The sequence below is a fragment of the Salinispora vitiensis genome (assembly GCF_000378825.1).
Lineage (GTDB): Bacteria > Actinomycetota > Actinomycetes > Mycobacteriales > Micromonosporaceae > Micromonospora > Micromonospora vitiensis.
The window spans coordinates 2,331,673-2,445,748 of record NZ_KB900388.1 but is presented as its reverse complement, the minus strand read 5'-3'; the positions used below and the strand labels follow the sequence as shown (position 1 = coordinate 2,445,748).

The following is a 114,076-nucleotide window of genomic DNA, read 5'->3' as shown; positions in this document are numbered from 1 at the left end:
CGTCCCGGCACGCCGAACCGCCCGGACCCCTGGTCGGCGCGGTGCTGCTGCGACTCCGGCTCGCCCGGCGCCACCGGAGCTCAGGCCGTCCGCCCAGCGCCGTGACCGGCCCGCCACGCCTCGCTCCGCCACCGGCGGGTCCCGCCCGGAAGCGCCGTCCAGCCGGCCGGGCCCGGGGTCGCCGTCCAGCCGGCCGCGCCTGGGCTCGCCGTCCAGCCGGCCGGCTCAGTCCTTGTCAACGACGACCTTGCTCGGCTTGGAGCTGCGCTCGTCGGTGGTGGGCTTCGCCGGCCGGGTGTTGTTCTCGCCGGTGCTGGTGATCTTCGTGGGGGCGGCTGCCCGGCCCCCTTCACCCGGTACGGCCGCGACGGTCGGCTCGCCGTCCACCCCGGCGCTGGCCTCATCACCGTCCTTCGTGGTAACCGACTTCACGCTGCCCTTCGCGGACTCGTCAACGGCGGGCTCGATCCGCCCGCGGGCCGGCTGGCCGGCATCAGCCGGATCGACCTTGCCGGCCCCGGTCCGGTCGCTGGCGGGCGGCGCCGGCGCGGCCGTGGGGGCCCGACCGTTGTCGGAATCGCTGCCCGCGGGTCCGTCCGGAGCGGGCTTGGCCGCACCGGACAACTCCAGCCGAAGTTCTGCCACCTGTTGCTGCAGGTCGTCGGACTCCTGGCGGGATCGCCAGGTCTCCTGCCGCAGATCAGCGAGCTGCTGCTGCGCCTGCGCGATCTCCGTCATCACCTGGGCGAGTTGCTGCCGGCTGGTCGCGGCCTCCTGCTGCGTCGCCGCCAGGTGCTGTTGAGTGGTGGCCAGGGCCTGCGCGGTGGTGGCGGCGTACTCCTCGAACTGACGTCGGGAGGTGGCGGCGTACTCGTCGGCGGCGTGGCGCTGCTCGGCCGCCGCCTCCTCGGCCTGGCTCAGCAGCGCCGATGCCTCCTGGTCGGCCCGCTCGCGTAGGGCCTGGGCATCCTGCTCGGCGGTCTGCCGGATGCTCTCGGCGGCACCCTCGATCTCGTTTCGGCGGGCCGTGTACGCGGACTCCAACTCGGTCTTGCGCGAGCTGAACTCGGTTTCCAGCTCCTGCTGTCGGGTCGTGAACCCGGTTTCCAGCTCCTGCTGTCGGGTCGTGAAGCCGGTTTCCAGCTCCTGCTGTCGGGTGGCGAAGCCGGTCTCCAGCTCCTGCTGCCGGGTCTCCAGCTCCTGCTGCTGGGTAGCGAAGCCGGTCTCCAGCTCCTGCTGCCGGCTTGTGTACTGCTGCTCCAACTCGGCGTGCCGGGACTCGTGTCGTTGCTCCAACTCGTCGCGGCGGGACTCGTGCCGCTGCTCCAACTCGTCGCGCCGGCTGGCGAACTCCTGGTCGTCGGCGGCCCGGCGCTGGTCCAGCTCGCGGTCAGCCGCTGCCCGGCGGTTGTTGACCTCTTTCTCCACCCCCGCCCGCCACGCTCCCAGCTCCTGTTGGGCCTGGGCTCGGGTCTGCCGGGCGTACGCCTCGGTCTCGGTGCGTGTTTCCTGCGCGTACGCCTCGGCCTCGGCCCGCTGCCGCTTTGCCGCGTCGGCAGCCTGCTTGGCGAGTAGCTCCGCCTCCTGGCGGGCCTTGGCGTGGGCGGCCCGGCCGGCGGTGCTGGCGTCGTCGATGATCTGCTTGGCCTCCTGCTGGGCCTTGGCGTGGGTGGCCCGGCTCGCCTCGGTCGCCTGCTCCACGAGGCGTCCGGCCTCCTCCTGCGCCTTGGCCTGCACCTCCTTGGCGGCCTCCCGCAGCTCGGTCGACTCCTGCTGGGCCTTGTCCTGCGCGGTGCGGGCCGCCTCGCGCAGCTTCGTCGCCTCCTGCTGGGCCCGCGTGTGTACCTCTTTGGCGGTGTCCCGCAGTTGGGTAGCTTCCTGCTGGGCCCTCGTCAGCGCCTCCTGCGCGGTCTTGCGTTGCCGGGCGGCCTCCTCGGTCGCGGCCTTCACCGCGGCGTCTGCCTCCTCGGTCGCGGCTTTGACGGTGGCGTCTGCCTGTTCGGTGGCGGCTTTGACGGTGGCGTCTGCCTGTTCGGTGGCGGTTTTGACGGTGGCGTCTGCCTGTTCGGTGGCGGTTTTGACGGTGGCGTCTGCCTGTTCGGTGGCGGCCTTGACCGTGGCGTCTGCCTGCTCGGTCGCGGCCTTGACCGTGGCGTCTGCCTCCGCTTTCCGAGCTGCGGTGTGCCGCTCCTCCTCTTCGCGGCGGGTGGCCAGGGCCAGCTCGAAGTCCTTGAGTGCTTGGGCCGCCTCCGCCCGTGCCTCGTCAATGATGTGCTCGGCGGCGGCTCGGCGGGAATCGATCTCCTTGTTCGCGGCGGCGAGGATCTCTTCGGCCTGTTCTTCGGCGAGGGTGAGGACCTGCTCGACGCGGGGTCCAAGGTGCCGGAAGGAGGCGCGGTCCACCACGCCGACCTGTTTGCGGACCTGGGCGAGGTCTCGCTGGAGCACCTCCACCTGGCCGGCCAGCTTATGAATTTGGGTGTAGGCCTGCTCTCGCTCGGCGGTCAGGGTGGCGATCTCGTGCTCGGCGCGAGCGACGTACCGGTTTACCTGCCCTTTCACGTACCCCCGCAGGCCGGACTCGAAGCTGGGCTCCGTGGTCACATCCCCGCCGAGAGCGAACAGTTCCTCGCCGTTCGACATGCCCCCATCCTCACACGCAATCGGCCCTCTTGGGGCGATACGGACTCGTCGGATGCAGCGGTTCAACCGGTGCGATCCGGACTTAGAACAACGTACGGCGCGGGGCGACACCGGATGTCCAGCATCGCCCCGCGTGGTGGAACAGGCCTGGCTGAGTAGATCAGCTGGCTGATTCGGTGCTCTCGCTCTTCTTCGCCTCCGTGGTGTCCTCCGATTTCGCCTCCGCGGCGGCGGCCACGGCCGAGGCTGCTGCCGCGGCGGCGTCCGGTCCCGTACCCGGGACGATGCCGGCGAGCCCGGAGAGCATCTGGCCGAGCTGGGAGGTGACAGCGTCCTTCTGGCGGGTCAGATCCTCGACCTCGCGGCGGGCCGTCTGAGTGGCCAGGTCGGCCTCGGCGCGGGCCTCGGTGAGCAGTCGCTCGGCCTCGGTCTTCGCTTCGTTCAGGCTCTTGTCGGCGGTCGCCTTGGCCTCTTCGACCGTGTCGTGGGCGGTGCGCTCCGACTCGACCCGGCGCGCCTCGGCGCGCTGCTCGATCTCCTTGGCCCGCTCCTGGGCGGCCTGGGCCCGCTCCTCGGCCTCGTTGACCAGCTTCTGGGTCTGGGCGACCTGGGTGGCGTGCCGCTCCGACTCCTCGCGCTCGGCCTTCTCCCGCCGCTCGGCCAGCTGCAGCTCAAGGGCCTGTAGGTCCTTGTCGCGCTTGTCCCGCGCGTCGGTGAGGAGCTTCGTCGCCTCGGCGCGCTTCTCCTCGGCCTCGCGGGCGGCCTTCGCCCGCTGCTGGGTGATCTCCCGTTCCGCGGTGGCGCGGAGGGTGGAAACCTCCCGCTCGACGGTGGATTTCAGCTCGGCCACCTCGTGCGCGGTGACGGTGCGCAGCTGCTTGGTCTCTCGATCGGCGTCGGCCCGCAGGGTGTCGGCCTCGCGGCGGGCCTGGACGCGAACCTCGGCCGCCTCGCGCTCCGCGGCGGTCCGGACGTTGCCCACCTCCCGCTCCGAGGTGGCCTTCATCGCCGCCACCTCGGCCCGCGCCTTGTCAGTGATCTCCCGGGCCTCGAGGCGGGCGGCGGAGAGAATGCCCTCGGACTCCCGCTTCGCCTCGTTGCGGTGGTCGTTGGCGTGCTCCTCGGCGAGCCGGAGGATCTGCTCAACGCGGGTGCCGATGCCGGAGAGGGTCGGCCGACTGTTCTCTTCGAGTTGCTTGCTGACCTCGGAGAGCTTCTGGTCGAGGGCGCTCATCCGCTGCTCGGCCTGGCGGAGCCGGCGCTGCGCGTCGTTCATCCGCTGCTCGGCCTCGGCGCGGGCCTGCTCGGACTGGGTCAGCGCGGCGCTCAGCCGACCGAGGAAGTCGTCAACCTGCCCGGTGTTGTAGCCGCGTAGGCCGACCGTGAAGTCCGGCTGGGTGTTCGCGCTATCGAAGAACGCAAGAGGGGAGGACTGCTGCTGGGGCATTGGGACATACTGGCAGATGACCTGGGGGCCTTCGCAAGAGCGCCCCGACCTTTGCCATCCTCATTACAGGGTTCGACCCGGTTGGGTCGCGGCTGCCGGACCAGTTGGCGATCTTGGCAGCTCCCGGACCCCGTGACGGTCTGAAGTGGGCTCTGAAATGGGGCCGTGAGCAAGGACTCGCGGCCCCATTCCGTTCTGCACCGGTATCGGGGGAGCCGGTATCGTTCGAATGGGCGTCCAGACCAGCGAATGGAAAGGCAATCCAGCCACCACATTGGTGGCGACCTTGCCCGTCTGATCAGTGACCGCGGAACCGGTTGATCGCTGCCTCGTGCCGCCCGCGGAACTCGGGGTCGCGCACCCCGAGGCCGTCCGCCGGAGCAAGGCAGCGGACCCCGACCTTGCCCTGGTGCGCGTTTCGGTGCACCTCATATGCGGCCTGGCCGGTCTGCTCCAGGCTGTAGGTCCTCGACACGGTTGGGTGGATCTTGCCGAGGGCGATCAGCCGGTTCGCCTCCCACGCCTCCCGGTAGTTGGCGAAGTGGCTGCCGACGATCCGCTTCAGGTGCATCCAGAGGTAGCGGTTGTCGTACTGGTGCTGGTAGCCACTGGTCGAGGCGCAGGTGACCACGGTGCCGCCACGCTTGGTGACGAAGACGCTGGCTCCGAAGGTCTCTCGCCCCGGGTGCTCGAAGACGATGTCGGGGTCCTCACCGCCGGTCAGCTGACGAATCCGTTCACCGAAGCGGCGCCACTCGTCCGGGTTCTGGGTTTGCTCGTCCTTCCAGAACCGAAAGCCCTCGGCCGCCCGGTCGATCACCAGCTCCGCGCCCATCCGCCGGCACAGCTCCGCCTTTTCCGGCGAGGAGACCACGCAGACCGGAATCGCACCGCCGGTGAGCGCCATCTGGGTGGCGTAGCTACCCAGGCCGCCCGAGGCACCCCAGATCAGTACGACATCCCCCTGCTTCATGTTGGCACCGTGGTGGGAGACGAGCTGCCGGTACGCGGTGGAGTTGACCAGCCCCGGGCTCGCCGCCTCCTCCCAGCTGAGGTGGCGGGGCTTCGGCATGAGCTGGTTGGCCTTGACGATCGCCAGCTCGGCCAGACCGCCGAAGTTGGTCTCGAAGCCCCAGATTCGCTGCTGTGGATCGAGCATGGTGTCGTCGTGTCCGGCGGCCTCCTCCAGCTCCACCGAGAGGCAGTGGGCGACGACCTCGTCGCCGGCCTGCCACCGGGTTACGCCGGGACCGGTGCGCAGCACGACGCCGGCCGCGTCCGAACCGACCACGTGGTACGGCAGGTCGTGCCGCCTGGTCAGCTCGGAGAGTCGGCCGTAGCGCTGGAGGAACTTGAAGGTCGGTAGCGGTTCGAAGATGCTCGTCCAGACCGTGTTGTAGTTGATGGCGCTGGCCATCACCGCCACCAGTGCCTCGCCGGGACCAGGTTGCGGGGTCGGCACGTTCTGGACATGCAGCGCCTTGCGTGGATCCTTGTCCCGCGTGGCCATCCCGTCGAAGATCTGTGTCTCCTCGGCGCGTACGACTACGCCTCGGTAGGACTGCGGAATCGGGAGCCGTGCAACACCGGCGAGTTCACGTTCGGGCTGCGTCGAACCCTCCGCAGCCATGATTGTTTCGAGGATGTCCTGCACTTCGACCTCCCGTTCGTCTGCCCCGCGCGTCGCCGGCAGGGGCGTGCCATCGTCGGCGCCCGGCGGTCGGTCACCGTCTCGGCATTGACACATGCCGGCATCGACCGCGCTGCTGTGGGGGCGGACGTTACTGAACGGTAGCTTTGCTCGGAAGTGCTGTGTGAAAAAGTGCATCGATTGATGGGTGGGCTCGGCTCGGCAGGGAGCAGGCCGGGCCGACCCCCTCGCGGTGGGTTGTGGCGGGCCACCCGTCGCAGTAGACGGTGGCGGGCCCACCCGTCTCAGTGAGCCTTCCGCGTAGCGGGACGCACCGGCTCCGCCGACGCAAACACAGTCGGCGAGGTCCTTCGGCGTAGGCCAGGGGCGGTCGGCGCGGTCCTTCGGCGGTAGGCCAGGCACCGGCGGGCTGCTGGGCGGGCGCGGGTATTGCTGCGCCCCAGCTATGCGGGCAGCTCGACAGCGGGCGGCACCGCATCGCCTGGTCACGGCAGGACGATGCTCGGTCACCCGCCCGGGTGCCCCGGCGAGCCCGTTCAACGCTGAGCGGGCCGGCCAGGTACCGCACGGCCTCCCTCGCGTACCCACGGCACCACGGTGTTTGTGGAACTCATGGTGACGCAGGACCTCGAAGAAGTCGATCTCTGGTAGAGCCGCCCCCAGATCAAGGTCCGGCGGCATTTTCACTGCAGCGACGTCCCGGCCGATCCGGACAAGCCGGGACCGTCACCTACCGCACTGGCCTCGTCGCCCCGGAACGGCTCAGTGGGCTGTGGCAGGCTCGACCAACTCGACTAGGACGCCACCGGCGTCCTTCGGGTGGACGAAATTGATCCGGGAGTTCGCGGTGCCCCGCTTCGGCTGCTCGTACAGCAGGCGCAGACCCCGCTCGCGTAGCTTCGCGCAGGCTACGTCGATGTCGGCGACCGTGTACGCGACCTGTTGCACCCCCGGGCCCTGCCGGTCGAGGAACCGCGCGATCGTGGACGCTGGCGAGAGTGGGGCGAGCAGCTGTACGCAGCCGCCGGCGGCAGTCGGACCGACTGCCAGCATCGCCTCGCGGACGCCCTGCTCCTCGTTGGTCTCGGTGTGTACGCACCGCATACCGAAGGCGCGCTGATAGAAGTCGATCGCCTCGTCCAGGTCGGGTACCGCGATACCGATGTGGTCGATGCGACGTAATCCGATGTCTGTGCCGTGGTCCGCAGCGGACTCGACGGGGGGATGCTCGGCCATGGCGTCAGTCTGGCCGAACGGGTGCCCGGGGAGCGCGGTCGGTTGGCAATCTCACGCCACGGAAAGGCGCTGACCCCGTGCGACCGGATGGTGCTGAGCCGTGCGACCGGATGGTGCTGAGCCGTGCCACCGGATGGTGCTGAGCTAACCTGTCCGGACGGTCACGCGGGCGTTCCCGCGCCCCGTGCGCGGCGGGGCGATGCGGTTGTGTCCCGGGCCGGCTCTAGCGTGCGTCGTCGATGTGCGCGGGGTCACCGTCGCCGATCTGCGCTCAGAAGCTAAGGTGCGTCCTAACAATCGTTAAGGCGTACAGGTCGGGACCCTCGGAGGCAGGTATGGCTTCGGTGATCGTCAGCGGCGCTCGAACCCCGATGGGGCGACTGCTGGGAAATCTCAAGGATCTTTCCGCGACCCGGCTTGGTGGCGTGGCGATCAAGGCGGCGCTGGAGCGTGCCGAGGTTGCCCCCGACCAGGTCCAGTACGTGATCATGGGGCAGGTGCTTCAGGCGGGCGCCGGTCAGATTCCGGCCCGGCAGGCGGCCGCCGAGGCGGGCATCCCGCTCTCCGTTCCGGCGCTGACCATCAACAAGGTCTGCCTCTCCGGGCTGGACGCGATCGCCCTGGCCGATCAGTTGATCAGAGCTGGGGAGTTCGACGTCGTCGTGGCCGGCGGCATGGAGTCGATGACCAACGCCCCGCATCTGCTGTTGGGGCAGCGGGGTGGCTACAAGTACGGCGACGTGGTGATCAAGGACCACATGGCCCTCGACGGGCTCACCGATGCCTGGGACTGCTGCTCGATGGGGGAGTCGACCGAGCGGCACGGCAGCACCAAGGGGATCAGCCGTGCGGAGCAGGACGCCTTCGCCGCGGGAAGCCACCAGCGTGCCGCCGCAGCCCAGAAGAACGGGCACTTCACCGAAGAGATCACCCCGGTTGTGCTCCCGCAGCGTAAGGGTGAGCCGCTGGTGATCAGTGAGGACGAGGGCATTCGTCCGGACGCCACCGCGGAGTCGTTGGCGAAGCTACGCCCGGCCTTCGCCCCGGAGGGCAGTATCACCGCCGGCAGCTCGTCGCCGATCTCCGACGGGGCTGCCGCCGTGCTGGTGATGAGTAAAGCCAAGGCCAAGGAGCTGGGGCTGACCTGGCTGGCCGAGATCGGTGCGCACGGCAACGTCGCCGGCCCGGACAACTCGCTGCACTCGCAGCCGTCCAACGCGATCGGCCACGCGCTCCGGAAGGCGGGCCTCACCATCAACGATCTGGATCTGATCGAGATCAACGAGGCGTTCGCGCAGGTGGGCATCCAGTCAACCCGTGACCTCGGGATCAGCCCGGACAAGGTCAACGTCAACGGCGGTGCGATCGCCCTCGGGCACCCGATCGGTATGTCCGGCGCCCGGCTGGTCCTGACCCTGGCGCTGGAGCTCAAGCGGCGCGGCGGCGGCACCGGCGCGGCGGCGCTCTGCGGCGGTGGTGGCCAGGGCGACGCGTTGATCATCCACGTCCCAGCGGGGGCCGAGAGCCAGGGGTGAGCCAGACCGGCGAGCCCTCCTGGTGGGGAACGAAAGGCACCATGACTGACGCCGTCAACAATGTCCCGGCCGCGCCGCCGGTGCGCCGCAGCCGGGACATTCCCATGCTCGTTGAGCGGGCCCGCGCGGGTGACCCCCGTGCGGTCGCCCGGCTCATCACGTTGGTCGAATCCGGGGACGAGACGCTGCCGCAGATCGCGGCGGCTCTCGCCCCGTACGCGGGCCAGGCCCAGGTGGTCGGCCTGACGGGTTCGCCCGGAGTGGGTAAGTCGACCACCACCAACGAGTTGGTGCGAGCGCTGCGTTCCCGGGGACACCGGGTCGGCGTGCTGGCCATCGACCCGTCTAGCCCGTTCACCGGTGGGGCGATCCTCGGCGACCGGGTCCGGATGCAGGACCACGCCACCGATCCCGGCGTCTACATCCGTTCCATGTCCAGCCGGGGGCACCTCGGTGGGCTTTCGGCGGCAACGCCGCAGGCGGTCCGGGTGCTGGAGGGCGCCGGCTGCGACGTGGTCCTGGTGGAGACCGTTGGCGTGGGTCAGGCGGAGGTGGAGGTCGCCTCGCTCGCGGACACCACGCTCGTGTTGCTCGCGCCCGGAATGGGGGACGCGATCCAGGCGGTCAAGGCCGGGATCCTGGAGATCGCCGACGTGTTCGTGGTCAACAAGGCCGACCGGGACGGCGCCGATGCCACCGTCCGGGACATCCAGGGCATGATCGCACTGGGGGAACGAGGGCCGGGGCAGTGGCGGCCCGCGGTGGTGCGCGCGGTCGCCGTACGCGGCGAGGGGATCGACGACGTCGCCGCGGCGATCGACAAGCACCGGGGTTGGCTGGTCGAGCGGGGCGAACTCCGTCGTCGTCAGGAGGCACGGGCCGCCGCTGAGGTGGAGGCGATCGCGCTGGGCGCACTCCGGGCCCGCATCGGTTCGCTGCGGGACGGTACCGAGCTGTCGACGCTCGCCGCCTGGGTGGCCGCGGGTTCGCTCGACCCGTACGCGGCGGCTGATCAGCTCCTCGCCCAGATCGCCGGCGACAGCACCGGCAACCCTACCGGCCGGTACGAACGTCCTTAGCGAGCGTTCAGGCCAGGATCTACACTCGGAGGTGGAGTCACAGACCCGAGGAGGAGCCCCGCGGATGAACGCCGACGAGATCGCCGCTGGACGCAAACGCTGGCAGGACCGCTACGATGCCGCGCGTAAACGGGACGCCGACTTCACCACGCTCTCCGGGATGGCTGTCGCCCCGGTGTACGGGCCGCCGGAGGGGGTGGACCACCCCGGCTTCGAGCGGATCGGCTGGCCGGGTGAGTTCCCGTACACCCGTGGTCTGCACCCGACCGGGTACCGAGGGCGGGCCTGGACCATCCGGCAGTTCGCCGGCTTCGGTAACGCCCGGCAGACCAACGAGCGCTACAAGATGATCCTGGGTGCGGGGGGCGGCGGGCTCTCTGTCGCCTTCGACATGCCCACGCTGATGGGTCGTGACTCGGATGAACCGCAGTCACTCGGTGAGGTCGGGCACTGCGGGGTCGCGGTGGACAGCGCCGCCGACATGGAGGTGCTCTTCGACGGCATCGACCTGGCCGGGGTCACGACGAGTATGACCATCTCCGGACCGGCCGTCCCGGTCTTCTGTATGTATCTGATCGCTGCCGAGCGGCAGGGCGCGGACCTCTCCCGCCTGGACGGCACCCTGCAGACGGACATCTTCAAGGAGTACATCGCACAGAAGGAGTGGCTCTTCGACCCGGAGCCGCACCTGCGCCTCATCGGCGACTTGATGGAGTACTGCGCCCGGGAGATTCCCCGGTACAAGCCGCTCTCCGTCTCCGGTTACCACATCCGGGAGGCGGGCTCGACGGCCGCGCAGGAGCTGGCGTACACCCTCGCCGACGGCTTCGGCTACGTCGAGCTGGGCCTCTCCCGCGGCCTCGACGTGAACGTCTTCGCCCCGGGCCTGAGCTTCTTCTTCGATTCCCATGTGGATTTCTTCGAGGAGGTCGCGAAGTTCCGTGCCGCCCGCCGGATCTGGGCCCGATGGCTGCGCGACGTCTACGGCGCCACCAGTGAGAAGGCGCAGTGGCTGCGCTTCCACACCCAGACCGCCGGGGTCTCGCTGACCGCGCAGCAGCCGGTCAACAACGTGGTCCGGACGGCCGTGGAAGCCCTCGCGGCCGTGCTCGGCGGCACCAACTCGCTGCACACCAACGCCCTCGACGAAACCCTGGCACTGCCCACCGACGAGTCGGCCGAGATCGCCCTGCGGACCCAGCAGGTGTTGATGGAGGAGACCGGGGTGACCAACGTGGCCGACCCGCTGGGCGGCTCCTGGTATGTCGAGGCGCTCACCGACAAGATCGAGGCCGAGGCGGAGGAGATCTTCGCCCGGATCCGGCAGCTCGGTGGGGAGGGACCACACGAGATCGGCCCGATGACCTCGGGAATCCTCCGAGGTATCGAGGATGGTTGGTTCACTGGGCACATCGCCGAGGCGGCGTTCGCCTACCAGCGGGCGCTGGAGAAGGGCGAGAAGAAGATCGTCGGGGTCAACTGCCATACCGGCACGGTCGCCAAGGACCTGGAGATCCTGCGGATCTCGCACGAGGTGGAGCTGGAACAGCGGCGCACGCTCGGCGAGCGGAAGGCAGCCCGGGACGATGCCGAGGTCAGCGCGGCGTTGGAGCGGATGGTCGCGGTCAGCCGGACCAGCGGGAACATGATCCCGGCGATGCTCGACGCGGTCCGTGCCGAGGCGACCCTGGGCGAGATCTGTGACGCGCTGCGCCTCGAGTGGGGCGTCTACCGCGAGCCGGCTCGCTTCTGACCGCCGGCATCCCGCAGGCGCGGCGGGGAGGTGTGGTGACCTGCGTGAGAACCGTGACCTTCGGCGTCACCGAAGGGCGGAGATTGGCGTCACCCGTGCGAGACTAGGTAACCATGAGCGACCCACGGATCACCCCGTCGATCTTTACCCGCGGCGCGGTAGACCTCAGCGCGCTGCGCACCCCCGCACCCTCCCCGGCCCCCGCGCCTGCCCAGTCCGGCCCGTCCGACGACGGCGCCGGGAGCACTGCCGCCGTCATTGCTGTCACCGAGGCGACCTTCCAGGCCGAGGTCCTCGAACGGTCGCTCAGCACGCCGGTGGTCGTCGACTTCTGGGCCGAGTGGTGCGAACCCTGCAAACAGCTCTCGCCGGTGCTTGAGCGGCTCGCCGTCGAGGGCGGCGGCGCCTGGGTGCTGGCCAAGGTCGACGTGGACGCCAACCCCCGGCTGGCGCAGATGTTCCGGGTGCAGGGCATCCCGATGGTCTACGCGGTGGTCGGCGGCCAGCCGGTTGACGCGTTCTCCGGGGTGGTGCCCGAGGCGCAGCTACGGCAGTGGATCCAGGCGGTTCTCAAGGCTGGTGGCGCGAGCGTGGCCGAGACGGCCGACCCACGGTTGGACGAGGCCGACGAATCGTTGCTCAACGGTGACCTGGACGCGGCGGAGCAGGCGTACCGCAAGATCCTGGCCGAGACGCCGTCGGACGCCGCGGCGGAGGCGGGGCTGGCCCAGGTCGGGCTGGCCCGTCGGGTTGCCGGTGCCGACCCGCAGGCGGTGCTCGCCGCGGCGAGCACGGCCACCGACGACATCGACGCCCAGCTGCTCGCCGCCGATGTCGAGGTGCTCGGCGGGATGGCGGAACAGGCCTACCAACGGCTGGTCGGGTTGGTTCGCCGTACCGCCGGCGAGGACCGTGAGAAGGTGCGTCAGCACCTGGTCGGCCTCTTCACCATCGCCGGCCCCGACGATTCCGCGGTGGCGCTGGCCCGTCGGGCACTGGCCAGCGCCCTGTTCTGATCCAGTCATGTCGGCGCGGGCCGGTGTGCCGACCGGCCCGCACGAGCTTGAGGACGGGAGCCCATGACGCGCCGGATCGCCGTCCTCGACGCGCCCACTAACCTCGGGCTACGCCCACCCACCGCCACCTCGGTGCCGGGCTGCGGCAAGGCTCCTGGTGCCCTGCGCGACCAGGGCCTGCTCAGCCGGCTTCGGGCCCGGGACGCCGGCTGCCTGACCCCGTCCCGGTACGACCCGGGCGACTGGCGGCCCGGCGATGGCGTATGTCACGCGTATGAGATAGCCAACTATTCGGTGGCGCTCGCCGACCGGATTGGAGCCGTCATAGATCGAGGCGAGTTTCCGTTGGTGCTCGGCGGGGACTGCTCGGTCGTGCTCGGCTCGGCGCTGGCCATGCACCGGCTCGGCGCGGCGGTGGGGGGTCGGGTCGGGCTCGTCTTCGTCGACGGGCATTCGGATTTTCGGCACCCCGGCAACGCCTCTTACGTGGGCGCGGCGGCCGGTGAGGGGTTGGCCCTGGTCACCGGCCGCGGTCAACCGGATCTGACCGCTATCGAAGGCCGGCGTCCGTACTTTCGGGATATCGACGTGGTGGTGCTGGGCATCCGGGCGCAGGACGACTATCGGCTCGACCTCCAAGCTGCCGGGATCACCACTCGACCGGTGCCGGCGCTGCGCGCGGAGGGTGCGGCCAGGACCGCGCAGTGGGCGCACGACCAGCTCACCCACTGCGCCGGCTACTGGCTGCACATTGACGTGGATGTGCTGGATCCGGCAGTGATGCCCGCCGTTGACGCTCCCGATCCGGGTGGGATCGCCTTCGCCGAACTGGAGAGTCTGCTTGCCGGCTTGGTAGACACCCCGCACTGCCTTGGCGTCGAGCTGACCGTTTTCGACCCGGACTACGACCCGGACGGTTCGTACGCTGCGGAGATCGTCAACACCCTGGTCGGAGGGCTCCGCCCGGTCACCGCGTCGGGATCGGCCCCGCCCTGGCGGCCTACCGTTGCCGCACCCCGTCGGGGGCCGGAGCGCCGCCGGAGCTCGGAGCAGCCGGTTCTCCTCGTCAACCAGGATGCTCCGGTCAAGGTGGTGCAGCTGCCGGAGCCCCCGCAGCTGCCGGAGCCCCCGCAGCTGCCGGAGCCCCCGGAGCCGCCGGAGCTGCTGACGGGCACGGGGGCGCCTGTTGCTCCCGAGGTGCCTGTTGCTCCCGAGGTGCCCGCTGATTCGACGGCGCCCTGAAGGCCCCGGGCGCCGGCAGGCCCTGGGCGCTCCCGGCGCGACGCCGAAGACCGGCTCCGATTGGGTGATGAATATCCGGAGGCGGGGTAATCCGGGGTGGGTCGACCCCTATCGCAGGTAGGTGAAAGACGGCAGTCCCGAACCGGACGCCCGGATGATGGTCCGCCGACCAAGGCGCGGATGGGCAGGGCCTAGGCTGGGCGCAGAGTGACCCACGACGCGGTGGGTCGAGGGGAGTGGCACCGATGGACCGGCGTCCGGCTACCAAACCGGGACCCGACCTCCGGCAGGTTGATACCGGCCGGGACGACAACTTCGATTCGGCGACCGATTCCGACGGGTTCGGTGACGTCGAAACTGGTGTGACCGGCTTGACTGGTTCGAGCATCGACTCGATCTACGACTTGGGCCTGCCCGCCAACGCCTTGGGGGAGGACGCCGAGGATTCGGACTTCGACGAGACGGTACCCAACGCGGAGCGCTTGGTGGCGCAGGCGATCACGCTCGCCGGCGACGACCACGACTCGGCGTCGCTGGTTCGCCGTTACTGGCGGTTCGCACCCGATGAGGAACTGATCGGCTTCACGGCTGAGGAGATGCTCGACTCCGTCCGTACCCATCGGGCACTGGCCGAGCAGCGGGTACCGGGCGAACTCAAACTGCGCATCCACGAGCCGGATGCCGACCAGCACCACTCGGTGGTCGAGATCGTCACCGACGACATGCCGTTCCTGGTGGACTCGGTGACCGCCCTGCTCAATTCGCATCACCTGGATGTGCACCTGCTGGTCCATCCGCTGTTGGTGATTCGGCGCGAGCCGCTGGGCCGGCTGATCGAGGTGGCCGCCGACGTGGAGCCCGACGAGATGACCACCGGTGGCCTGGTCGAGAGCTGGATGCGGATCGAGATCGACCCGGTCCGGGACGCGGCGGACCGGGACAACCTGCGTCGGGAGCTGCAACGCGTGCTCACCGACGTGCGGGAGGCGGTCGAGGACTGGCCCAGGATGCGCCAGCAGGCGCTGACGCTCGCCGACGAGCTGGCGGCCGCGCGGAACAGCGAGAACCGGCCGCCGGTGCCGGAGAAGGACATCACCGACTCGGTCGAGCTGCTGCGCTGGCTCGCCCACGACCACTTCACCTTCCTCGGCTACCGGGAGTACCGCCTGGTGGACTCCGAGAGGGAGGGGGGCGGCCAGGCTCTGCGCGCGGTGCTCGGCACCGGCCTCGGGATCCTGCGCTCGGATTCCACGGAGTCCCGGGCGTTGTCGTCGATGACGCCGGAGGCGCACGAGCGGGTTACCGAGAAGCGCCTGCTGGTCATCACCAAGGCGAACTCCCGGGCGACCGTGCACCGATCCGCGTACCTGGACTACATCGGCTTCAAGGTGTTCGACGAGGCCGGCGAGGTGGTCGGCGAACGTCGGTTCCTCGGTCTGTTCGCCACCGCCGCGTACCGCACCAGCGTGCAGGAGCTGCCGGTGGTACGGCGCAAGGTGGCGGAGGTGGTCGACCGTTCCGGGCTGAGCCAACGCAGCCACTCCGGCAAGGATCTGCTCCAGATCCTGGAGACCTATCCGCGCGACGAGCTGTTCCAGATCAAGACCGATGACCTCTACCACGCGGTGATCGGCGTGCTGCGGATGGCGGGCCGCCGGCAACTGCGGGTGTTTCTGCGCCGGGACGCGTACGGACGCTTCATCTCCTGCCTGATCTACCTGCCGCGGGACCGGTTCACCACCCAGAACCGGCTGCGGATGCAGGACATCCTGCTGCGGGAGCTGAACGGGGTCGGGGTCGACTACACCACCCGGGTTACCGAGTCGATGCTGGCCCGGGTGCACTTCATCGTGCGCACCGACCCGACCAAGCCGCCGGGGGATATCGACGCCGACCTGCTCGCCGAGGAGCTGGCCGACGCCACCCGCCTCTGGGACGACGACTACCGGCTGGTGCTGGAGCGCAAGCTCGGCGACGAGCAGTCCAAGCATCTCTTCTCCCGGTACGCCGACGCCTTCCCGGAGGGCTACAAGGACGGGCACACGCCGTACGAGGCGATGAAGGACCTGGCGAAGCTGGAGCTGCTGGAGGAGCCCGGCCAACTGGAGATGCACCTGTTCCGGAAGCAGTTGGCACCGCGTGCGGCGAGTCGGGTGGCCGGCGGCGACGAGTCGATGGACGTCCGGTTCAAGGTCTACCGGTACGGCGAGCCAATGATGCTCTCGGCGGTGCTGCCGGTGCTGCACTCGCTCGGGGTGAAGGCGGTCGACGAGCACCCGTACGAGGTGGAGCGCATCGACGGTCGGATCTGGCTGTACGACTTCGGCCTGCAGTTGCCGGAGGGACACCAGGAGCTGGCCGAGGTTCGCCCGCACGTGGAGAACGCCTTCGCGGCCGCGTGGCGGGGCGAGGCCGAGGTGGACGGCTTTAACGCACTGGTCCTGCGCGCCGGCCTCACCTGGCGGCAGGTGGTCGTGTTGCGGGCGTACGCCAAGTATCTGCGCCAGGCGGGCACGGTCTTCTCCCAGGACTACATGGAGTCGACCTTCATCGCGTATCCGCGGATCGCGGCCCTGCTGGTGCGGCTCTTCGAGGCCCGGTTCGCGCCGGGCTCGACGAGCGCCGAGCAGCGTCAGCAGCAGAGCAGGGAGCTGGTCGCCGAGCTGCGTGCCGCGCTCGACGACGTGGCCAGCCTCGACCAGGACCGAATCCTCCGGTCGTACCTGACTCTGATCCAGGCCACCCTGCGGACGAGTTTCTACCAGAAGCGCGTTGACGGGCGGCCGAAGCCGTATGTTGCCCTGAAGCTGGATCCGCAGGCGATCCCGGACCTGCCGGCGCCGCGGCCCCGGTTCGAGATCTTCGTGTACTCGCCCCGGTTCGAGGGGGTCCACCTGCGCTTCGGGCCGGTGGCCCGGGGCGGGTTGCGCTGGTCCGACCGGCGGGAGGACTTCCGTACCGAGGTACTCGGTCTGGTCAAGGCGCAGATGGTGAAGAACGCCGTGATCGTCCCGGTCGGTGCCAAGGGTGGCTTCGTGCTCAAGCAGAAGCCGGGCGACCGGGACGAAGCCGTGGCCTGCTACCAGGAGTTCATCTCCGCGCTGCTGGACGCCACCGACAACATTGTCAGCGGCGAGATCGTGCCGCCACCGGATGTGGTTCGCCACGACGGGGACGACCCGTACATGGTTGTCGCGGCGGACAAGGGCACCGCCACCTTCTCCGACATCGCCAACGAGATCTCCACGGCCCACAACTTCTGGCTTGGCGACGCGTTCGCCTCCGGCGGATCGGCGGGCTACGACCACAAGAAGATGGGGATCACCGCCCGCGGCGCCTGGGAGTCGGTGAAGCGGCACTTCCGTGAGTTGGGGCACGATACCCAGACCCAGGAATTCACGGTGGTCGGCGTCGGCGACATGTCTGGCGACGTCTTCGGCAACGGGATGCTGCTGTCGCGGCACATCCGGCTGGTGGCCGCCTTCGACCACCGGCACATCTTCCTTGACCCGAATCCGGATGCCGCCACCTCCTGGGTGGAGCGCAAGCGGCTGTTCGACCTGTCCCGGTCGTCATGGGAGGAGTACAACCCGGAGTTGATCTCCGAGGGGGGCGGCGTGTTCCTCCGTACCGCGAAGTCGGTGCCGATCTCGCCTCAGGTGCGCGCGGCGCTCGGCCTCGAGGACGGCGTGTCCCAGCTCAGCCCGCAGGAGTTGATGAAGGCGATCCTCACCGCCTCGGTCGACCTGTTCTGGAACGGCGGCATCGGCACCTACATCAAGGCCTCGAGTCAGACCAACGTCGACGTGGGGGACAAGTCCAACGACGCGATCCGGGTTGACGGCAAGGACCTGCGCTGCCGGGTGGTCGGTGAGGGGGGCAACCTGGGCTGCACCCAACTCGGCCGGATCGAGTACGCCGAGGCGGGCGGTCGGATCTACACCGACTTCATCGACAACGCGGCCGGGGTGGACTGTTCGGACCACGAGGTGAACATCAAGATCCTGCTCAACACGGCGGTCGCCGACGGAGAGCTGACCGTTGAAGAGCGGGACGAGTTGCTCGCCGAGATGACCGACGAGGTCGCCGAGTTGGTGCTGCGGGACAACTACGACCAAGCGCGGGCAATCAGCAACGCACAGGCCCAGGCGCCGTCGCTGTTGCCGGTGCACCGGCGAATGATCGTTGAGCTGGAGCGCTCGGGTGCCCTGGACCGGGCGCTGGAGGCGCTGCCACCGGACGAGGAACTGGCCGTCCGGATGGAGTCCGGGATGACGGCGCCGGAGTTCGCGGTGCTGCTCGCGTACGTCAAGATCGTGCTTGAGAAGGAGATCCTGGCGGAAGGCCTGGCCGACGAGGAGTGGACGACCGAACTGCTGGTCAACTACTTCCCCACGCCGATGCGGGAGCGGTTCGCCGACCGGATGTCCCGCCACCGGCTGCGTCGGGACATCGTCACCACCATGCTGGTGAACGAGACGATCAACCGGGGTGGAATCTCGTTCGTCTACCGGGTGGTCGAGGAGACCGGCGCGAGCGCCGCCGACGTCCTCCGCGCGTACGTGGTGGTCCGCGAGTTGTTCGGGCTGCGCAAGATCTGGAACGCCGTCGAGGAGTTGGACAACAGAGTCGCCCCTGACCTGCAGACCGACGTCTACCTGGACTTCCGGCGCCTGCTGGACCGGGCGGTGCGGTGGCTGGTGACCAACCGCCGCTCTCCGATCAACGTGTCGGCGGAGATCACGCGGCTGCGCGACGGGGTAGCCCAGTTGCTACCACGGATGGAGACGCTCTTCTACGGCAGTGAGCGGGAGGCGATCGCGGCGCACATCGAGTCGATGGTCGCCAAGGGACTGCCGCGGGACCTGGCGCAGCAGACGGTCCGGCTGATGTACAGCTTCGGCCTGCTCGATGTCGTCGAGACTGCGGCGAGCAGTGGGCGGGACGTGTCCGAAGTCGCGTCGGTCTACTTCGTTCTGTCGGACCGGTTCCGGGTGGATTCGCTGCTGTCGAAGATCTCGCTGCTGCCGCGAGAGGACCGGTGGCAGACACTGGCCCGGATGGCGTTGCGGTACGACCTATATGCCGCGCTCGCCGCGCTGACCACCGAGGTGTTGGGGGGCACTCCAGGCAATCTGCCACCGGTGGAGCGGGTGCAGCAGTGGGAGCAGTCGAACGCCACCTCGATCCACCGTGCTCAGCGGGCGATGGGGGAGTTCGACGAGTCCCGGGCCGACCTGGCGGCCCTGTCGGTGCTGCTGCGTCAGATCCGAACCCTGGTGCGGACCTCGGCGGCATCCTGACCCGGACGGTGTCCCGGCGGCCGTGCCTCGGCCGCCGGGACCTCCGATCCCTGGTTCATTTGGCCTGGGTGGCGAACACGACGATGTTGTCCGGGTAGTCGCCGGCCATCTCGTCGAAGACGCCACCACAGGTCACCACCCGTAGTGCGATCTGGTCTGTGGGGCCGTAGACCAGTTCGGTCGGGAAGTCGGTCTTCGGATAGGACTGCACAGACTCGACGGTGAAGTCGACCTGCTCGCCGTCCTCCCGGACCACGCCAACCGTGTCGCCCGGTCGCAGGTCACCGAGGGAGAAGAAGACCGCGGGGCCGAGCTCCGCCGAGTCGACGTGTCCGACAATCACGGCGTTACCGACTTCGCCCGGGCTTGCTCCCGGCTCGTACCAGCCAGCCAGCTGTGCCTGATCGAGCGGGGGCACCTCGACCGTGCCATCCGTATTGGTCCCGATTTTCATGATCGATGCGTGGACGCCGATCTTGGGGATGACGATCTGGCTGGGCACGGAGCGGGGGCGGCCGGAGGGGGCAGGCTGGGCGGCTTCCGGGCTGGTGTTCACTGCCCCGACTGGAGAGTTGGCCAGCACGGGAGGCTGCGGGGGGCGGGCCGTGGGACTATCCGGAAGCGATGCCCCGATCAGGCCGAAGCCGGCTAGGGCGAGCAAGACGAGGACGACAGGACCGGTGGCACGCCACGAGAATCTGTGGCGGCCACCGGCCCGGGTCGTCGTCACCTCAGACCAGGGAACCATTGGTCCGACGGCGAAGCAGCACCAGACCGCCCAGGGCGGCCGCGCCGACCAGACCAGCCCCACCGGCGGCGAGGCCCAAGTTGGTGCCGGCGTTCATGCCGCCGTCACCACCAGCGACACCGCCCCGCGGCAGGACGACCAGTTCGCCCTCGCCACACGAGCCCTCGAGTTTGTAAGTGCCCGGCTTGGCGTTCCGGTCAACCATGGCTTCGCCGTAGTAGACGTAGTCCCGCTTGTGCTCCCAGCGGTCCCCGCCCCGGTCACCGTGGTCTCCAGCCGACTCGTAGCCCTTGTAGTCGTGGTCCTTGGACTCGTAGCCCTTGTAGTCGTGGTCCTTGGACTCGTAGCCCTTGTAGTCGTGGCCCTTGGACTCGTAGCCCTTGTAGTCGTGGCCCTTGGACTCGTAGCCCTTGTAGTCGTGGCCCTTGGACTCGTAGCCCTTGTAGTCGTGGCGCTTGTAGTCGTGGCCTTCGCGGCCTTCGCTGCTCCCTTCCAGCCGAGCTGCGAACCGTTCATCGGCGGGCGTCAGCGGGCCTTCGGACTCGGCGCCTTCGCTGCCCCAGCCGCCCTCAGACTCGCTGCCCCAGCCGCCCTCAGACTCGCTGCCCCAGCCGCCCTCAGACTCGCTGCCCCGGCCGCCTTCAGACTCGCTGCCCCAGCCACCTTCGGACTCGCTGCCCCAGCCGCCCTTGGACTCGTAGCCCTTGTAGTCGTGGTCCTTGGACTCGTAGCCCTTGTAGTTGTGGCGCTTGTAGTCGTGGTCCTTGGACTCGTAGCCCTTGTAGTCGTGGCGCTTGTAGTCGTGGCGTTCGCTGCTTTCGCGGCCTTCGCTGCCCCAGCCGCCTTCGGACTCGCTGCCCCAGCCGCCCTTTGACTCGTGGTCCTTGGACTCGTAGCCCTTGTAGTCGTGGCCCTTGGACTCGTAGCCCTTGTAGTCGTGGCGCTTGTAGTCGCGGCCTTCGCCGCTTTCGCGGCCTTCGCTGCCCCAGCCGCCTTCGCTGCTTTCGCGGCCTTCGCTGCCCCAGCCGCCTTCGGACTCGCTGCCCCAGCCGCCCTTTGACTCGTGGTCCTTGGACTCGTAGCCCTTGTAGTCGTGGCGCTTGTAGTCGCGGCCTTCGCTGCTTTCGCGGCCTTCGCTGCCCCAGCTGCCTTCGGACTCGCTGCCCCAGCTGCCTTCGGACTCGCTGCCCCAGCCGCCCTTGGACTCGTAGCCCTTGTAGTCGTGGCGCTTGTAGTCGTGGCGTTCGCTGCTTTCGCGGCCTTCGCTGCCCCAGCCGCCTTCGCTGCTTTCGCTGCCCCAGCCGCCTTCGGACTCGCTGCCCCAGCCGCCCTTTGACTCGTGGTCCTTGGACTCGTAGCCCTTGTAGTCGTGGCCCTTGGACTCGTAGCCCTTGTAGTCGTGGCGCTTGTAGTCGCGGCCTTCGCTGCTTTCGCGGCCTTCGCTGCTCCCTTCCAGCCGAGCTGCGAACCGTTCATCGGCGGGCGTCAGCGGGCCTTCGGACTCGGCGCCTTCGCTGCTTTCGCGGGCTTCGCTGCCCCAGCCGCCTTCGGACTCGGTGCCTTCGCGGGCTTCGCTGCCCCAGCCGCCTTCGGACTCGGTGCCTTCGCGAGCTTCGCTGCCCCAGCCGCCCTCGGACTCGGTGCCTTCGCGAGCTTCGCTGCCCCAGCCGCCCTCGGACTCGCTGCCCCAGCCGCTCTTGTAGTCGTGGCCTTTGGACTCGTAGCCCTTGTAGTCGTGGCCCTTGTAGTCATGGTCCTTGGACTCGTAGCCCTTTGACTCGTGGCCCTTGTCTTTCCAGTCGTGACCGCCCTTACCCCGGTAGTCCTTGCCGTCCCGCTGGTCCTCAGCTGGCCGGAGCGGGACCTTGCCGGTCACCTTCGACCAGACATAGGCGTGCTCCTGCGGCGTCGGGCAGAACTGGAGCAGCTTGACCTCCTGGCCGGCCTTGACCGCATGCGGCTTGGCCTGGACCTTGCCTTCATCACCCCGGCGATGATCGTCCGCGACCGCGATACCCGGCGCGCATACGAGCAGGGAGGCGCCACCGAGGGCCGCACCTGCCACGACCTTCCCGAGCAGCTTCTTTGCCATAACGTGCGTCACTCCATCCCCTGTTGTCCTGAGCTCGGTGACAACCGAGCTAGGGCAGACGTTAGTCCGTTTCACAACTTATGAAGGAGAATTTTCGTATTTTCCGGCTTTAGGAGCTATGTAGGGTTTGATGACCTTCGGTCTGATGAGCTGGTGTGCTCTTCCCATGTTGTGCACGTGTATTCCTGTGAGGGGTCGGCGGTCGGAGTCGCTTCCGTCGAAGCATTGCGATGGAAGCGCTCCCATGGGAGAATCGGCGTACCTAGGGAGCCACACCGCAGCGGCAGGGGCATCGAGGGCAACCGGTTCGCCGGACGACCATCCTGCCGGTTCGACCGACCTGCATCGCAGGTCTGCAAAGACCACCACCCGGTCCAGGACGGCCCCGGAAGTATCCGCTGGCATCGGTGGCTGTCCACGTCGGCGTCCACCGAGTCGATCGGCCGGGCCGTCCGCGGAACGGTCTCGCCCAAGGAGATTTGTGGCATGAATGTGTGGAGAAGACTCACCGGCCCACGCCCGTCCCTCGCGCTGGCCGGCGCGGGCGTTCTGGTCGTAGGCGGGTTGGTGACCCTGCCGGTCACCATGGCCCACGCCGCGACCCAGTGTGAGGTGTCGTATACCACGAATGACTGGCCTGGCGGTTTCACCGCCTCCCTCAGCATCAAGAACACCGGGGAGGCGCTCGACGGCTGGACGCTCCGCTTTACCTTCCCGAACAGCAGTCAGCAGGTCGTGCACGGCTGGTCGGCACGGTATAGCCAGGCCGGGCAGAACGTCACCGCAGAGAACGAGTCGTACAACGGTTCGGTGGCCAGTGGCGCCACGATCGATATCGGCTTCAACGGCTCGTGGAGTGGTAGCAACCCCAAACCGACGTCGTTCACCCTCAACGAGGTGGCCTGCAGCGGCGGCGGCGGGCCCACCACGGCGCCGCCGACCACACCTCCCGTTACCCCACCTCCCACCACGGCGCCGCCGACCACCCCACCTCCCACCACCGCCCCACCCGGAAGCCGAGTCGATAACCCGTACCTGAATGCGGTGGGCTACGTGAACCCGGAGTGGAAGGCCAAGGCCGAGTCGGTGCCCGGTGGCGACCGGGTTTCGGATACGTCGACCGCGGTCTGGATCGACCGGATCGCCGCGATCGAGGGCACTGACGACAGCCAGTCCAATGGACCAATGGGTGTGCGGGATCACCTGGACGAGGCGTTGAGCCAGGGGGCGGACTACATCCAGTTCGTCGTCTACAACCTGCCCGGTCGGGACTGCGCTGCGCTCGCCTCAAACGGTGAACTGGCGCCAGACGAGTTGCCTCGCTACAAGGCCGAGTTCATCGATCCGATCGCGGAAATCCAGAGTGACCCGGCGTATCAGGACCTCCGGATCATCAACATCATCGAAATCGACTCACTGCCGAACCTGCACGCCAACACCGGCGGCAACCCAGGCGCCACCCCGACCTGTGACCTGGTCAAGGAGAACGGCGCCTACGTCAACGGCATCGGCTATGCGCTGGCCACGTTGGGTGCGATCAGCAATGTCTACAACTATGTGGACGCCGCCCACCATGGCTGGATTGGCTGGGACTCCAACTTCAGCCCGGTTGCCCTGCTCCTGAAGGACGCCGCCACCGCCTCGGGCAGCACGGTCGACAACGTTCACGGCTTTATCGTCAACACGGCCAACTACTCGGCACTGCGTGAGCCCTACTTCCAGATCACCGACACGGTCAACGGTCAGACGATCCGCCAGTCCACGTGGGTGGACTGGAATCAGTACGTAGACGAGCTGACGTTTGCGCAGGCGTTCCGGGACGAACTGGTTGGCAAGGGCTTCGACTCAGAAGTGGGGATGTTGATCGATACCTCCCGAAACGGCTGGGGCGGTAGCGCCCGACCAGCGGGACCTGGGCCGATGACCGACGTCGACAGTTACGTCGATGGTGGTCGGGTTGATCGACGAATCCACGCCGGCAACTGGTGCAACCAGTCTGGCGCGGGACTGGGCGAGCGGCCGCAGGCCGCGCCGGAGCCGGGGATCGATGCCTATGTCTGGGTGAAGCCGCCGGGCGAGTCGGACGGCTCCAGTGAGGAGATCCCGAACGACGATGGCAAGGGTTTTGACCGGATGTGCGACCCGACGTACGAGGGCAACGCCCGGAACGGCTTCAGCCCCACCGGGGCCCTGGCCGATGCGCCGATCTCCGGTGCCTGGTTCCCGGCGCAGTTCCAGCAGCTCATGCAGAACGCCCATCCGCCGCTGCCCTGATTTTGGAGCCCAGCCGCTGGGGTTGTGAGGCGCTTGGGCGGCGGGGTTCCCCGAGCCCCGGACCCGATCAGTCCGATCGGGTCCGGGGCGCCGGCGGCTACGTCTCAGGGACCCGGGCGGCTACGGCTCAGGGGACCGTACGTTCGATCGCCGTCCGGCCCATCTCGACCAGGTCCCGGCGGGCCCGCTCAACATTCTCCGGGGTCAGATCCTGACCGCGCGCCGCCACCAGATCCTCCGGCTCCCACGGCTGCTCCGCGCCGGTGCGGATGCTGCCCCCACCACCCCCGGCGTCGTACGGGTCGCCAAGGAGGTCCTCGGTCGACGCACCGGGGTCGGCCTGCTCCCCAGCGGCGGCGAAGGTGGGGGTGTTCCGGTCGCCACCCCCACCGGTCATCAGCTGGGGGATGCCGGTGTCATCCTCGACCGCCGCGGCTGCCTCAGCGCTCTCCTCCAACGGTCGGTACCGGTCCCGATCAGTCATGGTGTCGCCCTCCCGTCCGTACCTGCGCTACCTTTCCGCGTACCCCGTGCATTGGGTGCCATGCCACCTGCATCGGGCTGTTGCTCAGCGGTGGAGTCGGCGGTCCCCGTCGCGGCGTCCTCCCGCTGCTCGCGGTGGCTCTCAGCGGTGGCGGGCCTGGTGGTTGCCGAAGCTCGTTCGGCTCGCCGTTGCACCCATCCCGGGCCACCGCGGAATTCGGCCGTTGGGTCCGCCCGCCAGCCTTCTCGCGCCACGTCTACGGCGCCGTCGCCGGGTCGGGCGGTTGACTCGGCCCGGGCGTCGGGAGGCTCTGCCCCGCCGGCCAGCGCGGACGCGGCGACCGCCCCGCCAACTGAGGGCGCACCGAAGGCGCTCGGGACCGGGGCGGGTCGGTGAAATTCGGGCTGGTCGTCCCGGTCCCCGTCCGCGGCGACGCGCTGGTCGTTCTCGTCGCCGATCGGCGGTCGACCGCCCTTCTGCCGTGTTGGCGCGGCTGCGACGGGTGTGCCCTCTGGGTGCTCAGTGTCGACCTGCTGCTCGTCCTGGCGCATTCTCGACTCCTCAACCTGGCTCCTCCGCTGCCTTGGGTATCCCACCTGACGCAGCCCATCAATCCCGGTCCGGCGCACTTTTCGGGGGCTGAGGGAATCCCTCATTCCGGTCTTTTGCGGCAATCAGTGCCGAATCAAGTGGATAGTGGCTGGACCGTACGCTGAGGTCGTAGCGCCGAGCGCCAGCCGCTGCGGTGTGCCGTGGCCGTCGGTTTGCGGGCGGAGCAAGTGTTGGTAGCCGCGCTGCCCGGGCCAGTGGCATCCGGCCGCCACCTCCATGGCCGAGACAGACGGTAGTGCAACCGGAGCAAATTCCGTATCCTGCCCGAGGCGACCGCCAATGGCGCCCCGGTACGATTCGGGGCGCGTTCCGGCGGGTGCTGCCCGGGCGTGTGCCGCACCCCCGCAGCCCCCCACGATCTGGGCGAGGTCCTGATTGAACACCCGCGACTGGCCGATCCGCTACAAGCTGACCGCATTGGTGGTGGCGCCGATAGCCGCGCTCCTGGCGCTGTGGATCTTTGCCACAACGCTCGCCTTCGGACCCGCACAGAGCCTGCTCTCCGCCCGTACCCTCCTCAATGAGTTTGGGCGGCCCGGTGAGTTGGTCGTCGCCGAGCTGCAACGCGAGCGTCGGCTCTCGGTCGTGTACCTGGCTGCCGAGTCTGCTGAGGTCGGCCTCGATGAACAGCGGAGGCATACGGACGAGGCGATCGCCAAACTGCGTCGTCGAGCTGCCGGCGACGACCTTCGGGATGCCACCAGCGACCTGCTGGATGTGCGGTTGGATCGGTTCCTCGTCGCCTTGGATGATTTGCAAGACGGGCGTGGCCAGATCGACCGGGGAGAGACAGACCCGTCCGGCATCGTTGACCTCTACAGTGGAATGATTTCGTCGGCTTTCCAGGCCTTCGCGGCGCTGTCAGCGCTGCCGGACCCCGAGCTGCACCGGGAGGCGTTGGCGGTAACCGCGCTCGGCCACTCCCGCGAACTGCTCGGCCAGGCTGACGCCGTGTTGGCTGGGGCATTCGTCTCGGGCGGCTTCGCCGAGGGCGAGCACCGGAAACTCGTGCAGACGATCGACAACCAGCGGTTCCGCGCCGAATCGGCGGTAGCCGACCTGCCGGCGGCGGAACGTAGCGCGTATCAGCAGTTGACCGAGCAGGCGGAGTTCCGCCGACTTGGTGAGATGCAGGAACTTCTGATCGAGAACCCCACCGGCCGGCTGCCGATAGTGGCTGCGAGCTGGCAGGCCGACTACGACGCCGTCCAGCAGGCGATGCGGGACTACGAGTTGAACCAGGCCGATGGCTTGGCCGATCGGTCGAAGCCCCTGGCCATACGCGTCTTCCTGCTGCTTGCCTCCGCCGGGTTGCTGGGCCTCGTAGCGGTCGTGGTCTCCCTGGTGGTGGCGGTTCGGGTCGGCCGTTCCCTGGCTAGCCGGCTAGCCAGGTTGCACACCGTACTCGAACGGGCGGAACGTCAGCTGCCCGAGCTGGTGGCGCGGATGCGCCAGGGTGAGACGGTGGACGTGGAACGGGAAGCGCCGTCGGTCGATTTCGGCACGGACGAGATCGGCCAGGTGGGGCGCGCCTTCACCGCGGTGCGGCGGACCGCCATCCGGTCCGCCGAGGGTGAGGTAAAACTGCGCCGTGGCCTCAACGAGGTCTTCCTCAACATCGCCCGCCGTAGCCAAGGGCTCGTGCATCGCCAGCTTGCCCTGCTCGACCGGATGGAGCGGCGCGCCGAGAAGCCGGACGAACTAGCTGACCTCTTCCAGGTCGACCACCTGGCCACCCGGCTGCGGCGGCACGCGGAGGACCTGGTGATTCTGGCTGGCTCAGCTCCGAGCCGGGGCTGGCGCAACCCAGTCGCCATGGTCGACCTGATTCGGGGGGCGCTGTCCGAGGTCGAGGCGTACAAGCGGGTTGACCTCGGCGGCGTGCAGTCGGCCGGTCTCATCGGCCGGGCCGTGGGCGACCTGATCCACCTGCTCTCCGAGCTGATCGAGAACGCCACCAGGTTCTCACCGCCGGGGACCCGGGTCCAGGTGGCCGGGGTGCGGACGGCCGATGGTTACATTGTCGAGATCACCGACCGTGGACTTGGCATGAGCGCGGAGGCGTTGGCGGACGCCAACTCGCTGTTGTCCTCGTCGCCCGAGTTCGACCCAACCCGGACCGACCGGCTCGGGCTCTTTGTGGTGGCCCGGCTGGCCGCCCGGCACGGGGTACGGGTTCGGCTGCGTGGGTCCGAGTCGGCTGCTCTGACCGCGGTCGTTCTCATCCCGGACGAGCTGGTCACCGAGGAGCCGGTGCCGGCGGGTCTGGGTGGCGGTGAGCGAGAGCGTCCGGAGCCCCGGCCAGTGCGGCGGGAGCCGCCGCGTCGGTCGCCCGCCGAGCCGGAGCCGTTGGCGCTCACCGACGGTACGTCGGTCCCGACTGCCGGCGAGTCGGCCAGGACCGATGCCGGCCCGGTGCCCGTAGAGGTGGCCGGCGAGATCGACGGGCTGCCGCGGCGGGTTCGACGTCGCCCGGCCGGGGCACCACCGAGCCGGATGGGCGCGGCGGTGCCAGACGGGGAGACCACCGAGATCCGGCGGCTCCGACCGGCCGTGGAAGATCCGATGGCGCGGCAGCTGGCCGGGGAGGGCCGGCAGCCCTTGTCGTCGGACCCGACCCCCCGCTCGCCGGAGGAAACCCGCCGGATAATGGCGGCGCTACAAGCCGGCACGACGAGGGGGCGTCGGGTCGCCGCCGCCCGAGTACCAATGTCCGAGGTCGGACCCGGCGCTCAGCCGGTCGACCCATCGAAGGATCTCGAACCCCCGACCGCAACTGAGAGGGACGCGTGATGCTGCAGTCCGCCAGGCAGAATGTTGATCTCGACTGGTTGCTCGACGAGCTGGTGGAGCGGGTGCCGCCCGCCCGGCAGGCGGTGGTGCTCTCCGCCGACGGGCTGCTGCTGGGAGCCTCCGCCGGGCAGGAACGGGACGATGCGGAGCACCTGTGCGCTCTCGCCTCTGGCCTTTCCAGCCTGGCCCGGGGCACGAGCCGGCATGTGACCGGTGGTCCCGTTCGGCAGACTGTCGTCGAGATGGAATCGGCATTTCTTTTCGTGACCACGGCCGGTCAGGGCGCCTGCCTGGCTGTGGTCAGTGACGCGGACGCCGACATCGGGCTGGTGGCGTACGAGATGGCGATGCTGGTGACCCAGGTGGGGGAGAAGATGAGCATCCCGGCCCGGCCGGCGGCGGGCCCACGCGATGTGGGCTGAGCCCGGCATGCCGCGTGACTGGCTGGATGCCGATGCGGTTCCGGTGGTGCGCCCCTACACCCTGACCGGGGGACGTGTTCGGGCTACCGGCGGGTTCGACCTGGTCGCGTACGTCCTCGCCGACCGGAACGCGCAGCCCGCCGTACACCTCGACCTGCATCCCGAGCACCTGCGGCTGGTGGCGCTGGCCGCCCGGCCGGTCCCGGTAGCCGAGCTGGCGGCCGGCCTCGACCTGGCGGTTGGCGTCGTCCGGGTGCTGCTCGGCGATTTGGTGGACCGGGGTCTGGTGACGGTTCACCAGCCCTCGGCCGGCCCGTACCTGCCCGACAACAATATTCTCAAGGCGGTGCTCAGTGGACTCCGTGCGCTCTGAACTTCCACAAACCGGGGCCCGCATCCCGATCGCACTCAAGATCCTCATCGCCGGGGGTTTCGGCGCGGGGAAGACGACGCTGGTGAGCGCGTTGAGTGAGGTTCGCCCGCTCCAGACCGAGGAGATGCTGACCGATGCCGGGGTCGGCACCGACGATCTCGCTGGGGTGGAGGCGAAGTCCACTACTACGGTGGCGATGGATTTCGGTCGAATCACCATCAACGAAGATCTCCTGGTCTACCTCTTCGGCACGCCGGGACAGGACCGGTTCTGGTTCCTCTGGGACGAGCTGGCGTTCGGGGCGCTGGGCGCGGTGGTACTCGCCGACACCCGACGCCTGGCCGACTGTTTCCCCTCCATCGGCTACTTCGAACAGCGGGGGATTCCGTTCGTGGTCGGTGTCAACTGTTTCGATGGGGCACGCCGGTTCAACCTGGAGACCGTACGTGAGGCGTTGGACCTGGACCCCGACGTGCCGATGCTGCTCTGTGACGCCCGGGAACGGCAGTCCGGCAAGCAGGTGTTGATCGCACTCGTCGAACATGTGGCCCGGCAGCACGGGGAACCGGTCCCGGTCTGATCCGACGCGGACCGGTGCGGGGCTTCCGCCGCGCCGCGGTGCTCATCGATCGTGACCAGGGCGGCGGGCGGCACGCGTTACCGGCCCGGGCGGTAGCCGCGCCGGGCGTGGAGTCCCCGGTGGCGTTCCGGCGCGACGCGCCGCGGCTGGAGCGAACCTCTGGTTGGATCGGAGGAGTCGGCGCGGAGGTGGTTCGGTGGCGGTTCAGGGTGCGTTTCTCTACCTCGGTTGCTACACGGCGGGCGCCGGGGGACGCGGCGAGGGGATCGTTGTCGCTCAGCGGGAGCCGGATTCGGGTGCGCTCACGCCGCTCGGCACGGCCGCGGTCACCCCGGCGCCGTCGTTCCTCGCCCGGCATCCGGACCTGCCAGTCCTGTACGCCGTCAATGAGGTGGCCGACGGCGGGGTCAGCGCCTTCCGGGTTGCCGCGAATGGGGATCTCACCGCGTTGGGCAGCCGGCCCACCGGCGGCGCCGATCCATGCCATCTCGCGGTCGCCGGCGATGGCCGGCACCTCTTCGTGGCCAACTACGGCGACGGCAGCGTGACGGTATTCCCGCTTGACCGGCAGGGGGTGCCCGGGGAGCGCACGGACCTGGTCCGGCACGAGGGGCATGGCCTGGACCCGCAGCGGCAGGAGCGGGCGCATACCCACATGGTCGTTCCGGGCCGAAACGGAGGGCCGCTGCTCGTGGTTGACCTCGGCACCGACTCGATCTACCGGTACGAGCTCGATGCCGGGCCGGGGCGATTGGTGGTACGGGCGCCGCGGGTGCACACCGCCGCTGGCGTCGGGCCCCGACACCTGGCCCGGCACCCGGACGGAAGACGCTGCTGGCTGGTCGGGGAGCTGGACGGCTCGGTCCTGGCCTATGAGGTCACCACTGACGCTTCCCTGCGGTTCCGGGGCCGGGTTCCGGCCAGCGGGCGGCCGGGGCAGGTGCAGCCTTCGGAGGTCGCGGTCGGGCCGGAGGGGCACTTCCTCTACGTCGCGAACCGGGGCGTCGGCACGATCGCTGTCTTCGCGCTCGACGGCGAGTTGCCGGTGCTGGTCGCCGAGGTGGACTCCGGCGGGGAGTGGCCCCGGCATTTTGCGCGGGTCGGTGCCAATCTGTACGTCGCGGACGAGCGGGCCGACCTGATCGGCGTTTTCCGGGTCAACCCGACGACCGGTGTGCCGTCGCTGGTCAACGAGGCGGTTGGTGTCCGGAGCCCTACCTGTGTCCTGCCCTGGCCGGAGTAGTACGGCGCGCAGAGTTCTTATGCTCACGTAGCGTAGTAATCGTGGGGTACTTGTTGCTTCTGCGTAACTAAAGCTAATTGGAGGTAGCCGTTGCTCGCCGGCACCCGGAGAATGGCCCCGTGTCTGCAGGCCGCCATCGCAACCGAACGAACATCCACATCGCCAGCATCGCCGCAGCCGTCGGCGTGTTGGTCGTTACTGCTGGTGGATACTTCGGCTACCGACAGCTCGCGGCGCCGAGCTGTTCCGGGTCGCTCGAGCTGTCAGTAGCGGTCGCGGCCGAGCTGGCACCGGCGGTCGATTCCGCGGCGACGGAGTGGGAGAACTCCGGTGCGGCGGTTGACGGCACCTGCGTTGAGGTGAGCGTGACCGCGTCCGAGCCGGTCGGGGTAGCCGCCACCGTCGCCGCCAAACACGGTGCCATCCTCCCTGGGGTGGGTCAGGTCAGCGGCGCCGCGGTACTCCCGGATGTCTGGGTGCCGGATTCGTCGGCGTGGCTGCTACGGCTGAAGAGCGGTGGAGCGTCCGAGTTCAACCCAGGTAACGGAGCATCGATCGCCCGGAGCCCGGTGGTCGTGGGCGTACCCGAGCCGATCGCCTCCCAGCTTGGCTGGCCGGAGCAGGAGTTCACCTGGTCCGCGTTGGTCAGCAAGGTCAACACCGACGAGCCGCTCAAGGCTGGCACCGTGAACCCGACCCAGGATGCCGCCGGCCTCTCCGGGCTACTCGCGTTGAGCGCCGCCGCCGCGGCCGGGGAGGGCGGTCAGGCGGCCAGCGTCGGCGCGTTGCGTGCGTTGTCAACCAGCAGTGCGGATCGGCGCCAGGATCTGCTCGCGAAGTTCCCCACCTCTGCGGACCCCACGACGATGGCCGGCAGTCTCGGCGCGGCAGCGTTGTCGGAGGAGGATCTGCTTTCCTACAACGCCCGGAATCCGGCGGTGCCGCTGGCCGCGCTCTACCCAAAGCCGGCGGCGACACCGTTGGACTATCCGTACGCGGTGCTGCCGGGGGTCGGGTCGGCCAAGGCGGCGGCTGCCCGGATGCTCTTCGATGATGTGCTCACCAGGGCCAGCTTCAAGGACCGGTTGGCGTCGTTGTCGCTGCGGGGGCCGGACGGTACCTGGGGTGCCGGCTTCAGTGCGCCCGAAGGGGCGCCGAGCCCGGCGGCCGACGGCGACAGCGCCACCGGCGACCTGGATCTACTGGCGGTCGAGCGGGCGGTCTCCAGCTGGTCAATCGCCACCCAGTCCGGCCGGATGCTCTGTGTCATCGACGTCTCCGGCTCGATGCGGGAACCCGTGGCGAGTGCCAACGGCATGAGCCGGCAGCAGGTCACCCTCGATGCCGCGGGGCGTGGGCTCCACCTTTTCGACGACAGCTGGCAGATCGGGCTGTGGGAGTTCTCGACCAACCTGGGCAACGGACGGGACTATCGGCGGCTGGTCGAGATCGGCCCGCTGAGTAGTAAGCGGAGCGAGCTTGAGGCGGCGTTGGCTCAGATTCAGCCGACCCGGGGTGACACTGGTCTGTTCGACACGGTGCTCGCCGCGTACGAGGCGGTCCAGGAGGACTGGGATCAGGGGCAGGTCAATTCGATCGTGCTCTTCACCGACGGGAAGAATGACGACGACAACGGCATCAGCCAGCGGCAGCTGGTCGCTGAACTGGAGCGGATCAAGGACCCGGAGCGGCCGGTGCAGGTGGTTCTGATCGGGATCGGCGCGGGCGTCAGCAAGGCAGAGCTGGAGTCGATCACGAAGGTTACCGGCGGCGGCTCCTTCATCACGGAGGATCCGACCAAGATTGGTGACATCTTCCTGAACGCCATCGCGCTGCGCGACACGGGTTCCTGAGCGACCCGAGGATCAGCGGCGACCCTGCCAGCGACGTCGAGAACGATGCGGCGGGACTGACCCGGCCGGGCAGCCCCCGCAAAGTGACGGTAATGCGTCGGAAATATTCGATGGCGATAGTGCGCAGGGCAGGATGTCGTTGTTCCGGCGGGAACCAGGCCATCCCTCGGCTCGGACCACCGGGCCGTTTCCGGCCATGACCACCGGGGGCGCGAGGTGAGGTGGGGGAGGGTCGGTGAACTCGGCGACGCTGCTTACCTCCGGCCGAGCAACGGCGGGCGGTGTATCCCCACCAAGGACTCGCGCTGCGCTGCGGTCCTACCTCCGGGCTCTGGTGGTGCTCGACACCGCGGCGCTCAGCCTCGCCGTTCTCGTCGGGCACCTCACGAGTTCTGGCATCGAGCCCTCCCGCGGCGCTGTGCTGCCCTACGCCGTGTGCGCGCCCGGCCTGGTACTGGCGTGGCTGATCTCGCTCAAGGCTTTTCGCTGCTACGACGATCGGGTCGTCGGCTATGGCGCCGACGAGTACCGCCGGGTGGGTGTGGCCAGCCTGCGCCTCGCCAGTGGGATCGTGATCGCGGGCTGGATCCTGGATGTCGGCGTGCCCCGGGGATTCCTCATCACCTCCTTCGCCGCCGGTGTGGTCGGACTCGAGCTGACCCGCTTCGTTGCCCGCAAGAGGTTGCACCGGTTCCGCGCGCGGGGCCGTGGTTGGTCCCGGAAGGTTCTTGTGGTCGGGGACGCCGCGCATGTCCTGGAGTTGGTGCACACCCTGCGGCGTGAGCCGTACGCGGGTTACCAGGTAATCGGGGCGTGCATCCCGGATGTGTTGCTCGCTCCGGTCCCGCAGCAGTTGGGGGACGTGCCCGTGGTGGGCTCGTTTCGGGGCATCCCCGAGGCTGCCACCGCCATCGGCGCCGACACCGTGGCGGTGACCGCCTCCGGAGAACTGACCGCCACCCGGCTGCGTCGGCTCGGCTGGCAGCTGGAGAGCACCGCGGTTGATCTCGTGGTCGCGCCGGCACTGACCGATGTCGCGGGCCCCCGGATCCACACCCGTCCGGTGGCCGGGCTACCGCTGATCCACGTCGAGGCCCCGGAGTTCCGGGGCGCCCGCAAACTGGTGAAAGGGCTTGCCGACCGGACGTTCGCGCTCTTCGCGCTGACCCTGCTGCTGCCGCTGCTGATCGTGATTGCGTTGACCGTACTGGTCGACAGCCGGGGGCCGGTGTTGTTTCGGCAGACCCGGGTCGGACAGGGAGGCCGGGAGTTCGGGGTGTGGAAGTTCCGCACAATGGTGGTCAACGCCGACGCCCGGCTGGTGGAGTTGGCGGCGCGGAACGAGACCGACGGCCTGCTGTTCAAACTGCGGGACGACCCCCGGGTGACCCGGGTCGGTCGACTGCTGCGCAACTGGTCACTGGACGAACTGCCACAGCTGGTTAACGTCCTGTTCGGGCAGATGAGCCTGGTCGGCCCCCGCCCACCGCTGCCCTCGGAGGTCGCCCGGTACGACGGCGATGTCGCCCGGCGGCTGCTGGTCAAGCCCGGCATGACCGGCCTCTGGCAGATCAGTGGCCGGTCCGACCTGAGCTGGGAGGACGGTGTCCGGCTCGACCTCTACTACGTGGAGAACTGGTCCCTCGCCGCCGATCTCACCATTCTGTGGAAGACCTTCGGCGCGGTGGTGAAACGCCGCGGGGCGTACTAGTTCGTGTGCTCCGAGCGTTCCGGCGGCGTTCGCCCCCCGCGGCTTCGGATGGCGCGCGTGGTGGGAGTTTTGGCCTTGGTCTGGTAGACCAACCACAGAACCTGGCGGACGACACCCCGGAGGCTGGTATGGCGCCCCGTCCCACCCCTGCCGACAAGTTCTCCTTCGGCCTCTGGACGGTGGGCTGGCAGGCCCGGGATCCGTTCGGCGACGCGACCCGGCCGGCGCTGGACGCGGTCGAGGCGGTGCACCGCCTCGCCGAGTTGGGGGCGTACGGCATCACCTTCCACGATGACGACCTGCTCCCTTTCGGGGCGGACGCTGCCACCCGCGACGCCCACCTCACCCGGTTTCGTCGGGCCCTCGACGAGACCGGCCTGGTGGTCCCGATGGTCACCAGCAACCTTTTCACCCATCCCGTGTTCAAGGACGGCGGCTTCACCAGCAACGACCGGGATGTCCGGCGGTACGCGCTCCGCAAGGCGCTGCGCGCCGTGGACCTCGCCGCGGAGCTGGGCGCGGGCACCTTCGTCCTGTGGGGCGGTCGGGAGGGCGCCGAGTACGACGTCGCCAAGGATGTCCGCGCCGCGCTGGACCGCTACCGCGAGGCGGTTGACCTGCTCTGCCAGTACGTGGTGGCGCAGGGATATGAGCTGCGGTTCGCGATCGAGCCCAAGCCCAACGAGCCGCGCGGCGACATTCTGCTGCCCACCGTCGGGCACGCGCTCGCCTTCATCGCCACCCTGGCCCGCCCGGAGTTGGTCGGGCTCAACCCGGAGGTCGGCCATGAGCAGATGGCCGGGCTCAACTTCGCCCACGGCATCGCGCAGGCGCTCTGGCAGGGCAAGCTGTTCCACCTCGACCTCAATGGCCAGCGTGGGGTCAAGTACGACCAGGATCTGGTCTTCGGCCACGGTGATCTGCTCAATGCCTTCGCCCTGGTCGACCTCCTAGAAAACGGTGGTCCGGGGGGCGGGCCAGCCTACGATGGCCCCCGGCACTTCGACTACAAGCCGTCGCGCACCGAGGACCCGGCCGGGGTGTGGGCCTCGGCCGAGGCGAACATGCGCACCTACCTGCTCCTCAAGGAGCGGGCTGCGGCGTTCCGGGCGGACCCGGAGGTGACCGCGGCGCTGGCCACGAGCCGGGTGGATGAGCTGGCAACACCAACCCTCGCCCCGGGCGAGACCCACGCCGGGCTCCGCGCCGACCGTACTGCTTTCGAGGAGTACGACGTGACCGCTGCCGGCGCCCGCGGCTACCACTTCGTCCGGCTCAACCAACTCGCCGTCGAGCATCTGCTCGGCGCGCGCTGAGGGCGGGCCGGATGCCGCTGGTCGCCGGAGTCGACTCGTCGACCCAGTCCTGCAAGATCGTCATTCGGGACGCGGAGAGCGGCGTCCTGGTCCGCCAGGGTCGGGCGCCGCACCCGGAGGGCACCGAGGTCGACCCGGCGGCCTGGTGGTCCGCGCTCGGCGAGGCGGTGTCGGCCGCTGGCGGGCTCGCCGACGTCGCAGCGATCTCGGTCGCCGGGCAGCAGCACGGCATGGTCTGCCTTGACGACGCCGGCGCGGTGGTCCGCCCGGCGTTGCTCTGGAACGACACCCGCTCCGCCGGCGCCGCCGCCGACCTGGTGGCCGAGGCGGGCGAGGGCGACGTCGGGCGGCGGTTCTGGGCGGACGCGGTGGGCGTGGTGCCGGTCGCCAGCCTCACCGTCACCAAGCTGCGCTGGCTGGCCCGGCACGAGCCGGGCAACGCCGCCCGGGTGGCCGCGGTCTGCCTGCCGCACGACTGGCTCACCTGGCGGCTCGCTGGCGCCCCCGGCCTGGCGGCGCTGAGCACGGACCGCAGCGACGCCAGCGGCACCGGCTACTGGTCCCCGGCCAGCGCAACGTACCGCCGGGACCTGGTCGAGCAGGCGTTCGGCCGGATGGTGACCGTGCCCCGGGTGCTCGGTCCGGTGGAGTTGGCCGGCCGACTCGACCCGGCCGTGCTCGCGGGAGCACCGCAGCTGCCGGACGTCTCGCTCGGCCCCGGCGCGGGGGACAACGCCGCCGCCGCGTTCGCGGTCGGCGCCGGCCCCGGCGACGTGGTCGTCTCGATCGGCACCTCCGGAACCGTGTGCGGCGTCGCGGACCGGCCGACCGCGGACCCGACGGGTGTCGTCGCCGGCTTCGCCGACATCACCGGTCGATACCTGCCGTTGGTCTGTACGCTCAACGCGGCCCGGGTGCTCGACGCCGCTGCCGCGCTGCTCGGGGTTGGCCTCGCTGAGCTGGCCGACCTGGCGTTGTCCGCGCCAGCCGGGGCGGACGGCTTGGTCCTGGTGCCCTACCTGGCGGGGGAGCGGACCCCGAACCGGCCGGACGCCAGCGGCGCGGTGCACGGGCTGACGCTGCGTACCGCCACCCCGGCGCATCTGGCGCGCGCGGCGGTCGAGGGGATGCTCTGCGCGCTCGCCGACTGCCTGGACGCCCTCGTCGCGCAGGGGTTCGCCGTACGGCGGGTGATTCTGGTGGGTGGTGGCGCCCGCTCCGCCGCCGTATGCCGGGTCGCTCCGCAGGTTTTCGGGGTGCCGGTGGTGGTGCCGCCCCCGGGCGAGTACGTCGCCGATGGCGCCGCCCGTCAGGCCGCCTGGGCTGTCCTGGGCGGGGCGCAGCCGCCGAGGTGGACCGTGGCCGGGGCACGAAGCTACGAGGCGGACCCGGTGCCGGCGATTCGGGCCCGGTATGCGCAGGCCCGGGAGCACGTCCTCGACCAGGGGAGCGCACCGTCGCCACCCCGGTGACCGGGCGGTGGGCCGGCCCTGGTTGGCTGCCGGTATGACCTTGGCCACCGGCGGTCCGGTGCGGGCGTGGGGTGGCAGCCCGGCGCACCGGTTCTACAGCGTCGTGGTGTTCGTGCTGCTCGCCTCCCTGGACAATGTGGCGATCGGCCTGGTGCCTCCGCTGTATGGCTCGATCGCCGACGCGCTCGATGTGTCGCGGCGCCTACTCGGCCTGGTCACCGCGGCCAACTTCCTGGTCAGTGCGGTGGCGGCGGTGGGGTGGGCCTACGTCGGGGACCGCACCAACCGTAAGCCGCTGCTCCTGGTCGGCACACTGATCTGGGCGTTCGGCACCGGTGGCAGCGCGGTGGCGGGCAGCTATCCGACCTTTCTAGCCGCCCAGGTGGTCGGTGCGGTGGGGCTCGGCGCCGTTGGCTCGGTTGGCTTCTCGGTCGTCACCGACCTCATCTCACCCCGCCGACGGGGTCTGGTGATGAGCTTCTGGGGGCTGTCCCAGGGGGTCGGCACGCTGGCCGGAACCCTGGTGGGCGGCCTGCTCGGGGCGGCGGACTGGCGACGCCCGTTCCTGCTGCTCACCGTCGTTGGGCTGTTCGCCACCGCGGCCTACCTGTTCACCTTCGATATCCAGCGTGGTCAGAGCGAACCGGAGCTGGCCGACCGGTTGGCCGGTGGCGCCGAGTACGACCACCGGATCAGCCGGGCCGACCTGCCGCGGATTCTGGGCCGGCGGACGAATCGCTGGCTGATCCTGCAGGGGCTCACCGCGCAGGCCGCGTTCGGCTCGCTGGTCTGGCTGCCGGTGCTCTTCGCCGAACGGGCCGAGGCGCAGGGCTACTCGACCGCGACCGCGGTCGTGGTGGGCAGTGTCTTCGCTACCCTGTTCCAGCTCGGTGGGGTCTTCTCCATCGTGGGCGGGCTGGTCGGGGACGCGCTGCAACGCCGCACCCCGTCCGGCCGGGCGATGGTCGCCGCGGTCGGGATCCTCGCGGCGCTGCCGTTCTATCTGGTGCTCTTCTTCGTGCCGATTCGGATTGATGTGCCCGACGGAGCCGGTTCGGGCACCATCGTCCGGGCGGTGCTGGCGAGCGTGCTGACCGAGCCGACGGTCGGGCTGAGCCTGCTCGCGGCGTTGCTGGCGCTCGCGCTGACCTCGGCCAACTCACCGAACTGGTTTGCCTTGATCGCCGATGTCAACCCGCCGGAGCATCGCGGCACTGTGTACAGTCTCGGCAACCTGGTCAACGGGGTCGGCCGGGCGACCGGGAACGGACTGGTCGGGGTGGTGTTCGACGGGCTGCGGGCGACCTTCCCGCCGCCGTTGAACTACGCGGTCGGGCTCGCCGCGTTTCAGCTGTTCTTCGTGCCGACCGGGATCATGTACTGGCTCGCCGCCCGCAGCTCCCCCCGGGACATCGCCGCGGTGCGGGTCCTGCTCCGCACCCGCGCCAAGCGGATGCGGTACGGGCGGGGTTCATCCCTTGACGCTGCCGGCGAGTAGCCCCCGGACGAAGTAGCGCTGCAACGACAGGAAGACGAGCAGCGGTACGACGATGGCGACGAACGCGCCGGAGGTGAGGCGTTGCCACTCGTTGCCCCGGGTTCCGGCCAGCTCGGCGAGGCGGACGGTGAGCGGTGCGGTTTCGTCCCCGCCGCCCGCGAAGATCAACGCGACCAGCAGGTCGTTCCAGACCCAGAGGAACTGGAAGATGCCGTACGCGGCGAGGGCTGGGGTGATCAGCGGCAGCACGATCGTACGGAAGATTCTCGGGTGGGTGGCGCCGTCGACCCGGGCCGCCTCCATCAGGTCCCGGGGCAGCTGGGACACGAAGTTGTGCAGCAGAAAGACACCCAGGGGTAGCGCGAAGCAGGTGTGGGCGAACCAGACCTGGATGAACCGCTGCTCGTCGTCGAGGTTCCAGGCGGGCAGCAGCTCGATGCCGCCGACACCGACGCCCTGGGAGAAGAAGCTGAGCAGTGGGACCAGGGCCATCTGGAGCGGGACGATCTGCAACGCGAAGATCCCGATGTAGATCCAGTCCCGTCCCCGGAAGTTGATCCACGCCAACGCGTACGCGGCCAGCGCCGCGAAGGCCAACGGGAACAACACCGACGGCAGCGTGATGACGATCGAGTTGAGGAAGTAGCTGGCCAGCTGGCCCGCCGACGAGGAACGGCCGAAGAGCACCTGCTCGTAGTTCTCCAGCGTCAGCTGTGGATCAGCGAAGAACGTCCACCAGCCGGTCGTCTTGATCTGGTCCTCGGGTCGGAAGGACGAGACGAGGAGCCCGAAGGTCGGGATGGTCCAGACGATTGCGATCACGATTGAGGCAGCGGTGGCCCAGCGGGTGTTGAGCCGCCGACGGACCCGGCCGGCGACGGTCGGCGGTGCGTCGGTTCCGGCCCGCGTCGGGGTGGTTGTGGTCACGGGGTCATACCTCCCGCTGCCGGCGCAGGCTGCGTACCTGGTAGATGACGATGGGAATGACCAGGATGAACAGGACGACAGCTAGGGCCGAGCCCTGGCCGGTCTCCCCGTACCGGAACGCCTGGTTGTACAGCTCGGTCGCGATGACGTTGGTGTCGAAGTTGCCGTTCGTCATCGTGCGGACGATGTCGAAGAGCTTCAGCGTGGCGATCGAGACGGTCACCACCACCACGACCAGGGCGGGCCGGATGCCCGGCAGGGTGATTCGCCAGAACTGCTGCCAGGCGTTCACGCCATCGATGCGAGCAGCCTCGATCATGTCGGTGGGAATGGCCTTGATGGCGGCCGAGAGCACCACCATGGCGAAACCGGCCTGGATCCAGATCATCACCACGATCAGCAGCAGCGTGTTCAGTGGCGGGTTCGCCAACCACTGCTGGGGCTCGCCGCCGAGCCACACCCAGATCTGGTTCAGCAGGCCGATCTGGTCTGCCCCCGCGGGCCGGAACGCGTAGACGAACTTCCAGATGATGCCGGCGCCGACGAACGAGATCGCCATCGGCAGGAAGATCAAGGACTTGGCCAGGGCCTCGAGGCGGGCGCGGTCAACGAGCACTGCGTAGATCAGGCCGACCGAGGTGGCCAGCAGCGGCACCAGGAGGACCCAGAGCGCGGTGTTTCGCAGGATGTCGACGATCTCGGGCCGGTCGATCATCCAGCCGTAGTTGCGCAGCCCGACCCACTGCGTGCTGTCGCCGTTTTTGAGCGAGAGCACGAGGGTGCGGATCGCGGGGATGACCAGCCCGATGCCGAGCAGCAGGACCGTGGGCAGCAGAAAGAAGAGGGCGAACAGGCCCTCGCGGGACCGGCGCCGGCCCGGCTCGAGCGGCGTCCCGGTGGCGACGGCCGCGGCGAGCCGGGCCTGCCGACGGCGGGCGAGCCGGGTGGGGACGACGTCGAGTAGCAGCAGCAGGCCACCGACCACCACGACGAAGGCGACCACCCCATACAGCAACATGGCGAGTTTCGGCGCCTCGTCGGCGAAGTCGAAGTTCATCCGCCCTCCGGGGACGCGTGGGCTGGCGGTGGCCCGGCCGTGGGGCCGGGCCACCGGGGCGGGCTGATCAGCTGGGCCAAGAACTCTCGATGGCGGTCAGGGCCGCCGCGGTCTCCTTGCCGCTGATCCAGGACACCATCTCCTTCCAGAACGTTCCGGCGCCGACGGCGGCGGGCATCAGGTCGGAGCCGTCGAAGCGGAAGACCGTCTGCTCGTCCTGCAGGAGCTCGACCGAGAGCCGGTCGATCGGGTTGGCCACGTTCGAGAGGTCGAGCTTCGTGTTCGCCGACACCCAGTTGCCCAGCTTGGCCCGGCTGTTGGCGTACTCACCGGAGGCGAGGTACGTCTGCACCGCCTGGACCTCCGGGCGGTCGTCGAAGGCGACGGTGAACTCGCCGCCCCCCAACACCGGCTTGCCCTTCGCCGGGTCGACGGGCGGGAAGTAGAACGCGAAGATGTCGCCGTCCTCGGCGAGCTCGCTCTCCGCCGGCCACTGGTTGGCGTAGAACGACGCCTGTCGGTGCAGGGCGCACTCGTCCTGAAGGATTGGCAGGCCGGCCTCCTGGAACGAGGTGGTGGCGATGCTCTTCACCCCGCCGTAGCCGCCGTTGACGTACGTGTCGTTTCGCAGGATGGTCCCGGCGCGATCGACGGCGTCCACGACGCGCGGATCATTGAAGGGGATGGCATGGGTGGTCCACTGGTCGTAGACCTCGGGCGTCTGGGTCCGCAGCAGGACGTCCTCGATCCAGTCGGTGGCTGGCCAGCCGGTGGCGTCACCGGACTCGATGCCGACGCACCACGGCGTGATGCCGTCGGCGGCGGCCTGGTCACTGAGTTTGATCAGATCGTCCCAGCTGGTCGGCACCGACCAGCCCTGCTCCTGGAACATCTTCGGGGAGTACCAGACGAACGACTTGACGTTCGAGCCCAGCGGAGCGCCGTAGAACTCCCCGTTCACGGTGCTGTATTGCAGCCAGTCGGCAGCGTAGTTCTCCTCGGCCATCGCCTTGGTTTCGGCCGACGCCGGCTTGAGCTTGCCAGCCTGCGCGAAGCGGTTCACCAGGCCCGGCTGTGGGATGAGGGAGATGTCTGGCGCGTTACCGCCGTCCACCCGGACCTGGAGCTGGGCCTCGAATTCGCCGCTGCCCTCGTAGTCGATCTCGATGCCGGTGCAGTCGGCGAACTGTTCCCAGGACCGCTCGAGCAGGTCCGCCTCGGCGTCGCGGATGGACGCGTAGATGGAGACCTCGGTGCCGCTGTTGCCCTGGTACGGCTCGTATACCGCGCATTCCGGCGAATCGGAGCTGAGGTTGTCGCCGTCGTCGCTACCGCAGGCGGTGGCGCCGACGGCCAGGCCGAGCACGCCAGCCATTACGAAGGCTTGGCGTGGTCTGGCGAAGACCGCCATGCCGTCCTCCTTCCTGGTCGGCGCGGGTCAGTGCGACAGACCTGGCGCCGGTCCGATGGGCGTGCTCCACACAAAAGCGTTTGCAGCCGGTGTGGTCCACCCCGAAGACGACACGAGCGGATAACGATCTGAAAACGTCGATGCGATGGCCGGGCCGGTCAAGCGTTGAGCCGCCAGATGGACAGGTTGAGCAGGGCGGCGTAGGAGACCCAGGCCCAGTACGGCAGCAGCAGAATCGCGGCGACCCGGGAAATCCGGGAGGAGAGCAGGACGGTCCCGCCGATCGCCGACCACAACAGAATAATGTCGGCGAACGCCAGCCCGTACTGGCCGGCTCCGAAGAAGAGGGGGCTCCACGCCGCGTTGAGCACCAGCTGCGCGCTCCACGCCCAGAGCGCGGAACCGAAGCCACCGCGCCGCCAGACCAGCCAGCCGGAGATCGCGATCATCGCGTAGAGGACCGTCCAGACCGGGCCGAACACTCCCGCCGGGGGAGCCCAGACCGGCTGCTCCAGGCCGGCGTAGTCGGCGCTGCTGTCGCGGGCCGCCAGCCCGCCGATCGCGGCAGCGCAGCAGACGGCCGCACCGAAACTGAGTAGGGCCCACCACCGGCTTCGGTCGCCGGCCCCCTCGGAGCTACGCGCGCGCTGGCGCACCCGGGAGTGCTTCCGCTCCACCGTCAGCTGATGGCGTTGACCCCGCCCGGTCCGACCAGCAGCCCACCGACGATGAGGACGACTCCCCACAGGATCCGCTGCCGGAACAGGGCGAGAATGCCGGCCACCACCAGGACGGCCGAGATCAGCCAGAGAATCAGCTCCATGCCGGCCTGGTACCCAGGCTGCCCATCCGGGAAACCTCGCCCGGTTCGAGGTGCTCACCCAGGTGGAAGACGCTGTACGCCTGTTTGATCACCGGGTGTGCCACGTTCCGTACCCGTACTCCGCCGGGTGTGGTGCCGCGCTCGGTCCCGTGGTGAGCGTGTCCGTGTAGGGCGAGTGTGGTGGGGGCTGAGTCGATCGCCTGGCCCAGCTGGTAGCAGCCGAGGAAGGCATAGATCTCCGGCGGTTCGCCGGCCAGCGTGTCGGGCACCGGGGAGTAGTGGGTCAGGGCCACCAGCAGGTCGCAGTCGAGGGAATGTAGGGCGGCTTTGAGCGCGTCCGCGCTCTCGGTGCTGACCTGCACGAACGCCTTCATCTCCGGTTCGCCGAAGTCGGCGGCGCATCGCCCGGCGAAGCCACCACCGAACCCCTTCACCCCGGCGATGCCGAGCCGGCTGCCGCCGCAGTCCAGCACCGTCCCGTTACCCTCCAGCACGGTGATTCCAGCGGCCTCGAGCACCTCCACCACCCGCGGTACCTCGTTGCACTGGTAGTCATGGTTGCCGAGTACGGTCACCACCGGCACCCCCAGGCCACCGAACTCGCGTGCCACACACCGCGCCTCCGCCTCGGTGCCGTGGCGGGTCAGATCACCGGCGAGCAGCAGCACGTCGGCGTGGTTCGGCATCTCCTCAAGAGCCGGCCGGAAGCGGCCGACCACGTCCTCGTCCAGATGCACGTCGCCCACGGCGGCGATTCGGATCACCATCGGGTCTCCCTCAGGGCAGTTGTTCGATTTCCGTGGGCGGGTGCGTCCGGACCACCCCGATGTCGCTGGTGACCGCCAGCTCCGGGAAGTGCTCGGCGACACGCCGGAGGATCTCGTCCCGGCGCTGTACGCTCTCCACCTCGCCGTGCAGCACCAGGCCGAGTTCCCGGCGGACCACGGTGATGCCCTGCTCGGCCACGTCGGGGTCCTCGGCGAGGAGCCGGTGAATCTCGGCCGCCACGTACTCGTCGGTCGCCCGTCGCGTGGCAATGTCCTGGTGTTCGGTCACGGTGTCCCCTTTCGTTCCGGGGTGCCGGCGTACGCCACCACCTCAAGCCGGTCCAGCAGCACCAGGAACGCCTCGGCGTACGGCGAGTGGCGCGTGTCCCGGCATACCCGTTCCCAGTCGATCTGCTCGCGCAGCGAGCGAGCCAGGGGCAGGCCCCGGGTGAAGTCGCAGTGGTGCTGGGAGAAACTGAGCAGCTTGTGCACCATCAGCTGGGTTGCCGAGAGCACCGGCATGTGGATCGCGTCCACCGGCCGGACGATGGTCTCGACGAAGGTCTTGTCCGTCACCGGTGTTTCGATGGGTCGGTGGATCAGGTCCACCACGCGGTCGTCGTCGATGACTTTGACCAGCCAGTCCTCGGGCGGGCGCTCGGCGAGGAAGCCGGCCGCGACCAGTGCGCCGAGGGCCTTGTCAACGTCGGACTCCCGGATCAGGAAGTCGACGTCGTGTTCGCTGGAGTGGCCGCCGTGCGCGTAGACCGCGAAGCTGCCGCCGAGCGCGAAGGGGATGTCTTGCTGCTTGAGCACGGCGGCGACCTTTTTCAACGTGTGCACCAGGGTCTCGGCTCCGCGCTCGGCCATCTGGCTCTCCGTTCCTGGTGGTCGGGAGGAGGTGTCAGGTCGGTACCCGGCATCGTGGTCTGCCACACCTGGCACCACGCCCGGGAAAGCATCAACCGCTACCAAAGGTGCTGGATCGGCCGAAAGAGCGGGAGCGTGGGTCGGATAGCGTGTGCAGGGTGGCCGATCTCAATGTGGCGCGACGCGGCAGGGCCCGACTGCGACGCGGCAGGGCCCGACTGCGTGCCGTGGCCCTGATCGGTATCGATGGCTCAGGTAAGACGACGCAGGCCCACCGGCTGGCCACGGGGCTGACCGCGATCGGGCTTCCTGCCACCTACCATCGCAACGCCGGTGGTCGGCGCTTCCTCGGCCGGGTGGCGCGGCGGCTGGGTCGGCGGGACGCGCAGCGGCTCCTCGGACGGGCCGGCCTGCTGGCCGCAGAGTCCGCGCTGCGTTGGCTCGCCATCGCCGCCGCTCTGCTGTTGCGCCGGCTGACCGGCCGGGTCGCGGTGATGGACCGCTACTCCGCCTGCCAGTACGCGAGCATTCGGGCGCACGGCGGTCACCGGTGGGAGCGGCTGGCCCGGCTTGGCTACCGGGTCTTCCCCCGGCCGCAGGTAACGTTTCTGCTGGTTGTTGACCCCGCCGAGGCGTACCGGCGGATCGAGCGACGCGGCACTGACCACGAGAGCATGCGATACCTGATCGCGGCGGATCGCGCGTACCGGAGCCTGCCGGAGCACCCCACCTTCGTGCTGGTGGACGCGAACCGTCCGGCGGACGAGGTGAACCGGCAGATCAGGGAGCACCTGCACCGTTGGTTGGGCGCGGCGCCGGAGCCGGCTCAGGTTCCGGTGCCGCAGTAATCGGCAGTGATCGGCACGAACGGTGGATGGCCGCCGACTGGCCCCGGGCCGGCAGGAAAGCGGCCCACGGATTGTTCACCCGGGCGTGGGGTATCACCACGGGTGTGGATGAACCGATCGGGCCGCCGTGGCAGATCCGGGCGTGACCAGGATCGCAGCTCGGTGGTGACCCGGGTCGCTGTGCGGTGGTCGGGGTGGTGTTGCGATGGACTTGGCCTGGACCGGCGGCCGTCGATCCAGCTGTCGGGCGTCGTGCTCGGCTAAGGGCCGCCACCTGAGGTGCTGACAGCAAGTATGGACCGTTCTCTCAGCTAATTATCAGGCATTCGTGACACGTTCGACTCACGGAATGGAATCCCTGACGCGTCTCAACTGTTGTGCAGGTGTCAGCGCCGATGAGCAGCAGCGGAAGGTACGGGGAGGGAGCTGGCGGACGTGGGGATGGCAAGGAACCGGGCAACCGGCGCGAGTGAGGGGACCGTGAGTAACGTGGACAAGAATATCGGCATGCGGACCGACGAGGTCGCCGAGGAGCGCGATCTGGTCGGCGTCTACCTTCACGAGATTTCCCGGACCCCGTTGCTGGACGCTGCCACGGAGGTCGATCTCTCCAAGACGATCGAGGCCGGCCTCTACGCCGAGCATCTGCTCGACGAGGACCGCGTCCCGGCCGGCGTCGAGAAAGCCGAACTCCAACGGCTGGTCGCTGACGGGGCGCGGGCCAAGGACCTGTTCATCCGGGCCAACCTGCGACTGGTCGTGTCGATCGCCCGACGGTATGTCCGCTCCGGGATGCCGATGCTGGACCTGATCCAGGAGGGCAACACCGGTCTGGTCCGGGCGGTGGAGAAGTTCGACTACGAGCGTGGCTTCAAGTTCTCCACCTACGCGACCTGGTGGATCCGCCAGGCGATCAGCCGGGCGATCGCCCAGCAGGAGCGCACCGTGCGGCTGCCGGTGCACCTGGTGGAGGATGTCAACCGGATGCGGAACGTGGCCCGGCAGCTCACTCGGGAGCTCGGTAGCGACCCGGAGCCGGAGCAGATCGCCACGGCGCTCGGCGTCACCGTCGAGCGGGTCAACGAGCTGGTTCGTTGGTCGCAGGACACGGTGTCGTTGGATACCCCGGTCGGTGACGACGGCGACACCAACCTCGGTGACCTGGTGGCCGACACCGACGCGCCGTCACCGGAGGAGATCGTCCTCACCGGTCTGGAACGGCAGCGCATCGAGGGCCTTCTCAGTCACCTCGACGACCGGTCGGCGGGCATCATGCGCGCCCGCTACGGCCTCGAGGACGGTCGGGAACACTCGCTGACCGAGGTGGCCTCCCGCTTTTCGCTCTCGCGGGAGCGGATCCGGCAGCTGGAGATTCAGGCACTCGGCCGGCTGCGCGAGCTGGCCCGCGCCGAAGGGCTCCAGGCCGCAGCGTGAGCGGTGCCGGGCCGGCGTCCCGACGGACGCCGGCCCGGCCCTGTTCGGGCGGGTGCCGGTCAGCGGACCCGGCCGTACCCCAGGATCGGCATGATGTTCATGTCGCGTTTGAGCACGTTGCGCCCCGCGGTGGGGGCGTCGATGATCTGACCATCGCCCACGTAAAGGGCGACATGCCCCAGCCCGCGGTAGAAGACCAGGTCGCCGGGGCTCAGGTCGTGGCGGTTGATGTGTGCCACCACCTCCCACTGCCGGCGGGTGCTGTGCGGCAGCGACTTCCCGGCCGCTCGCCACGCCGCCGACGTCAGGCCCGAGCAGTCGTACCCGGCACCGTCGTCCCCGCCCCACCGGTAGGGCTTGCCCAGCGCCCCGTACGCGTACCGCACCGCCACCCCGGCCGCGCCGGGGACCGATGGTGCCGGCTGGACCTGGTCGGGGCTGGCCCCGGCGGGTTCGGTTGCCCGGCCGTACGCCTGCCGGCGCAGCTCGTACAGGTCGGCTAGGTCGCGCTCGATCCGCTTGCGGGTGCTGGCCAGCCCTCGGGCCTGCGCTGCCGCCTTCTCCATGGCTTCCTCGAGCCGGGTCCGTTCGGCGAGGAGCTGCCGCTGGTCGTTGGTGACGGCGGTGATTCGTTTCTGCCGCTCCTGGGCTAGTCGGTCGACGGTGGTGAGCCGGTTGACCAGGGTCGTGGCGTCGTCTGGGCTCAGTAGTGCGGTGGCGGTGCCGAGTTCACCGGTCTTGTACGCGGCCACCGCCAGTTGGTTGACCTCGGCCCGGCTCCGCGCGACCTGTTGCTCCAGCGGGCCCAGCCGGGCGGTCAACCGGGCCAGGGTGGCTTTGTTCGCCTTGAGGTCCTCGGCGAGGGTGTTGTGCGCCTCCACGACCTGCTCCAGCTCGGTGGAGGCTTTCTCGATCCGCCGGGTCAGCTCGGCGGGGGAGGGCTCGGCCTGGGCGGGCGCGACCGGTGCGACCAGCGTGGCCGAGATCGCCGCGACGGCGAGGGCGGGAAGTCGTTTCCGGATGGACGGCAAGTGCGACGGCTCCTTCTCCCCACCAGCCACCGGGTAGGGGGCGGAGGCCCCAGCGGCGCCGGACCCGTGCCCTCCGGACGGACGGCGATGGGCGGGCCGGCCCGGACAAGGTAACCCGGGGCAGGAGTGAACCGCAGGGGAAAACGAGGCGATTGTTGCCGAACGGAAGTACGTGAACTTCTATCGGACGGGGGTGTTGGCGACCGGATCCGGAGTCGCGGTCTGCTCGGTCACCCACCCGCTCACCCGCCGCTCGGCGAAGAAGGAGACGAACGGCACGGTTCCCGCCAGCATCACCAGGATCATGCGGGACAACGGCCAGCCGGCCCGCCGGGACAGGTCGAAGGCGGCCACCAGGTAGACCATGTAAAGGAAGCCGTGGGCCTGGCCCACCGTCTCCACCACGAGTGGGTAGTCGAACCCGTATTTGAGCGGCATTCCGATCACCATGAGCAGGATCAGCACCACGCCGACGATCCAGGCGATCACGCGGTACCGGGTCAGGGCTGCGCCCACCGTCGTCCGTCCTTCCGACCCGGCCTAGCCGGGGTAGTCGCCGGGTCGAGCACCCGGATTGTCGGTCAACCACCGCAGGTAGCGGTTGTAGGCGGTGAGCTCCGGATCGTCACTGTCCGGCACAGCGGCCGCGGTACGGCTGGCCCGTACCGGCCGGCGTACCGCCAGCCGGGCTGGCTCGGCGGTCGCGGACGGCTCGGCGGTCGCGGACGATTCGGCGGTCTGCGCCGCTGGGCCCGGCGCCTCGGGCCCGCGGAGTTCCTGGCGGACCTCCCGCCACCAGACGAAGACCACGAAACCGGCGAAAACCGGCCACTCCACGGCGTATCCCCAGCTGATCGGGTTGCCGCCGGCCGCACGGCTGAGCTGCCACCAGCCCAGCCCGAGGAAGCCCACGACGAGCACGACCAAGGCCACATGGCGCACGATCCACGCCGGGGTCCAGAGCCGCTTCATGGCCTCGAGGGTACCGGGGGCGGGGGCGCGTTCCGACAGCCGTCTCCTCGCGGCCATGCGCGTGTTCCGACAGCCGTCTCCCCGCGGCCGGGGGCGTGTTCCGGTGGCCGTGTCATCGCGGCGGGCTGGTTTGCCGGCACCTCGGGTGGGCATCCGGCTAGACGCCAGCCCAGAACAGTGAAGGGGGCGACGATGACCGGATCCGTGCGGCGGGATGAGTACCCGAGCCCGGAACAGCGGATGCCCGAATGGGATGGAGACCACCTGCACGACCGGGCCTCCGGCACCACGGACTCCGACGGCGAGGTGCTCGGCGTCGACCCGGCCGAACTCGGCGATGCCGACCTGATCCGTGAGTTGCACAGCCTGCACCGAACGCGGCTGGACACGCTGCGGCACGCCGCCGACGCGGCGCTCGCCACCCACCTGCGCCGGACCGCCGAGCTCGAGACCGAGTATCTCGCCCGGCGTCCGGGGCGGGAGGTCGACCCGAGCCGACTGCGGGAGTCGTGATGGCGTCAGCCGAGCGGGGTATCTCGGCCCCCCCGGAGGTCGTGTTCAACACGGCGATCGACCCGAGCCGGATGTCGGCGTGGCTCCCCGAGCCGCTTCGCGTCGGCGGCCGGCCAGCCACCGACATCCAGCGGGCGGAGCTGACGGCCCGCTGGCGGGCCACCGGGGACTGGACCGCCGAGATCCGGGTTGACCCGGCCGACTCCGGTGGGGCGTGGATCCGGCTCGACCTGACCGGTGGCACCGCCGAGCGGCTGGTGGACGAGGCGTTGGAAGACCTCGCCCAAGCGGTGGCCGACAACCTGCAGGCGGGCTGAGTCGGGCTGAGTCGGGGGCAACCGTCGAGCCCTTCGGCTCGGCGACCAGACCGAGGGAGCGGTGACCGAGTTGAAGGCGAAAGTGACCCGTCTGCGTCGGGCCTACGCGCCGCACGAGTATCGGCCGCTCGGCGGCTACCTGGTGGCCATGGGTGCCTACGCCGGGGTGACGTCCGCGATCGCCGGGCTGGTGAAGGCCACTCGGCGGCCGCTGCCGGAACGGCCCGCGACGGCCGACGTGGTCCTGCTGGCCATCGCGACCTACAAGCTCAGCCGGCTGCTCTCCAAGAAGGCCGTGACCAGTCCGCTGCGGGCCCCATTCACCCGCTACGCCCGGCCGATCGGTAGCGGCGAGGTGATGGAGGAGGTGCGCGACTCGGGTAGCCCCACCCGGCACGCCGTCGGTGAGCTGCTCAGCTGCCCGTTCTGCCTGGCCGTCTGGGTAGCCACCGGGCTCACCGGCGGACTGGTGCTGACGCCGCGGCTGACCCGTCTCGTCGCCACCGCTCTCACCACGATGACGGCGTCGGACTTCATCCAGCTGGCGCATGCGACGGCGCAGCAGGCGGCCGAGCGGAGCTCGGGTTAGTCGCCGGCCGAATCGCTTGCTGACGTCAGCTCACTCGCCCCTCCGGGCTCCGGTGCACCTGCGCCGGCCCACCGTCGCACGATCACGGCGGGCCGGTCACCCGACCCCGCCGCGATCGTAGGACTACCTGGCCCGCGGCGAGCGGAGCAGGTTCAGCTGTCCTCGCCGGACCAACCGCGGGGAGACCCCTCCTCCCGCTCGTCGGCGTCCGCGCCGGTGATGATGTCTCGATCAACCGCGGTGACATCGTGCTCCCGGGCGAAGTCCGGCTCCGGCAGAGTGTCCCGGCCCTCCGGCGGCTGGCCGAGAGCCGCGAGCTGTTCCTGCTGCTCGGAGTGCCGCTCGGCGGGCTGGGACATGTCACTCTCCTTCATGACGGATCACCGGGCTGCGGACCGCCGCCGGCATCGCCGGATTCACTGCCGGGCATCGCCGGACCGGCGGACCGGCTCGTCGGCCGCGGGCCAGTCAGGTGACCGACCCGCCCAGCAGGTCGGCCGCCTCGTCCACGGAGTACTCGCCCTCGGGCAGTCCGCAGATGCGGGTGAGTAGCTCCGCCGGCATCTGGGCGGCGACCGCTCGCCGGTAGATGTCGCCCTGGCTGATCCGTTCCTGGCCTCGGTAGAGATCCTCGAGTAGGTCATCGAGACGGCGCAGGTCCGACTCGGTCTCGGGCACCGCGGTAACGGGTGGGTTGTCGGTCACGGCGCCCAACTACCCGGGGCCGGAACCGGTAAACCACCCGCTCGGCGATCAGACCGGGGTGACGGCCGGAGCCCGACGCCGGGTGCGTACGGCGGCCGCCAGGTCGGCCAGGACCTGCTCCGTGGTGTCCCAGCCGATGCAGGCATCGGTGATCGACTGCCCGTACGTCAGCTCGCGGGTCGGGTCCAGATCCTGCCGACCCGCGAGCAGGAAGCTCTCCAGCATGACGCCGACGATGCCGTGCTGGCCGCCGGCGAGTTGGGCGGCCACGTCGGCGGCGACAAGTGGCTGGTTGCGGTGGTCCTTGCCGCTGTTGGCGTGGCTGGCGTCGATGACCAGCCGTTCGGGAAGCCCGGCGGCGCGCAGCAGCGCCAGCGCGTCGTTCACCGACTCGGCGTCGTAGTTCGGCTGGTTGCCGCCACCGCGCAGCACCAGGTGGCCGTCGGTGTTACCGCGGGTATGCATGATCGCCGGGGTGCCGGAGGCGTCGATGCCGGGGAAGACGTGCGGCACGCCGGCCGCCCGGATGGCGTCCACCGCGGTGGAGATGCTGCCGTCGGGACGGTTCTTCATGCCGATCGGCATGGACAGGCCGGAGGCGAGCTGGCGGTGCACCTGGCTCTCCACCGTCCGGGCGCCGATCGCGCCCCAGGCCACCGTGTCGGCGATGTACTGCGGGGTGATCGGGTCGAGGAACTCGCAGCCGACCGGAAGACCCAGGCGCAGCACGTCGATCAGGAGCGCCCGGGCCCGGCGCAGGCCGGTGTTCACATCACCGGAGCCGTCCAGGCCGGGGTCGTTGATAAGCCCCTTCCAGCCGACGGTCGAGCGCGGTTTCTCGAAGTAGACCCGCATCACCACGAGCAGGTCGTCGGCGAGTCGATCGGCGAGCTCGCGGAGTCGGTGCGCGTAGGCGAGGGCGGCGACCGGGTCATGTACCGAACAGGGGCCGACCACGACCAGGAGGCGGTCGTCGGTGCGGTCCAACACTCGGCCGACGGCCCGTCTGCCAGTCAGTACGGCCGAGGTGAGCGGACTGTCCAGGGGGAGTTCGTGGTGTAGCAGGGCCGGGGTGGTCAGCGGCACCACGCGGTCGATCCGCTGGTCGCTGAGCCGGTTCGTCTCGGAGGTGGTCACGGTGGGCATCCCTTCGCCGACCGTGCCCGGGGCCGGTGCCCGGGAGAGCCGGCTGCTCGTACGCAAAAAGGCAGGAGCGGAAGCTCCTGCCTTGCCGGCTCGTGCGGGTGACTTCAGCTCACGATGAGGTCACCGGCGGGAGAGCCGGCTGCCTAAACCATCGATACGAGCGTGTCACGTCGGTGAGTCTACCTGACTCGACGGCAATGGCCACCCGCACGTTCGGAAAGGCTCATCTGATTTTTACCAGCTTCGATGGCGGTATCGATAGGTTTGTGGCGCCAACGACCGACCACTCCCTCTCCCGGAGGTTTTCGATGGATCGTCGTACTCTGCTCCGCGCTGGCGTCGCCGGTGGCGCCGCCGCCTTCTCCGGCAGTCTCTGGGCTGGCGCCGCGCTGGCCGACCCCGCCCAGCCCGGGGAGAGCCCCTACGGCCCCCTGCAGTCGGCCGACGCCCTGGGTATCCAGCTACCCGCGGGATTCACCAGTCGGATCGTGGCCCGCTCCCGGCAGGCCGTCACCGGTACCGGGTACACCTGGCACGACGCGCCCGACGGCGGCGCCTGCTTCGCTGCCGGTGCCGGCTGGATCTATGTCTCCAACTCGGAGATCACCCCGGGTGGCGGCGCGTCGGCGATCCGGTTCAACGCCGACGGCACTGTCGCCTCGGCCTACCAGATCCTGTCGGGCACCCGGCAGAACTGCGCGGGTGGAGCGACGCCGTGGGAGACCTGGCTCTCCTGCGAGGAGGTCAGCCGGGGCTACGTCTACGAGACCGACCCGACCGGTGGCGCGAACGCCCTACGGCGGGACGCGATGGGTCTGTTCAAGCACGAGGCCGCCGCCTGCGATCCAGATCGTCAGGTGATCTACCTCACCGAGGACGAGCGCGACGGCTGCCTCTACCGGTTCCGGCCGACGACCTGGGGTGACCTCTCGGCCGGCACCCTGGAGGTGCTGGTGGCCGGCACCGCCACCAGCGGCCCGGTTTCCTGGGCCCCGGTGCCCGACCCGGACGGCTCGCCGACGTACACCCGAGACCAGGTCTCCGGGGCGAAGCGGTTCAACGGCGGGGAGGGCTGCTGGTACGCCGACGGCACCTGCTGGTTCACCACGAAGGGGGACAACCGGGTTTGGGCGTACGACGCGGTCAACGAGCGGATCGACCTGGCGTACGACGACTCGTTGGTCCCCGGTAGCGCCCCGCTGACCGGCGTGGACAACATCACCGGTAGCGCCGGCGGTGATCTCTACGTCGCCGAGGACGGCGGAGACATGGAGATCAACATCATTACCCCGGACGAGGTCGTCGCCCCGTTCCTGCGGATCACCGGTCAGTCCCGGTCGGAGATCTGCGGTCCGGCGTTCTCGCCCGACGGCACCCGGTTCTACTTCTCGTCCCAGCGCGGCCCCTCCGGATCGTCCTCCGGCGGCATCACCTACGAGGTACGTGGCCCGTTCCGCTGAGCGAGCCGGCGGGGCCCGCGGCTGAGCCAGTATGTCGGGCCCCGTCCCGCGGCGCACCGCCCGCCTCGGGCCCCGTCCCGCGGCGCACCGCCCGCCTCAGGCCCCGTCCCGCGGCGCACCGCCCGCCTCGGGCCCCGTCCCGCGGCGCATCGTCCGCGCGCCTCGGAGATCGGATAGCGTCCTCCCATGCCCGACAGCGGTTTTCCCTGGCCCATCGAGACGACCCGACTGGACAACGGCCTGCGCGTGGTGGTGAGTGAGGACCGCACCGCCCCCGCCGTGGCCGTGAACCTCTGGTACGACATCGGCTCCCGGCACGAACCGGAGGGGCAGACCGGCTTCGCCCACCTCTTCGAGCACCTGATGTTCGAGGGCTCGACCAATGTGGCGAAGACCGAGCACATGAAGCTGGTCCAGGGGTGTGGTGGGTCCCTGAACGCCACCACCAACCCGGACCGCACCAACTACTTCGAGACGGTCCCCGCCGAGCATCTTGAGCTGACCCTCTGGCTCGAGGCCGACCGGATGGGCGGGTTGGTGCCGGCGTTGACCCAGGAGACGCTGGACAACCAGCGGGACGTGGTCAAGAACGAGCGGCGGCAGCGCTACGAGAACGTCCCGTACGGCGACGCCTGGCTGCGGCTGCTACCGCTGCTCTACCCGCCCGGCCACCCGTACCACCACTCGACGATCGGCTCGATGGCCGACCTGAACGCCGCTGACCTCCCCACCTTCCAGGCGTTCCACTCCGCGTACTACGCGCCGAACAACGCTGTGCTGACGGTCGTCGGCGACACCTCCGCCGACGAGGTGTTCGCCCTGGCCGAGAAGTACTTCGGCGCGATCCCGGCCCGATCGGAGATCCCGGCCGCGCCGGACGGCCGGCACGTTGCCGGCACCGGCGTGGCGACGACGGAGACGGTCGTCACCGAGGTGCCCGCGCCCCGGGTGTACGTCGCGCACCGTACCCACCCGTTCGGCGGCGCCGGTTACGACGTGACCAGCGTGCTCGCCACCGTCCTCGGCAGCGGGCGGGGCAGCCGGCTCTACCAACGGCTCGTCGACGGGGAGCGGGTCGCGCAGCCGGACCTGATCGGGGCGTACGGGGTGGACCTGGCGTACGCCCCGGCGCCGTTGATCGTCACCGCCACCGCCCGCCCAGGGGTGTCGGCGAAGCGGTTGGCCGCCGGGTTGGGCGAGGTTGTGGACGAGTTGGCGACCGTGCCGGTTACCGCCGCGGAGTTGGACCGGGCCAAGGCGCTGCTCAGCACCGCCTGGTGGCGGCAGATGTCGACGGTGGAGGGTCGGGCCGACACCCTCGGCCGGTACACGACACAGTTCGGTGACCCGCGCCGGGCAGCCGAGCGGCTGCCGGCGTGGCTGGCGGTGACCGCCGAGCAGATCGCGGCGGTGGCCGCCGAGGTGCTCGCCCCGGCCGACCGGGTGACCCTGACCTACCTGCCCGAGGAGAGCTCATGACGCTGATCAGCACCCGGCCCGGTCCGGGGCCCGCCCGACCGTACCGCTTTCCCCAGGTGGTTCGCCGCGGTGTCGCGGGTGGGCAACTGGTCGCCGCGCACCTGCCGGGGCAGTCGCTGGCGGTGGCGCTGTTGCTGCTCGATGCCGGCGCCGGCCGCGAAGCGCAGGGGCGGGAGGGGCTGGGCACGGTGCTCGCCAAGGCCCTGGAAGAGGGGACCGCGCAGCGGGACGCGACGGCGTACGCGCTGGCCATCGAGGCGCTCGGCACCGAGCTGGTAGCTGGCCTGGACTGGGACTCCTTCCAGGTGAGCGTGCAGGTGCCGGTGGATCGGCTGCCGGCCGCCGTGGAGCTGTTGGCGGAGGCGGTGCGCACGCCGCGGCTGGAACCGGACGATGTCCGGCGGGTACGCGACGACGAGGCGACCGCCCAGCGCATGGATTGGGCGAATCCGGGCCCGCGGGCCGACGCGGCGCTGCGAGCCGACCTGTTCGGCGCCGAGAACCGCTGGGGCCGGCCGCTGTACGGCGATCCGGAGACGGTGGCCGCGTTGGAGGTCGAGGACGTCCGGATCTTCCACTCGGAGTGGTTCCTCCGGCCGGGCACTCTGGTCGTCGTCGGGGACTTGGAGCGCCTCGACCTAGACGCGCTCGCGGCGACGGCGTTCGCCGGCACCGGTGGCGGCGCGGTGGACCGGGGCGGCCCGGTCCAGGTCGCCCCACGCGACGGCCGCAAGATCATTTTGGTGGACCGGCCAGGTTCGGTGCAGTCGACGCTGCGGCTCGGGCATCCGTCGCCGCACCGCGCACACCCCGACCATGTGCCGATGCGGCTCGCCGGCACCGTGCTCGGTGGCGCCTTCACCTCCCGGCTCAACCACCTGATCCGTGAGGTGCGGGGCTACACGTACGGGATCCGGGGTGACTTCGTCTCGTCGCGTCGGTTCGGGCGGTTCGCGGTCAGCTCCGGCGTGCAGACCGCGGTGACCGCGCCCGCGTTGGTCGATGCGGTCGGCGAGATCACCCGTACCCAGCAGACCGGGGTGACCGAACCGGAGCTTGCGGTGGCCCGCTCCTGGCTGGCCGGCCAGCTCTCGGTCGAGTTGCAGACCCCGCGGGCGATCGCCGCGGCGCTGACCACGCTGGTCGTCCACGACCTGCCCGACGACTACCACGCCCGGCTGCGTACGGCGCTGCTCGCCGCCGAGGTCGAGGAGGTCTCGGCGGCCGCCGCCGCACACCTGCACCCGGAGGAGTTGACCCTGGTGGTCGAGGGGGACGCCGCCCTGATCCGGGCCGAGCTGGCGGCGACCGGCCTGGGGGAGGTCATCACCAGCACGCGCTGACCGCTCACCGCCCGGATCGCCAGGTCCGGGCGGTGGGAAAGGATTCTTGGTTGGCGGGTTCCACTGGGTAGCCTCGCGGGTATGAGGATCGGCATTGTGGGGGCCACCGGCCAGGTCGGTGGGGTAATGCGGCAGGTGTTGGCGGAGCGGGAGTTCCCCGCGGAGCAGGTTCGGCTGTTCGCCTCCGCGCGGTCGGCGGGGCGGACCCTGCCCTGGCGCGACGGCGAGGTGACGGTGGAGGACGCCGCCGCCGCCGACTACTCGGGGCTGGACATCGTTCTCTTCTCGGCCGGCAAGGAGTCCGCCCGGGACCTGGCCCCCCGGGTCGCCGAAGCCGGAGCTGTGGTGATCGACAACTCGTCGGCTTTCCGGCTGGACCCGGCGGTGCCGCTCGTCGTCGCCGAGGTGAATCCGCACGCTGCGCGGCAACGGCCCCGAGGGATCATCGCCAACCCGAACTGCACCACGATGGCCGCGATGCCGGTGCTGCGTCCGCTGCACGCCGAGGCGGAGCTGGTGAGTCTCGTGGTCTCGACCTATCAGGCGGTCTCCGGTGCCGGCCTCGCCGGCGTGGCTGAGCTGGACGAGCAGGTCCGGAAGGTGGCCGAGCACGCGAGCGGCCTAACCTTCGACGGCGCGGCGGTGGACTTCCCGGTGCCCCGGTCGTTCGCCCAGCCGATCGCGTTCAACGTGCTCCCGCTCGCCGGTTCGATCGTTGACGACGGGTCCGAGGAGACCGACGAGGAGCAGAAGCTGCGGAACGAGAGCCGCAAGATCCTCGAGATCCCGGAGCTGAAGGTCTCCGGCACCTGCGTGCGGGTACCCGTCTTCACCGGTCACTCACTTCAGGTCAACGCGCGCTTCGCCCGGCCGATCTCCCTGCAGCGGGCCCGGGAGTTGCTCGCTGACGCGCCCGGCGTCGCCCTCTCCGAGGTGCCCACGCCGCTGCAGGCCGCCGGCCACGATCCCACCTATGTGGGTCGAATCCGCGCCGACCAGACCGTCGAACACGGTCTTTCCCTCTTCTGCGCCAACGACAACCTGCGGAAGGGGGCGGCGCTCAACGCCGTACAGATCGCCGAACTGGTCGCCGCCGAGCACGCCTGAGCCACACCTTTTCGCGCCGAGCGCCCCGGAGGCACACCTTTCCGGCGCCGAGCGCCCCGGAGTCGCACCGTCGGCGCCGCTCATCCCCCGGGGGCGGCGCCGGCGTGTTTGGATTGTGGGTGACCCGACGAGGGAGGCAACCGTGACCGACCAGAGCCAGGCGCCGCTGCTCGAGCTCCTCGCGGAGCACCGGATGGGTGTGTTGGCGACGCTGCGGCGGGACGGGCCGGCGCAGCTCTCCACCGTGCTCTACCAGTACGACCCGGCGGCCGAGCTGATCCGGATCTCGGTCACCGACAACCGGGCCAAGGTCGCCAACCTGCGCCGGGATCCGCGGGCCAGCTTCCACGTCAGCAGCGGCGCCGGCTGGGCGTACGCGGTCGCCGAGGGGCGGGCCGAGCTGACTCCGGTCGCCGAGCGCACGGACGACCCCACGGTCGAGGAGTTGGTCGCCATCTACCGGGCGATGCAGGGCGAACACCCGGACTGGGACGACTTCCGCCAGGAGATGGTGGCGCAGCGCCGACTGGTGTTGCGGCTGCCCGTCGAGCGGGTCTACGGCCTGCCCCCGCGCGGCTGAGCGGCTCGACCCTGTCGCGTCCGGGCCCGTTACCTGCCGCCCCGGTGGGGGTAGTCCGCGGTGCCGACAGCGAGAGGGGAGCACCATGACAACGGTCGAAGAGTTCATGACGACCCGGTTGGTGACGATGGACGGCAACGACACGCTCATTGCGGCCGCCCAGGAGATGCGGGACTGCGCTATCGGGGATGTTGTGGTCACGGACGGCGATGATGTCGTCGGCATCGTTACGGACCGTGATATCACCGTTCGAGCGGTGGCGGAGAACATGAACCCGGCCTCGACCCGGTTAAACGAGATCACCACCCGGGATGTGATCACGGTCAGCCAACACGACGACGCCGTGGCCGCCGCCGATCTGATGCGGACGTACGCGGTGCGTCGCCTGCCGGTGGTCGAGGACGGGCAGCTGATCGGCCTGGTGTCGATGGGGGACTTGGCGGTGGAGCGCGAACCGCAGTCAGTGCTCGCGGACATCAGCGCGGACGACCCGAACAACTAGCGCGGCCCGGCCCGGTTCACCCGATCCGGGCGAGGTTGACCGCTCCGGATCGGGGGACCCGTGCGCGGAGGCGATGGCACGACGTTGGGACCTGCCACGGGCGTCCCGGTCGCGCGCGGACGGGCCGGCGGGAGGTGGGACCCATGTCGGAAGCGACCACGGCCTTCTTCAGGGATCTCGACCAGCGGGGCTACGAGCCGCTGCTGATGCGGGCCACCGCGACGGTCCGGTTCGACCTGCACGAGGGGGCGCACACAACGCACTGGTTCCTCCGGATCGACCGGGGGCGGCTGCGGGTGAGTCGGGAGGATCTGGAGGCCGACGCGGTCATCGGGCTCAGCCCGGCGCTCTTCGAGGAGCTGGCCGCCGGCCGGGAACATGCCATCGCGGCCAGCCTGCGGGGAGACCTCAGGGTCAGTGGTGATCCACGGCTCTTCGTCCAGGTGGAGCGGCTCTTCCCGGGCAACCCACGCGCGCGTGGGCCGCGCCGAGCCTTCGAGCGGGAGGTGCGCTGATGCCGGGTAACACGGTGCGCATCCTCGACGGCAACACCTTCGTGGTCTCCGCGGAGAGCGGGGACATCGAGGCGACGCCGACCGAGCCGACCGGTCTCTTCTCCCTCGATACCCGCTTCCTGTCCACCTGGGTGCTGACGGTCAACGGCGAACGGCTCAACCCGCTCTCCTATGACGACCTGCAGTACTACGAGGCGCGGTTCTTCCTGGTGCCGGGGGCAGCGACGCATTACGTGGACGCCAAGCTCTCGGTCATCCGGGAACGGGCGGTGGGGGGAAGCTTCCGGGAGACGCTCACCATTCTCAATCACGACGAGAATCCGGTCGAGCTGGAGGTCCGGATGGCGGCGGCAGCCGACTTCGCCGACCTGTTCGAAATCAAGGACGACCAGCTGAACAAGAAGGGCGAGCTCTACACCGAGGCCGAGTCGGACCGGCTGCGGCTGGGCTACCGGCGCGGCAACTTCCGGCGCGAAACCATGATCACCTCGTCGGTGCCGGCCCGGTTCGACCAGGGCGGCTTCGCGTACACCATCAATCTGGCGGCGAATGAGCAGTGGGTGGCGGAGATCGACGTCCGGACCCTGACCCTCGGCCCCAGCGGCCGGGACCTGCGCAGGGGGCTGCGTGCGCACGGCGCCGAGCGGCTCGCCCTGGAACAGGACCTCAAGGAGTGGATCGCGAACGCCCCCAAGGTCAACAGTGAACGCGAGGATCTGACCGCGACGTACCACCGCTGCCTGGTCGACCTGGCGGCGCTGCGCTTCGTTCCGTTCTCGCTGGGTGGGGCGGCGCTACCGGCTGCCGGCCTGCCCTGGTTCATGACCATGTTCGGCCGGGACAGCATCCTGACCTGCCTGCAGGTACTGCCGTTCACCCCGGAGCTGTCCAAGACGACGCTACAGGTCCTCGCCGCACTCCAGGGCACCCGGTTCGACGACTTCCGGGAGGAGGACCCGGGCCGGATCCTGCACGAGATGCGGTACGGCGAGACGGCGGCCTTCGAGGAGCAGCCGCACTCGCCGTACTACGGCTCGGTGGACGCGACCCCACTGTTCATCGTGCTCCTCGACGAGTACGAGCGGTGGAGTGGGGACGCCGAACTGGTGCGGGCGTTGCAGGTCGAGTGCCGGGCTGCGTTGAAATGGATCGATAGCTGCGCTGACCTGGTGGGTAACGGCTACATCTGGTACGAACGGCGCAACACCGACACCGGGCTGGAGAACCAGTGCTGGAAGGACTCCTGGGACTCCATCTCCTACCGCGACGGCACCCTGCCGCCGTTCCCCCGCGCCACCTGCGAGGTGCAGGGATACGCGTACGACGCGAAGGTGCGGGCGGCGCGGCTGGCCCGCGAGTTCTGGGACGACCCGGCCTTCGCCGAGCAGCTGGAGCGGGAGGCGGCCGACCTCAAGGAACGGTTCAACCGGGAGTGGTGGGTGGAGGACGGCGAGTACTACGCACTCGCCCTGGACCCGGACGGCCGGCAGTGCGACGTGCTCAGCTCCAACCTCGGGCATCTGCTCTGGAGCGGAATCGTCGACGACGAGCGAGCCCCGAGGATCGCCGAACACCTGGTGGGGCCACGGCTCTTCTCCGGCTGGGGGGTGCGGACGCTGGCCAGGGGAGAGGCCCGATACAACCCGATCGGCTACCACAACGGCACCATCTGGCCGTTCGACAACTCGTTCGTCGCCTGGGGCCTGCGCAAGTATGGCTTCGCGGAGGAGGCGGCGACGGTCGCCAGCGGCATCCTCGACGCCGCCCGCTACTTCGACGGTCGGCTGCCGGAGGCGTTCGGCGGCTACCCACGGGAGCTGACCAAGTTCCCGGTCGAATACCCGACCGCGTGTACGCCCCAGGCCTGGTCCACCGGCGCCCCGCTGTTGCTGCTGCGGACCATGCTCGGGCTGGAACCACACCAGGGCCACCTGGTTGTCGAGCCGCGACTGCCAGCGGGGATGGGGCGGATCGAGGTGCTGGACATCCCGGGCCGGTGGGGTCGGGTGGACGCGTTCGCCCGCGGCCGGCTCGACCTGCAGCGGCGCGGCGAGTGAGGTGAGCCGGACCGGCCCGAACCCCGCCCGACCTCGGCCCCACCCCGGCCGGCGGTGCCAACAATGAGGGCTTCCACCTACCGAACGGTCACCGAAGCCGGGGTAAGGTCGGCGGATGCCGGAACTCGTGTATCCGCCCGTGATCGCCGCCGCCAAGACAATGTTCCGGGTACTCGACCTGAAGATCACCATTGAGGGTGCCCACCACGTACCGCCGACCGGCGGCGCGGTCCTCGCCAGCAACCACGTCAGCTACCTCGACTTCATCTTCTGCGGCCTGGGCGCGCGCGAGTCGAAGCGGCTGGTCCGGTTCATGGCCAAGAAGTCCGTGTTCACGCACCGGATCTCCGGGCCGTTGATGCGGGGCATGCGGCACATCCCGGTCGATCGCCGGGCCGGCACCGGTTCCTTTGTCGAGGCGGTCGCCGCGCTGCGGCGGGGCGAGGTGGTCGGAGTCTTCCCCGAGGCGACGATCAGCCGGTCCTTCACCGTCAAGCAGCTCAAGAGCGGTGCGACCCGGATGGCGCGGGAAGCCGAGGTGCCGGTGCTGCCGGTGGCGGTCTGGGGAACCCAGCGGCTGTGGACCAAGGGACGGCCGCGCACCCTCGGCCGGCGGCACACCCCGATCACCGTCCTGATCGGGGAGCCGATGAAGCCGGCCGCCTACCCGGACGCGAACGCGATGACCACGGACCTGGCCGAGCGGCTGAGCGCCCTGGTCGACCGGAACCAACGGGAGTACCCGGAGCGCCCCGCCGGCCCCGACGACACTTGGTGGCTCCCGGCGCACCTGGGCGGCAGCGCACCCACCCCCGCCGAGGCGGGCACCCTGGATCGCTCCTGAGCCACCCACGGGTCTGGATTGCTTCGGAGCGGACGCGGTCACCCGCCCCGCCGCCGTGGTCGTGCCGAGTAAGTGATCCCCTCGGTCTGGGCGGTGGAAGTGGGGCTTGTCAGCGGGTTCGGTTGAGCTCGTAGTCGGCGAGCACCGCACCGGAGGGGGTGCCCTCCAGGCGCAGCAGCTTCCACTGCCGTAGCTGCTCGTCACCCTCGCCCAGTAGTCGTCGCCCGGAGCCCAGCACCGCCGGGGCGATGACGAGTCGGAGCTCGTCAACCAGACTTTCCGCCAGGAGGGACTGGGCGAGGCGAATGCTGCCGTGGACGCCGATGTCGCCACCCGGACGCTCCTTGAGCCGGCGAACGAGATCGGCGACCGGGCCCGAGACGACCGTGGTGTTGGCCCACGGCACGGTCGGAGTCGCCGAGCTGACCAGGAACTTCGGCACCTCGTTGATGAAGTCGGCGAAGGGCTGCTCCTCCGCCGTCGGCCAGTACGGAGCCCACTCGTCGTAGGTCCGTCGGCCGAGCAGCACGGTGTCCTGGGCCTTGATCGTGCGGCCGAGGTTGGCGTACATCACCTCGTCGAAGTCGAAAATGTAGCGGTCGGGTGCCTCCACCACCCCGTCCATTGACATCAGCGTGTAGAGCACGAGCTTGCGCATGCAGATCTCCCTCGGCCGCCGTACCGGATAGCTGATTGTCGAGCCCCGGTATGACAACCGGCTCCGGGCCGCACGGGTAGCGGAGGCCGGGGTCGGTAGCGGCGGTCGGCAGCGCGGTCGCGGCCGGCGACGACCGCCACCCGGGCGAGCTTAGGCGTCGGCAGGTTCGGTCCCACGCTGACGGGCCAGGAACGCCTCGATCCGGGCGAGTGCACCGTCCCACGCCTCGTTGGCGAAGAAGTCCCGGACCTCGGGAGTCGGGAAGCCGCTCTGGACGATGGTCATCAGGGTGCCGCCGTCTTTCTCCTCGAACGTAACCTCGATGCGGGTCGTCATGGTCGTGCCGTCCGGGCTGGCGCCGGTGGAGTCGGTGACGAGCCGGTGCGGGCGGTCGATCTCGACGAAGGTCTGCGTCTCCCGGAACAGCTGGTCGGGGCTGGGTCCCCACACCGCGGTCTGCTGGCCACCGACCCGAAGATCGACCTCGATCTCGAGGACGCTGGGCTGTTCGTCGAGGATGGTGAACCAGATCTTCTGCTTCTCGGCGTCCGTGTACGCGTCGAAGACCTCATCGGGTGTCGCGGGCAGGTGTCGCGTCAACCGCATGTCGAGCGTCAAGAGTTCTGTCCCTTCGAGTCGGACTGGAGAGTGAGGTAGGCGTCGAGCCCGTCGAGGCGGCGGGCCCAGAGCCGTTGGTAGAAGCTGATCCAGGCCATCGCCTCGTCCAGCGGCGCGGCGCCGAGGCGGCACTGGCGCGACCGGCCGACTTTCTCAGTGATCACGAGCCCGGCGTCTTCGAGCACCTGGACGTGCTTTTTCATGCCGGTCAGGCTCATCCCGGTGGGCTCGGCGAGCTCGCCGATGGTGGCCGGGCCATCGCCGAGCCTGATCATAATGCCGCGGCGGGTCGGATCGGCCAGCGACGCGAACACCCGGTCCAGGACATCTTGGTGAACCATGCAGTTCACCTTACAACACTGAACCGTTCAGTTCAATGAGTCTGGTGTGAGCTGGCATCCCTGGTCGTGCGACTACCGGGGCCTGCCCCCGCCTCCGGAGTGGCGGAAGCTCTCCGCGAGGGTGCCGACCAACTGTCGCGGGATGAACGGGAACGTGTCGGTGAGGACGTAGTAGTAGGTGCCGTCGGGGTATTCGGGTGTGACTCCGGTTCGGCCGTTGGCCGCGTCCAGCACGCCGTGGCCCGCCACGAACTCGAAGTCCTCGGTGTACGTGCCGTCGTAGGCTCCGCCCGGGCCGTCCGGTCGAACACCGGAGCGGAGCCGGTACGAGGAGGTCAACTCGGTGATGCCGGAGGCCGGGTCCATCGCGTCGGCGTAACCGAGTCCCGCGTAGACGGGGAAGCCGTCGCCGGCCCAGCCGAGCAGCGGGGAGTGGCGGCTCGCGTCCCGCTGGCCGGCCACTGCCGTCGGTAGGCCGTGGTAGTGGTATGCCCCGGTCGGCTGGACATGCGCGTTGTTGTCGTCCAAACCGAGATTGGTCTTGGGGCTGATCGCCTCGACTGTCCAGCCGGAGGCCGGGTCCCGTTGGTACCACTCGGCGGCGAGCGGGTCGAAGGGGACCCCGTTGATCGCGATGCCGAAGGGCTGCGGCAGGACGAGTGGGGTGGCGCGGCTGGCCTGGGTGCCGTTCAGCGGAAGCTGGAACTCGTACGCCTGGGCCGAGACGGTGTGGGGGTTGTGGGCGTTCGGGAAGCTGCCCCTCGGGTGGTTCGGCAGTCCGTTGGCGCGGATGATTCGACTGTCCCCGGTTACCGTCACGTCGATCTGGGTCCCGGTGGCGCTGTCGGCGATCGAGTAGTTGCCCGTCAGCTCGGTCGACACCGGGGTGGACGGTGCGTCGACGGAGGTGACGGACGTCGAGGGGTCGTTGACCCCGGTGACCGTCGTCCGGCCACACGCCGAGACCCCGAGGGCGGCGCCGAGCCCACCGAGCAGGAAGACGCGGCGGGTGGGTCGACCAGAACCGTGTCGAGGAGAAGTCATGCCGCTACTGTGGCCGCTGATCTCAGGTGGTGACTGTGCACAGCCTGTGGGCCAGCTGGAAATCGCTGAAACGACACCGGTCCGAGGTCGTCGACCAAGCCCTGCGGATCGACTGTCACCATAAATCTGATGACGGAACCACAAATATCTCCGGTTCCCAGGTTTGGGCTGCCACCCGAGGAAGGAGCGGTAAGTTGAGAGGTGCTGCGAGCTCGCTCCTGCCCCGTGGGTAGGTCAGAAATGTGAAAGGTTGCGCGCGGTGCGTACCAGAAAGATCTGCTTGGTGGGGATGGGGCCGCGAGGGCTCGCGGTCCTGGAGCGACTGTGCGCCAACCACGATGGTGAAAACGAGTTGGTGCTCCACCTAGTGGACCCCTTTCCGCCGGGGTCGGGAAGGATATGGCGGGAGCAGCAGTCGCCCCACCTGTTGATGAACACGGTTACCGCCCAGGTGAGCCAGTTTACCGATGAGAGTGTCGACTGTGCGGGCCCGATCCGGCGGGGTCCGAGTCTGCACGGTTGGATGGATAGCCCTGCTGCCGGGGCGGACCAGGGGCACCGGGGGGCGGACGAATACTCCTCGCGGAGATTGTATGGCCGCTATCTGAGATGGGTCTTTGAACGCGTGGTGTCCGGCGCGCCCGACACCGTCCGCATTAATGTCCACCGCGCCACCGCGGTGGCGTTGGAGGACGGGAGTGACGGTCAGTGCGTCACTCTGGACAACGGGGATCGCCTGCCGGACATGGACGCCGTGGTGCTGTCGCTCGGTCACCTCGACACGGAACTCACGGGTGATGAGCGTGAGCTGGCTGATTTCGCCGAGAGTCACGGTTTGCATTACTTTCCGCCCGGAAATCCGGCGGATTTCGACCTGGATGGCATCGACGCTGGGGAGGCGGTCGCCGTGCGGGGGCTCGGGCTTGCCTTTTTCGACGTCCTCGCCCTGGTCACGGAGGGTCGGGGTGGCCGGTTCACACCGCTGGACAAGGGGTTACGGTATGAACCCTCCGGTCGGGAACCAATTCTCTATGCCGGGGCCCACCACGGTATTCCGGACTATACCCGGGGGCGGAACCAGAAGGGCGCCACGGGCAAGCATAACCCCCGGTTCCTGACCGACAGCGCTGCCCGTCGTATTCGGGAAGCTCCAGAGTCGACCTTTCGACGAGACGTGTGGCCGCTGTTGGATGCCGAGGTCCGCATGGTCTACTATTCGGCTCTCGTTACGCAACGGCACGGATCGGCAGCCGCTAGCAAATTCCAGGAAGATTATCTTTCCGCGCCGGATGACTCCGGCATTCTTCGCCGGCACGGCGTGACCGAGTCGGACGAGTGGAGTTGGGAGAACATTGGCCGGCCGTGGCGTGCGCGCGATTTCCCCGAACGGGCTGATTTCAATGAATGGCTGCTCGATCACCTCCGCAAGGACATCGACCGGGCCGAGGTCGGTAATATTGACGACCCCATAAAAACCGCGCTGGATGTCATACGCGACCTACATGGGGAGATCCGGCTGGCCATCGACCTGTCGGGAGTCACCGGGTCCTCGTATCGCGACGAGGTGGTCCACTGGTTCACGCCGCTGAGCACTCTTTTTTCGGCCGGTCCGCCGCCGTTGCGGGTCGAGCAGATGGTGGCGCTCATCGAGTGCGGCTTGCTGCAGGTGGTGGGCCCCGAGCCGGAGATACGAGCAGATCCGCAAGGCGGCTGTTTCACCGTGCGGTCCACCATGATCCCGGGGCGGCCAACCCGGGCCACGGCACTGATAGAGGCGCGCATTCCCAAACCAGACCTACCGCACAGCGCCAACCCGCTGCTACGTTCCCTGTTCGATACCGGCCAGTGCCGGCCTTACCGTATTCCAGACGCCAGCGGGGCCTACGAGAGCGGCGGGCTCGACGTCACCCCACGACCATTTCGGGTGATTGATGCCGCCGGTACCCCCCATCCGTACCGTTTCGCCTACGGGCCGCCGATCGAGTCGGTTTCCTGGTCGCTGAACGAAACAATCCGACCCGGCGTCGGGTCCGCGATTCTCGAGAATGCGGACGCAATTGCCCGGGCCGCGCTCTCCTGTTAGCCGCCCATCAACGCCGAGAATCCCCAGCCCGGTCGGACCTGGGCTGGGGATTCTCTTCGCGTTGGGGAGCTGCCCTGGGTGAGGTGGGGTCAGGGCTGCTCGGGGAGCTGCGCGACAAACGCGCGCCACGCGGTGGGCCCGAACACCAACGCCGGGCCGCTCGGGTCCTTGGAATCCCGGACGCCGACGACTCCCGGCAGGTTGTCGGCGACCTCGACGCAGTTGCCGCCGCTCGCCCCGCTACGGGTTGACTTCTTCCACCGGGCGCTATTGAGGTCCATGGTAGGTCTCTACTTCCTTCAACAGGTCGACGGACGGGTTGCGCGGCAGAGCCTCATTGCGAACGCTCTCCCACATCATGTGCAGCTTAGCCACTCCGTCGTCTTTGTCGACCACCTCGCCGCCAAGCTGATTTTCCAGGTGGCCGATCCACCGCCCCTCAGCTGATCGGGCCAGCGCGAACGGCCCCGACAACCCGATGTGGATGCCGGTGGCGGCGGGGACGATCAGCACGTGTACGTGCGGCAACTCGGTCATGGAGATCAAATGGGCGATCTGCTGTGCCATGATCCCGCTGAAGCTGTCACCGGTGCGCCGCAGGGCCCCCTCGTCCAGCACCGCGACGAGCTGCGGGGGGTGATCGTTTGTCAGAATCTTCTGCCGCTCCAGCCGCGCGGCGGTCAACTGCTCGACCTCACTGTCACTGAGGCTGTCATCGGTGCGGAGAACCCTCCGGGCATAGTGCTCCGTCTGGAGCAGACCGGGAATCAGGATCGGCTCGAAGTAGCGAAGTTGGGTCGCGCTGCGCTCCGCGTCCAGCCACGGCAGGAACCAGGACGGGGTACCCAGCTTGGAGGCCAGCCGCTCGAACAGCCCACCGGTCCTCAGCGCGCGGTCGGTCCCCCGGATGAAGTCGATGGTAAGCGCGCGGCTGCCGTTCTCCACGGAGCTGACGTGTGAGGCGGTGTATCCGGCAGCCCGCCCGAAGGCCTCCTGCGTCAAGCCCGCCGCGCCTCTAGCGCGGCGAATCTCGCTCACGATGAAGTCGGCGATTGGCCCTGGCACATCGGTCATTCAGAACTCCTCAATTCGGTGATCGACTACCCATCTCGCTACCTGGCGGACTGGCCTTAGCCCACGGCGGCCCAACGGACCCACACGCCTGGCAACCCCAGAGCTGTGGCATACAACCTGGAGTTAGATCCTTAGTCGGTGGGGCATCTGAGTCCGCCGGAGGCGCCGTCGGGGTCGCCCTTCGCTTAAGGAGTTCAGGCGAGGGCGACGTTACCAATATCCATTCAGATGTGGGAGTGTCGTTGTGCCGACAGTAGTGAGCCAAGATTTGCCGCAGCGAAAGGGTCGGGCCGTGTCTGAAGTCGGGTTCCCGCGTTTGCTGAGCATGGGGGCTGGTGGGCGTGCGGTGGGGAGAGCACGCGTCTTTCACGTCCGCGAGGACGTGCTTCGAGCTGTGCCTGCTGGGCTGCGGAGGCTGTGATGACCGACGACCGAAAACCGTCCGAGCTACACCCCAACCGGGACCCATCCGGGACGCCCCCACTGCCCGATGGCCACTGGGTGCGCGCGAGTCGCCCCCCGGACCCGAGCCCACTCACCACCCGGCAGAAACTGACGGCCGTGCTGGTGGTGATGATCGTTGTTGCCGCGGTGGTAATCGGCGTGCTCCGGTGACGAAGTGGAAAGAGTTTTCCGGCTATCCGCATTTGGCCACCCGGCTGGGAAACGTCAGAATGCCCAAGCTGAATGTGACCTCCGCGGGCATCCCGTCGAAGGAGTGCAGTCGCCTACGGTCGACCCGTAACGATGAGCGGCACTTGGCCGTCATCCGACGACGACCGGCGTGCCGATCAACCCTGAGGTCAGACCTCCTCTTTCCGGCGAAGGTGACGCTTCGCCCGACCGTGCTACCTGGGTGGGAGAGGCGATCTTCAACCATGAATATCCGCACCACGTGTAGCCCCACGAGGTCGGTTCGGCTGAGAGAAAGTGCTGTGCGCCCGGCAGGATTCGAACCTGCGGCCTTGGGATTAGAAGTCCCCTGCTCTATCCGCTGAGCTACGGGCGCGTGCCGCGGAGTGGTGCCCGAGAAGGGTACCGCCGCCGACGCGGTCGGCGGGGGAGCGGGTGGTGGTGACCGCCTCCGGCGGCAGTCAGGCCGGCGGTGCCGTCGACTTCGCCTCGGCGGCCTGGCGGGGGGTCGGTGGCGCCGCCTGCGCTGTCGGGCGTCCGCTGTCGATTCCGCCGGCGCCGAGGAATCCGTCAGCCCATCGTCCGACCTCCGTCAGGACTCTGTCGCGGACGGTGGGCGCGGAGAGCGTGAGGTCGTGCAGCCCACCGTCGACCCGGAGCAGGGTGACGTGCCGGCCGAGCCGGGGCGCCCAGCGCGCCATGTGCTCCACATCCAGCACCGAGTCGGCGCTGGCGGCCGCGTCCCGCCACTTCAGCCCCTTGAAGCTGCGCGCCGAGGCGGCCACGAGCGTCGGTGCCGGGATGTTCAGCCCGGCGCGGAGCTGTTGCTGGCCCCGCCGGATCGCGGCCAGCCAGCCCGCCCGAATCGGGAAGCCGCCGAGTGGTTTCCAGGCGAGGTTGTAGTTCCACTCGCCGCGGTGGGTGGCGTGCAGGCTCTCGCCGTAGACGGTGCTGAGGCCGTTGGCGATGGTGCGCTTGGGTGACCGGTGGGCCAGGCGGGCGACGGCCGCCACTGCGGGGCGGCGCAGCATCCAGGGGAGGTTCAGGTCGAAGAAGGGGCTGTTGAGGAAGAGGCCGTCGACCACACCGGCGTCCCGCCGGGCGTGCGCCCAGAGCGAGACGATCAGGCCGCCGGTGGAGTGGCCCACGCCGAGCAGGGTGTCGTGCCCGTCATCCGATCTGATGATCTCTGCGGCGGCGTCCAACTCCGCGAAGTAGTCCCCGAGGTCCAGGCAGAAGTTCGCCGTCTGGTGCGGAAGCAGGCTGCGACCGTACTTGCGTAGGTCCAGGGCGTAGAAGTCCCAGCCCTGGGCGGCGAAGTGGTCGGCGACGTGGGTCTGGAAGAAGTAGTCGACATATCCGTGCACGTAGAGCACCGCACGGTTGGTTGGCCGCTCGGCGCGGCGGCGCACCAAGGTCGCCACCACGGGCCCCTCGTCGTCGGTGCCCAGGTCGATTGTGTGCCGCTCGTAGGGCGGCCCCAGCACGTCCGGTTCCACGACTGCGACGGTACGCCGGCCAGCTACCGGACGGTAGCCCTCCTCCCGGCGTTGCGCGGGAGGAGGGCCGGGTACGTCCGAGCTGGTGGTGGTGCGGACCCGTCAGTCGTCGGGGTCTTGTGCTGCCTTGGGCGGCGGGGTGGTGTCGCGCAGGTGCTTGTTGTGCCGGGGTTCCTGTCGGGTCTTCGCGTCGTTGAGGCGGCGGCGCAGGTCGTCTCGGACGTCGTTGAGTGCCGCCTGCAGGTCCTCCTCCGCCGAGGTGGTGACGATCTTCTGCCGGCCGGCGATCCAGCACTCCAGGGTGACCTTCTGACCCTTCGTCTCCCGGTTCTTGACCGACACCTCCAGCTCGGTGGCGTCGGCGTGGAAGCTGGCGAGTCGGGCGTCGAGCATGCCGAAATGGTCTGCGATCCAGGCCCGGTCGCCCTGCGCGAAGCCAGCCCCCATCCGGAGGCACTCGTTGACGGTGGCCGGGTTGGTGACCCCGCTCATGACTGCGCCTGGCCGGTGCCGGTGGTGATCGTCATCATGATCACTGACCCCTTCGTCCGGTTACGTTCTTCCTGGTCTAGTTTTACCCAACTTCTGCGTTCCGGAACATGGTCAATTCTGCTGCTTGCTCCGCCGCTGTCCCAGGGCCAGAGGCCCCTAGCACACGGGCCTTTGAACAGGTTGTTGTCCACACCCTGCTCCGTTGTCCACAGCTCACCCCAGCGCGATGGCGGTGCCCGACCGGGCCGGACAGGCTCAGGTCGAGCAATTCGCGATGACAACCTGACCCGGGAGGGACGATGTTCGACACCCACGTCACGGTGATCGGCACCGCGGTGACCGCGCCCGAGTGGCGGCGCACCAACCAGAGCCAGACCCTGGTGGCCAACTTCAAGGTGGCCTCCACCGCCCGCCGCCTCGATCGCGAGAGCGGTCGCTGGGTTGACGGCAACAGCCTTCGACTCCGGGTCAACTGCTGGCGCCGGCTCGCCGAGGGGGTCGTGACCTCGGTGATGGTCGGCGATCCGGTGATCGTTTCGGGGCGGCTACACACCCGGGACTGGACCGACGATGCCGGCAGCCACCGGACCCACTACGAACTGGAGGCCGTCGCGGTCGGGCACGACCTGTCCCGTGGTCGGGGTCGGTTTCTGCGTAACCGACCGGTGGCCACCACCGGCGCAACGGGAGATCCCACAGCCGATCCCACGGCCGCTCTCGCGGTGGATGCCACAGCGGAACTGCGGCTGCCCGATGCGCAGACCGATTCGGCATCGGTCGCTCCCGACAACCAGCACGTTGACCAGCCAGCCGACCAGCCAGTCGACGAGGAGGTCGAGCTGCCCGTGCTGCCCGACCCCCGGCCCGTTGCCGGTGCTGATGTGGATCTCCTGGACGCCCCGATCGCTGAACCGGGCCGGGGCGACGCTGGTTCTGGCCAGACCGACGAGTCGCCCTCAGCCGAGAGCCCTCGTGGGTCAGCGGGGACGACCGAAGGAACCAGCCACGTCGATTCGGCCGGCCAGAGCGCCGAGTCGGCACCCGGCGGTAGCCGAGCCCGACGGGGCCGCCCCCGGGTGTCCGTCTGATGGCGACCAGTCTCGGGCGGGGGTTGGTGCCGGCCGGCAAAGGTCCGGTGGGAAAGGGCGCGACGGGGGCGGGGTGCCGGCTGGCGTAGGCCGTCACTCCGTGCGCCCACCCGGGGCTGTCACCTCACCTGTTCGCGGGCGGGCACCCAGTCTGTCCATCGGGCCGCCACCCGCCCTGGTGCCGTCCTCGTCCGGTCCGTCGCCCGGCTCGGTCCGCTGCCGAGGGAGCAAGCGAGACGGTCGGACGGGCCGGAAGTGGGGCTCGGCTACGCTGACCGGCCGGAGGTGATGGCCGGTGCGGCAGGCGACGGTAGCGGGGCTCGTCGCGGGGTACGCGGTGGACGCGCTGGTCGGCGACCCTCGTCGCTGGCACCCGGTGGCGGGGTTCGGCCGTGCGGCGAGTGCCCTGGAACGGCGGATCTACCGGCCGGACCGGGCGGCCGGCGTGGCCTACACCGCACTGGCGGTGGGAGTGCCGGTGGCGCTCGGTGCAGCGGCAACGGTCGCCACCCGAGGGCGCCCCTTTGCGCGGGGCGCGGTCGTGGCTGCCGGCACCTGGGCCGTGCTCGGCGGGCGCACATTGCGCCGGGAGGCAGCGGTGCTCGGTGCGGCGCTGGGCGACGGCGACCTGCCGTCGGCCCGGCAACGCCTGGGACACCTCTGCGGGCGGGACCCCTCAACGCTGGATGAGCCGGAGCTGGCCCGCGCCGCCGTCGAATCGGTGGCCGAGAACACCTCCGACGCTGTCGTCGCCCCGTTGCTCTGGGGCGCGGTCGCCGGCCTGCCCGGGCTGCTGGGCTACCGGGCGGCGAACACCCTCGACGCGATGGTTGGCCACCGCTCCTCCCGGTACGCGCGCTTCGGCACCCCTGCGGCCCGCCTCGATGACCTGCTCAACCTCGTTCCATCCCGGCTGACCGGACTGCTGACGGTCGCCGTGGCGCCCCTGGTCCAAGGGGACCGGAAGCGGGCCTGGCGGGTCTGGCGCCGGGACCGGAACGACCACCCCAGCCCCAACGCCGGGCAGTGCGAAGCGGCGGTCGCCGGGGCGCTCGATGTCCGGCTCGGCGGACGCAACGTCTACGCCGGCCGGGTCGAGGTGCGCCCGTTCCTCGGCGACGGCCCGCGTCCGGACGCGAGCCACCTTCCTCGGGTGGCCCGCGCCTCCGCCGCCGTCGGGCTCGCGACACTCGGGCTCGCGGCGGCGTACCCGTCGACCGTGGGGCGTCTGCTCTCCGCCGTGGGCCGCCGGGCGATCAGCGGCGGGCAACGGGCCGTACGCGGGCGGCGGCGGTGAGCGGCGGACTGCTGGTCACCGGGACCACCTCCGACGCCGGTAAGAGCGTCCTCACCGCCGGGATCTGCCGCTGGCTGCACCGGCAGGGCGTACGGGTGGCGCCGTTCAAGGCGCAGAACATGTCCAACAACTCGGCGGTCGTGGTCGGCCCGGACGGACGCGGCGGTGAGATCGGCCGGGCGCAGGCGATGCAGGCAGCGGCCTGCGGCCTCGCCCCGGAGCTGCGGTTCAACCCGGTGCTACTCAAGCCGGGCAGCGACCGGAGTAGCCAGGTGGTGCTGCTCGGCGAGGCGGTCGACACCCTCACCGCCGGCTCGTTCCGGCAGCTTCGCCCCCGCCTCGCCGAAACCGCGTACGCGGCCCTGGCTGACCTGCGGGCGGCCTACGACGTGGTGATCTGCGAGGGGGCGGGTAGCCCGGCGGAGATCAACCTGCGGGCCGGGGACTACGTCAACATGGGGCTGGCACGGCACGCCGAGCTGCCCGCGATCGTGGTCGGGGACATCGACCGGGGTGGGGTGTTCGCCTCCATGTTCGGCACGGTGGCCCTGCTGGAGCCGGCCGACCAGGCGTTGGTCGCCGGTTTCGTCATCAACAAGTTCCGCGGCGACCCGGGCCTGTTGGCGCCGGGCCTGGACATGCTGCGCCAGGTCACCGGAAGGCCCACCTACGGGGTGCTGCCCTGGTCGCTCGACCTCTGGCTCGACGCGGAAGACTCGCTGGCGTACGGGCGGGTACTCGGCCGTCCGGCCGCGCCCCACGGCCAGGACTGGCTGGACGTGGCCGTGGTCCGGCTGCCCCGGATCAGCAACGCCACTGACGTCGAAGCGCTCGCCACCGAGCCGGGTGTGCGGGTACGCCTCACCGTCGAGCCCGCCGAGCTCGCCGCCGCCGACCTGGTCGTGCTGCCCGGTTCCAAGGCGACGGTGGCGGACCTGGCCTGGCTGCGCCAGACCGGCCTCGCGGATGCCGTGCTCGCCCACGCCGCCGCCGGGCGGCCCCTGCTCGGCATCTGCGGAGGCTTCCAGATGCTCGGCCGCCGCATCCACGATCCGGTGGAGAGCGGGCAGGGCAGCGTACCCGGCCTGGGGTTGTTGCCGGTCGAGGTCACCTTCGACCCGAGCAAGACGGTCCGGCAGTCGGCCGGCACCGGGTGGGATGGGGTCCCGGTCCGCGGCTACGAGATCCACCACGGGTACGTCTCGGCCACCGACCCTGAGCTCGCCGCGCTCTTCGCGTACGCCGACGGCACCGGTGAGGGTGCGATCGCCGGGGCGGTGTACGGCACCCACTGGCATGGCGCGTTCGAGTCGGACGGGTTCCGTCGTCGTTTCCTGACCGAGGTGGCCCGGCAGGCGGGCCGACACGGGTTCCGGGCGGCCCCGGACACCTCCTTCGCCGGCGCCCGCGAACGCTCCCTGGACCTGCTCGGGGATCTGGTCGAGGAGCACCTGGACACCGCCGCACTGTGGCGGCTGATCGAAACCGGACCGCCGCCGGGCCTGCCGTTCATCCCGCCGGGCGCACCCGACGGGGAGCCGGCCACCTGACGTGGTCCGCCTGACGGGAGCCGGCCGCCTGACAGGGTCCGCCTGACGGGAGCCGGCCGCCTGACGGGAGCCCGTCTTACGGGGAGCCGGTCCCGGTGTCAGTCGCGGACGTCGGCGGGCCGGTCGGAGAGTGGGAGGCCCGACTCCTGCCAGGCCTGTACCCCTCCGATGATGTCGGTGGCGCGACGTAGGCCCAGCGCGCGTAGGCCCGCCACCGCCAGGCTGGAGCTGTACCCCTCCCGGCACACCACCACGACCTCCCGGTCGTACCGGGTGGCCTCCGGGATCCGCCAGGTACTGGCCGGGTCCAGCCGCCACTCCAGCACCGCCCGCTCGATGACGATCGCACCGGGCAGCTCACCCTGCGCCGCCCGCTGCCGCTCGGTGCGGGTGTCGATCAGCAACGCCCCGGCGCGGATCGCCTCGACGGCCTGGTGCGGGGTCAGCCGGCGCACTCCGGCGCGGGCCTGCTCCAACAGGGCGTCAACGCCTGGACTCATCACGCTGTGGGACACCAGCCGATCATGCCGCCCGCGCCCGCCGATGCGCGGTCGAACGGCGTCGGCCAGCGGCACGACCGCCCGAACGGGCGACGGACCGCGGTGGCGCGGTTCCGCCGCCGGATACGGTCAGGCCGTGGCGGTAGCGGTGATGGAGTCGTACGCCCGGCTGGCAGAGCGGGTGGGTGCGGCGCCGGCGCGGTTGGGGAAGACCCGGCTGGTGGCGGTGGACGGACCCAGCGGCGCGGGCAAGAGCTGGTTCACGGCGCGGCTAGCCGATGCGCTCGCCGCCGGGCCCGGCCGGACCCGTCCGGTGGTGATACACACCGACGACCTGCTCGACGGCTGGGCCGACCAGCTCACCTTCTGGTCCCGGCTGGAGGAGTGGGTGCTGGCGCCGGTGCGGGCGGGGCGGGCGGGGGAGTACCGGCGGTTCAGCTGGGTCCGGCATTCGTTCCTGCCCCGTCCGGTGCCGGTGCCGGTGTCACCGGTCCTGCTGCTGGAGGGGGTGAGCGCGGCGCGTGCCGCGGTGGCACCGGAGTTGAGCCTCGCCGTGTTCGTGACCGCCCCGGAGCGGCTGCGCCTCACCCGCGCGGTGACCCGGGACGGCCCCGGGATTCTGCCGGAGCTGCGTCGCTGGCACGCGGGCGAGCGGGCCCACTTCGCCGCCGACGGCACCTGCGGTCGGGCGGACCTGGTGGTGGACGGTGCGCCGGTGTTGCCCCACGACCGCGCCCGGTACTACCTGCGGCGAGGCCGATCGGTAAGGCCGGCATACGATGCCGGTCATGACAACACCGATCATGTCCGAGTCTGACCTGCGGGCCGCGCTCGAGCGGGAACTGCCCGGCGTCCGGGCGGACCTCGAGCGTCTCGTCCGGATCCCGAGTATCGCGTTCGACGGCTTCGATCACACCCCCGTGGAGCGTTCCGCGGCAGCGGTCGCGGAGCTGCTGCGGGACTGCGGCCTTGAGGTGCGGCTGGCCCGGTCTGGCGGGCAGCCGGCCGTGATTGGGACGAAGGCGGCGCCGCCCGGTGCCCCGACCGTGCTGCTCTACGCCCACCACGACGTGCAGCCGGTCGGTGACCGGTCGCTGTGGGAGTCGGACCCGTTCGAGCCGGTGGAGCGGGACGGCCGCCTCTACGGTCGCGGCGCCGCCGACGACAAGGCGGGCATCATGGCGCACATCGCGGCGCTGCGGGCGTTCGGTGACTCGCTGCCGGTGGGCGTCGTGCTGTTCATCGAGGGCGAGGAGGAGTACGGCTCCGACTCGCTGGAAGGGCTGCTCACCGAGTACCGGGACGAGATCGCCTCGGATGTCATCGTGATCGCCGACTCCACCAACTGGGACATTGGCGTGCCGGCGCTGACCACGTCGCTGCGCGGGATCGTGAACTGCTTCGTCGAGGTCCGCACGCTGGAGCAGGCCGTACACAGCGGCATGTACGGCGGCCCGGTGCCGGACGGGCTGACGGCGCTGGCCCGGCTGCTCGCCACCCTGCACGACGATGCCGGGAACGTGGCCGTGGACGGGCTGGTCAGTCGCGGCGGCGCGGCGGTGGACTATCCGGAGGACCGTTTCCGCGCCGAGGCGGGGCTGGCGGAGGGCGTGCAGCTCATCGGCACCGATCAGATCACGGACCGGCTCTGGACCAAGCCGGCCCTGGCGGTACTCGGCATCGACGCGCCGGCCACCGGGGAGGCGCCGAACGCCCTGGTCCCGGCTGCGAAGGCCAAGCTCAGCCTGCGGCTGGCACCGGGTGATGACCCCAAGCGGGCGTACGCGGCGCTTCGTGCGCACCTGAGCAAGAACGCTCCGTGGGGCGCGCAGGTGTCGGTCACCCTGGAGCACGACGGCGACCCGAGCCGTATCGACGCCTCCGGCCCGATGTTCGACGCGGCTCGCTCCGCGTTCCGTACCGCCTGGGACGGCACCGACCCGGTGGACATCGGGGTCGGCGGTTCGATCCCGTTCATCGCCACGTTCCAGGAGATGTTCCCGCAGGCCGCGATCCTGGTGACCGGGGTCGAAGATCCGTACGCCCAGGCGCACGGCCCGAACGAGAGCCTGCACCTGGGGGAGTTCGCCCGGGTGTGTCTGGCCGAGGCGCTGTTGCTGCGTAACGTCGCCACCGCTGGGCGGGACTGAGCCCCAGCAGGGCTGACCCTGGGCAGGGCTGACCCCGGGCAGGGTTGAACCCGGGCAGGGCTGACCCAGCACAGCTGGCCCCGGCGGTTGGCCTCAGCGTTGCCCAGCGGGTCTGCGGGCGGGACGCGTCGGCGGTGGGATGGAGGGATTCCCCGCCGGCGCGTCCCCGGCCGTCCCGAGTGTCGGAACCATAACGTCCTGTTCTGGCTGGGCGTTTCCGGCGTGTCGGGCATCCAGTTGGGATAGCCTTCGTACATGAGTACGAACGAGGTAATGGCCCGCCTGGAGGCCGCCGTCAGTGCTTTGGGAGATGTTGACGTCTCCGCGTGGTCCGATGAGTCACTCAAGGAGCGGCTCGGTCAGCTCTCTGTCGCGCTGGTCGCACTCGATTCGACGCTCGCCCGGGTCGCTGACGGGGTGCGCGCCCGGGGCCTGCGCATCGAGGAGCCCGTTTCGTTCTGATGCCCGCGTCGCCCGCGTCGCCCGCCGGTCCGCGCTGCTCGCCGGTCCGCGCCGCCGGCGCGGCAGCGCGGACGCGCACCGAGGCGGGTCCCCGGCCGTGCCGGCTTCGCACCCGATGATCAGGTCAGGGTTGCTTCGGCGGCCCGGTCGGTGGGACCTTCGCGCACCACGCCGGCCCGTCGTTGGGCCTCCCGCCGGGCGAAGTAGCCGAAGCCGAGCAGCGTCATCCCGGCGAAGATCCACCACTGTACGACGTACCCGTAGTTCTGCCAGCTGTTCGTGTAGCCGACCGGGACCGTCTTGAAGGTCGGGTCGGCGGCGGGGGTCTGCTGATCGAGCAGCACATACCCGCCGTAGATCGGGTACGGCAGCTCCCCGGCCAGCGTCGGCAGGCTGACTCGGCGGGTCTCCAGTTTGCCGTCGCGGCGGGTGACCGGGAGTGAACCGCCCTCACCAACGCGGATCCGGCCGGTCACGGTGACCGTGCCGGCCGGGGTCGCGGGCACGGTCGGCTGGACGGTGGCGTCCCCGCCCGGTGCGGGCGGGATCCAGCCCCGGTTGACCAGCACTGCCGTGCCGTCGGTCAGCAGTAGCGGGGTCAGCACCTCGAAGCCGACCGTACGGTCCAGTGAGCGCCCCCGGACCAGGATCACGTTCGCGGCGTCGTACCGTCCGGTGACGTTGACCTTCGTCCAGGTTCGTTCGGTGGCGGGGGCGGGTCCGACGGTGCCGGGCTCCCCGGTCGGGGCGGCTACCGCCTCGGGCAGCGGCACCGGGTCCATCTGCTGGCCGGCGTCGATCTGTTCGTTGATCGCGGTGCGATCGTGGTAACGGGCCAGTTGCCAGTCGGCGAGTAACACCATGATCACCGCCGCTACCAGGGTCAGCGCGAGCGCGCCCAGCCAGCGTGGCGTCAGCAGGAACCGGTACACGGCCATGAGGTTACCCGTAGGCGTGGTGGGTCGATCGGTGCGACCACCGGTGGCGGCTGCCCCTGCTCAGGTAGGCGCCCAGATCAGCCGACGATCGCGTCCGAGGGGGGTGTGAAGTCGCGGGTCGGTTTGTCCTCAAGCGCGTCGCGCAGGGTGTTCGCGACCGCATGGATGGGAATCTGCGACTGACCGTCACCGACGGCGTTGAAGGGGTTGTCCGGGTCGGAGATGAAGCTGGCCGCGGCCAGTTCGGGAGTGAAGCCGACGAACCAGGCCGACCGGGTGCTGTCGGTGGTACCGGTCTTGCCGGCCACCGGGCGGCCCACGGTGCCGCGGACGCTGTCCGCCGTTGACCAGCCGCCGCAGCCGCCCCGGGCCGGGGAGTCGCCGGTGGGGCAGCGTGCGGCGTCGGTGGCGGCCCGGGCGGCGTCGGCGCTGACCACCTGGCGACAGCGGGGCTTGGCGACCTCCCGCTCGATCCCGCCAGCCGTCCGGAAGATTGCCGGGGTGCCGTCCCGGTTGTAGATCGCCTGCACCGGGATCGCCTCGCAGTAGCGGCCCTCGGCGGCGACGGCGCCGTAGGCGTTCGCCATCTCCAGCGGGGTGGCGTCGGAGACTCCCAGGGTGAAGGCACCCCAGGTCTTCGCGTTCTCCGGCGCGGCATGGTGCCGGTCCACATCGGTGCGCCAGCGCAGCCCCAGCTGTTCGGCGAGGCGTACCGCCCGGTCTGCCCCGACCTGCTCCTCAAGCCAGACGAAGTACGTGTTGACCGATTTACCGAAGCCGGACCACATGGTCTGCATACCGGACATGGCGCCGCTCGCGTTCGACGGGGCCCAGCCGTTGTAGACCTCCGACCGGTACCGGTACGGCGCGTTGAAGGTGGTGTTCAGGGTCATCCCCGAATCGAGGGCGGCGAGCAGCGGGAACATCTTGAAGGTTGATCCCGCCTGGTAGCCGGGGAGGTCACCGCCGCCGAGCAGGGGTGCGACCGTGTTCGGGTAGCTGGCCTTGACCTTCGGGCCGACCTCCGGGTTGGAGCTGAGCGGATTCCCGTCCAGGTTCAGGGAGTAGGTCCGGTTCACCGCCATGGCCTTGAGCCGCCCGGTGCCGGGCTCCGTGACCACGATGCCGTTCGCGTACGGGCTGCCGGTTCTTCCCTTCGTGCCGACGTTCTTCTCCGCCGCCTCCTGAATCTCCGGGTCCACGCTGAGCACGATCCGGTACCCGCCCCGCCGCAGCTTGTCCATCCGTTCCAGGCGGTTCTCGCCGAACGCGGGCTGCGCACTCCACCAGTTCTTCACGTAGTCGCAGATGAATCCCCAGCTGTTCCACTCCTGGGGTACCGAGGCGCAGTCGTTGGACGGGTAGCTCAGGGTCAGCTCGATCGGTTCGGACCTGGCGCTGGCGGCGGCGTCCGGTGAGAGGTATCCGAGGTCGGTCATCCGGTCCAGGATGTAGTTGCGGCGGGCGGTCGCCTCCTGCTGGTCGGAGCTGGCCGGGTCGAACCGGGAAGGCGACTTGACTAGTCCGGCGAGGGTGGCGGCCTCGATCACGGAGAGGTCCTTCGGGGTCTTGGAGAAGTAGATCTCGCTGGCGGCGTAGATGCCGTAGGCGCGATGCCCGAAGTACGCGGAGTTGAGGTACCGCTCCAGGATCTGCTCCTTGGTCAGCTCCTTCTCCAGGTCCATGGCAAGCCGCATCTCCCGGATCTTGCGCAGGCTGGTCTGCTGGGTCGCCTCCTGTACCTCCTTCGGGGTCGTGGCGCTGTCCCGCAGGGCCATCCGGACGTACTGCATGGTGATGGTGGAGGCGCCCTGGGAGATGCCGCTGGAGCGGGCGTTGGCCACGAAGGCGCGGGCGATGCCCTTTGGGTCGACGCCGCTGTGCTGGTAGAAGCGCGCGTCCTCGGCGGCGATGACGGCCTGCTGGATGTTCGGCGACATGTCGGCGAGCTTTGTGTACTGCCGGTACTCCTCGTAGAACATCGTCAGGACGGTCTTGCCGTCCGGCGCGTACAGGTACGAGGTCTCGGCTGGCAGGGCCGTTTTGAGGATCTTGGTTTTGTGTTCCATCGCGTGCGCCGTGACCTTGGCGCCAATGCCGGCCGCGGCGGCGATCGGGTAGGCCAGGGCGGCGATGACGATGCCGGCGATGAGCCCGGCGCGGAGAAGTGGGACGAGACGACCGGCGGCAGCAAGGGGACGGTTGCTCACAGGGACAAGTTATGACATTTCCGATTCGTACTAGAGAAATATTCATTAATCCGTCGTTCGTGATGCGATCCACGTCGCGATGAGCTGCGCCACGCGCCCCTTCCCGGCAGGATCGCGGTCATGCGTACGCAGTCGAGCGGGGGAGCGGCCGCGCTGCCGGACAACCTGCGGGATGCCCCGATGGACAACCCGCCGGACGTCCCGGCGGCACCGGAGCTCGACCTTGGTCACCATGGAGACGTTGAGGCCGTACCCGGTCTGGTCGACCTCGCGGTGAACGTGCGCCAGGCCTCGATGCCGGACTGGCTGGCCGACCCGATCACCGCTGCCCTCGGTGACCTGGCCCGGTATCCGGACTCGGCTGCGGCGCGGGCCGCCGTCGCCGCCCGGCACAGTCGAGAACCGGCGCAGGTGCTGCTCACCGCCGGAGCGGCCGAGGGATTCGTGCTGATCGCCCAGGCGCTGCGCGGGATCCGCCGCCCGGTGGTGGTGCACCCGCAATTCACGGAGCCGGAGGCGGCCCTGCGTGTGGCTGGACACCGGGTCGAACGGGTACTGCTCGACCCCGGCGACGGCTTCCGGCTCGACCCCGCCCAGGTCCCGGCCGATGCCGACCTGGTCGTGATCGGTAACCCCACGAACCCGACCTCGGTGCTGCACCCGGCCGCCGACCTGGCCGCGCTCGCCCGGCCGGGCCGGGTGCTCGTGGTGGACGAGGCGTTCGCCGACACCACCCTCGCGCCCGGAGTAGCCGGCGAGCCGGAGTCGCTTGCTGCCCGGTCCGACCTGCCCGGCCTGCTGGTGGTGCGGAGCCTCACCAAAACGTGGGGGCTGGCCGGGCTGCGCGTCGGCTACCTGCTCGGTGCAGCGGAGCTGCTGGAGCGCCTGGCCGCCGTACAGCCGCTGTGGCCGGTCTCCAGTCCGGCCCTCGCCGCCGCGACCGCCTGCGCCGGCCCCGAAGCGGTGCGAGCTGAACGCCAGATCGCGGCCGACCTCGCCGCCGACCGCGACCACCTCCTCGCCCGGCTGGCGGCCCTACCGGGGGTACGCGTCGTCGGCCGGCCGGCGAGCGCCTTCGTCCTCGTCCACCACCCGGGCGCCGACGCGGTACGCCGTGCCCTGCGGGAGCGAGGCTGGGCAGTACGCCGCGGCGACACCTTCCCCGGGCTGGGCCCGGACTGGCTGCGGATCGCGGTCCGCGATCCGGCGACGACCGATGCGTTTACCACCGTGCTGGCCGAGATTCTGGAGGGATGATGCTGGAGACGACGAGGGCGGCGATCCAACCGCTCGACGAACAGGCGATGGCTGCCGCCGCGGACCTGCAGCGCCGGCTGACCAAACCCGCGGGCTCCCTCGGTGCGCTCGAAGATCTCGCCATTCGGCTCGCCGGCCTGGCCGGCACTTGCCCGCCGCCGCTGCCCGAGCCGGCCGCGGTGGCGATCTTCGCCGGCGACCACGGGGTGCACGCCCAAGGCGTGACGCCCTGGCCGCAGGAGGTCACCGGGCAGATGATCGGCAACTTCCTCGCTGGCGGGGCGGTGGTCAACGCGTTCGCACGGCAGGCCCGCGCCGCGGTCACCGTCGTGGATGTCGGGGTCGCCACGCCGCCAACGCCGGTTGCGGCCGTACCGTCCGGGTCGGGCCAAGCCGGCGGCACCGGACCCCGGCTGGTCGAGGCGAACGTCCGGCGCGGTACCCGGGATCTGGCCGTCACCGCCGCCCTCACCCGGGAGGAGGCCCGGGCCGCGGTGGAGACGGGGATTCGGGTGGCCGGCGAACTCATCGATGCCGGCGCCGCAATCCTGCTTACCGGGGATATGGGTATCGGCAACACCACGCCGGCCGCCGCGCTGATCGCGGTCTTCGCCGAGGCGGACCCCGCCACGGTGACCGGTCGAGGCACCGGAGTGGACGACCCGACGTACCAGCGCAAGATCGAGGTGGTGCGGGCGGCGCTGCGCCGGCATCAGCCGGACCCGGCGGACCCGCTGGGCGTGCTGGCCGCCGTCGGTGGCCTGGAACACGCGGCCCTGGCCGGGCTGATTCTGGGCGCTGCCGCCCGACGGGTGCCGGTGCTGCTCGACGGAGTCATCGCCGACTCGGCCGCGCTGGCCGCCGCAGCCTTCGCCCCGGCTGCCACCGGCGCGATGGTGGCTGGCCACCGCTCGGTCGAGCCGGGAGCCACGGTGGCGCTGCGCCGGCTGGGGCTGACCCCCCTGGTCGACCTCGGGCTGCGCCTCGGCGAGGGCACCGGGGCGCTGCTGGCCCTACCGGTGGTCACGGGTGCCGTCCGCGTGCTGCACGAGGTCGCCACCTTCGACTCGGCGGGGGTGGCGCAGAAATGAGTGCACTGCCCGTCTGCCCGGACGGGACTGCGGCGTGAGCGGCAACCCGTACCCGCTCGGTCTGCGGCTGGCCGGCCGGCGGGTGGTCGTGGTCGGTGGCGGGGCGGTGGCCACCCGCCGGGTGCCGGCGTTGCTCGACGCGGGAGCGGACGTCCTCCTGGTCGCGCCGGAGCTGACCCCGGCGCTGCGCGCCCACGCCGACGCCGGGCGGCTGCGCTGGCAACCGCGGCGGTTCGCCGCGGACGACCTCGACGGCGCCTGGCTGGTGCAGGTCGCGGTAGATGACCCGAGCGCCGCCGCCGCGATCAGCGCGGTGGCCGAGGAGCGGCGGATCTTCTGTGTTCGGGCCGATGATCGCGCCGCCGCCACCGCGTGGACGCCGGCGGTGACCCGGCAGGGCCCGGTGACGGTCGCGGTTCTCGGCGGCGGTGACCCCCGCCGGGCAATGGCCGTCCGGGACACCGTCCGGGATCTGCTCGCCGCCGGGCCGGGTCGGCTGGCCCCGCCGCCGGCCGATGCCGGAGCCGGCGGTGCTTCGGGGTCGGTGCCCGTCGATCGCTGGCCGGCTTCGCCGCACCCGACGGGCCGCGGTGGACAGGTCGCCTTGGTTGGCGCGGGCCCGGGCGACCCGGAGCTGATCACTGTCAAGGGGCGGCGACTCCTCGCCGAGGCGGAGGTGGTGGTCACCGACCGGCTCGTGCCCGGGCTGCTCCTAGACGAGTTGGGCCCCGAGGTCGAGCTGGTGGACGCCGCCAAGATTCCCTACGGCCCGGCCCGCAGCCAGGAGGAGATCAACCGGATCCTGGTGGACCGGGCCCTGGCCGGCAGGGCCGTGGTCCGGCTCAAGGGGGGCGACCCGTACGTCTTCGGTCGCGGTGGCGAGGAGCTGCTGGCCTGCGCTGGTGCGGGCGTACCGGTGACGGTGGTACCCGGAGTGACCAGCGCCGTCGCCGCCGCGGCCGGCGCCGGCGTCCCGGTGACCCACCGGGCGGTCGCGCACGAGTTCACCGTGGTCTCCGGGCACGTTCCGCCGGACTCGCCCGCCTCCATGGTGCGGTGGGAGCACCTTGCCGGGCTGCGTGGCACGTTGGTGATTCTGATGGGACTGAAGAATCTGGCGGCGATCTCCGCGACGTTGGTCGCCCACGGCCGCCCGGCCCAGACCCCGGCCGTGGTCGTACAGGAGGGCACGACCGGAGCCCAACGTACGATCCGCTCCACGCTGGGCGTGGTGGCGGCCGACGTGGCCGCGGCGGGCCTCCGCCCCCCGGCGGTCGTGGTCGTCGGCGACGTGGTCGGGGCGCTGGACTTCTGAGGGGCGGCCCGGCGGCCGGCGCGCGCCGGCCGCCGGGCCCCGGCTCACTGCTTGAGCATGTTGTCCAACAGCAGGGCGCAGCGGATCACGCCGAGGTGGCTGTAGGCCTGTGGGTGGTTGCCCAGCCCGCGCTCGGTCAGCGGGTCGTACTGCTCGGGCAGCAGCCCGGTCGGCCCGGCGGTGTCGATCATCTGGGTGAACAACTCCTCCGCGTCGCCCCGGCGGCCCGTACGCAGGTACGCCTCGATCAGCCACGAGGTGCAGATGTGGAAACCGCCCTCCCGACCGGGTAGGCCGTCCTCCCAGTGGTAGCGGTAGACCACCGGGCCGCTGCGCAGATCCGCCTCGATCTTGAGGACGGTGGAGACGAAGCGGGGGTCGTCCCCGGGGAGCAGGCCGGAGAGGCCGATCCAGAGCGAGGAGGCGTCACTGTCCTCGTGCCCGTACGCGACGCTGTACGCCTCGGCCTGCTCGTGCCAGCCGAATTCGAGCACGTTGGCGCCGATCCGGTCGCGTAGCTCCACCCACTCGGGCTGCTCCCCACCGCCGTGCTTGCGGACCACGTGTAGTGCCCGGTCGACGGTCAGCCAGCACATCACCTTCGAGAAGATGTGGTGTCGGGGCGCCAGGCGCGCCTCCCAGATGCCGTGGTCCGGCTCGTGCCAGCGGCGGCGGACCGCCTCCACCATGTTCTCCAGGACCCGCCACTCGTCGTCCCGGACGGAGCCGCGAGCGTCGGCCACCGCCGCGATCAGGTCGGCGATCGGACCGAAGACGTCGAGTTGGAGCTGGTGGTTGGCGAGGTTGCCGACCCGGACGGGCCGGGAGCCGGCGTAGCCGGGCAGGGTGTCGATGACCGCCTCGGCGCCCAACTCGTAACCGTCAACCGTGTAGAGCGGGTGTAGCCGTTCGGGGTGCCCACCGGTACGGTCAACGACTCCGTCGATCCAGCGCAGCAGCGCCTCGGCCTCCTCGGTGGAGCCGAGGTCAACCAGGGCGCGGGCGGTCAGCGCCGCGTCGCGGAGCCAGCAGTAGCGGTAGTCCCAGTTGCGGACGCCGCCCAACTCCTCGGGGAGGGAGGTGGTCGCGGCGGCCAGGATCGAGCCGCTCGGCTGGTGGCACAGCCCGCGGAGGGTGAGCGCGCTGCGGGCGACCAGGTCCCGGCCGGTGGTCGGCAACCGCAGCGTGGCGACCCAGTCCTTCCAGGGCTGCTCGGCCGCGGCCTGCCGTTCGTGGATCGGCTGCCGGTGGTGTTCCAGGCTGTGGGTGCCGAAGCGCATCTCCAACACGACCGGCCCGCCCGCGGCGGAGAGGTCAACGGTGGCCTTCGCCGTCTCGTACACGCCGTCGCCGACCACCTCCCAGGTGACGCCGGGGGAGTAGAGCGCGACCGGGTGGTTGGAGCCGAGCACCAGCAGCCCGTCGTCGAGCGGTTGGAGCTGGACGGCGACCTGGCCGAACTCGGGCCGGGGGGCGAACTCCAGCTGCGCCCGGCCGCGTCCGGTAAGCACCCGGACCAGGGTCGAGTCGGCGCTGACGATCGCCGGCCCGTCCGGCGTGGTCTCGGTGTCCGGGGTGTCCAGCCAGTCGGTGACGGTCAGGCCGGACCACCGGGTCTCCACGGTCATCGTGTTGGAGCGGTAGCGCTGGCCGAGTGGGATACCACCACGCTCCGGTACCACGCTGAAGTAGCCGGCGGGGCTGCCGCCGACCAGGTCGGCGAAGATCGCGGCGGAGTCGGGCTTGGGGTTACACAGCCAGGTGACCTTGGCCTCGGGGGTGAGGAGCGCGACCGTCCGGCCGTTGGCCAGCATCGAGTGCCGCTCGATCGGCACCGCCCGCTCGCCGAAGAGCCAGTTCCGGCGGGTCTCCAACAGCAGGCCGAGGGCGCGCGCGGCCTCGATCGGCTCGGCTACCCGATACTGCGCCCTGGTCTCGCCGGGCCCGATCTTGATGCCGACATCGGGCCCGTGCAGGTTGCCGAAGGCGTTCTCGTCGGTGACATCGTCGCCGATGAACAGCACCGCGCTGGCGGAGAGCTGGGTACGCAGTTGGTCAACGGCGGTGCCCTTGTGGGTGGCGACCACCGACAGCTCGATGACCTCCTTGCCCTGGGTGACGGTGACGTCGTCCCAGGTCGCGGGGCCGTTGCGGACCGCCTCGACGGCTGCCGCAGCGATCTGCGGATCAACCCCACGGGTGTGTACGGCGACACTGGCCGGCTTACGTTCCAGCCGAACGCCGGGGTGGGCGGCGACAATCTCGCGCAGTGCGTCCCGGAGCCGGGTGCGGACAGCGACCAGCTCGGGGGAGAGCCGTTCGACGAAGCCGATGTCGAACTCGGAGCCGTGGCTGCCAACGAGGTGGACCTCGCTGGGCAGCCGGGACAGGGCGGCTAGGTCCCGCAGCGCCCGTCCGGAGACGACCGCCACGTTGGTCTGCGGTAGCGAGGCGAGCGCTCGGACCGCGGCCGCCGCCTCCGGCAGCGGTACGGCCCGGCTCGGGTCCTCGACGATCGGGGCGAGGGTGCCGTCGTAGTCACAGGCGATCAGCAGCTGGGGGACGCGGGCGATGCGACCAATCGCGGTGCGCAGTTCCTGCTCCAGGCCGCCGCCACCGATCGGGTTGCCGGGTGTGGTGCCGGTGCTCACGAGGCATCCGGTCCCGGTACGCCGAGTTCGGTGAGGAAGGACTTCGCCCAGTGCCCCACATCGTGGGTGCGCAGATGACGTTGCATTGTCCGCATGCGGCGACGCGCCTCCGGCTTCTCCACGTGCACGGCCCGCAGCAGGGCCTCCTTGACCGCGTCCGGGTCGTGGGGGTTACACAGGAACGATTGGCGCAGCTCGGTGGCGGCGCCAGCGAATTCACTCAGCACCAGCGCGCCACCGCGGTCGGCGCGCGCTGCTACGTACTCCTTGGCCACCAGATTCATTCCGTCTCGCAGCGGGGTCACCATCATCACGTCGGCGGCGACGTACATCGCGGCCAGTTCGGTGCGACTGTACGACTGGTGCAGATAATGCACCGCCGGCACCCCAACCCGGCCGAATTCGCCATTTATCCGACCAACCTCGCGCTCCACCTTGACGCGAAGTGCCTGGTAGTGCTCCACCCGTTCCCGGCTCGGCGTCGCCACCTGCACCATAACCGCGTCCGGAACTGTCAACTTTCCGTCAGAGAGCAGCTCGCGGAAGGCCTTGAGGCGTAACTCGATGCCCTTGGTGTAGTCGAGCCGGTCGACGCCCAGGATGATCGTGCGTGGGTTCCCCAGCTCCTCGCGGATCTCCTCCGCCCGCGCCCGGATCGTCGGATCCACCGCGAGTCGCTCCATCTCTTGCGTGTCGATGGAGATGGGGAACGCGCCCGCCTTCACCCGGCGGCCGTCGACCTGGATCATCTGCCCTTCGTATCGCAGCCCGAGCAGGTGCCGGGCCAGGCGGACGAAATTCTGCGCCGCGAGCCGCTGCTGGAAGCCCACCAGGTCGGAGCCGAGTAGCCCGCGGAGGATCTCGGTGCGGAACGGCATCTGCATGAACAGCTCGATCGGCGGGAACGGGATGTGCAGGAAGAATCCGATCCGTAGGTCGGGGCGGAGCTCGCGGAGCATCGCCGGCACCAGCTGGAGTTGGTAGTCCTGCACCCAGACCGTGGCACCCTCCGCGGCGACATCCGATGCCGCCTCCGCGAAGCGGGCGTTCACCAGCCGGTAGGTCTCCCGCCAACGGCGCTTGTAAACCGGGGTCTCGACCGCGTCGTGGTACAGCGGCCAGATCATCGCGTTGGACTGCCCCTCGTAGTAGCGCTCCAACTCCTCCGTGCTCAACGGCACCGGATGTAGCCGGATGCCCTCCAGGTCGAACGGCTCCGGCGCGGCCCCCTTACCGCCGGCCCAGCCCACCCAGGTGCCGTGGTGTTCGGCGAGGACCGGATGCAGGGCGGTCACGAGCCCACCCGGGCTGCGTCGCCACTGCCGTCCCTCGGGTGTGCTCACCTCGTCCACGGGCAGTCGATTGGCCACTACGACAAAGGAGCTGCGGACGGTCACGTTGGGCCACCTCCGGGTGCTGACGAATCCCCCGCGACGAGCGTACTGAGCGTAGCCGCGGCGTCTGGTGTACCGTGCCGGACTTAGCCCACCCGCTCACCGGCCCGGAAGCCAAACGTGATCTTGTCGACAATTCTGGGGGTTCTGCCGGGGCGGTCAGGTCGGTTCGCCGGCCCGGCGGGGTGATGTGGGCGCAGCCACGGTGACCTGTCAGGATTGACGGCGGGTCGGCGTGATCGGCCCGCCGACGGGCGACCCCGGCTCCGCATCCGCGGCGGCCCCGCCCGCGTTAGACCACACCCGTTGATCGATGGAGGGTAGCCCGCACCGTGGCCCAGTACATCTACGTCCTGGAAAAGGCGCGCAAGGCGCATGGCGACAAGGTCGTGCTCGACAACGTGACGCTGAGCTTCCTGCCGGGTGCCAAGATCGGTGTGGTCGGCCCGAACGGTGCCGGCAAGTCCAGCCTGCTGAAGATCATGGCAGGGCTGGACCGGCCGAGTAACGGCGAGGCCCGGCTGATGCCCGGCTACACCGTCGGCATGCTGGCGCAGGAGCCACCGCTCAACGACGCGAAGACGGTCCTCGGCAACGTCGAGGAGGCGGTCGCGGAGACCAAGGCCAAGCTGGAGCGGTTCAACAAGATCGCCGAGCAGATGGCGACCGACTACTCCGACGAGTTGATGGCGGAGATGGGCCGTCTCCAGGAGGAGCTGGACCACGCCGACGCGTGGGACATCGACTCCAAGCTCGAACTGGCCATGGACGCGTTGCGCTGCCCGCCGCCGGACGCCGACGTGACCCAGCTCTCCGGTGGGGAGCGGCGTCGGGTCGCCCTCTGCAAACTGCTGCTGGAGACACCCGACCTGCTCCTGCTCGACGAGCCCACCAACCACCTCGACGCGGAGAGCGTGCAGTGGCTGGAGCAGCACCTGGCCAAGTACGCCGGCACCGTCATCGCGATCACGCACGACCGTTACTTCCTGGACAACGTGGCCGGCTGGATCCTGGAGTTGGACCGGGGTCGGGCCGTCGGCTACGAGGGCAACTACTCCACCTACCTGGAGAAGAAGGCGGCCCGGCTGGCGGTCGAGGGCCGGCGGGACGCCAAGATGAAGAAGCGGCTCTCCGACGAGCTGGAGTGGGTCCGCTCGAACGCCAAGGCGCGTCAGACCAAGTCCAAGGCCCGTCTCGACCGGTACGACGAGATGGCCGCCGAGGCGGACAAGACCCGCAAGCTGGACTTCGAGGAGATCCAGATCCCGCCGGGTCCACGTCTGGGTAGCTCCGTGATCGAGGCGCAGAACCTCACCAAGGGCTTCGGCGACCGGGTGCTGATCGACGACCTGAGCTTCTCGCTGCCGCGCAACGGCATCGTCGGCATCATCGGCCCGAACGGCGTCGGGAAGACGACCCTCTTCAAGACCATCGTCGGGCTGGAGCAGCCGACCGCCGGCAGCGTGAAGGTCGGTGACACCGTCTCCCTGTCGTACGTGGACCAGACCCGGGCGGGGCTGGCCGGGGACAAGACGGTCTGGGAGGTCGTCTCCGACGGCCTGGACCACCTGATGGTGGGCAAGGTCGAGATGCCGTCGCGGGCGTACATCGCTGCTTTCGGTTTCAAGGGGCCGGACCAGCAGAAGCCGACCAAGGTCCTCTCCGGGGGCGAGCGCAACCGGCTCAACCTGGCGTTGACGCTCAAGATCGGCGGTAACGTGATCCTGCTGGACGAGCCGACCAACGACCTGGACGTAGAGACCCTCTCCAGCCTGGAGAACGCGTTGTTGGATTTCCCCGGCTGCGCCGTGGTCATCTCCCACGACCGGATGTTCCTGGACCGGGTCGCCACGCACATCCTGGCCTGGGAGGGGGATGACCAGAACCCGGCGAGGTGGTTCTGGTTCGAGGGCAACTTCGAGGCGTACGAGAAGAACAAGATCGAGCGTCTCGGTGCCGAGGCGGCCCGGCCGCACCGGGTCACCTACCGCAAGCTCACCCGCGACTGACTCATGGCGGACCGGTTTCTCTACCATTGCACGCTCCGCTGGTCCGACCTGGACGCGTACGGGCACATCAACAACTCACGCTTCCTCACCCTCTACGAGGAGGCGCGGGTGGCCCTGATGTTCGCCGGGGGGCGGGCCTGGGGCGTCGGCTCGTTCGCCGACGGCGTGGTGATTCGGCGGCACGAGGTGGACTACCTGCGGCCGGTCGACTACGCGCTCGGCCGGGCCACCGCGGAGTCGGCGCCAACGGTCCGGATCGAGCTCTGGGTATCGGAGATTCGGGTTGCCTCCGTTACCGTCGACTACGAGATGTACGACGGTGATGTGCTGGTGAGTCGGGCCCGGTCGGTGCTGGTGCCGTTTGACCTGAGCCGGCAGCTGCCGCGCCGCCTCTCCGCCGAGGAGCGGGCCTTCCTGTGCACCTACCTGATCCAGGAGGAGTCGGCGTGACTGACCGGGGCACCGTGGGACGGGGCGGTCTTCCGCCCACGGTGCCCGGCGGTATTGGGCATGGGCTGACCGGTGTCGTTGACGCGGGCACGTTCCTGGCCCGGCTGGTCCGGCTGGACCGGGGGGCGTTGGTGCGGTTGCGGCCGGTCAGCGGGTCCGAGCGGACCGCGCTCTGGGCGCGGTTGCCGTGGGGGGTGCTGGTGGTCCACACGGTGGCCGGCGGTAGCCCCGGTGACGCCACCGTTTCCGCGGGTGAGCTGTTGGCGGAGCTGACCGCGGGCGGCTCCGCACTGCCCGTCCGGCGGGACGCGCAGTGGCGCTGGCCGCTGCCGCCGCCCGCCAGTCGGCGGGTGGAGACGCTCCCCGCGGCCGAGCTGCGGCGGGGGGCCGAAGCCGCGGCGGACGCCCTTCGGGATGCCGCCGGGCGTGGAGTGGAGGGTAGGGCAGCCGGGGAGCGGGTGCTGCGCGATGCGCTCCTGGATCATGTGCCGGTGGTCGTCACTCCGGACGACGTTCCCACCACGCCGGTCGAGGTGCCCCAGCGGTTGGTTCAGGGCTTGGTGCGGATGGGCTTTGTCGGTGCGCCGGAGGCCCCCGGAGGGGTGGTGCAGGTGCGGACGGTCGGCTCATGGGTCGGCCTGGTTGGGCCCTACGGGGCAGTATGGTTGCAGAGGGTGACAGATCTAACTGTTCGGCCTATCCTTGGTCAGCAGTCCGGATGATCCCCCATCGTCCTTCTGTCCTAGGGAGTTCATTAGGGGGGTGCTTCTTCCCGGCTGTCCGGGTACCGTCCATCCTCGGATCCAACCCAGCGTTAAGGGCTGGATCCGCTGGGGAGTGAGGTGGGTGAGCGATGCCGTGGTGGTCGTGGCGCCCCGGTCCCGCTGACGGCGGTGAGCCGGATAGCCGGAGCAGGGCCACAGTGGAGGACGCGGTCCGGGTCAGTCCGCCGGCTCCCCGACAACCGGGCGACAGCTACGCCGGAGCCGATCGTTCGCCGGCCGTGGACACCTCCGCCACCGTCGCGCCGGTCACGCTCGGCCGGATCAGCGCCGCGCTCGATCAGCTCGACGTCCGCTACCTGGCCGACGGCGACGGAAACCTGCTGGCGATGTGGGAGCGGCACGCGGTCCTGGTCGCGCTCGAGGGCCCGGACGACGAGATCCTGGTGCTGCGCGTTCGGCCGCACGCGACCGTCCCGCCGGATTGGGAGGATCGGGCCTACCGGGTGGTCAACGAGTGGAACCACACCCGTCGCTTCTGTAAGGCGTACATCGGCGATCCGTCCGAACGTGGCCAGCTTCCGATCTATGCCGAGCTGCAGGTGCCGTTCGCCGCTGGCGTGCACGACGCGCTCCTGGTTGAAATGATCGACTGTGGGGCGGCGGTAGCTACCAGCTTCGTCGACTGGCTGCACGACGAAGGTGCCCTGCTCTGACCGTCCCGCCCTGCTCGGACCGAGCGGGTCTGCTGGGTCACGCCGACGCGGCCGGGTCCTCCAGGGCGTTCACCATGAAGTACGCAGCCCGCTCCAGGTAGTCCCAGAGCGCGGTGGTGAGCTCCGGTGGCAGGTCCAGTCGATCCACGGCCTGCCGCATGTGCCGTAGCCAGGCGTCCCGTTCCGCCGCCCCGATTCGGAACGGTGCGTGCCGCATCCGCAGTCGCGGGTGTCCCCGCTCGGCGGAGTAGGTGTTCGGCCCGCCCCAGTACTGCATCAGGAACAGGGTGAGCCGCTCCGCGGCGGGCCCCAGATCCTCCTCTGGATACATCGGCCGCAGCAGCGGGTCGTCAGCGACGCCCGCATAGAACTCGTCCACCAACTTACGGAAGGTGGGCTCGCCGCCAACCGCAGCAAAGAAACTCGTTGCGGAGGCGGGGCTGCCGGATTCGCCTGCGGGGGGATGCACGGCTCCATCCTGCCAGGTTTCGGTGGCCGTCCGCCGCTGGCCGGACGTGGGCCGGGTCACGTACCGGCTTGGCTCCGATCCGGCGCGGACACCGTGTTGCGATGCCGTTCTTGGGCGTCCTGCTGGCCCTCGCCCGGGCTGTCGACCGGCTGGTCCGCAGGGCGGTCCGAAGATCCTGGCCGGGGGGCGGGCGGTGCCGGCGCCGGATCCGGTGCGTCAGCTCCCGAAGCCGCCTCGATCGCGGCGTCAACTCTCGCCTGACTCGGCCACGACAGCGCCGCGATGGTCATCAGTAGCACCCCGGCGCTACTCCAGAGGCCGACCACGAGCGGGATGGAGAACCGTTGGGCGAGCAGCCCGGTTACCAGAACCGCCAGACCCTGGATCACCTGCATGCCGGAGGCCATGACGCCGAAGGCGCGAGCTCGGTAGCCGTCCGGCAGCGCTTGGACGAACAGGCCGTTGGCCGTTGGCAGCAGCCCGGCGACGGCGAATCCGCACCCGGCGGCCAGCAGCGCCACCACCAGTGGTGACGGGTCGAGCAGGGTGGGAACCAGAAGCAGCGGAGCGAGCACTGCCAGCGGACGCATCAGGGCGATCCGTCGGGCCGGTGCGACCAGGCGGCCGACGATCAGGCCGCCGAGGATGTACCCGACCGGGCCGGCGGCCATGATGATGGCCTGGGCGAGGCCTTTGTCCATGTCGTCGGCGTGCTGGCCGGCCCACGCCGCCGCCAGCCCTTCCGGGATGATGGAGAAGAGCATGGCGCTGAACACGAGGATCGCGATGGCACGTAGCACGGGTTGGCCGAAGACGATGCGGAATCCCTCGCCGGTCTCCCGCAGCAGGTGGCTGCGGTGCACAGCCTGCATCTCCGTTGGTCGGGCGACCACCCCGAGACGGATCAGCGTGGCGGACACGGCGTAGGTCGCCGAGGTGACCAGCAGGGCGATGACGGGGCTGGCCGCCGCGATCGCCGCGCCAGCCAGATAGCCAACCACCTGCGCGGCCTGGCCGACGCTGGCGTTGATCGAGATTCCGACCACGAGGCGGTCACCGGTCAGGATCCGTGGCAGCAGCGCCGATCGGGCGGCCTGACTCGGCGGGTTGGCAAGGGTGGCGGTGAAGAGGAGCACTAATACCAGCGGAGTCGGCATCCCGGGTACCGCGATGACCAGCAGCAACACCATCCGGATCAGGTCGCAGGTGACCATCACGGCTCGGTGGGGATGCCGTTCGGCGATGGTCGCGAGCAGCGGACCGCCAACCAACCAGGGCAGGTAGCTGATGGCGAAAGCCGCCGCGGAGAGGGCTACCGACTCGGTCTCCCGGTAGACCAGGAGGGTCACCGCAGCCTTCGCGAGGTAGTCACCAACCCAGGAGAGGACTCCGGCCGTCAGAACAAATCGGTACTCGCGTTGGGCGAACACCTCCCTGAAGGTGGCCGGACGGGTTGGAGAAGGTCGGCCGTTGGGCACATCGCCTCCATCGTTCCCGGATCAAGCACTGTTGATGGCCGAGCCGGGAAGCATCGTCCGATTCGCCCGATCAGCGAGGGGAACTTCCTGCGCTGCCGGGGAGCTGTATCGGATTCTGCCGGATGCACCGACAACCAGCCAGGGCGAATTGGTTGATCGTCGGATCGCCGACTGAACGAAAGGAGGATAGTCGAAGCGGTGGTCGACCAAGAGTGCCGCTTCGGTCACGGCGTGTTGCTGGCACCGCCCACCGGGGATGCCTGCGCCGGCAGGCCCGGGAACCGGGCCGCGGCGATCTTATCGGTAAAGCCGGAGTTCTCCAGTGCACCGGCCAGCCGGCGACGTAGTTCCCGGCCGACGGCGAACTGACCGTCTGCCGTCGTCTTCACCACGGTGCGGATCACCGCGCCGTCCATCGTCATCTGCTCGACACCCAGCACCTCAGGCGGTTCGATGACCTCCGCGGCCAGGTCCGGGTCCACCGCGACAGATGCGGCCGCGTCCCGTAGCACCGCTGTCGCCTCCTCGGTGCTGGCGAAGCCGATCGGCAGGTCCACCACGACCAGCGCCCAGCCCTGACTCTTGTTGCCGACCCGGATGATTTCGCCGTTGCGGATGTACCAGAGGACTCCGCGCGCGTCGCGTACCGTCGTCACCCGCAGGCCGACCGACTCCACAAAGCCGGTCGCCTCACCGAAGTCGACCGTGTCCCCGACCCCGTACTGGTCCTCGATCAGCATGAACAGCCCGGCGATCAGGTCCTTCACCAGACTCTGCGCGCCGAAACCCAGGGCCACCCCGACGATGCCGGCGCTGGCGAGCAGTGGCGCCAGGTCGAAGCTGAATTCCTTGAGCACCATCAGCAACGCGATGCCGAAGAAGAACGCCGTGGAGAGGCTGCGTAGTACCGAGCCGATGGCCTCGGCGCGCTGTCGGCGCCGCTCCGGCACGAACTCACCCGGTTGGGTGACCGTGGTGGGGATCCGCTCTCGCAACGGTCGCAGCATCGTGGGCATGCCCGCACTGCTGGTGCTGCGGACGAGCCGCCTGATTGCTCGGCTGATCAGCCATCGGGCTACCAGGGCCAGCACGAGAATCAGTGCGATCCGGAGTGGCTTAATCAAGATCCAGTAGCTGCCCTCGGCGAACCACACGGCGCCGGTCAGGTCGTGCAGGGCGGCGCAGAGCGGCTCCCGGAGACACTCCGCGTTGGGCTCATCGGTGGCGAGGGAGCCGGCGGTCGCGGCCGAAACAATGGAGGCATCCACCCTGCCTTCGTACCGCAGCCGGCTCCGGTCGCCGCGCGCGGCCCGCCGGGCGACCGCCAACAGCCTTGGCGCGCAGCGTCGGTGCGGTGATTGCGCACCGACGCCGGCGGTCCGGGCCGGGTCGTCGCCAGGAAGCCTCCCGCGGGGTACCCCGGATTAACGCGTGCAATCCCGAGCCTTATCAGGGACGATTGGCGCACGGACGGCGATGATCTGGCACTCGACGTCCGACCGGTGGGTCGCTGCGCCCGCTTCCGTCCGGTGGTACTAGCGAGGGGCGCTGAACCGGAGGGGTGAGCGCGATGCCTGACATACGACCCACAGTGGGCTCCGGCGCGCTGGTCCTCAACGCCACCTACGAGCCCCTGTGCGTCGTGTCGGTCCGACGTGCGGCCATCCTGGTGCTCACCGCCAAGGCTGTCTGCGTCGCCGACGGTGATGGTGTCCTGCACAGTGCCCGCAACTCGCTGCCGGTCCCCTCGGTCGTGCGGCTCACCCGCTTCGTCCGGGTGCCTTTTCGGGCTCACGTCGGGCTGTCCCGGCGGGCGATCTTCGCGCGGGACGGGTGGCGGTGCGCCTACTGCCGGGGCCCGGCGGAGACTATCGATCACGTCCTCCCGCGGAGCCGGGGTGGTCGGCACTCCTGGGAGAACGTGGTGGCGGCGTGCGGCCGGTGCAACCACTCCAAGGGTGACAAGACGCCGGCCGAACTGGGCTGGCGGCTCCCCGCCACGCCGATGGCGCCGAAAGGCATCGCGTGGCGGGTCCTCGGGCACCGACCTCCCGACCCGCGTTGGGTCGACTGGCTCGACCTGCGCGAGCCCGAAGCCGCCTGAGTCACCGCGCGAGCCCGGGAGCCGCCTGAATCACTGCGCGAGCCCGGGAGCCGCCGGAGTGGCCGCGCCGCTGGCTCAGCCGCTCCGCGCCTCGACCAGGGAGGCGAAGACCACCACATTGTCGGCGTAGCCGGTCTGGCCACCAACCCATTGGCCGCCGCAGGTCACCAGCCGTAGGTTTGGTCGGTCGAAGTCCCCGAACACCTGGTCGGTCGGGAATCGTTCCTTGGCGAACCGCTCCACCGAGTTGACCTCGAAGACCGCGACTTGCCCATCGGTCCGGTCCACCTCGACCCGGTCACCCGCGCGGAGGTTGCGCAGCCCTTGGAAGACCGCCGGCCCGGTGTCGGTGTCCACGTGCCCGACGAGGACCGCCGGACCGTACTGCCCGGGCGTGGGACCCTGGTCGTACCAGCCCGCCTCCTGGGCGCGAGCCGCGTCCGGCGCCGCGATGGTGCCGTCCGGTGCCAGCCCGACGCTGTGCACCGGGGCGGTGACGTCGATGGCATCGATCTCGACGGCGACCGGATCGCTCGCCGGTAGCACCGGGAACTTCTTCGGCGGCGGCCGCAGGCCGGCGGTGAATCGCTCCGGGAGGACGCTGATGCCGGTCACCTGTTCCACCCCGAGCATGGCGATGATCAGCATCATCAGGGCCCCGATGGCCAGTACTGGTAACCCGGGGCTGCGGGAGAACCCCGGCTGCCGCCGGGCCCGTCCCCGCCGCTGGCGTGGACGTGGGGGCAGTGGCTCGGTGGCCGGGTCGGTGGTGACGACGCTCGCGGCGGACGCCTGCCCGGCGGCCTGGCGTAGCCGACGGGCGGTCCCGGCGGCCAGCCGGGCGGCGGCCGACACCGCCCACCGGCTGCCTGCGTGGGCCTTGGCGCGGCTTGCTGCCCACCGGCTGCCTGCGTGGACCCTGGCACGGCTTGCTGCCCACCGGCTACCCGCGCGTACCCTGCCACGGCCCGCCGCGCCGGCAGCATCCGCCGCCTGCTGTCGCCTACGCCTGTCTGCTCGGGCCATGGTGGCGGTCGGGTCAGGCGCCGTTCCCGGTGCGGCGGTTGCCGAAGAAGCCGAAGCCGATGGCTAGCGCCACCGCCACCACGCCCCCGGCCAGAAGGTAGGAGCCGGTGCGACCGACGGCGGTGCCGCCGCCACCGGTCGCCGGGCCCTTCGTCGGCTGGGACATGTTGAGCACTGTCAGTGTCGTGCTGGCGGTCTTGTTGTTTTCGCAGCGCAGGTCGACCCGGTAGTCGCCGGCCTCCTTGCTGCTCGGGATGGTGGCGTGGCCGGTGAGGAAACCGTTGTCGGGCCGGAGGAAGACCTCGCCATCGAAGGCACCTGAGTGCACCGTCGCCTGACGGTTGTTGTCCCGGTCGCAGCTGGCCCGGAGATCGACGCGGGTGCCCGCCTGCGCCGGATTCGGCGTGACCTCGATGAAGGTGTGCTCGCCGGCGCTGGCAGGTGCGCCCCCGAATACGACGAACGCTGCCACCAGCGCCAGCATGGCGAGTACGCGACGACCCCGCATGATTCCCCCTCCCGGTGCCGACCACCGGACCCTCCCCGGGTACCGCGGCCTGCTTTCCCGCTGGTTTCCGGGCAAACCCTCGTGGACGCGCAGCGGCCTTCCCGGCCGACCGGCGCGGGCATGGGCACTCAGCGGCGGCGGCGGGACGGGGCCGGTTCGCTGTCCGCGGAGCCAGCTGGTGTGACCGGACGCCAGCCGAGCGGGGTGGAGAGCACCATCGTGCTGGACGGTTGGCCGTACGGAGCGAGCCGATCAATGACCGCCTCGAACTCTTCGATCGAGCCCGCGGTGACGGTCAGCATGCTGCACGCGTCACCGGTTATCCGATGGATCTGCATGACCTCCGGCCAGCCTGTGATCTCCGGGCTGTTGAGGATGCAGCGGGCCCCGTAGCAGGACATGCGGATCAGGGCGACCACCGTTCGCCCGGCTCGGGCCGGATCCACGTGTGCGTGGTAGCCGGTGATGACGCCGGATTCCTCCAGCCGCCGTACCCGCTCGGCTACCGCCGGTGGGGAGAGGTGCACCCGTCGGGACAGCTCGCTGTACGACAGCCGAGCGTCGGCCTGCAGCTCACGCAGCAGGGCCCAGTCCATCTCGTCCACACTGGGGAATCTTACGTTCTCCAACCGGATCTGGGGTATTGCCTTCGGTTTGGTAGGTGGACCGCCGTGACAGCCGTTGTCTCGGCATTCCGCTGGTGCCGTCCGTCGCGACATTATGACCGCTACCGCAGTACGGCCGGCTCGAGCGGAGGGAGCGGACTGGTGGAACGAACAGAGGTACGGGCGGCCACCCCGACGGAGGTACGGCCGGCAACTCCGCGGCAACGTGCTAAGCGGGCGGCCCGCAACGGCGGTGAGCCGACTTTGGAGTTCACCGGGCGGATTCCGTACGACGCCTATGTGCAGGCCAGTACCCTGCACCGGCTGCAGACGCCGCTGAGCGGTGACCCGGGCGAGATGTCCTTCCTCGTGACCAGCCAGATCATGGAGCTGTACTTCAATCTGACCTGTCACGAACTGCGCGAGACCCAGCGGCTGCTGCGGGCGGACCGGATTCCGGACACCCAGGCGCCGCTGCGTCGTGCCGCCCTGCACCTGGAAGGGCTGAACGCCGCCTGGCGGAGCCTGCGTTGGATGACTCCCGCCGACTTCAACCGGTTCCGTAATCTCCTCGGCGAGGGCTCCGGTTTCCAGTCTGCGATGTACCGCCACGTCGAGCTCCTGCTCGGCCTGCGCGATCCGGCCCTGATCCGCCCGTTCCGTCGGCAGGCCGAGGTGCATGCCGAACTGACCGCTGCCCTGCACGCCCCCAGCCTCTGGGACGACGTGCTCGCGCTGCTCGCCCGGCACGGTCACGACCTTCCTCCGGAGCTCCTCGGTCGGGATGTCGCCGAGGAACACCAGCCGCATCCGGCGGTGGAGGCGGCCTGGGTGCGGATCTACGCCGGTCGCCCCGACGATCAGTTTCGGCTGCTCGGCGAGGCACTGACCGAGGTGGCCGAGGGGTTCGGCGACTGGCGCTGGAACCACGTCAAGGCGGTGCAGCGGACGATGGGCGCCAAGGTCGGCAGCGGTGGCTCCGCCGGCCTGGCCTGGCTGCAGCGGAGCATGGCCCGGGTGGTCTTTCCGGAGCTGTGGTCGGCCCGGACCGAGATGTGAGCGGGAGCGGAGCAAACCGTATGCATAAGGAAGAGCTGAGCCAGGAGGAGAAGGCGGCGAACCGCCTGGACACCGCGGACCCTGGTCACCGGCACCTGTTCCACGTGCCCCCCGCCGACGGCGGCCGTTTCCAGCAGGCGGCCTACCTGGCCGGGAACTCGCTGGGCCTGCAACCCCGGGCAACCAGGGACGAGTTGCTCGCCGATCTGGAGGCGTGGCGCCGGCTCGGGGTGGAGGGACACCTGGAGGCCGGTCGGCCGTGGCTGCCCTACCACGAGTTGCTGACCGGGCCGACCGCCCGGCTGGTCGGCGCCCGGCCGGCGGAGGTGGTGGTGATGAACTCCCTCACCGTCAACCTGCACCTGCTGATGGTGAGCTTCTACCGGCCGGCCGGCACCCGTACCCGGATCGTCATCGAGGACAGCGCCTTCCCCTCGGACAGCTACGCCGTCCGGAGCCAGGCCCGGTTCCATGGTCTTGACCCGGATAGCACGGTGCTGCGCCTGGCTCCCCGTCCCGGTGAGGACACCCTGCGTACGGCTGATGTGCTTGACCTGCTCGCGGCGGAGGGGGACACGATCGCGCTGCTGCTGCTCGGTGGCGTCAACTACCTGACCGGCGAGCTGATGGAGATCCCGGAGATCACCGCCGCCGGTCGGGCGGCCGGCGCGGTGGTCGGCTGGGATCTCGCGCACGCCGCGGGCAACGTCCCACTTGCCCTGCACGAATGGGATGTCGACTTCGCGGCGTGGTGCTCCTACAAGTACCTGAACTCCGGGCCGGGCGGGCTTTCCGGGGTGTTCGTCCATGAGCGTCACCTCGCCGATCCGACGCTGCCCCGGTTCGAGGGCTGGTGGAGTACTGAGGCGGCTACCCGGTTCGAGATGTCGCCGGTGGCCCGACCGCCGGCGACGGCGGAGGCCTGGCAGGTCTCCAACCCGCCGATCTTCGCGATGGGGCCGGTACGCACGTCGCTGGAGCTCTTCGACTCGGTCGGCATGACGGCGTTGCGGGAGCGCAGTGTCCGGCTCACCGGCTATCTGGAGTGGCTGCTGGACCAGGTCACTCCGGGTCGGCCGCTGGCAGTGGTCACCCCGCGCGATCCGGCCCGCCGGGGCGCGCAACTGTCGGTGCGGATCGGCACCGGGAGCGCCGCGGAACTGGCGAAGCGGTTGCGGTTGGAGCACGGGGTTGTCGCAGATGCGCGGGAGCCAGATGTTGTCCGGTTCGCGCCGGTGCCGCTTTACTCGACGTACCACGATTGCTGGCGGGTGGCCGACGCGTTGGCCGCCACGGTGGAGGTGCATTGATGAGCACAGAGCGCGCTGAGGTCGCCGTCGTCGGTGCCGGACTCTCCGGCTGCCTGCTCGCCGCCTTCCTGGCCCGGCGGGGCTATCCGGTCGCCCTCTACGAACGCCGCCCCGACCCCCGGGCCGGTCGGGTGGAGCGGGGGCGCTCCATCAACCTGGCGCTCTCCGAACGAGGGCTGGACGCGTTGCGCCGGATCGGCCTGGACGCCCGGGTGCTGGCCGACGCGTTGCCGATGCGGGGCCGGATGATTCATCCGGTGGGCGGCGAGCCGCAGTTTCAGGGCTACAGCGCCGCCGGGGACCGGGCGATCAACTCGATCAGTCGGGGGGCGCTGAACAACGCCCTGCTCTCCGCGGCCGCCGCGTTGCCGGGCGTGCGGGTCGCCTTCGACCACCGGTTGGTCGACCTTGACCCGACCACCGGAGAGATGACCTTCGACACCCCACAGGGGAAGGTCGCTGATGCCGCGTCGGTGGTCCTAGGCGCGGATGGCGCCGGTTCGGCGGTCCGTGGCCAGCTACTCGGTCACGGCCTGCTGCGGGAGAGTCTGGACTTTCTCGACTACGGCTACAAGGAGCTGACCATTCCGCCGGTGGGCGGGGACTTCGCGCTCGACCCGGAGGCACTGCACATCTGGCCGCGGGGCACCTCGATGATGATCGCGCTGCCGAACCCGGACCGCTCCTTCACCTGTACGCTTTTCTGGCCCACCCACGGCACCGCGAGCTTCGCCTCGCTGGGCAGCCCGGCGGCGATCGAGCAACACTTCGCGCAGCACTACCCGGACCTGCTTCCCCTCGCCCCGAACCTGGTTGACGACTATCTGCACAATCCGGTCGGAGTCCTCGGCACTGTCCGCTGTGACCCCTGGCAGGCGAACGGGAGAGTCGGGTTGCTCGGCGACGCGGCGCACGCCATCGTGCCGTTCTACGGTCAGGGCGCCAACTGCGCCTTCGAGGACGTGGTGGAGCTGGACCGCTGCCTCGACGAGTGTGCCGACGACTGGTCCGCGGCGCTACCGCTGTACCAACACCGCCGGCAGGCCAACGCCGAGGCGATCGCCCAGATGGCGCTGACCAACTTCGTCGAGATGCGCGACCGGGTCGCCTCGCCGCTGTTCCAGCTCAGCCGACGGGTGGAGCAGACGCTGGAGCGGGCACTGCCCGGCCGGTACGTGTCCCGGTACGAGTTGGTCTCTTTCTCCACCACCCCGTACGCGGAGGTGCGCCATCGAGTCCGTCGCCAGCACCAGCTGCTGGGTGCGGCGGTCGGTGGCGCGGCGGCCCTGCTGGCCGGCGTGGTCGGGGCGGCACTCCGCCGAGGGAGGCGCGGATGACCCGGTGGGATGCGCGCCAGATGACCGGCCGGGCACCGGACGGACCGGCCCTGCTGCCCAACTTCATCGCAGGTGAGTTCGTTGCCACTGGTCGTCGCTTCACCAAGCACAGCCCGGTCACCGGGGAGCCGCTCTTCGAGGTTGTTGCGGCAGATCAGTCTGGAGTGGACGACGCGGTGGCCGCCGCCCGTGCCGCGCTGCGCGGCCCCTGGGGTCGGCTCGGCGAACGAGAGCGCGCCGAGGTGCTGCTCCGGGTCGCCGACGAGTTGGAGCGCCGCTTCGATGACCTGGTCACCGCCGAGGTGGCCGACACCGGTAAGCCGATCTCACAGGCCCGGACGCTGGACATCCCGCGCGGCGCGGCCAACTTCCGGGCCTTCGCCGAGATCGCCGCGACCACCCCGACCGAGTCGTTCAGTACCCGCACCCCATCCGGTGGTCGGGCGCTGAACTACGCGCTGCGCAAGCCGGTCGGCGTGGTCGCCGTGGTCGTCCCGTGGAACCTGCCGTTGCTCCTGCTCACCTGGAAGGTCGCGCCCGCGTTGGCGTGCGGCAACGCGGTGGTGGTCAAGCCCAGTGAGGAGACACCCGCCTCGGCGACCCTGCTCGCCGAGGTGATGGCCGCTGCCGGCGTGCCCGAGGGCGTCTTCAACGTGGTGCACGGCTTCGGAGCCGGCTCGGCGGGGGAGTTCCTCACCCGGCACCCTGACGTCGACGCGATCACCTTCACCGGCGAGTCGACCACCGGCGGGGCCATCATGCGGGCCGCCGCCGACGGGGTGAAGGCGGTCTCTTTCGAGCTGGGCGGCAAGAATGCCGGGCTGGTCTTCGCCGACGCCGACCTGTCGGCGGCGGTGGACGGCTCGGTGCGGTCCAGCTTCACCAACGGTGGCCAGGTCTGCCTCTGCACCGAACGCATCTACGTGCAGCGTCCGGTCTTCGCGGAGTTCACCGCCCGGCTGGCCGAGCGGGCCGCCGCACTGCCGTACGGGTGGCCCGCCGACGAGGCCACGATGAACATGCCGCTGATCTCGCCCACCCACCGGAAGAAGGTGCTCGGCCACTACGAGCTGGCCCGCGCCGACGGGGCGGAGGTCCTCGCCGGCGGGAGTACGCCCCGCTTCGGCGACGCCCGCGACGGCGGCGCGTACATCCAGCCGACGGTGCTCACCGGGCTCGGCCCGGATGCGCGGACCAACCGGGAGGAGATCTTCGGCCCGGTCGTGCACGTGGCGCCCTTCGACGACGAGGAAGAGGCGTACGCGTTGGCCAACGGCACCGAGTACGGCCTAGCGGCCGCGGTGTGGACCCGGGACGTGGGTCGGGCCCACCGGGCCGGTGCCCGGTTGGACGCGGGGATCGTCTGGGTCAACACCTGGTATCTGCGTGATCTGCGTACCCCGTTCGGCGGGGTGAAGGCCTCCGGCGTCGGCCGGGAGGGCGGCATTCACTCGCTGGGTTTCTATTCCGAGCTCACCAACGTCTGTGTGGACCTGACATGACTGTCGACTACGAGACCGCCGCCCGGGAGCTCATCGAGGCTCGGGAGAGCGGTAAACCCTGCCCACCGCTGCGCGGGCGGCTCATTCCCGACGGGGACATTGACTCGGCGTACCTCGTGCAACAGGCGCAGGTGCGCCAGTGGCTGCGGCAGGGGCACCGGCGAGTGGGCGCGAAGATCGGTCTGACCTCTGCGGCGGTGCAGGAGAGCCTCGGCGTATATCAGCCGGACTTCGGGGTGCTGACCGAGGTGACGGCGGTGCCCGACGGGGTGGAGGTGCCACCGGGTCGGCTGCTCCAGCCCCGGGTGGAGGCCGAGATCGCGTTTGTGCTCGGGGCGGACCTGCCGGACGAGCGGATCACCACCGCCGACCTGACCCGGGCGGTTGATCACCTGTTGCCGGCGATTGAGATTGTGGACTCCCGGATCGCCGGCTGGGATATTGCCATCGTGGACACCATTGCGGACAACGCCTCCAGCGGGCTGTTCGTGCTGGGTACCACGCCCCGCCGGCTCGCCGACGTGGATCTGCGGCTTGCCGGCATGGTGCTGGAGCAGGCCGGTGAGCCGGTCTCGGTCGGTGCCGCGGCGGCCTGCCTCGGCAACCCGCTGCACGCGCTGGCCTGGCTGGCCCGGACCCTCGCCCGCTCCGGCGATCCGCTGCGGGCGGGCGACGTGGTGCTCTCCGGGGCGCTCGGCCCGCTGGTGCCGGCGACGCCCGGCGCCGCATATGAGGCGCGGATTTCCGGCCTCGGATCGGTACGTACCTGCTTCGCGAAGGAGGTCGAGGAGTGAGAGTCGGGGTGGCAGTGCTCGGTTCCGGGAATATCGGGACCGACTTGATGATCAAAGTTTTGCGGCTAAGTGACAGCCTGCAGATGGTGGCCATGGCGGGCATCGACCCGGATTCCGACGGACTGGCCCGGGCCCGGCGACTCGGCGTCACCACCACCGCCGAGGGGGTGGCGGGGCTCGTGGCGCTACCCGAGTTCGCCGATGTGGCGCTGGTCTTCGACGCCACCTCCGCCGGGGCACACCGACACCACGACGCCGTGCTGCGCGCCCACGGTCGGACCGTGGTCGACCTGACCCCCGCCGCGGTCGGGCCGTACGTGGTGCCGCCGGTCAACCTGGACGAACACCTGCAGGAAGCCAACGTCAACATGGTCACCTGCGGCGGGCAGGCGACCGTGCCGATCGTCGCTGCCGTCGCCCGGGTCACCCCGGTCGCGTACGGGGAGATCGTCGCCTCGATCTCCGCGAAGTCGGCCGGGCCGGGCACCCGGGCCAACATCGACGAGTTCACCGAGACCACCGCCCGGGCGATCGAGGTGGTTGGCGGCGCCGAGTTGGGCAAGGCCATCATCGTGCTCAACCCGGCGGACCCGCCGCTGCTGATGCGGGACACCGTGTACTGCCTCTGCCCGGACCCGGACGCGGACCGCGCTGCGATCGCCACCGCCATCGCCGACATGGTCCGGGACGTACAGGAGTACGTCCCCGGCTACCGCCTGAAGCAGGATGTGCAGTTCGACCGGGTGGACAGCTACCTGCCGGAGCTCGGTCGGCGCCTCACCGCCCTGCAGGTCTCGACGTTCCTGGAGGTCTCCGGGGCCGGGCACTACCTGCCCACGTACGCGGGCAACCTGGACATCATGACCTCGGCCGCGTTGCGTACCGCGGAGCGGCTGATCGCCCGGCGGGCGGTGCCGGCATGACCCAGCTCTACCTCCAGGATGTGACGCTGCGGGACGGGATGCACGCCATCGCCCACCGCTACACCGTTGACCAGGTGCGCACGATCGCCGCCGCGCTCGACGCCGCCGGAATCGCGGCGATCGAGGTGGCGCACGGCGACGGGCTGGCCGGGTCGAGTGTCAACTACGGGCACGGTGCGGCGAGCGACGCGGAGTGGATCGCGGCGGCGGCCGAGGTGCTGACCTCGGCGCGGCTGACCACGCTGCTGGTGCCCGGAATCGGCACCATCGCCGACCTGAGGGCGGCGCGGGATCTCGGCGTCACCAGCGTGCGGATCGCCACTCACTGCACCGAGGCCGACATCTCCGCCCAGCACATCGGTTGGGCCCGGGAGAACGGGATGGACGTCTCCGGGTTCCTGATGATGGCCCACATGAACGACCCGGCCGCGTTGGCGGGGCAGGCCAAGCTGATGGAGTCGTACGGGGCGCACTGCGTCTACGTCACCGACTCCGGCGGTCGGCTGCTGATGTCCGATGTGGCCGAGCGAGTCGACGCGTACCGTCAGGTGCTCGAGCCGGAGACGCAGATCGGCATCCACGCCCACCACAACCTCTCACTCGGGGTGGCGAACAGCGTGGTCGCGGTGGAGCACGGCCGGGTCCTCGGGGATGGGCCGCTGGACGCGCCGGCCGGCCGTACCGTCCGGGTCGACGCCTCCCTCGCCGGGCAGGGTGCGGGCGCGGGCAACGCGCCGCTGGAGGTCTTCGTCGCGGTCGCCGAGTTGCACGGTTGGGAGCACGGCTGCGATGTCTTCGCGTTGATGGACGCGGCCGAGGACGTGGTCCGGCCGTTGCAGGACCGACCGGTACGGGTGGACCGGGAGACGCTCTCGCTGGGCTACGCCGGCGTCTACTCCAGCTTCCTTCGGCACGCCGAGCGGGCGTCCGAACGCTACGGCGTGGACGTCCGCTCGATCCTGGTCGAGCTGGGCCGGCGGCAGATGGTCGGCGGGCAGGAGGACATGATCGTGGATGTGGCGCTGGACCTGGCCGGCAAGGAGGAGACGTGATCGGAGCAGATATCGCCGGGATCGCCGGTCAGCTGGCCGCGGCGGCCGACCGGGGTACGGCGATCGGCCAACTCGCCGCCGAGACCGGGCTCGACGTCGACGCCGCGTACGCGGTGCAGGCCGAGTTGGTGCGGCGCCGGCTGGACCGGGGTGAACAGCTGGTGGGCCTCAAGATGGGGCTGACGAGTAAGGCGAAGATGGCCCAGGTCGGGGTGGACGAGGTGATCTGGGGCCGGCTCACCGACCGGATGCGGGTCGCCGACGGTGGCACCGTCTCGGTCGGAGACTTCATCCACCCCCGGGTGGAGCCGGAGGTGGCCTTCCTGCTGGACCGGCAGCCCGAGCCGGGTGAGCCGGTCGCGGAGTTCGCCACCGCGGTCCGCGCGGTCGCCCCGGCCATCGAGCTGATCGACTCCCGGTACGCGGATTTCACCTTCTCGCTGCCGGACGTCATCGCGGACAACACGTCGGCGGGGGCCTTCGTGGTGGGGCCGTGGTGCCCGGTTCCGGACGGCCTGGACAACCTCGGCGTGCTGCTGGAGATCGATGGTCAGGTCGCCCAGGTGGGGTCGACCGCGGCGATCCTGGGTGACCCACGTCGGGCCTTCGACGAGGGAGTTCGGCTCGCCGGTCAGCATGGCGTGCGGCTCCACCCGGGCTGGGTTTTCCTGGCCGGTGCCGCGACGGCCGCCGTCGCGCTGCGACCCGGCGCGCACGTCCGTGCGGTGGTGGAGAAGCTCGGCGCCGCATCGCTGCGGGCGGCGGCGTGACCGGCGGCGTGACCGGCGGGGCGCCACCGGTGCTGGACTCCGGTGGGCGGGCAGCCGCCCGGGTCGTGGCCGGGAAGGCCGTGCCCCGTGGGGCCTTTCCACACGTCAAGGTGGCCGGCGGCTTCATCTTCGTCTCCGGCACCTCCTCCCGCCGCCCGGACAACACCTTCGCGGGAGTCGCCGTTGACGAGTTCGGCACCACCAACCTCGACATCCGGGCGCAGACCCGGGCGGTGATCGCGAACATCCGGGATCTGCTCGAGCCGGTCGGCGCCGGGTTGGCCGACCTGGTGCAGGTGACCAGCTATCTGGTCAACATGAACGACTTCGGTGGCTACAACGAGGTGTGGGCGGAGTTCTTCGACGCGAGCGGGCCGACCCGGACCACGGTGGCGGTCCACCAGCTACCGCACCCGCACCTGTTGATCGAAATGCAGGCCGTCGCCCTGCGCCCCGAAGGAGGTCCGTTGTGAGCGAGATCGCTGCGCCGTTCAGCTTCCCCGGCTGGATCGTGGACAACCAGCACCTGCTGAAGCCACCGGTGGGCAACAAGGAACTACTCCCCGGCAGTTCCGACTTCATCGTCATGGTCGTCGGTGGGCCGAACCAGCGTACCGACTATCACGTCGAACCGTACGAGGAGTTCTTCTACCAGGTCAAAGGAGACATGCACGTCAACCTGATGCTCCCGGAGGGGCCGCAGACGGTGCACATCCGGGAGGGGCAGATGTGGATGCTGCCGCGCGGAGTTCCGCACTCGCCGCAGCGGCCGGAGGCCGGCTCGATCGGTGTGGTGATCGAGCGGGTCCGCGAGGAGGGCACCCTGGAACGGTTCCAGTGGTACTGCCCCGAGTGCGCCAACAAGGTGCACGAGGTGGAGTTGCAGGTCCGGGACATCGCCGCCGACCTGCCCCCGGTCTTCGCCACCTTCTACGCCGACGAGGCGGCGCGGACCTGCGACCAGTGCGGCACGCTGCATCCGGGCAAGGGCTGATGGGTAGCCCCGTTATCGATGTGCACTCGCACGCTGTACCGCGGGGTTGGCCGGACCTCGCCGCGGCCTGCGGTGGTTCTGGCTGGCCCTGGCTGCGGGTCGACTCCGAACGCGCTGCGATGATCATGGTCGGCGAGATGGAGTTCCGCCCGGTCGGCGCGGAGTGCTGGGACCCGGCGATCCGGTTGGCGGACATGGCCGCCGACGGTGTCGATGTGCAGGTGGTCTCGCCAACGCCCGTCTTCTTCAGCTACGACCGCCCCGCCGCCCAAGCGGCCCGGGTGGCTCGGATCTTTAACGACCGCATGCTGGAGATCACGGCCGCCGGAGACGGCCGGCTGGTGCCGTTCTGCCAGGTGCCGTTGCAGGACCCGGAGGCCGCCAGCGCCGAACTGGACCGCTGTCTCGCCGCTGGGCACGCCGGGGTGGAGATCGGCAACCACGTCGGCGACCTCGACCTGGACGACAGCGGCATCGTCGAGTTCCTCACCCACTGCGCCGAGGTTGGCGCGCCGGTCTTCGTCCACCCGTGGGACATGCCCGGCGGGCCACGGCTGGATCGGTGGATGGCGCGGTGGCTTACCGGGATGCCGGCCGAGACCCACCTGTCGGTGCTGGCGATGATTCTCGGCGGGGTCTTCGACCGGGTGCCGGAGACGTTGCGGATCTGCTTCGCGCACGGCGGTGGCAGCTTCCCGTTCTGGCTAGGCCGCGCGGACAATGCCTGGCGCCGTCGCGGAGATCTGGTCCGCGGCGCCTCGACCCGTCCCCCCAGCTCGTACGTGGACCGGTTCTTCGTCGACTCGGTGGTGTTCGAACCGGCGGCGCTGCGGCTGTTGGTCGACACGATCGGTGTCGACCAGGTGCTGCTCGGCAGCGACTATCCGTATCCACTGGGGGAGCGGCCGGTCGGTGCGGTCGTGCACCGCTCCGATTTCCTCACCCCGAACCAACGGGCCGGACTGCTCGGCGGCAACGCGCTGCGTTTTCTCGCCGCCGAGGGGCAGGGCGAACCCACCGCGGCCGACCCGTACGGCCTGTCGGGGCGGCGGTCCGATTGGGCAGCGGGCAGGATTACGGCATGACCGAGCCGCACGATCTGACCGCACTGGAGCAGGCTGCCGCGATCGCCAGCGGCGAGCGGACCAGCCGGGAACTGGTCGAGCACCACCTGACCCGGGTGGCGGCGCTCGGGGACACCGTCGGTGCGTTCGTTACCGTGACCCCGGAGCTGGCCCTCGCTGCCGCTGACGCGGCGGACGCCGTCGGGCGCACGGCCCGCGGACCATTGCACGGCGTGCCCACGGCGATCAAGGATCTGACCCTCACCGCCGGCGTACGCACGACCTTCGGCTCCGCGGCCTTCGCCGACTTCGTACCGCCGGTCGACGCGGACGTGGTCCGCTTCATCCGGGCCGCCGGCCTGGTCAGTCTCGGCAAGACCACTACCTCCGAGCTGGGCTGCTCGCTCTACTCGGAAGGGCGGGTCGCACCGCCCGCCCGTAACCCGTGGGATCTCGCCTACACCGCCGGCGGCTCCAGCGGTGGTGCGGCGGCCGCGGTGGCAGCCGGTCTCCTTCCGGTGGCCCAGGGCTCCGACGGCGGCGGCTCGCTTCGTATCCCGGCCTCGTTGTGCGGGTTGGTCGGCTACAAGCCCAGCCGTGGGGTGGTCTCCGGCGGCCCGATCGGCTTCGGGGCGTACGGCCTGCCGACCAGCGGCCCGATCGGGCGGACGGTGGCCGACGTGGCCGCGTTGCTCGACGTGTTGGCGCAGCCGGTTCCCGGTGAGCCCTATCTGGCCCCGCCACCACCGGCCGGGGGTTGGCTCGCGGCGGCCCGGACCGCCACGCCAGGCCGGCTGCGGATCGGCCGCTTCACCACCCCGATGCTCGCCGACGAGCCCGTCCACCCGGACTGTGCCGCCGCCGTGGACCAGGCCGCCGCCCTACTTACCGCCGCCGGGCATGAGGTGGTCGAGGTGCCGCCGCCGCTGACGCCGACGGCATGGCCGCTGTTCGAAACCGTCTGGTACGTGCTCTCGCTCGCCCCGGTGCCGCCCGAGCGGGAGAGTCAGCTACTGCCGTTGACCCGGTTGCTGCGGGACCGCGGGGCGGCGATCTCCGCTGCCAGCCTCACCGCCGCGCTCGGTGAGCTCCAGGCGCAGGTCCGGCTCGGGATACGCCGGACCGCCGGCTGCGATCTGCTGCTCTGTCCCACCCTCGCCGCACCGCAGGCGCCAGTGGGTTGGTTTACCGATGTTCGTGACCCAACGGACGACTTCGACCGTCAACGTAGGTTTTCACCGTATTGTGCAATTTTTAACGTCACGGGTGACCCCTCGGTGTCGCTCCCGGTGGGTACCACCGCTGACGGGCTACCGGTCGGGGTCCTCCTCAGCGGCCGGCTGGGCAACGACGCGCAGCTGCTCGCCGCCGCCGCCCAGCTGGAGCAGCTCAGTGGGGGGTGGGATCGCCACCCCGCAATCTGGCGGGCGGTCGGCTCCGCTAACGTGAATACCACAAGCGGAGTCGGGGACTCGTACACCTGACCGTCCACCCGACCCGGATTCCTGGTCTCTCTTTCGCCTGGGGGCGTTGGGATTGTCTGTAACCGATACGTTGCTGGTCTTCGTCGGAATCCCGGCGGTAGCAGCGCTGGTAATCGCTGGTGTGGCATACGCCGCCAGCAGCCGCGGCGCTGGTGGCGGTGGCAAGCGCTACCGGCCCGGCCGGCCCTTCGACTTCACTCCGGTCTGGTTCCTGAGTAGTCCGGAGGCGCTGGTCGACTCGGCGGGCACCGCACTGACCGCCGGCGCCCAGACGCCCGCGCTGACGGGCCGTAAGCAGGAGCAGGCCGGCCAGCAGGCGCCGGCCGGTGGAACCGGAGGCGCAAGTGACCGTTGGTGAGCTGCAGTCGTCGTCCGAGACGGCGGCCCCGCCGGAGCTGGACGGCCCGTTCTCGACCCGTCAGCTGCTCCGCGTCGACGAGGCCATGCGCCTAGCCGACGAGAGCACCGGGCTGACCTTCTCGATTTTCGTCGGTGGCCTCGACGAGCCGGTCCGGGAAGACGCCGAGCGGCGGCACCGCCAGCTCGCCGACCCCGACCGGTCGGTCCTGATCGCGATCTCGCCGAACCAACGGCAGCTGGAGATCGTCACCGGCCAGCACGCCCGCCGCCGCATCCCGGACACGTACGCGCGGCTTGCCGCGCTGTCGATGGTGGCCGCCTTCGGGGGCGGCGACCTGACCGGCGGCATCGTCACTGGCCTGGACCAGCTGGCTAGCCACGCCGGTAAGGGCTGCTGACCCTCAGCAGGCACTCGGCCCGGGGCCGGTGTGGGCGAACGCTCCACACCGACCCCGGGCCGTTGCGTGTCAGCCGCTTCGGGCGTCCCGCGCCCGGGCCTTGAGGGCCCGGACGACGCCGTCGCGGCCCTCGGCGACCAGCCGCCGCAGCGGTGCCGGTTGGCCCGCGCCGGCCAGCCACTCGTCGGTCGCCGCCACGGTTTCCTCCTCCACCAGGTACGCCGGGTACGCCAGCAGGGCGAACTCCTGCGCCGGCTCACTGTCCCGGCTGGCCCAGACCTGCGCAATGGTGGCGAAGTACCGCTCCCGGTAGGGGCGGACCAGCTCGACCTGCGCCGGGTGGGCGAAGCCCCGCAACAATGCGCGGTGCCGCCAGTTCGGCAGCGGCTCCGGACCCGTCAACCGGGCCCAGACGGCTGCCTTGTTCTCCGGTGTGGGCACGAGCGCGTGCGCCAACGCGGCTTCCCGCTCGCCGCTGGCAGTACGGTCGGACGCCAGCTCCGCCTCGATGTCGTCGGGGCCGGCCGCGCCGTTGGTCACCAGCGCGGTCAGCACCGACCACCGCAGCTCGGTGTCCATGCGCAGCCCGGACGGGACCCCGTTCCCCTCCAGCCAGCCACGCAACGCCGCCAGGTCCTCAGCCGACCGAGCGGCGGAGGCGTACGCCCGGGCCCAAGCGAGCTGGAAGCCGCTGCCCGGCTCGGCGGCGGCGAGGGCGGTCTTCGCGGTGCGGGCCAGGTCGGCCCAGCCGCTCGGTGCCCACGCCGGGTCGGCGTAGAAGGTGAGGGCGGTGGTGACCTGCCGCAGGGTGGCGGTGACCAGGTTGATGTCGGTCTCGGCGGGGAGGCCGGCGAGCACCAGCGCCACATAGTCCCGGGCGGCCAGCTCGGCGTCACGGATCATGTCCCACGCGGCGGTCCAGCACAGCGCCCGCGCCAGCGACGACTCGAAGCCGGTGATGTGCTGCACCACGGTGGCCATCGACCGCTCGTCGAGCCGCAGCTTGGTGTAGGTCAGGTCGTCGTCGTTGAGCAGCAGCACGTCCGCGGCGGGAACCCCGGCCAGCTCGGCCAGCTCCGTCGTCTCGCCGACGACGTCGACCTCCAACCGCTCGCGGCGGACCAGCCCGCCGTCGGTGCGGTCGTAGAGGCCGACCCCGATCCGGTGGGTACGCAGGGTCGGGTGGTCGGCCGGCGCCTCCTGGCGGACCACGACCCGCTGGTAGTTGCCATCGGGGCCGATGGTCAGCTCCGGGCGCAGCGTGTTCACCTGGGCGGTCTCCAGCCACTGGGCGGCGAACTTGCGTAGCTCCCGCCCGGAGGCCGCCTCCAGCTCGGAGAGCAGGTCGTCGAAGGTGGCGTTACCCCAGGCGTGCTTGCGGAAGTACGACCGGAGCCCGGCCACGAACGGCTCCTCGCCCACGTACGCGACGAGCTGCTTGAGCACGCTCGCGCCCTTGGCGTATGTGATCCCGTCGAAGTTGACCTCGACCGCCTCCAGGTCCGGCATCTCGCAGTAGACCGGGTGGGTGGAGGAGAGCTGGTCCTGTCGGTAACCCCAGTTCTTGCGGACGGACAGGAAGGTGGTCCACGCCTCGGAGAAGCGGGTCGCGTGGGTGTTGCACCAGTGGCTGGCCCACTCGGCGAACGACTCGTTCAGCCAGAGGTCGTTCCACCAGCGCATGGTGACCAGGTCGCCGAACCACATGTGCGCCAGCTCGTGCAGGATCGTGTTGGCGCGCTGCTCGTACTCGAAGTCGGTGACCTGCGACCGGAAGATGAACAGCGACTCGGCGTGCGTGACACAGCCGAAGTTCTCCATCGCGCCCGCGTTGAAGTCCGGCACCCAGAGCTGGTCGTACTTGGGCAGCGGGTACCGAATGTCGAACTGGGCGTGGAAGAAGTCGAAGCCCTGCTTCGTGACCAGGAAGAGATCGTCGGCGTCCAGGTACTGCGCCATCGAGGCGCGAACGAAGACACCCAGGTCGATGCCGTCGTGGCTGTCCCGCACCTCGTGGTAGGGCCCGGCGCAGAGCGCGGTGATGTAGGTGCTCATCCGCACCGACTCGACGAAGTGGACCGTCTTGCCGCCCTCGCCGGCCGGCTCCTCCCGCTCCACCGGCATGTTGGAGACGACCTTCCAGTGCTCCGGCACGGTGGCGTGCCAGGTGTAGACACTCTTGAGGTCGGGTTGGTCGAAGGCCGCGTAGACCCGTTGCGCGTCCGCCGTCTCGAACTGGCTGTAGAGGTAGGTCTCGCCGTCGACCGGATCCACCGTGCGGTGTAGCCCCTGACCACTGGTGGAGTACGCGAAGTCCGCGTCCACCACGAGGGTGTTCTCCGCGGCCAGGTCGGGCAGGGTGAGCCCCGCCTCCGCCGACCAGCCACCCAGCTCCAGTGCGGTGCCGTTCAGGGTGGCCGACCGGACCGAGTTCGCGGCGACCTCGATGAAGGTGCTCGCTCCCGGCTCACTGCACCGGAACCGGACCTCCGTCCGGGACCGGAACGTGTCGCCTTCGGCCTGCACGGCGCTCGACAGGTCCAGGTTGATGTCGTACCCGGTCACGTCGAGTAGCCGGCTTCGCTCAATGGCCTCCGCCTGCGTCAGGTTGCGCACTCCCGGCACTGTTCGTCTCCATCTCTCGTCTCACCGCACGCTGACCGCGGCGTCGTCGGGCAACCGCTCGTAGCGGTCGCGCGAGTCGAGTCTTACACGCACCTGGTTCGGTGGGTGGGACAGGTCACGGTCTCTATCCGTGTTGTGCCTGGGAACTTGCGGCGAGGATCGGGGCAGGCGCCGAAAACCGGCGCACCGGTTGTGAAGGGACTTCACTGTGAGTGAGCGTGTCACCGTCGACATGTGGTTCGACCCGATCTGCCCGTGGGCGTGGATCACCTCTCGTTGGCTGCTGGAGGTCGAGCGGG

105 protein-coding genes and 1 tRNA gene (2 of these 106 running past the window's edge) are annotated in these 114,076 nt (G+C 70.0%); 62 read left to right on the top strand and 44 right to left on the bottom strand.

The window, feature by feature from the left end:
- From SALPAC2_RS0111290 to mce, 5 genes are all read right to left on the bottom strand, one after another.
- Positions 1-74, bottom strand: the start of a protein-coding gene (locus SALPAC2_RS0111290; RefSeq protein WP_018216764.1) for an AI-2E family transporter. Its footprint begins 1,024 nt before the window's first position; only the first 74 of its 1,098 coding nucleotides appear in the window; it begins with the start codon at positions 72-74; its stop codon lies beyond the left edge, outside the window.
- 151 nt (positions 75-225) lie between these two features.
- A complete protein-coding gene (locus tag SALPAC2_RS0111285; protein ID WP_018216763.1) occupies positions 226-2,643 on the bottom strand; it encodes a hypothetical protein in 2,418 nt (805 codons plus the stop codon).
- 160 nt (positions 2,644-2,803) lie between these two features.
- On the bottom strand, positions 2,804-4,090 hold the full coding sequence (locus SALPAC2_RS0111280; RefSeq protein WP_018216762.1) for a DivIVA domain-containing protein: 1,287 nt from the start codon (positions 4,088-4,090) through the stop codon (positions 2,804-2,806).
- 298 nt (positions 4,091-4,388) lie between these two features.
- The gene (gene ccrA / locus SALPAC2_RS0111275) at positions 4,389-5,744 is read right to left on the bottom strand and encodes a crotonyl-CoA carboxylase/reductase (protein WP_018216761.1); all 1,356 of its coding nucleotides are present in this window, start codon (positions 5,742-5,744) and stop codon (positions 4,389-4,391) included.
- Between the two features lie 759 nt (positions 5,745-6,503).
- A complete protein-coding gene (mce, locus tag SALPAC2_RS0111270) occupies positions 6,504-6,977 on the bottom strand; it encodes a methylmalonyl-CoA epimerase (RefSeq protein ID WP_018216760.1) in 474 nt (157 codons plus the stop codon).
- Positions 6,978-7,312: 335 nt separating this feature from the next.
- Here mce and SALPAC2_RS0111265 point away from each other — a divergent pair, with 335 nt between their 5' ends.
- The 6 genes from SALPAC2_RS0111265 (at position 7,313) to SALPAC2_RS0111240 (ending at position 18,905) form a co-directional block, all read left to right on the top strand.
- On the top strand, positions 7,313-8,512 hold the full coding sequence (locus SALPAC2_RS0111265) for an acetyl-CoA C-acetyltransferase (protein WP_018216759.1): 1,200 nt from the start codon (positions 7,313-7,315) through the stop codon (positions 8,510-8,512).
- Positions 8,513-8,553: 41 nt separating this feature from the next.
- The gene (gene meaB, locus SALPAC2_RS0111260; protein ID WP_018216758.1) at positions 8,554-9,591 is read left to right on the top strand and encodes a methylmalonyl Co-A mutase-associated GTPase MeaB; all 1,038 of its coding nucleotides are present in this window, start codon (positions 8,554-8,556) and stop codon (positions 9,589-9,591) included.
- Positions 9,592-9,655: 64 nt separating this feature from the next.
- Complete coding sequence (locus tag SALPAC2_RS0111255; protein WP_018216757.1) at positions 9,656-11,344, top strand: acyl-CoA mutase large subunit family protein; 1,689 nt, start codon at positions 9,656-9,658, stop codon at positions 11,342-11,344.
- A gap of 113 nt (positions 11,345-11,457) precedes the next feature.
- On the top strand, positions 11,458-12,360 hold the full coding sequence (locus SALPAC2_RS0111250; RefSeq protein ID WP_018216756.1) for a tetratricopeptide repeat protein: 903 nt from the start codon (positions 11,458-11,460) through the stop codon (positions 12,358-12,360).
- 63 nt (positions 12,361-12,423) lie between these two features.
- Positions 12,424-13,602 carry an arginase family protein gene (locus tag SALPAC2_RS0111245; protein ID WP_018216755.1) on the top strand — a complete coding sequence of 393 codons (1,179 nt, stop codon included), beginning with the start codon at positions 12,424-12,426 and terminating at the stop codon, positions 13,600-13,602.
- 245 nt (positions 13,603-13,847) lie between these two features.
- Positions 13,848-18,905 (top strand): NAD-glutamate dehydrogenase, encoded by a 5,058-nt coding sequence (locus tag SALPAC2_RS0111240; protein ID WP_018216754.1) that lies wholly within the window; start codon positions 13,848-13,850, stop codon positions 18,903-18,905.
- A 55-nt stretch (positions 18,906-18,960) separates the two neighbouring features.
- Here the strand turns inward: SALPAC2_RS0111240 and SALPAC2_RS0111235 are convergent, their stop codons facing one another.
- Together SALPAC2_RS0111235 and SALPAC2_RS25445 are read right to left on the bottom strand one after the other, a co-directional pair.
- On the bottom strand, positions 18,961-19,635 hold the full coding sequence (locus SALPAC2_RS0111235) for a class F sortase (protein ID WP_026184635.1): 675 nt from the start codon (positions 19,633-19,635) through the stop codon (positions 18,961-18,963).
- A 1-nt stretch (position 19,636) separates the two neighbouring features.
- Entirely contained in the window at positions 19,637-21,745 is a 2,109-nt protein-coding gene (locus SALPAC2_RS25445; RefSeq protein WP_018216752.1) for a putative sodium/potassium/calcium exchanger, read from the bottom strand.
- A gap of 486 nt (positions 21,746-22,231) precedes the next feature.
- On the opposite strand from SALPAC2_RS25445, the gene SALPAC2_RS0111225 reads away from it, so the two are divergent.
- Positions 22,232-24,019: a glycoside hydrolase family 6 protein gene (locus tag SALPAC2_RS0111225; protein ID WP_018216751.1), complete on the top strand. Its 1,788-nt coding sequence runs from the start codon at positions 22,232-22,234 to the stop codon at positions 24,017-24,019.
- Between the two features lie 127 nt (positions 24,020-24,146).
- Here SALPAC2_RS0111225 and SALPAC2_RS0111220 read toward each other — a convergent pair whose 3' ends face one another.
- Positions 24,147-24,503: a hypothetical protein gene (locus SALPAC2_RS0111220; RefSeq protein ID WP_018216750.1), complete on the bottom strand. Its 357-nt coding sequence runs from the start codon at positions 24,501-24,503 to the stop codon at positions 24,147-24,149.
- Positions 24,500-25,054, bottom strand: coding sequence for a hypothetical protein (locus tag SALPAC2_RS28475; RefSeq protein WP_026184634.1), 555 nt, complete (start codon positions 25,052-25,054; stop codon positions 24,500-24,502). The genes SALPAC2_RS0111220 and SALPAC2_RS28475 overlap by 4 nt, the downstream gene beginning before the upstream one ends.
- Positions 25,055-25,490: 436 nt before the next feature.
- Between SALPAC2_RS28475 and SALPAC2_RS0111210 the strand changes: the two genes are divergently transcribed.
- The 10 genes from SALPAC2_RS0111210 to SALPAC2_RS0111165 all read left to right on the top strand — a co-directional run bounded on the left by SALPAC2_RS0111210 (position 25,491) and on the right by SALPAC2_RS0111165 (position 38,376).
- Positions 25,491-27,908, top strand: a complete 2,418-nt coding sequence (locus SALPAC2_RS0111210) for a sensor histidine kinase (RefSeq protein ID WP_018216749.1) — start codon at positions 25,491-25,493, stop codon at positions 27,906-27,908.
- On the top strand, positions 27,905-28,330 hold the full coding sequence (locus tag SALPAC2_RS0111205; protein WP_018727754.1) for a roadblock/LC7 domain-containing protein: 426 nt from the start codon (positions 27,905-27,907) through the stop codon (positions 28,328-28,330). Before SALPAC2_RS0111210 ends, SALPAC2_RS0111205 begins: the two co-directional genes overlap by 4 nt.
- On the top strand, positions 28,320-28,703 hold the full coding sequence (locus SALPAC2_RS0111200) for a DUF742 domain-containing protein (protein ID WP_018216747.1): 384 nt from the start codon (positions 28,320-28,322) through the stop codon (positions 28,701-28,703). Before SALPAC2_RS0111205 ends, SALPAC2_RS0111200 begins: the two co-directional genes overlap by 11 nt.
- Positions 28,684-29,283 carry a GTP-binding protein gene (locus tag SALPAC2_RS0111195; protein WP_018216746.1) on the top strand — a complete coding sequence of 200 codons (600 nt, stop codon included), beginning with the start codon at positions 28,684-28,686 and terminating at the stop codon, positions 29,281-29,283. The genes SALPAC2_RS0111200 and SALPAC2_RS0111195 overlap by 20 nt, the downstream gene beginning before the upstream one ends.
- Positions 29,284-29,479: 196 nt before the next feature.
- Positions 29,480-30,526, top strand: a complete 1,047-nt coding sequence (locus SALPAC2_RS0111190) for a lactonase family protein (RefSeq protein ID WP_018216745.1) — start codon at positions 29,480-29,482, stop codon at positions 30,524-30,526.
- A 119-nt stretch (positions 30,527-30,645) separates the two neighbouring features.
- Complete coding sequence (locus SALPAC2_RS0111185; protein WP_018216744.1) at positions 30,646-32,379, top strand: substrate-binding domain-containing protein; 1,734 nt, start codon at positions 30,646-30,648, stop codon at positions 32,377-32,379.
- Between the two features lie 235 nt (positions 32,380-32,614).
- The gene (locus SALPAC2_RS0111180) at positions 32,615-34,090 is read left to right on the top strand and encodes a sugar transferase (protein ID WP_026184633.1); all 1,476 of its coding nucleotides are present in this window, start codon (positions 32,615-32,617) and stop codon (positions 34,088-34,090) included.
- Between the two features lie 128 nt (positions 34,091-34,218).
- Positions 34,219-35,406: a xylose isomerase gene (gene xylA / locus SALPAC2_RS0111175; protein ID WP_018216742.1), complete on the top strand. Its 1,188-nt coding sequence runs from the start codon at positions 34,219-34,221 to the stop codon at positions 35,404-35,406.
- Between the two features lie 11 nt (positions 35,407-35,417).
- Positions 35,418-36,878, top strand: coding sequence for a xylulokinase (gene xylB, locus SALPAC2_RS0111170; RefSeq protein WP_018216741.1), 1,461 nt, complete (start codon positions 35,418-35,420; stop codon positions 36,876-36,878).
- Positions 36,879-36,912: 34 nt separating this feature from the next.
- A complete protein-coding gene (locus SALPAC2_RS0111165; RefSeq protein WP_018216740.1) occupies positions 36,913-38,376 on the top strand; it encodes an MFS transporter in 1,464 nt (487 codons plus the stop codon).
- Here SALPAC2_RS0111165 and SALPAC2_RS0111160 read toward each other — a convergent pair.
- The 8 genes from SALPAC2_RS0111160 to SALPAC2_RS0111125 form a co-directional block, all read right to left on the bottom strand.
- On the bottom strand, positions 38,350-39,303 hold the full coding sequence (locus SALPAC2_RS0111160) for a carbohydrate ABC transporter permease (RefSeq protein WP_018216739.1): 954 nt from the start codon (positions 39,301-39,303) through the stop codon (positions 38,350-38,352). The genes SALPAC2_RS0111165 and SALPAC2_RS0111160 overlap by 27 nt on opposite strands.
- 4 nt (positions 39,304-39,307) lie before the next feature.
- Positions 39,308-40,360: a carbohydrate ABC transporter permease gene (locus SALPAC2_RS0111155; protein ID WP_018216738.1), complete on the bottom strand. Its 1,053-nt coding sequence runs from the start codon at positions 40,358-40,360 to the stop codon at positions 39,308-39,310.
- Between the two features lie 67 nt (positions 40,361-40,427).
- Entirely contained in the window at positions 40,428-41,771 is a 1,344-nt protein-coding gene (locus tag SALPAC2_RS0111150; RefSeq protein ID WP_018216737.1) for an ABC transporter substrate-binding protein, read from the bottom strand.
- Positions 41,772-41,929: 158 nt separating this feature from the next.
- Entirely contained in the window at positions 41,930-42,448 is a 519-nt protein-coding gene (locus tag SALPAC2_RS0111145) for a TspO/MBR family protein (RefSeq protein WP_026184632.1), read from the bottom strand.
- A 2-nt stretch (positions 42,449-42,450) separates the two neighbouring features.
- Positions 42,451-42,594 (bottom strand): GPGG-motif small membrane protein, encoded by a 144-nt coding sequence (locus SALPAC2_RS27525; protein WP_018216735.1) that lies wholly within the window; start codon positions 42,592-42,594, stop codon positions 42,451-42,453.
- Positions 42,585-43,361, bottom strand: a complete 777-nt coding sequence (locus SALPAC2_RS0111135) for a metallophosphoesterase family protein (RefSeq protein ID WP_018216734.1) — start codon at positions 43,359-43,361, stop codon at positions 42,585-42,587. The genes SALPAC2_RS27525 and SALPAC2_RS0111135 overlap by 10 nt, the downstream gene beginning before the upstream one ends.
- 10 nt (positions 43,362-43,371) lie before the next feature.
- Positions 43,372-43,650 carry a hypothetical protein gene (locus SALPAC2_RS0111130; RefSeq protein WP_018216733.1) on the bottom strand — a complete coding sequence of 93 codons (279 nt, stop codon included), beginning with the start codon at positions 43,648-43,650 and terminating at the stop codon, positions 43,372-43,374.
- Positions 43,647-44,231 (bottom strand): nucleotidyltransferase family protein, encoded by a 585-nt coding sequence (locus SALPAC2_RS0111125; protein WP_018216732.1) that lies wholly within the window; start codon positions 44,229-44,231, stop codon positions 43,647-43,649. The genes SALPAC2_RS0111130 and SALPAC2_RS0111125 overlap by 4 nt, the downstream gene beginning before the upstream one ends.
- Before the next feature lie 158 nt (positions 44,232-44,389).
- Here SALPAC2_RS0111125 and SALPAC2_RS0111120 point away from each other — a divergent pair, with 158 nt between their 5' ends.
- The gene (locus SALPAC2_RS0111120; protein ID WP_188115905.1) at positions 44,390-45,079 is read left to right on the top strand and encodes a dTMP kinase; all 690 of its coding nucleotides are present in this window, start codon (positions 44,390-44,392) and stop codon (positions 45,077-45,079) included.
- Between the two features lie 441 nt (positions 45,080-45,520).
- Positions 45,521-46,513, top strand: coding sequence for a sigma-70 family RNA polymerase sigma factor (locus SALPAC2_RS0111110; RefSeq protein ID WP_026184630.1), 993 nt, complete (start codon positions 45,521-45,523; stop codon positions 46,511-46,513).
- A 59-nt stretch (positions 46,514-46,572) separates the two neighbouring features.
- Here SALPAC2_RS0111110 and SALPAC2_RS0111105 read toward each other — a convergent pair whose 3' ends face one another.
- The 3 genes from SALPAC2_RS0111105 to SALPAC2_RS0111095 form a co-directional block, all read right to left on the bottom strand.
- Positions 46,573-47,544, bottom strand: a complete 972-nt coding sequence (locus tag SALPAC2_RS0111105) for a C40 family peptidase (protein ID WP_018216728.1) — start codon at positions 47,542-47,544, stop codon at positions 46,573-46,575.
- 180 nt (positions 47,545-47,724) lie between these two features.
- A complete protein-coding gene (locus SALPAC2_RS0111100) occupies positions 47,725-48,060 on the bottom strand; it encodes a DUF3817 domain-containing protein (protein WP_018216727.1) in 336 nt (111 codons plus the stop codon).
- A 24-nt stretch (positions 48,061-48,084) separates the two neighbouring features.
- Entirely contained in the window at positions 48,085-48,516 is a 432-nt protein-coding gene (locus SALPAC2_RS0111095; protein ID WP_018216726.1) for a hypothetical protein, read from the bottom strand.
- 192 nt (positions 48,517-48,708) lie between these two features.
- On the opposite strand from SALPAC2_RS0111095, the gene SALPAC2_RS0111090 reads away from it, so the two are divergent.
- The 3 genes from SALPAC2_RS0111090 (at position 48,709) to SALPAC2_RS0111080 (ending at position 49,935) form a co-directional block, all read left to right on the top strand.
- Positions 48,709-49,029 carry a DUF6158 family protein gene (locus tag SALPAC2_RS0111090; RefSeq protein WP_018216725.1) on the top strand — a complete coding sequence of 107 codons (321 nt, stop codon included), beginning with the start codon at positions 48,709-48,711 and terminating at the stop codon, positions 49,027-49,029.
- Positions 49,029-49,346, top strand: a complete 318-nt coding sequence (locus tag SALPAC2_RS0111085) for an SRPBCC family protein (protein WP_018216724.1) — start codon at positions 49,029-49,031, stop codon at positions 49,344-49,346. Before SALPAC2_RS0111090 ends, SALPAC2_RS0111085 begins: the two co-directional genes overlap by 1 nt.
- A 61-nt stretch (positions 49,347-49,407) precedes the next feature.
- Positions 49,408-49,935 (top strand): DUF1360 domain-containing protein, encoded by a 528-nt coding sequence (locus SALPAC2_RS0111080; RefSeq protein ID WP_018216723.1) that lies wholly within the window; start codon positions 49,408-49,410, stop codon positions 49,933-49,935.
- Between the two features lie 152 nt (positions 49,936-50,087).
- On the opposite strand, the gene SALPAC2_RS0111075 is transcribed toward SALPAC2_RS0111080, so the two are convergent.
- From SALPAC2_RS0111075 to SALPAC2_RS0111065, 3 genes are all read right to left on the bottom strand, one after another.
- Positions 50,088-50,294: a hypothetical protein gene (locus SALPAC2_RS0111075; protein ID WP_026184629.1), complete on the bottom strand. Its 207-nt coding sequence runs from the start codon at positions 50,292-50,294 to the stop codon at positions 50,088-50,090.
- Positions 50,295-50,403: 109 nt separating this feature from the next.
- The gene (locus SALPAC2_RS0111070) at positions 50,404-50,649 is read right to left on the bottom strand and encodes a hypothetical protein (protein WP_180197235.1); all 246 of its coding nucleotides are present in this window, start codon (positions 50,647-50,649) and stop codon (positions 50,404-50,406) included.
- A 39-nt stretch (positions 50,650-50,688) separates the two neighbouring features.
- On the bottom strand, positions 50,689-51,786 hold the full coding sequence (locus SALPAC2_RS0111065; RefSeq protein ID WP_018216720.1) for a 3-deoxy-7-phosphoheptulonate synthase: 1,098 nt from the start codon (positions 51,784-51,786) through the stop codon (positions 50,689-50,691).
- Positions 51,787-52,094: 308 nt separating this feature from the next.
- On the opposite strand from SALPAC2_RS0111065, the gene SALPAC2_RS0111060 reads away from it, so the two are divergent.
- The 9 genes from SALPAC2_RS0111060 (at position 52,095) to SALPAC2_RS0111020 (ending at position 61,673) form a co-directional block, all read left to right on the top strand.
- Positions 52,095-53,246, top strand: coding sequence for an alkaline phosphatase PhoX (locus tag SALPAC2_RS0111060; RefSeq protein WP_018216719.1), 1,152 nt, complete (start codon positions 52,095-52,097; stop codon positions 53,244-53,246).
- 186 nt (positions 53,247-53,432) lie between these two features.
- Positions 53,433-54,725, top strand: a complete 1,293-nt coding sequence (locus tag SALPAC2_RS0111055) for a M16 family metallopeptidase (RefSeq protein WP_018216718.1) — start codon at positions 53,433-53,435, stop codon at positions 54,723-54,725.
- Complete coding sequence (locus tag SALPAC2_RS0111050) at positions 54,722-56,068, top strand: M16 family metallopeptidase (RefSeq protein ID WP_018216717.1); 1,347 nt, start codon at positions 54,722-54,724, stop codon at positions 56,066-56,068. Before SALPAC2_RS0111055 ends, SALPAC2_RS0111050 begins: the two co-directional genes overlap by 4 nt.
- Before the next feature lie 81 nt (positions 56,069-56,149).
- Positions 56,150-57,175 carry an aspartate-semialdehyde dehydrogenase gene (locus tag SALPAC2_RS0111045; protein WP_026184628.1) on the top strand — a complete coding sequence of 342 codons (1,026 nt, stop codon included), beginning with the start codon at positions 56,150-56,152 and terminating at the stop codon, positions 57,173-57,175.
- A gap of 142 nt (positions 57,176-57,317) precedes the next feature.
- Complete coding sequence (locus SALPAC2_RS0111040) at positions 57,318-57,755, top strand: PPOX class F420-dependent oxidoreductase (protein ID WP_018216715.1); 438 nt, start codon at positions 57,318-57,320, stop codon at positions 57,753-57,755.
- Positions 57,756-57,840: 85 nt separating this feature from the next.
- Positions 57,841-58,257 (top strand): CBS domain-containing protein, encoded by a 417-nt coding sequence (locus tag SALPAC2_RS0111035; RefSeq protein WP_018222920.1) that lies wholly within the window; start codon positions 57,841-57,843, stop codon positions 58,255-58,257.
- A 143-nt stretch (positions 58,258-58,400) separates the two neighbouring features.
- Positions 58,401-58,772: an SCP2 sterol-binding domain-containing protein gene (locus tag SALPAC2_RS0111030; RefSeq protein ID WP_018216713.1), complete on the top strand. Its 372-nt coding sequence runs from the start codon at positions 58,401-58,403 to the stop codon at positions 58,770-58,772.
- Positions 58,772-60,829 carry an amylo-alpha-1,6-glucosidase gene (locus SALPAC2_RS0111025; protein WP_018216712.1) on the top strand — a complete coding sequence of 686 codons (2,058 nt, stop codon included), beginning with the start codon at positions 58,772-58,774 and terminating at the stop codon, positions 60,827-60,829. Before SALPAC2_RS0111030 ends, SALPAC2_RS0111025 begins: the two co-directional genes overlap by 1 nt.
- Positions 60,830-60,944: 115 nt before the next feature.
- Complete coding sequence (locus SALPAC2_RS0111020; RefSeq protein WP_018216711.1) at positions 60,945-61,673, top strand: lysophospholipid acyltransferase family protein; 729 nt, start codon at positions 60,945-60,947, stop codon at positions 61,671-61,673.
- 109 nt (positions 61,674-61,782) lie between these two features.
- Here the strand turns inward: SALPAC2_RS0111020 and SALPAC2_RS0111015 are convergent, their stop codons facing one another.
- The 4 genes from SALPAC2_RS0111015 to SALPAC2_RS0111000 all read right to left on the bottom strand — a co-directional run bounded on the left by SALPAC2_RS0111015 (position 61,783) and on the right by SALPAC2_RS0111000 (position 64,334).
- Entirely contained in the window at positions 61,783-62,331 is a 549-nt protein-coding gene (locus SALPAC2_RS0111015) for a dihydrofolate reductase family protein (protein ID WP_018216710.1), read from the bottom strand.
- 150 nt (positions 62,332-62,481) lie between these two features.
- A complete protein-coding gene (locus tag SALPAC2_RS0111010; protein ID WP_026184627.1) occupies positions 62,482-62,949 on the bottom strand; it encodes an SRPBCC family protein in 468 nt (155 codons plus the stop codon).
- A complete protein-coding gene (locus tag SALPAC2_RS0111005; RefSeq protein ID WP_018216708.1) occupies positions 62,946-63,290 on the bottom strand; it encodes an ArsR/SmtB family transcription factor in 345 nt (114 codons plus the stop codon). Before SALPAC2_RS0111005 ends, SALPAC2_RS0111010 begins: the two co-directional genes overlap by 4 nt.
- A gap of 72 nt (positions 63,291-63,362) precedes the next feature.
- Positions 63,363-64,334 carry a YHYH protein gene (locus SALPAC2_RS0111000; protein WP_018216707.1) on the bottom strand — a complete coding sequence of 324 codons (972 nt, stop codon included), beginning with the start codon at positions 64,332-64,334 and terminating at the stop codon, positions 63,363-63,365.
- A 289-nt stretch (positions 64,335-64,623) separates the two neighbouring features.
- Between SALPAC2_RS0111000 and SALPAC2_RS0110995 the strand changes: the two genes are divergently transcribed.
- Positions 64,624-66,417 carry an FAD/NAD(P)-binding protein gene (locus tag SALPAC2_RS0110995; RefSeq protein WP_080637003.1) on the top strand — a complete coding sequence of 598 codons (1,794 nt, stop codon included), beginning with the start codon at positions 64,624-64,626 and terminating at the stop codon, positions 66,415-66,417.
- Between the two features lie 89 nt (positions 66,418-66,506).
- Here SALPAC2_RS0110995 and SALPAC2_RS0110990 read toward each other — a convergent pair whose 3' ends face one another.
- Both SALPAC2_RS0110990 and SALPAC2_RS0110985 read right to left on the bottom strand, forming a co-directional pair.
- Complete coding sequence (locus SALPAC2_RS0110990; RefSeq protein ID WP_018216705.1) at positions 66,507-66,698, bottom strand: DUF397 domain-containing protein; 192 nt, start codon at positions 66,696-66,698, stop codon at positions 66,507-66,509.
- Positions 66,685-67,491 (bottom strand): helix-turn-helix domain-containing protein, encoded by an 807-nt coding sequence (locus SALPAC2_RS0110985; RefSeq protein WP_018216704.1) that lies wholly within the window; start codon positions 67,489-67,491, stop codon positions 66,685-66,687. The genes SALPAC2_RS0110990 and SALPAC2_RS0110985 overlap by 14 nt, the downstream gene beginning before the upstream one ends.
- Positions 67,492-67,911: 420 nt before the next feature.
- Here SALPAC2_RS0110985 and SALPAC2_RS0110980 point away from each other — a divergent pair, with 420 nt between their 5' ends.
- A complete protein-coding gene (locus SALPAC2_RS0110980) occupies positions 67,912-68,106 on the top strand; it encodes a hypothetical protein (protein ID WP_018216703.1) in 195 nt (64 codons plus the stop codon).
- Between the two features lie 321 nt (positions 68,107-68,427).
- On the opposite strand, the gene SALPAC2_RS0110975 is transcribed toward SALPAC2_RS0110980, so the two are convergent.
- The 3 genes from SALPAC2_RS0110975 to SALPAC2_RS0110965 all read right to left on the bottom strand — a co-directional run bounded on the left by SALPAC2_RS0110975 (position 68,428) and on the right by SALPAC2_RS0110965 (position 70,115).
- Positions 68,428-68,500 (bottom strand) — tRNA-Arg (locus SALPAC2_RS0110975).
- 85 nt (positions 68,501-68,585) lie between these two features.
- Positions 68,586-69,623: an alpha/beta hydrolase gene (locus tag SALPAC2_RS0110970; RefSeq protein WP_018216702.1), complete on the bottom strand. Its 1,038-nt coding sequence runs from the start codon at positions 69,621-69,623 to the stop codon at positions 68,586-68,588.
- A gap of 102 nt (positions 69,624-69,725) precedes the next feature.
- Positions 69,726-70,115 (bottom strand): HPF/RaiA family ribosome-associated protein, encoded by a 390-nt coding sequence (locus tag SALPAC2_RS0110965; RefSeq protein ID WP_018216701.1) that lies wholly within the window; start codon positions 70,113-70,115, stop codon positions 69,726-69,728.
- 299 nt (positions 70,116-70,414) lie between these two features.
- Between SALPAC2_RS0110965 and SALPAC2_RS0110960 the strand changes: the two genes are divergently transcribed.
- The 3 genes from SALPAC2_RS0110960 to SALPAC2_RS0110950 all read left to right on the top strand — a co-directional run bounded on the left by SALPAC2_RS0110960 (position 70,415) and on the right by SALPAC2_RS0110950 (position 74,050).
- Positions 70,415-71,203, top strand: a complete 789-nt coding sequence (locus SALPAC2_RS0110960; RefSeq protein WP_018216700.1) for a single-stranded DNA-binding protein — start codon at positions 70,415-70,417, stop codon at positions 71,201-71,203.
- 295 nt (positions 71,204-71,498) lie between these two features.
- Entirely contained in the window at positions 71,499-72,500 is a 1,002-nt protein-coding gene (locus tag SALPAC2_RS0110955) for a cobalamin biosynthesis protein (protein WP_018216699.1), read from the top strand.
- Positions 72,497-74,050, top strand: coding sequence for a cobyric acid synthase (locus SALPAC2_RS0110950; protein WP_018216698.1), 1,554 nt, complete (start codon positions 72,497-72,499; stop codon positions 74,048-74,050). Before SALPAC2_RS0110955 ends, SALPAC2_RS0110950 begins: the two co-directional genes overlap by 4 nt.
- 98 nt (positions 74,051-74,148) lie before the next feature.
- On the opposite strand, the gene SALPAC2_RS0110945 is transcribed toward SALPAC2_RS0110950, so the two are convergent.
- Positions 74,149-74,625, bottom strand: a complete 477-nt coding sequence (locus SALPAC2_RS0110945) for a rhodanese-like domain-containing protein (RefSeq protein WP_018216697.1) — start codon at positions 74,623-74,625, stop codon at positions 74,149-74,151.
- A 61-nt stretch (positions 74,626-74,686) separates the two neighbouring features.
- Here SALPAC2_RS0110945 and SALPAC2_RS0110940 point away from each other — a divergent pair, with 61 nt between their 5' ends.
- The 3 genes from SALPAC2_RS0110940 (at position 74,687) to SALPAC2_RS0110930 (ending at position 77,162) form a co-directional block, all read left to right on the top strand.
- The gene (locus SALPAC2_RS0110940) at positions 74,687-75,367 is read left to right on the top strand and encodes a uridine kinase family protein (RefSeq protein ID WP_026184625.1); all 681 of its coding nucleotides are present in this window, start codon (positions 74,687-74,689) and stop codon (positions 75,365-75,367) included.
- On the top strand, positions 75,354-76,700 hold the full coding sequence (locus SALPAC2_RS0110935; protein WP_018216695.1) for a dipeptidase: 1,347 nt from the start codon (positions 75,354-75,356) through the stop codon (positions 76,698-76,700). Before SALPAC2_RS0110940 ends, SALPAC2_RS0110935 begins: the two co-directional genes overlap by 14 nt.
- Before the next feature lie 255 nt (positions 76,701-76,955).
- Positions 76,956-77,162: a hypothetical protein gene (locus SALPAC2_RS0110930; RefSeq protein ID WP_018216694.1), complete on the top strand. Its 207-nt coding sequence runs from the start codon at positions 76,956-76,958 to the stop codon at positions 77,160-77,162.
- Between the two features lie 119 nt (positions 77,163-77,281).
- On the opposite strand, the gene SALPAC2_RS0110925 is transcribed toward SALPAC2_RS0110930, so the two are convergent.
- A complete protein-coding gene (locus SALPAC2_RS0110925) occupies positions 77,282-78,100 on the bottom strand; it encodes an SURF1 family cytochrome oxidase biogenesis protein (protein ID WP_018216693.1) in 819 nt (272 codons plus the stop codon).
- Between the two features lie 77 nt (positions 78,101-78,177).
- Complete coding sequence (locus SALPAC2_RS0110920) at positions 78,178-80,310, bottom strand: transglycosylase domain-containing protein (protein ID WP_018216692.1); 2,133 nt, start codon at positions 80,308-80,310, stop codon at positions 78,178-78,180.
- Between the two features lie 180 nt (positions 80,311-80,490).
- On the opposite strand from SALPAC2_RS0110920, the gene cobC reads away from it, so the two are divergent.
- The 3 genes from cobC to cobA are packed head-to-tail and all read left to right on the top strand — an operon-like array spanning position 80,491 to position 83,973.
- Positions 80,491-81,567 (top strand): Rv2231c family pyridoxal phosphate-dependent protein CobC, encoded by a 1,077-nt coding sequence (cobC, locus tag SALPAC2_RS0110915; protein WP_033662016.1) that lies wholly within the window; start codon positions 80,491-80,493, stop codon positions 81,565-81,567.
- Positions 81,567-82,658 carry a nicotinate-nucleotide--dimethylbenzimidazole phosphoribosyltransferase gene (gene cobT, locus SALPAC2_RS0110910; protein WP_018216690.1) on the top strand — a complete coding sequence of 364 codons (1,092 nt, stop codon included), beginning with the start codon at positions 81,567-81,569 and terminating at the stop codon, positions 82,656-82,658. Before cobC ends, cobT begins: the two co-directional genes overlap by 1 nt.
- 34 nt (positions 82,659-82,692) lie before the next feature.
- A complete protein-coding gene (gene cobA / locus SALPAC2_RS0110905) occupies positions 82,693-83,973 on the top strand; it encodes a uroporphyrinogen-III C-methyltransferase (RefSeq protein ID WP_018216689.1) in 1,281 nt (426 codons plus the stop codon).
- A gap of 44 nt (positions 83,974-84,017) precedes the next feature.
- Here the strand turns inward: cobA and otsB are convergent, their stop codons facing one another.
- Together otsB and SALPAC2_RS0110895 are read right to left on the bottom strand one after the other, a co-directional pair.
- The gene (gene otsB / locus SALPAC2_RS0110900; RefSeq protein WP_018216688.1) at positions 84,018-86,624 is read right to left on the bottom strand and encodes a trehalose-phosphatase; all 2,607 of its coding nucleotides are present in this window, start codon (positions 86,622-86,624) and stop codon (positions 84,018-84,020) included.
- Positions 86,621-88,021, bottom strand: a complete 1,401-nt coding sequence (locus SALPAC2_RS0110895) for an alpha,alpha-trehalose-phosphate synthase (UDP-forming) (protein ID WP_026184622.1) — start codon at positions 88,019-88,021, stop codon at positions 86,621-86,623. Before SALPAC2_RS0110895 ends, otsB begins: the two co-directional genes overlap by 4 nt.
- 329 nt (positions 88,022-88,350) lie before the next feature.
- On the opposite strand from SALPAC2_RS0110895, the gene ettA reads away from it, so the two are divergent.
- From ettA to SALPAC2_RS0110875, 4 genes are all read left to right on the top strand, one after another.
- Positions 88,351-90,027: an energy-dependent translational throttle protein EttA gene (gene ettA / locus SALPAC2_RS0110890; RefSeq protein ID WP_018216686.1), complete on the top strand. Its 1,677-nt coding sequence runs from the start codon at positions 88,351-88,353 to the stop codon at positions 90,025-90,027.
- A gap of 3 nt (positions 90,028-90,030) precedes the next feature.
- Positions 90,031-90,477, top strand: a complete 447-nt coding sequence (locus tag SALPAC2_RS0110885) for an acyl-CoA thioesterase (RefSeq protein ID WP_018216685.1) — start codon at positions 90,031-90,033, stop codon at positions 90,475-90,477.
- Positions 90,474-91,199: a hypothetical protein gene (locus tag SALPAC2_RS0110880; RefSeq protein ID WP_018216684.1), complete on the top strand. Its 726-nt coding sequence runs from the start codon at positions 90,474-90,476 to the stop codon at positions 91,197-91,199. Before SALPAC2_RS0110885 ends, SALPAC2_RS0110880 begins: the two co-directional genes overlap by 4 nt.
- Before the next feature lie 131 nt (positions 91,200-91,330).
- The gene (locus SALPAC2_RS0110875; RefSeq protein ID WP_026184621.1) at positions 91,331-91,915 is read left to right on the top strand and encodes a type III secretion system chaperone family protein; all 585 of its coding nucleotides are present in this window, start codon (positions 91,331-91,333) and stop codon (positions 91,913-91,915) included.
- A 37-nt stretch (positions 91,916-91,952) separates the two neighbouring features.
- Here the strand turns inward: SALPAC2_RS0110875 and SALPAC2_RS0110870 are convergent, their stop codons facing one another.
- The 3 genes from SALPAC2_RS0110870 to SALPAC2_RS0110860 form a co-directional block, all read right to left on the bottom strand.
- Complete coding sequence (locus tag SALPAC2_RS0110870; RefSeq protein WP_033662015.1) at positions 91,953-92,384, bottom strand: globin; 432 nt, start codon at positions 92,382-92,384, stop codon at positions 91,953-91,955.
- Positions 92,385-92,440: 56 nt separating this feature from the next.
- Positions 92,441-93,814: an MFS transporter gene (locus SALPAC2_RS0110865; RefSeq protein WP_050563094.1), complete on the bottom strand. Its 1,374-nt coding sequence runs from the start codon at positions 93,812-93,814 to the stop codon at positions 92,441-92,443.
- Between the two features lie 272 nt (positions 93,815-94,086).
- Positions 94,087-95,130: a mechanosensitive ion channel family protein gene (locus SALPAC2_RS0110860; RefSeq protein ID WP_026184620.1), complete on the bottom strand. Its 1,044-nt coding sequence runs from the start codon at positions 95,128-95,130 to the stop codon at positions 94,087-94,089.
- Positions 95,131-95,432: 302 nt separating this feature from the next.
- On the opposite strand from SALPAC2_RS0110860, the gene SALPAC2_RS0110855 reads away from it, so the two are divergent.
- The gene (locus tag SALPAC2_RS0110855) at positions 95,433-95,966 is read left to right on the top strand and encodes an HNH endonuclease (protein WP_026184619.1); all 534 of its coding nucleotides are present in this window, start codon (positions 95,433-95,435) and stop codon (positions 95,964-95,966) included.
- 75 nt (positions 95,967-96,041) lie between these two features.
- On the opposite strand, the gene SALPAC2_RS0110850 is transcribed toward SALPAC2_RS0110855, so the two are convergent.
- The 3 genes from SALPAC2_RS0110850 to SALPAC2_RS0110840 form a co-directional block, all read right to left on the bottom strand.
- Positions 96,042-96,821, bottom strand: coding sequence for a class F sortase (locus SALPAC2_RS0110850; protein ID WP_018216678.1), 780 nt, complete (start codon positions 96,819-96,821; stop codon positions 96,042-96,044).
- Between the two features lie 184 nt (positions 96,822-97,005).
- Positions 97,006-97,476 carry a hypothetical protein gene (locus SALPAC2_RS0110845; protein ID WP_018216677.1) on the bottom strand — a complete coding sequence of 157 codons (471 nt, stop codon included), beginning with the start codon at positions 97,474-97,476 and terminating at the stop codon, positions 97,006-97,008.
- A gap of 152 nt (positions 97,477-97,628) precedes the next feature.
- The gene (locus SALPAC2_RS0110840) at positions 97,629-98,105 is read right to left on the bottom strand and encodes an Lrp/AsnC family transcriptional regulator (RefSeq protein WP_018216676.1); all 477 of its coding nucleotides are present in this window, start codon (positions 98,103-98,105) and stop codon (positions 97,629-97,631) included.
- A gap of 162 nt (positions 98,106-98,267) precedes the next feature.
- On the opposite strand from SALPAC2_RS0110840, the gene SALPAC2_RS0110835 reads away from it, so the two are divergent.
- Genes SALPAC2_RS0110835 through SALPAC2_RS0110770 form a run of 14 tightly spaced genes read left to right on the top strand, consistent with a single transcriptional unit; the run spans position 98,268 to position 111,152 of the window.
- Positions 98,268-99,164, top strand: coding sequence for a tryptophan 2,3-dioxygenase (locus tag SALPAC2_RS0110835; RefSeq protein WP_026184618.1), 897 nt, complete (start codon positions 98,268-98,270; stop codon positions 99,162-99,164).
- Positions 99,165-99,184: 20 nt separating this feature from the next.
- Positions 99,185-100,474, top strand: coding sequence for a kynureninase (gene kynU, locus SALPAC2_RS0110830; RefSeq protein ID WP_018216674.1), 1,290 nt, complete (start codon positions 99,185-99,187; stop codon positions 100,472-100,474).
- Positions 100,474-101,811, top strand: a complete 1,338-nt coding sequence (locus SALPAC2_RS0110825; protein WP_018216673.1) for an FAD-dependent oxidoreductase — start codon at positions 100,474-100,476, stop codon at positions 101,809-101,811. Before kynU ends, SALPAC2_RS0110825 begins: the two co-directional genes overlap by 1 nt.
- 20 nt (positions 101,812-101,831) lie before the next feature.
- Positions 101,832-103,313, top strand: coding sequence for a 2-hydroxymuconic semialdehyde dehydrogenase (locus SALPAC2_RS0110820; RefSeq protein WP_026184617.1), 1,482 nt, complete (start codon positions 101,832-101,834; stop codon positions 103,311-103,313).
- Positions 103,310-104,107, top strand: a complete 798-nt coding sequence (locus tag SALPAC2_RS0110815) for a 2-keto-4-pentenoate hydratase (RefSeq protein WP_018216671.1) — start codon at positions 103,310-103,312, stop codon at positions 104,105-104,107. Before SALPAC2_RS0110820 ends, SALPAC2_RS0110815 begins: the two co-directional genes overlap by 4 nt.
- Positions 104,104-105,030, top strand: coding sequence for an acetaldehyde dehydrogenase (acetylating) (locus SALPAC2_RS0110810; RefSeq protein ID WP_026184616.1), 927 nt, complete (start codon positions 104,104-104,106; stop codon positions 105,028-105,030). Before SALPAC2_RS0110815 ends, SALPAC2_RS0110810 begins: the two co-directional genes overlap by 4 nt.
- Positions 105,027-106,082 (top strand): 4-hydroxy-2-oxovalerate aldolase, encoded by a 1,056-nt coding sequence (gene dmpG / locus SALPAC2_RS0110805; protein WP_018216669.1) that lies wholly within the window; start codon positions 105,027-105,029, stop codon positions 106,080-106,082. Before SALPAC2_RS0110810 ends, dmpG begins: the two co-directional genes overlap by 4 nt.
- Complete coding sequence (locus SALPAC2_RS0110800; RefSeq protein WP_018216668.1) at positions 106,079-106,852, top strand: 2-keto-4-pentenoate hydratase; 774 nt, start codon at positions 106,079-106,081, stop codon at positions 106,850-106,852. The genes dmpG and SALPAC2_RS0110800 overlap by 4 nt, the downstream gene beginning before the upstream one ends.
- A gap of 8 nt (positions 106,853-106,860) precedes the next feature.
- On the top strand, positions 106,861-107,325 hold the full coding sequence (locus tag SALPAC2_RS0110795) for a RidA family protein (RefSeq protein WP_026184615.1): 465 nt from the start codon (positions 106,861-106,863) through the stop codon (positions 107,323-107,325).
- Positions 107,322-107,846, top strand: coding sequence for a 3-hydroxyanthranilate 3,4-dioxygenase (locus SALPAC2_RS0110790; protein WP_018216666.1), 525 nt, complete (start codon positions 107,322-107,324; stop codon positions 107,844-107,846). The genes SALPAC2_RS0110795 and SALPAC2_RS0110790 overlap by 4 nt, the downstream gene beginning before the upstream one ends.
- Complete coding sequence (locus SALPAC2_RS0110785) at positions 107,846-108,931, top strand: amidohydrolase family protein (RefSeq protein ID WP_026184614.1); 1,086 nt, start codon at positions 107,846-107,848, stop codon at positions 108,929-108,931. Before SALPAC2_RS0110790 ends, SALPAC2_RS0110785 begins: the two co-directional genes overlap by 1 nt.
- Complete coding sequence (locus tag SALPAC2_RS0110780; RefSeq protein WP_018216664.1) at positions 108,928-110,394, top strand: amidase; 1,467 nt, start codon at positions 108,928-108,930, stop codon at positions 110,392-110,394. The genes SALPAC2_RS0110785 and SALPAC2_RS0110780 overlap by 4 nt, the downstream gene beginning before the upstream one ends.
- A 52-nt stretch (positions 110,395-110,446) precedes the next feature.
- Complete coding sequence (gene ctaJ, locus SALPAC2_RS0110775) at positions 110,447-110,752, top strand: aa3-type cytochrome oxidase subunit CtaJ (RefSeq protein ID WP_449619024.1); 306 nt, start codon at positions 110,447-110,449, stop codon at positions 110,750-110,752.
- Positions 110,739-111,152, top strand: coding sequence for a DUF5130 family protein (locus tag SALPAC2_RS0110770; protein WP_018216662.1), 414 nt, complete (start codon positions 110,739-110,741; stop codon positions 111,150-111,152). The genes ctaJ and SALPAC2_RS0110770 overlap by 14 nt, the downstream gene beginning before the upstream one ends.
- A gap of 69 nt (positions 111,153-111,221) precedes the next feature.
- Here the strand turns inward: SALPAC2_RS0110770 and pepN are convergent, their stop codons facing one another.
- Positions 111,222-113,768: an aminopeptidase N gene (gene pepN, locus SALPAC2_RS0110765; RefSeq protein ID WP_018216661.1), complete on the bottom strand. Its 2,547-nt coding sequence runs from the start codon at positions 113,766-113,768 to the stop codon at positions 111,222-111,224.
- A gap of 217 nt (positions 113,769-113,985) precedes the next feature.
- On the opposite strand from pepN, the gene SALPAC2_RS0110760 reads away from it, so the two are divergent.
- Positions 113,986-114,076 carry the 5' end (the start) of a mycothiol-dependent nitroreductase Rv2466c family protein gene (locus SALPAC2_RS0110760; RefSeq protein WP_018216660.1) on the top strand. It continues 533 nt past the right edge of the window, so the window shows 91 of its 624 coding nt (coding positions 1-91); its start codon is at positions 113,986-113,988; its stop codon lies beyond the right edge, outside the window.

Bases quoted from the DNA above. Each gene is read 5' to 3' on its own strand.
- SALPAC2_RS0110855 (WP_026184619.1), top strand. From the start codon at position 95,433: ATGCCTGACATACGACCCACAGTGGGCTCCGGCGCGCTGGTCCTCAAC.
- SALPAC2_RS0110815 (WP_018216671.1), top strand. From the start codon at position 103,310: ATGACTGTCGACTACGAGACCGCCGCCCGGGAGCTCATCGAGGCTCGG.
- SALPAC2_RS0110785 (WP_026184614.1), top strand. From the start codon at position 107,846: ATGGGTAGCCCCGTTATCGATGTGCACTCGCACGCTGTACCGCGGGGT.
- SALPAC2_RS27525 (WP_018216735.1), bottom strand. From the start codon at position 42,594: ATGGAGCTGATTCTCTGGCTGATCTCGGCCGTCCTGGTGGTGGCCGGC.
- SALPAC2_RS0111075 (WP_026184629.1), bottom strand. From the start codon at position 50,294: ATGTCCCAGCCCGCCGAGCGGCACTCCGAGCAGCAGGAACAGCTCGCG.
- SALPAC2_RS0110885 (WP_018216685.1), top strand. From the start codon at position 90,031: ATGGCGGACCGGTTTCTCTACCATTGCACGCTCCGCTGGTCCGACCTG.
- SALPAC2_RS0110965 (WP_018216701.1), bottom strand. From the start codon at position 70,115: ATGAGCGGGGTCACCAACCCGGCCACCGTCAACGAGTGCCTCCGGATG.
- SALPAC2_RS0110820 (WP_026184617.1), top strand. From the start codon at position 101,832: ATGACCGGCCGGGCACCGGACGGACCGGCCCTGCTGCCCAACTTCATC.
- cobC (WP_033662016.1), top strand. From the start codon at position 80,491: ATGGACAACCCGCCGGACGTCCCGGCGGCACCGGAGCTCGACCTTGGT.
- SALPAC2_RS0111025 (WP_018216712.1), top strand. From the start codon at position 58,772: ATGCCGGGTAACACGGTGCGCATCCTCGACGGCAACACCTTCGTGGTC.
- SALPAC2_RS0111240 (WP_018216754.1), top strand. From the start codon at position 13,848: ATGGACCGGCGTCCGGCTACCAAACCGGGACCCGACCTCCGGCAGGTT.
- xylA (WP_018216742.1), top strand. From the start codon at position 34,219: ATGGCGCCCCGTCCCACCCCTGCCGACAAGTTCTCCTTCGGCCTCTGG.
- SALPAC2_RS0111155 (WP_018216738.1), bottom strand. From the start codon at position 40,360: ATGAACTTCGACTTCGCCGACGAGGCGCCGAAACTCGCCATGTTGCTG.
- SALPAC2_RS0111000 (WP_018216707.1), bottom strand. From the start codon at position 64,334: ATGACTTCTCCTCGACACGGTTCTGGTCGACCCACCCGCCGCGTCTTC.
- SALPAC2_RS0111085 (WP_018216724.1), top strand. From the start codon at position 49,029: ATGGCGTCAGCCGAGCGGGGTATCTCGGCCCCCCCGGAGGTCGTGTTC.
- SALPAC2_RS0111255 (WP_018216757.1), top strand. From the start codon at position 9,656: ATGAACGCCGACGAGATCGCCGCTGGACGCAAACGCTGGCAGGACCGC.
- SALPAC2_RS0111135 (WP_018216734.1), bottom strand. From the start codon at position 43,361: ATGGTGATCCGAATCGCCGCCGTGGGCGACGTGCATCTGGACGAGGAC.
- SALPAC2_RS0110960 (WP_018216700.1), top strand. From the start codon at position 70,415: ATGTTCGACACCCACGTCACGGTGATCGGCACCGCGGTGACCGCGCCC.
- SALPAC2_RS0111055 (WP_018216718.1), top strand. From the start codon at position 53,433: ATGCCCGACAGCGGTTTTCCCTGGCCCATCGAGACGACCCGACTGGAC.
- SALPAC2_RS0111095 (WP_018216726.1), bottom strand. From the start codon at position 48,516: ATGAAGCGGCTCTGGACCCCGGCGTGGATCGTGCGCCATGTGGCCTTG.
- SALPAC2_RS0110875 (WP_026184621.1), top strand. From the start codon at position 91,331: ATGCCGTGGTGGTCGTGGCGCCCCGGTCCCGCTGACGGCGGTGAGCCG.
- SALPAC2_RS0110980 (WP_018216703.1), top strand. From the start codon at position 67,912: ATGACCGACGACCGAAAACCGTCCGAGCTACACCCCAACCGGGACCCA.
- SALPAC2_RS0111280 (WP_018216762.1), bottom strand. From the start codon at position 4,090: ATGCCCCAGCAGCAGTCCTCCCCTCTTGCGTTCTTCGATAGCGCGAAC.
- SALPAC2_RS0111110 (WP_026184630.1), top strand. From the start codon at position 45,521: ATGGCAAGGAACCGGGCAACCGGCGCGAGTGAGGGGACCGTGAGTAAC.
- SALPAC2_RS0111090 (WP_018216725.1), top strand. From the start codon at position 48,709: ATGACCGGATCCGTGCGGCGGGATGAGTACCCGAGCCCGGAACAGCGG.
- SALPAC2_RS0111150 (WP_018216737.1), bottom strand. From the start codon at position 41,771: ATGGCGGTCTTCGCCAGACCACGCCAAGCCTTCGTAATGGCTGGCGTG.
- SALPAC2_RS0111245 (WP_018216755.1), top strand. From the start codon at position 12,424: ATGACGCGCCGGATCGCCGTCCTCGACGCGCCCACTAACCTCGGGCTA.
- SALPAC2_RS0110995 (WP_080637003.1), top strand. From the start codon at position 64,624: ATGGGGCCGCGAGGGCTCGCGGTCCTGGAGCGACTGTGCGCCAACCAC.
- SALPAC2_RS0111005 (WP_018216708.1), bottom strand. From the start codon at position 63,290: ATGGTTCACCAAGATGTCCTGGACCGGGTGTTCGCGTCGCTGGCCGAT.
- SALPAC2_RS0111285 (WP_018216763.1), bottom strand. From the start codon at position 2,643: ATGTCGAACGGCGAGGAACTGTTCGCTCTCGGCGGGGATGTGACCACG.
- SALPAC2_RS0110930 (WP_018216694.1), top strand. From the start codon at position 76,956: ATGAGTACGAACGAGGTAATGGCCCGCCTGGAGGCCGCCGTCAGTGCT.
- SALPAC2_RS0110825 (WP_018216673.1), top strand. From the start codon at position 100,474: ATGAGCACAGAGCGCGCTGAGGTCGCCGTCGTCGGTGCCGGACTCTCC.
- SALPAC2_RS0111030 (WP_018216713.1), top strand. From the start codon at position 58,401: ATGTCGGAAGCGACCACGGCCTTCTTCAGGGATCTCGACCAGCGGGGC.
- SALPAC2_RS0111045 (WP_026184628.1), top strand. From the start codon at position 56,150: ATGAGGATCGGCATTGTGGGGGCCACCGGCCAGGTCGGTGGGGTAATG.
- SALPAC2_RS0111220 (WP_018216750.1), bottom strand. From the start codon at position 24,503: ATGACTGATCGGGACCGGTACCGACCGTTGGAGGAGAGCGCTGAGGCA.
- SALPAC2_RS0111065 (WP_018216720.1), bottom strand. From the start codon at position 51,786: ATGCCCACCGTGACCACCTCCGAGACGAACCGGCTCAGCGACCAGCGG.
- SALPAC2_RS0110935 (WP_018216695.1), top strand. From the start codon at position 75,354: ATGTCCGAGTCTGACCTGCGGGCCGCGCTCGAGCGGGAACTGCCCGGC.
- SALPAC2_RS0111200 (WP_018216747.1), top strand. From the start codon at position 28,320: ATGTGGGCTGAGCCCGGCATGCCGCGTGACTGGCTGGATGCCGATGCG.
- SALPAC2_RS0111225 (WP_018216751.1), top strand. From the start codon at position 22,232: ATGAATGTGTGGAGAAGACTCACCGGCCCACGCCCGTCCCTCGCGCTG.
- mce (WP_018216760.1), bottom strand. From the start codon at position 6,977: ATGGCCGAGCATCCCCCCGTCGAGTCCGCTGCGGACCACGGCACAGAC.
- dmpG (WP_018216669.1), top strand. From the start codon at position 105,027: ATGACCCAGCTCTACCTCCAGGATGTGACGCTGCGGGACGGGATGCAC.
- kynU (WP_018216674.1), top strand. From the start codon at position 99,185: ATGCATAAGGAAGAGCTGAGCCAGGAGGAGAAGGCGGCGAACCGCCTG.
- cobT (WP_018216690.1), top strand. From the start codon at position 81,567: ATGCTGGAGACGACGAGGGCGGCGATCCAACCGCTCGACGAACAGGCG.
- SALPAC2_RS0111050 (WP_018216717.1), top strand. From the start codon at position 54,722: ATGACGCTGATCAGCACCCGGCCCGGTCCGGGGCCCGCCCGACCGTAC.
- SALPAC2_RS0111020 (WP_018216711.1), top strand. From the start codon at position 60,945: ATGCCGGAACTCGTGTATCCGCCCGTGATCGCCGCCGCCAAGACAATG.
- SALPAC2_RS0111250 (WP_018216756.1), top strand. From the start codon at position 11,458: ATGAGCGACCCACGGATCACCCCGTCGATCTTTACCCGCGGCGCGGTA.
- SALPAC2_RS28475 (WP_026184634.1), bottom strand. From the start codon at position 25,054: ATGCGCCAGGACGAGCAGCAGGTCGACACTGAGCACCCAGAGGGCACA.
- SALPAC2_RS0110780 (WP_018216664.1), top strand. From the start codon at position 108,928: ATGACCGAGCCGCACGATCTGACCGCACTGGAGCAGGCTGCCGCGATC.
- SALPAC2_RS0111125 (WP_018216732.1), bottom strand. From the start codon at position 44,231: ATGGCCGAGCGCGGAGCCGAGACCCTGGTGCACACGTTGAAAAAGGTC.
- xylB (WP_018216741.1), top strand. From the start codon at position 35,418: ATGCCGCTGGTCGCCGGAGTCGACTCGTCGACCCAGTCCTGCAAGATC.
- SALPAC2_RS0111165 (WP_018216740.1), top strand. From the start codon at position 36,913: ATGACCTTGGCCACCGGCGGTCCGGTGCGGGCGTGGGGTGGCAGCCCG.
- meaB (WP_018216758.1), top strand. From the start codon at position 8,554: ATGACTGACGCCGTCAACAATGTCCCGGCCGCGCCGCCGGTGCGCCGC.
- SALPAC2_RS0111015 (WP_018216710.1), bottom strand. From the start codon at position 62,331: ATGCGCAAGCTCGTGCTCTACACGCTGATGTCAATGGACGGGGTGGTG.
- SALPAC2_RS0110990 (WP_018216705.1), bottom strand. From the start codon at position 66,698: ATGGACCTCAATAGCGCCCGGTGGAAGAAGTCAACCCGTAGCGGGGCG.
- SALPAC2_RS0111035 (WP_018222920.1), top strand. From the start codon at position 57,841: ATGACAACGGTCGAAGAGTTCATGACGACCCGGTTGGTGACGATGGAC.
- SALPAC2_RS0111265 (WP_018216759.1), top strand. From the start codon at position 7,313: ATGGCTTCGGTGATCGTCAGCGGCGCTCGAACCCCGATGGGGCGACTG.
- SALPAC2_RS0110985 (WP_018216704.1), bottom strand. From the start codon at position 67,491: ATGACCGATGTGCCAGGGCCAATCGCCGACTTCATCGTGAGCGAGATT.
- SALPAC2_RS0110925 (WP_018216693.1), bottom strand. From the start codon at position 78,100: ATGGCCGTGTACCGGTTCCTGCTGACGCCACGCTGGCTGGGCGCGCTC.
- SALPAC2_RS0111060 (WP_018216719.1), top strand. From the start codon at position 52,095: ATGGATCGTCGTACTCTGCTCCGCGCTGGCGTCGCCGGTGGCGCCGCC.
- SALPAC2_RS0110845 (WP_018216677.1), bottom strand. From the start codon at position 97,476: ATGCTGGCGCTGGTGGCAGCGTTCGTCGTATTCGGGGGCGCACCTGCC.
- SALPAC2_RS25445 (WP_018216752.1), bottom strand. From the start codon at position 21,745: ATGGCAAAGAAGCTGCTCGGGAAGGTCGTGGCAGGTGCGGCCCTCGGT.